This window comes from Janibacter endophyticus (assembly GCF_016888335.1).
GTDB classification, from domain to species: domain Bacteria; phylum Actinomycetota; class Actinomycetes; order Actinomycetales; family Dermatophilaceae; genus Marihabitans; species Marihabitans endophyticum.
The window spans coordinates 2367742-2480706 of record NZ_JAFEJG010000004.1 but is presented as its reverse complement, the minus strand read 5'-3'; the positions used below and the strand labels follow the sequence as shown (position 1 = coordinate 2480706).

At 72.1% G+C, this 112965-nt stretch carries 106 protein-coding genes, 2 tRNA genes, 1 pseudogene and 2 riboswitches (3 of these 111 running past the window's edge); of the genes and pseudogenes, 61 read left to right on the top strand and 48 right to left on the bottom strand.

All coding sequences use genetic code 11. From position 1 onward, the window contains the following. Positions 1-145 carry the 5' end (the start) of an ArsR/SmtB family transcription factor gene (locus JNO54_RS11885; RefSeq protein ID WP_204144084.1) on the bottom strand. It extends 191 nt beyond the left edge of the window, so only the first 145 of its 336 coding nucleotides appear in the window; its start codon is at positions 143-145; the stop codon falls past the left edge of the window. A gap of 98 nt (positions 146-243) precedes the next feature. Between JNO54_RS11885 and JNO54_RS11880 the strand changes: the two genes are divergently transcribed. Beyond that, complete coding sequence (locus JNO54_RS11880; RefSeq protein ID WP_204144083.1) at positions 244-846, top strand: pentapeptide repeat-containing protein; 603 nt, start codon at positions 244-246, stop codon at positions 844-846. On the opposite strand, the gene JNO54_RS11875 is transcribed toward JNO54_RS11880, so the two are convergent. Next, positions 843-1448 carry a TetR/AcrR family transcriptional regulator gene (locus JNO54_RS11875; protein ID WP_307818196.1) on the bottom strand — a complete coding sequence of 202 codons (606 nt, stop codon included), beginning with the start codon at positions 1446-1448 and terminating at the stop codon, positions 843-845. The genes JNO54_RS11880 and JNO54_RS11875 overlap by 4 nt on opposite strands. A 91-nt stretch (positions 1449-1539) precedes the next feature. Between JNO54_RS11875 and JNO54_RS11870 the strand changes: the two genes are divergently transcribed. From JNO54_RS11870 to moaA, 4 genes are all read left to right on the top strand, one after another. Further along, the gene (locus JNO54_RS11870) at positions 1540-2694 is read left to right on the top strand and encodes an acyl-CoA dehydrogenase family protein (protein WP_204144082.1); all 1155 of its coding nucleotides are present in this window, start codon (positions 1540-1542) and stop codon (positions 2692-2694) included. Between the two features lie 130 nt (positions 2695-2824). Further along, positions 2825-3334, top strand: a complete 510-nt coding sequence (locus tag JNO54_RS11865) for a MogA/MoaB family molybdenum cofactor biosynthesis protein (RefSeq protein ID WP_204144081.1) — start codon at positions 2825-2827, stop codon at positions 3332-3334. Continuing rightward, a complete protein-coding gene (locus JNO54_RS11860; RefSeq protein ID WP_204144080.1) occupies positions 3334-3768 on the top strand; it encodes a molybdenum cofactor biosynthesis protein MoaE in 435 nt (144 codons plus the stop codon). The genes JNO54_RS11865 and JNO54_RS11860 overlap by 1 nt, the downstream gene beginning before the upstream one ends. Further along, on the top strand, positions 3762-4754 hold the full coding sequence (moaA, locus tag JNO54_RS11855) for a GTP 3',8-cyclase MoaA (RefSeq protein ID WP_233703238.1): 993 nt from the start codon (positions 3762-3764) through the stop codon (positions 4752-4754). Before JNO54_RS11860 ends, moaA begins: the two co-directional genes overlap by 7 nt. A gap of 138 nt (positions 4755-4892) precedes the next feature. On the opposite strand, the gene JNO54_RS11850 is transcribed toward moaA, so the two are convergent. The 11 genes from JNO54_RS11850 to JNO54_RS11800 are packed head-to-tail and all read right to left on the bottom strand — an operon-like array spanning position 4893 to position 17460. Then, complete coding sequence (locus tag JNO54_RS11850) at positions 4893-5681, bottom strand: glycosyltransferase (protein ID WP_204144079.1); 789 nt, start codon at positions 5679-5681, stop codon at positions 4893-4895. 1 nt (position 5682) lies between these two features. Next, positions 5683-5925 carry a MoaD/ThiS family protein gene (locus JNO54_RS11845; RefSeq protein ID WP_204144078.1) on the bottom strand — a complete coding sequence of 81 codons (243 nt, stop codon included), beginning with the start codon at positions 5923-5925 and terminating at the stop codon, positions 5683-5685. Then, positions 5922-6815, bottom strand: coding sequence for an NTP transferase domain-containing protein (locus tag JNO54_RS11840; protein ID WP_204144077.1), 894 nt, complete (start codon positions 6813-6815; stop codon positions 5922-5924). The genes JNO54_RS11845 and JNO54_RS11840 overlap by 4 nt, the downstream gene beginning before the upstream one ends. Continuing rightward, positions 6812-7318: a cyclic pyranopterin monophosphate synthase MoaC gene (moaC, locus tag JNO54_RS11835; protein ID WP_204144076.1), complete on the bottom strand. Its 507-nt coding sequence runs from the start codon at positions 7316-7318 to the stop codon at positions 6812-6814. Before moaC ends, JNO54_RS11840 begins: the two co-directional genes overlap by 4 nt. Further along, positions 7315-8538, bottom strand: coding sequence for a molybdopterin molybdotransferase MoeA (locus tag JNO54_RS11830; protein WP_204144075.1), 1224 nt, complete (start codon positions 8536-8538; stop codon positions 7315-7317). Before JNO54_RS11830 ends, moaC begins: the two co-directional genes overlap by 4 nt. A gap of 21 nt (positions 8539-8559) precedes the next feature. Beyond that, on the bottom strand, positions 8560-9714 hold the full coding sequence (locus JNO54_RS11825) for a ThiF family adenylyltransferase (protein WP_204144074.1): 1155 nt from the start codon (positions 9712-9714) through the stop codon (positions 8560-8562). Between the two features lie 44 nt (positions 9715-9758). Beyond that, positions 9759-10511: a respiratory nitrate reductase subunit gamma gene (gene narI, locus JNO54_RS11820; protein ID WP_204144073.1), complete on the bottom strand. Its 753-nt coding sequence runs from the start codon at positions 10509-10511 to the stop codon at positions 9759-9761. Beyond that, entirely contained in the window at positions 10508-11296 is a 789-nt protein-coding gene (gene narJ, locus JNO54_RS11815; protein ID WP_204144703.1) for a nitrate reductase molybdenum cofactor assembly chaperone, read from the bottom strand. The genes narI and narJ overlap by 4 nt, the downstream gene beginning before the upstream one ends. After that, positions 11296-12984, bottom strand: a complete 1689-nt coding sequence (gene narH, locus JNO54_RS11810) for a nitrate reductase subunit beta (protein ID WP_204144072.1) — start codon at positions 12982-12984, stop codon at positions 11296-11298. The genes narJ and narH overlap by 1 nt, the downstream gene beginning before the upstream one ends. Position 12985: 1 nt before the next feature. Next, entirely contained in the window at positions 12986-16708 is a 3723-nt protein-coding gene (locus JNO54_RS11805; protein ID WP_204144071.1) for a nitrate reductase subunit alpha, read from the bottom strand. Continuing rightward, a complete protein-coding gene (locus JNO54_RS11800) occupies positions 16705-17460 on the bottom strand; it encodes a helix-turn-helix transcriptional regulator (RefSeq protein ID WP_233703237.1) in 756 nt (251 codons plus the stop codon). Before JNO54_RS11800 ends, JNO54_RS11805 begins: the two co-directional genes overlap by 4 nt. Before the next feature lie 278 nt (positions 17461-17738). Here JNO54_RS11800 and JNO54_RS11795 point away from each other — a divergent pair, with 278 nt between their 5' ends. The 3 genes from JNO54_RS11795 to glgX all read left to right on the top strand — a co-directional run bounded on the left by JNO54_RS11795 (position 17739) and on the right by glgX (position 22699). Continuing rightward, positions 17739-19025: an MFS transporter gene (locus JNO54_RS11795; RefSeq protein ID WP_233703236.1), complete on the top strand. Its 1287-nt coding sequence runs from the start codon at positions 17739-17741 to the stop codon at positions 19023-19025. Between the two features lie 51 nt (positions 19026-19076). Continuing rightward, complete coding sequence (locus JNO54_RS11790; RefSeq protein ID WP_204144069.1) at positions 19077-20471, top strand: MFS transporter; 1395 nt, start codon at positions 19077-19079, stop codon at positions 20469-20471. Positions 20472-20554: 83 nt separating this feature from the next. Beyond that, positions 20555-22699 carry a glycogen debranching protein GlgX gene (gene glgX, locus JNO54_RS11785; protein ID WP_204144068.1) on the top strand — a complete coding sequence of 715 codons (2145 nt, stop codon included), beginning with the start codon at positions 20555-20557 and terminating at the stop codon, positions 22697-22699. Between the two features lie 35 nt (positions 22700-22734). Here the strand turns inward: glgX and JNO54_RS15025 are convergent, their stop codons facing one another. After that, complete coding sequence (locus JNO54_RS15025; protein WP_204144067.1) at positions 22735-24396, bottom strand: GNAT family N-acetyltransferase; 1662 nt, start codon at positions 24394-24396, stop codon at positions 22735-22737. Between the two features lie 36 nt (positions 24397-24432). Next, positions 24433-25887, bottom strand: coding sequence for a MocR-like transcription factor YczR (yczR, locus tag JNO54_RS11775; RefSeq protein WP_204144066.1), 1455 nt, complete (start codon positions 25885-25887; stop codon positions 24433-24435). Here yczR and yczE point away from each other — a divergent pair. Further along, a pseudogene (gene yczE / locus JNO54_RS15125) lies at positions 25818-26576 on the top strand (membrane protein YczE); the annotation flags it as partial. The gene yczR and the pseudogene yczE sit on opposite strands and share 70 nt — an antisense overlap. A 51-nt stretch (positions 26577-26627) precedes the next feature. Here yczE and JNO54_RS11765 read toward each other — a convergent pair. Further along, positions 26628-28802, bottom strand: a complete 2175-nt coding sequence (locus JNO54_RS11765) for a RecQ family ATP-dependent DNA helicase (protein WP_204144065.1) — start codon at positions 28800-28802, stop codon at positions 26628-26630. A gap of 149 nt (positions 28803-28951) precedes the next feature. On the opposite strand from JNO54_RS11765, the gene JNO54_RS11760 reads away from it, so the two are divergent. The 7 genes from JNO54_RS11760 to JNO54_RS11730 are packed head-to-tail and all read left to right on the top strand — an operon-like array spanning position 28952 to position 34608. Then, a complete protein-coding gene (locus JNO54_RS11760; RefSeq protein WP_204144064.1) occupies positions 28952-29968 on the top strand; it encodes a siderophore ABC transporter substrate-binding protein in 1017 nt (338 codons plus the stop codon). Continuing rightward, positions 29965-30933 (top strand): ABC transporter permease, encoded by a 969-nt coding sequence (locus tag JNO54_RS11755; RefSeq protein ID WP_307818195.1) that lies wholly within the window; start codon positions 29965-29967, stop codon positions 30931-30933. The genes JNO54_RS11760 and JNO54_RS11755 overlap by 4 nt, the downstream gene beginning before the upstream one ends. Then, on the top strand, positions 30923-31888 hold the full coding sequence (locus tag JNO54_RS11750; protein ID WP_307818193.1) for an iron chelate uptake ABC transporter family permease subunit: 966 nt from the start codon (positions 30923-30925) through the stop codon (positions 31886-31888). Before JNO54_RS11755 ends, JNO54_RS11750 begins: the two co-directional genes overlap by 11 nt. Further along, positions 31885-32643 carry an iron ABC transporter ATP-binding protein gene (locus JNO54_RS11745; protein WP_204144063.1) on the top strand — a complete coding sequence of 253 codons (759 nt, stop codon included), beginning with the start codon at positions 31885-31887 and terminating at the stop codon, positions 32641-32643. Before JNO54_RS11750 ends, JNO54_RS11745 begins: the two co-directional genes overlap by 4 nt. Positions 32644-32665: 22 nt before the next feature. Beyond that, positions 32666-33109 carry an acyl-CoA thioesterase gene (locus JNO54_RS11740; RefSeq protein WP_204144062.1) on the top strand — a complete coding sequence of 148 codons (444 nt, stop codon included), beginning with the start codon at positions 32666-32668 and terminating at the stop codon, positions 33107-33109. Next, the gene (locus JNO54_RS11735) at positions 33106-33762 is read left to right on the top strand and encodes a DUF8185 domain-containing protein (RefSeq protein ID WP_204144061.1); all 657 of its coding nucleotides are present in this window, start codon (positions 33106-33108) and stop codon (positions 33760-33762) included. The genes JNO54_RS11740 and JNO54_RS11735 overlap by 4 nt, the downstream gene beginning before the upstream one ends. A 42-nt stretch (positions 33763-33804) precedes the next feature. Further along, positions 33805-34608, top strand: a complete 804-nt coding sequence (locus tag JNO54_RS11730; protein ID WP_307818192.1) for an inositol monophosphatase family protein — start codon at positions 33805-33807, stop codon at positions 34606-34608. Here JNO54_RS11730 and JNO54_RS11725 read toward each other — a convergent pair. The 5 genes from JNO54_RS11725 to pepN are packed head-to-tail and all read right to left on the bottom strand — an operon-like array spanning position 34605 to position 40985. Then, a complete protein-coding gene (locus JNO54_RS11725; protein ID WP_204144060.1) occupies positions 34605-35417 on the bottom strand; it encodes a glycerophosphodiester phosphodiesterase family protein in 813 nt (270 codons plus the stop codon). The genes JNO54_RS11730 and JNO54_RS11725 overlap by 4 nt on opposite strands. Continuing rightward, positions 35417-37126, bottom strand: a complete 1710-nt coding sequence (locus JNO54_RS11720) for a glycoside hydrolase family 13 protein (protein WP_204144059.1) — start codon at positions 37124-37126, stop codon at positions 35417-35419. Before JNO54_RS11720 ends, JNO54_RS11725 begins: the two co-directional genes overlap by 1 nt. Before the next feature lie 51 nt (positions 37127-37177). Further along, complete coding sequence (locus JNO54_RS11715) at positions 37178-37582, bottom strand: globin (RefSeq protein ID WP_204144058.1); 405 nt, start codon at positions 37580-37582, stop codon at positions 37178-37180. 23 nt (positions 37583-37605) lie between these two features. Continuing rightward, a complete protein-coding gene (locus tag JNO54_RS11710; RefSeq protein WP_204144057.1) occupies positions 37606-38442 on the bottom strand; it encodes a mechanosensitive ion channel family protein in 837 nt (278 codons plus the stop codon). After that, positions 38439-40985 carry an aminopeptidase N gene (pepN, locus tag JNO54_RS11705; protein ID WP_204144056.1) on the bottom strand — a complete coding sequence of 849 codons (2547 nt, stop codon included), beginning with the start codon at positions 40983-40985 and terminating at the stop codon, positions 38439-38441. Before pepN ends, JNO54_RS11710 begins: the two co-directional genes overlap by 4 nt. A gap of 80 nt (positions 40986-41065) precedes the next feature. Here pepN and JNO54_RS11700 point away from each other — a divergent pair, with 80 nt between their 5' ends. From JNO54_RS11700 to trmB, 4 genes are all read left to right on the top strand, one after another. After that, positions 41066-41674: a mycothiol-dependent nitroreductase Rv2466c family protein gene (locus JNO54_RS11700; RefSeq protein WP_204144055.1), complete on the top strand. Its 609-nt coding sequence runs from the start codon at positions 41066-41068 to the stop codon at positions 41672-41674. 22 nt (positions 41675-41696) lie between these two features. Beyond that, a complete protein-coding gene (locus JNO54_RS11695) occupies positions 41697-42161 on the top strand; it encodes a ribose-5-phosphate isomerase (protein ID WP_204144054.1) in 465 nt (154 codons plus the stop codon). Positions 42162-42335: 174 nt separating this feature from the next. Further along, positions 42336-43427, top strand: a complete 1092-nt coding sequence (locus JNO54_RS11690) for a PP2C family protein-serine/threonine phosphatase (RefSeq protein ID WP_204144053.1) — start codon at positions 42336-42338, stop codon at positions 43425-43427. A gap of 33 nt (positions 43428-43460) precedes the next feature. Beyond that, entirely contained in the window at positions 43461-44216 is a 756-nt protein-coding gene (gene trmB / locus JNO54_RS11685; protein ID WP_204144052.1) for a tRNA (guanosine(46)-N7)-methyltransferase TrmB, read from the top strand. Between the two features lie 220 nt (positions 44217-44436). Here trmB and JNO54_RS11680 read toward each other — a convergent pair. Then, positions 44437-44510, bottom strand: a tRNA-Gly gene (locus JNO54_RS11680). Positions 44511-44622: 112 nt separating this feature from the next. On the opposite strand from JNO54_RS11680, the gene JNO54_RS11675 reads away from it, so the two are divergent. After that, positions 44623-44696 (top strand) — tRNA-Pro (locus tag JNO54_RS11675). On the opposite strand, the gene JNO54_RS11670 is transcribed toward JNO54_RS11675, so the two are convergent. Further along, entirely contained in the window at positions 44688-45173 is a 486-nt protein-coding gene (locus tag JNO54_RS11670) for a hypothetical protein (protein ID WP_204144051.1), read from the bottom strand. The genes JNO54_RS11675 and JNO54_RS11670 overlap by 9 nt on opposite strands. 185 nt (positions 45174-45358) lie before the next feature. Between JNO54_RS11670 and tig the strand changes: the two genes are divergently transcribed. Next, positions 45359-46765: a trigger factor gene (tig, locus tag JNO54_RS11665; RefSeq protein ID WP_204144050.1), complete on the top strand. Its 1407-nt coding sequence runs from the start codon at positions 45359-45361 to the stop codon at positions 46763-46765. A 78-nt stretch (positions 46766-46843) separates the two neighbouring features. Here the strand turns inward: tig and JNO54_RS11660 are convergent, their stop codons facing one another. Next, positions 46844-47920: a LacI family DNA-binding transcriptional regulator gene (locus JNO54_RS11660; RefSeq protein ID WP_204144049.1), complete on the bottom strand. Its 1077-nt coding sequence runs from the start codon at positions 47918-47920 to the stop codon at positions 46844-46846. A gap of 101 nt (positions 47921-48021) precedes the next feature. Between JNO54_RS11660 and JNO54_RS11655 the strand changes: the two genes are divergently transcribed. The 14 genes from JNO54_RS11655 to JNO54_RS11595 all read left to right on the top strand — a co-directional run bounded on the left by JNO54_RS11655 (position 48022) and on the right by JNO54_RS11595 (position 61504). After that, the gene (locus tag JNO54_RS11655) at positions 48022-49260 is read left to right on the top strand and encodes an MFS transporter (RefSeq protein WP_307818190.1); all 1239 of its coding nucleotides are present in this window, start codon (positions 48022-48024) and stop codon (positions 49258-49260) included. Beyond that, complete coding sequence (locus tag JNO54_RS11650; protein ID WP_204144048.1) at positions 49257-49943, top strand: PaaI family thioesterase; 687 nt, start codon at positions 49257-49259, stop codon at positions 49941-49943. Before JNO54_RS11655 ends, JNO54_RS11650 begins: the two co-directional genes overlap by 4 nt. A 75-nt stretch (positions 49944-50018) precedes the next feature. Then, a complete protein-coding gene (locus JNO54_RS11645; protein ID WP_204144047.1) occupies positions 50019-50978 on the top strand; it encodes an ABC transporter ATP-binding protein in 960 nt (319 codons plus the stop codon). Further along, positions 50975-51745, top strand: a complete 771-nt coding sequence (locus JNO54_RS11640) for an ABC transporter permease (protein WP_233703235.1) — start codon at positions 50975-50977, stop codon at positions 51743-51745. Before JNO54_RS11645 ends, JNO54_RS11640 begins: the two co-directional genes overlap by 4 nt. Beyond that, positions 51742-52854 carry a sensor histidine kinase gene (locus JNO54_RS15020; RefSeq protein ID WP_204144046.1) on the top strand — a complete coding sequence of 371 codons (1113 nt, stop codon included), beginning with the start codon at positions 51742-51744 and terminating at the stop codon, positions 52852-52854. Before JNO54_RS11640 ends, JNO54_RS15020 begins: the two co-directional genes overlap by 4 nt. Beyond that, positions 52851-53459, top strand: coding sequence for a response regulator transcription factor (locus tag JNO54_RS11630; protein WP_204144045.1), 609 nt, complete (start codon positions 52851-52853; stop codon positions 53457-53459). The genes JNO54_RS15020 and JNO54_RS11630 overlap by 4 nt, the downstream gene beginning before the upstream one ends. 48 nt (positions 53460-53507) lie before the next feature. Further along, positions 53508-55793, top strand: coding sequence for a maltose alpha-D-glucosyltransferase (gene treS / locus JNO54_RS11625; RefSeq protein WP_204144044.1), 2286 nt, complete (start codon positions 53508-53510; stop codon positions 55791-55793). Between the two features lie 75 nt (positions 55794-55868). Next, complete coding sequence (locus tag JNO54_RS14820; protein ID WP_267911244.1) at positions 55869-56000, top strand: hypothetical protein; 132 nt, start codon at positions 55869-55871, stop codon at positions 55998-56000. 63 nt (positions 56001-56063) lie between these two features. After that, on the top strand, positions 56064-56312 hold the full coding sequence (locus JNO54_RS11620) for a hypothetical protein (protein WP_204144043.1): 249 nt from the start codon (positions 56064-56066) through the stop codon (positions 56310-56312). A gap of 179 nt (positions 56313-56491) precedes the next feature. Further along, positions 56492-57073, top strand: coding sequence for an ATP-dependent Clp protease proteolytic subunit (locus JNO54_RS11615; RefSeq protein ID WP_204144696.1), 582 nt, complete (start codon positions 56492-56494; stop codon positions 57071-57073). Between the two features lie 28 nt (positions 57074-57101). Further along, entirely contained in the window at positions 57102-57776 is a 675-nt protein-coding gene (locus JNO54_RS11610; protein WP_307818188.1) for an ATP-dependent Clp protease proteolytic subunit, read from the top strand. Positions 57777-58062: 286 nt separating this feature from the next. After that, positions 58063-59358 carry an ATP-dependent Clp protease ATP-binding subunit ClpX gene (gene clpX / locus JNO54_RS11605; protein WP_204144042.1) on the top strand — a complete coding sequence of 432 codons (1296 nt, stop codon included), beginning with the start codon at positions 58063-58065 and terminating at the stop codon, positions 59356-59358. 7 nt (positions 59359-59365) lie between these two features. Next, entirely contained in the window at positions 59366-60742 is a 1377-nt protein-coding gene (locus JNO54_RS11600) for an FAD-binding oxidoreductase (protein ID WP_204144041.1), read from the top strand. Between the two features lie 39 nt (positions 60743-60781). Further along, positions 60782-61504: a hypothetical protein gene (locus JNO54_RS11595; protein WP_204144040.1), complete on the top strand. Its 723-nt coding sequence runs from the start codon at positions 60782-60784 to the stop codon at positions 61502-61504. Between the two features lie 3 nt (positions 61505-61507). Here the strand turns inward: JNO54_RS11595 and JNO54_RS11590 are convergent, their stop codons facing one another. Beyond that, a complete protein-coding gene (locus JNO54_RS11590) occupies positions 61508-62146 on the bottom strand; it encodes a CPBP family glutamic-type intramembrane protease (protein ID WP_204144039.1) in 639 nt (212 codons plus the stop codon). 33 nt (positions 62147-62179) lie between these two features. Continuing rightward, positions 62180-64828 (bottom strand): valine--tRNA ligase, encoded by a 2649-nt coding sequence (gene valS, locus JNO54_RS11585; protein WP_204144038.1) that lies wholly within the window; start codon positions 64826-64828, stop codon positions 62180-62182. A gap of 80 nt (positions 64829-64908) precedes the next feature. Between valS and JNO54_RS11580 the strand changes: the two genes are divergently transcribed. Then, on the top strand, positions 64909-65682 hold the full coding sequence (locus JNO54_RS11580) for a lysophospholipid acyltransferase family protein (protein WP_204144037.1): 774 nt from the start codon (positions 64909-64911) through the stop codon (positions 65680-65682). Between the two features lie 87 nt (positions 65683-65769). Here JNO54_RS11580 and JNO54_RS11575 read toward each other — a convergent pair whose 3' ends face one another. Genes JNO54_RS11575 through JNO54_RS11550 form a run of 6 tightly spaced genes read right to left on the bottom strand, consistent with a single transcriptional unit; the run spans position 65770 to position 72042 of the window. Next, positions 65770-66306, bottom strand: coding sequence for an NUDIX hydrolase family protein (locus JNO54_RS11575; RefSeq protein WP_204144036.1), 537 nt, complete (start codon positions 66304-66306; stop codon positions 65770-65772). 28 nt (positions 66307-66334) lie between these two features. Beyond that, positions 66335-67141 carry an ECF transporter S component gene (locus tag JNO54_RS11570; RefSeq protein ID WP_204144035.1) on the bottom strand — a complete coding sequence of 269 codons (807 nt, stop codon included), beginning with the start codon at positions 67139-67141 and terminating at the stop codon, positions 66335-66337. Further along, a complete protein-coding gene (locus JNO54_RS11565; protein WP_204144034.1) occupies positions 67141-68781 on the bottom strand; it encodes an ABC transporter ATP-binding protein in 1641 nt (546 codons plus the stop codon). Before JNO54_RS11565 ends, JNO54_RS11570 begins: the two co-directional genes overlap by 1 nt. Further along, positions 68778-69875 carry a CbiQ family ECF transporter T component gene (locus JNO54_RS11560; protein ID WP_204144033.1) on the bottom strand — a complete coding sequence of 366 codons (1098 nt, stop codon included), beginning with the start codon at positions 69873-69875 and terminating at the stop codon, positions 68778-68780. Before JNO54_RS11560 ends, JNO54_RS11565 begins: the two co-directional genes overlap by 4 nt. A gap of 11 nt (positions 69876-69886) precedes the next feature. Further along, positions 69887-70780 carry a hypothetical protein gene (locus tag JNO54_RS11555; protein ID WP_204144032.1) on the bottom strand — a complete coding sequence of 298 codons (894 nt, stop codon included), beginning with the start codon at positions 70778-70780 and terminating at the stop codon, positions 69887-69889. Next, positions 70777-72042, bottom strand: coding sequence for a prenyltransferase/squalene oxidase repeat-containing protein (locus JNO54_RS11550; protein ID WP_204144031.1), 1266 nt, complete (start codon positions 72040-72042; stop codon positions 70777-70779). The genes JNO54_RS11555 and JNO54_RS11550 overlap by 4 nt, the downstream gene beginning before the upstream one ends. Positions 72043-72145: 103 nt before the next feature. Continuing rightward, positions 72146-72228, bottom strand: a riboswitch (cobalamin riboswitch). A gap of 325 nt (positions 72229-72553) precedes the next feature. Between JNO54_RS11550 and ileS the strand changes: the two genes are divergently transcribed. Genes ileS through JNO54_RS11535 form a run of 3 tightly spaced genes read left to right on the top strand, consistent with a single transcriptional unit; the run spans position 72554 to position 76987 of the window. Continuing rightward, positions 72554-75880 (top strand): isoleucine--tRNA ligase, encoded by a 3327-nt coding sequence (ileS, locus tag JNO54_RS11545; protein ID WP_204144030.1) that lies wholly within the window; start codon positions 72554-72556, stop codon positions 75878-75880. 7 nt (positions 75881-75887) lie between these two features. Next, positions 75888-76286: a CidA/LrgA family protein gene (locus JNO54_RS11540; protein ID WP_204144029.1), complete on the top strand. Its 399-nt coding sequence runs from the start codon at positions 75888-75890 to the stop codon at positions 76284-76286. Then, positions 76283-76987: an LrgB family protein gene (locus JNO54_RS11535; RefSeq protein ID WP_307818187.1), complete on the top strand. Its 705-nt coding sequence runs from the start codon at positions 76283-76285 to the stop codon at positions 76985-76987. Before JNO54_RS11540 ends, JNO54_RS11535 begins: the two co-directional genes overlap by 4 nt. 89 nt (positions 76988-77076) lie before the next feature. Here the strand turns inward: JNO54_RS11535 and JNO54_RS14570 are convergent, their stop codons facing one another. Both JNO54_RS14570 and JNO54_RS14565 read right to left on the bottom strand, forming a co-directional pair. Beyond that, positions 77077-77574, bottom strand: a complete 498-nt coding sequence (locus JNO54_RS14570; protein ID WP_233703234.1) for an SRPBCC domain-containing protein — start codon at positions 77572-77574, stop codon at positions 77077-77079. Continuing rightward, complete coding sequence (locus JNO54_RS14565) at positions 77571-77903, bottom strand: ArsR/SmtB family transcription factor (protein WP_233703233.1); 333 nt, start codon at positions 77901-77903, stop codon at positions 77571-77573. The genes JNO54_RS14570 and JNO54_RS14565 overlap by 4 nt, the downstream gene beginning before the upstream one ends. Before the next feature lie 113 nt (positions 77904-78016). On the opposite strand from JNO54_RS14565, the gene JNO54_RS11525 reads away from it, so the two are divergent. Beyond that, positions 78017-79447 (top strand): bifunctional folylpolyglutamate synthase/dihydrofolate synthase, encoded by a 1431-nt coding sequence (locus JNO54_RS11525; protein WP_204144028.1) that lies wholly within the window; start codon positions 78017-78019, stop codon positions 79445-79447. A gap of 5 nt (positions 79448-79452) precedes the next feature. On the opposite strand, the gene JNO54_RS11520 is transcribed toward JNO54_RS11525, so the two are convergent. After that, on the bottom strand, positions 79453-80103 hold the full coding sequence (locus JNO54_RS11520; RefSeq protein WP_204144027.1) for a cation efflux transmembrane domain-containing protein: 651 nt from the start codon (positions 80101-80103) through the stop codon (positions 79453-79455). Positions 80104-80281: 178 nt separating this feature from the next. Here JNO54_RS11520 and JNO54_RS11515 point away from each other — a divergent pair, with 178 nt between their 5' ends. Genes JNO54_RS11515 through lpdA form a run of 8 tightly spaced genes read left to right on the top strand, consistent with a single transcriptional unit; the run spans position 80282 to position 88527 of the window. After that, complete coding sequence (locus JNO54_RS11515; RefSeq protein ID WP_204144026.1) at positions 80282-81940, top strand: DHA2 family efflux MFS transporter permease subunit; 1659 nt, start codon at positions 80282-80284, stop codon at positions 81938-81940. Positions 81941-81965: 25 nt separating this feature from the next. Continuing rightward, positions 81966-82352, top strand: coding sequence for a DUF4233 domain-containing protein (locus JNO54_RS11510; protein ID WP_204144025.1), 387 nt, complete (start codon positions 81966-81968; stop codon positions 82350-82352). A 13-nt stretch (positions 82353-82365) separates the two neighbouring features. After that, positions 82366-82794: a nucleoside-diphosphate kinase gene (ndk, locus tag JNO54_RS11505; protein WP_204144024.1), complete on the top strand. Its 429-nt coding sequence runs from the start codon at positions 82366-82368 to the stop codon at positions 82792-82794. 20 nt (positions 82795-82814) lie between these two features. Continuing rightward, positions 82815-83843 (top strand): rod shape-determining protein, encoded by a 1029-nt coding sequence (locus tag JNO54_RS11500; RefSeq protein WP_204144023.1) that lies wholly within the window; start codon positions 82815-82817, stop codon positions 83841-83843. A 4-nt stretch (positions 83844-83847) separates the two neighbouring features. Next, positions 83848-84612 carry a rod shape-determining protein MreC gene (mreC, locus tag JNO54_RS11495; RefSeq protein ID WP_204144022.1) on the top strand — a complete coding sequence of 255 codons (765 nt, stop codon included), beginning with the start codon at positions 83848-83850 and terminating at the stop codon, positions 84610-84612. Further along, positions 84609-85112 carry a rod shape-determining protein MreD gene (locus tag JNO54_RS11490; protein ID WP_204144021.1) on the top strand — a complete coding sequence of 168 codons (504 nt, stop codon included), beginning with the start codon at positions 84609-84611 and terminating at the stop codon, positions 85110-85112. Before mreC ends, JNO54_RS11490 begins: the two co-directional genes overlap by 4 nt. Continuing rightward, complete coding sequence (gene mrdA / locus JNO54_RS11485; protein ID WP_204144020.1) at positions 85109-87079, top strand: penicillin-binding protein 2; 1971 nt, start codon at positions 85109-85111, stop codon at positions 87077-87079. The genes JNO54_RS11490 and mrdA overlap by 4 nt, the downstream gene beginning before the upstream one ends. A 50-nt stretch (positions 87080-87129) precedes the next feature. Continuing rightward, complete coding sequence (gene lpdA / locus JNO54_RS11480; protein ID WP_204144019.1) at positions 87130-88527, top strand: dihydrolipoyl dehydrogenase; 1398 nt, start codon at positions 87130-87132, stop codon at positions 88525-88527. A 59-nt stretch (positions 88528-88586) separates the two neighbouring features. Here lpdA and JNO54_RS11475 read toward each other — a convergent pair whose 3' ends face one another. Continuing rightward, positions 88587-89402, bottom strand: coding sequence for a universal stress protein (locus JNO54_RS11475; RefSeq protein WP_204144018.1), 816 nt, complete (start codon positions 89400-89402; stop codon positions 88587-88589). A gap of 128 nt (positions 89403-89530) precedes the next feature. Here JNO54_RS11475 and JNO54_RS11470 point away from each other — a divergent pair, with 128 nt between their 5' ends. From JNO54_RS11470 to JNO54_RS11460, 3 genes are all read left to right on the top strand, one after another. Next, on the top strand, positions 89531-90367 hold the full coding sequence (locus JNO54_RS11470; protein ID WP_204144017.1) for an SDR family NAD(P)-dependent oxidoreductase: 837 nt from the start codon (positions 89531-89533) through the stop codon (positions 90365-90367). A gap of 168 nt (positions 90368-90535) precedes the next feature. Continuing rightward, positions 90536-90805 (top strand): 30S ribosomal protein S15, encoded by a 270-nt coding sequence (gene rpsO, locus JNO54_RS11465; protein ID WP_204144016.1) that lies wholly within the window; start codon positions 90536-90538, stop codon positions 90803-90805. Positions 90806-90950: 145 nt separating this feature from the next. Then, on the top strand, positions 90951-93443 hold the full coding sequence (locus JNO54_RS11460; protein WP_204144015.1) for a polyribonucleotide nucleotidyltransferase: 2493 nt from the start codon (positions 90951-90953) through the stop codon (positions 93441-93443). Between the two features lie 75 nt (positions 93444-93518). On the opposite strand, the gene dapB is transcribed toward JNO54_RS11460, so the two are convergent. Next, positions 93519-94259: a 4-hydroxy-tetrahydrodipicolinate reductase gene (gene dapB / locus JNO54_RS11455; RefSeq protein ID WP_204144014.1), complete on the bottom strand. Its 741-nt coding sequence runs from the start codon at positions 94257-94259 to the stop codon at positions 93519-93521. Positions 94260-94386: 127 nt separating this feature from the next. Between dapB and JNO54_RS11450 the strand changes: the two genes are divergently transcribed. Next, positions 94387-94530, top strand: a complete 144-nt coding sequence (locus JNO54_RS11450; RefSeq protein ID WP_204144013.1) for a hypothetical protein — start codon at positions 94387-94389, stop codon at positions 94528-94530. A gap of 85 nt (positions 94531-94615) precedes the next feature. On the opposite strand, the gene JNO54_RS11445 is transcribed toward JNO54_RS11450, so the two are convergent. From JNO54_RS11445 to JNO54_RS11430, 4 genes are read right to left on the bottom strand one after another with little or no spacing between them, the layout of a single operon-like run. Next, the gene (locus JNO54_RS11445; protein ID WP_204144012.1) at positions 94616-94927 is read right to left on the bottom strand and encodes an AzlD domain-containing protein; all 312 of its coding nucleotides are present in this window, start codon (positions 94925-94927) and stop codon (positions 94616-94618) included. Then, positions 94924-95646 carry an AzlC family ABC transporter permease gene (locus JNO54_RS11440; RefSeq protein WP_204144011.1) on the bottom strand — a complete coding sequence of 241 codons (723 nt, stop codon included), beginning with the start codon at positions 95644-95646 and terminating at the stop codon, positions 94924-94926. The genes JNO54_RS11445 and JNO54_RS11440 overlap by 4 nt, the downstream gene beginning before the upstream one ends. Further along, entirely contained in the window at positions 95643-96194 is a 552-nt protein-coding gene (locus JNO54_RS11435) for a GNAT family N-acetyltransferase (protein ID WP_204144010.1), read from the bottom strand. The genes JNO54_RS11440 and JNO54_RS11435 overlap by 4 nt, the downstream gene beginning before the upstream one ends. Further along, on the bottom strand, positions 96194-96919 hold the full coding sequence (locus JNO54_RS11430; protein WP_204144009.1) for an enoyl-CoA hydratase-related protein: 726 nt from the start codon (positions 96917-96919) through the stop codon (positions 96194-96196). Before JNO54_RS11430 ends, JNO54_RS11435 begins: the two co-directional genes overlap by 1 nt. Positions 96920-96960: 41 nt before the next feature. Here JNO54_RS11430 and JNO54_RS11425 point away from each other — a divergent pair, with 41 nt between their 5' ends. Both JNO54_RS11425 and JNO54_RS11420 read left to right on the top strand, forming a co-directional pair. Further along, positions 96961-97743 carry an FAD-binding oxidoreductase gene (locus JNO54_RS11425; RefSeq protein ID WP_204144008.1) on the top strand — a complete coding sequence of 261 codons (783 nt, stop codon included), beginning with the start codon at positions 96961-96963 and terminating at the stop codon, positions 97741-97743. A gap of 25 nt (positions 97744-97768) precedes the next feature. Next, positions 97769-98737 carry an SMP-30/gluconolactonase/LRE family protein gene (locus JNO54_RS11420; RefSeq protein ID WP_204144007.1) on the top strand — a complete coding sequence of 323 codons (969 nt, stop codon included), beginning with the start codon at positions 97769-97771 and terminating at the stop codon, positions 98735-98737. 6 nt (positions 98738-98743) lie between these two features. Here JNO54_RS11420 and JNO54_RS11415 read toward each other — a convergent pair whose 3' ends face one another. From JNO54_RS11415 to JNO54_RS11400, 4 genes are read right to left on the bottom strand one after another with little or no spacing between them, the layout of a single operon-like run. Further along, positions 98744-99577 carry a hypothetical protein gene (locus tag JNO54_RS11415; protein ID WP_204144006.1) on the bottom strand — a complete coding sequence of 278 codons (834 nt, stop codon included), beginning with the start codon at positions 99575-99577 and terminating at the stop codon, positions 98744-98746. Further along, positions 99574-100215, bottom strand: a complete 642-nt coding sequence (locus JNO54_RS11410) for a SatD family protein (protein WP_204144005.1) — start codon at positions 100213-100215, stop codon at positions 99574-99576. Before JNO54_RS11410 ends, JNO54_RS11415 begins: the two co-directional genes overlap by 4 nt. A gap of 42 nt (positions 100216-100257) precedes the next feature. Further along, positions 100258-101220 (bottom strand): dihydrofolate reductase, encoded by a 963-nt coding sequence (locus JNO54_RS11405; RefSeq protein ID WP_204144004.1) that lies wholly within the window; start codon positions 101218-101220, stop codon positions 100258-100260. Continuing rightward, complete coding sequence (locus JNO54_RS11400) at positions 101217-102026, bottom strand: thymidylate synthase (protein WP_204144003.1); 810 nt, start codon at positions 102024-102026, stop codon at positions 101217-101219. Before JNO54_RS11400 ends, JNO54_RS11405 begins: the two co-directional genes overlap by 4 nt. Before the next feature lie 71 nt (positions 102027-102097). Here JNO54_RS11400 and dapA point away from each other — a divergent pair, with 71 nt between their 5' ends. Further along, complete coding sequence (gene dapA, locus JNO54_RS11395) at positions 102098-103000, top strand: 4-hydroxy-tetrahydrodipicolinate synthase (protein WP_204144002.1); 903 nt, start codon at positions 102098-102100, stop codon at positions 102998-103000. Next, on the top strand, positions 102997-104685 hold the full coding sequence (locus JNO54_RS11390; protein ID WP_204144001.1) for a ribonuclease J: 1689 nt from the start codon (positions 102997-102999) through the stop codon (positions 104683-104685). Before dapA ends, JNO54_RS11390 begins: the two co-directional genes overlap by 4 nt. Positions 104686-104695: 10 nt before the next feature. Here the strand turns inward: JNO54_RS11390 and JNO54_RS11385 are convergent, their stop codons facing one another. Together JNO54_RS11385 and JNO54_RS11380 are read right to left on the bottom strand one after the other, a co-directional pair. Continuing rightward, on the bottom strand, positions 104696-105931 hold the full coding sequence (locus JNO54_RS11385; protein ID WP_307818186.1) for an aminotransferase class V-fold PLP-dependent enzyme: 1236 nt from the start codon (positions 105929-105931) through the stop codon (positions 104696-104698). A 37-nt stretch (positions 105932-105968) separates the two neighbouring features. Continuing rightward, a riboswitch (SAM riboswitch) is annotated at positions 105969-106083 on the bottom strand. Positions 106084-106159: 76 nt separating this feature from the next. After that, positions 106160-106804, bottom strand: a complete 645-nt coding sequence (locus JNO54_RS11380) for a prepilin peptidase (RefSeq protein WP_204144000.1) — start codon at positions 106802-106804, stop codon at positions 106160-106162. Between the two features lie 118 nt (positions 106805-106922). Here JNO54_RS11380 and JNO54_RS11375 point away from each other — a divergent pair, with 118 nt between their 5' ends. Beyond that, on the top strand, positions 106923-109751 hold the full coding sequence (locus JNO54_RS11375; protein ID WP_204143999.1) for a DNA translocase FtsK: 2829 nt from the start codon (positions 106923-106925) through the stop codon (positions 109749-109751). Here the strand turns inward: JNO54_RS11375 and JNO54_RS11370 are convergent. Next, positions 109734-110765, bottom strand: coding sequence for a TlpA family protein disulfide reductase (locus JNO54_RS11370; protein WP_204143998.1), 1032 nt, complete (start codon positions 110763-110765; stop codon positions 109734-109736). The genes JNO54_RS11375 and JNO54_RS11370 overlap by 18 nt on opposite strands. Positions 110766-110797: 32 nt before the next feature. On the opposite strand from JNO54_RS11370, the gene JNO54_RS11365 reads away from it, so the two are divergent. Continuing rightward, positions 110798-111502 carry an ion channel gene (locus JNO54_RS11365; protein WP_204143997.1) on the top strand — a complete coding sequence of 235 codons (705 nt, stop codon included), beginning with the start codon at positions 110798-110800 and terminating at the stop codon, positions 111500-111502. A 34-nt stretch (positions 111503-111536) separates the two neighbouring features. Then, on the top strand, positions 111537-112965 hold the 5' portion of the coding sequence (rimO, locus tag JNO54_RS11360) for a 30S ribosomal protein S12 methylthiotransferase RimO (protein WP_204143996.1). 2 nt of this gene lie beyond the right edge of the window; only the first 1429 of its 1431 coding nucleotides appear in the window; the start codon lies at positions 111537-111539; only part of the stop codon is in view: it crosses the right edge, with 1 base visible at position 112965. After that, positions 112964-112965, top strand: partial view of a CDP-diacylglycerol--glycerol-3-phosphate 3-phosphatidyltransferase gene (gene pgsA / locus JNO54_RS11355; RefSeq protein ID WP_204143995.1) — a 2-nt sliver only. It continues 640 nt past the right edge of the window; just 2 of its 642 coding nucleotides fall inside the window; its start codon straddles the right edge of the window (only 2 of its three bases are visible, at positions 112964-112965); its stop codon lies beyond the right edge, outside the window. The genes rimO and pgsA overlap by 4 nt, the downstream gene beginning before the upstream one ends.

Here is a 112965-nt window from a genome sequence, read left to right as displayed (position 1 = left end):
GGTGCTTGGAGACCGCCGGCAGGGACATCGCGAAGGGTTCGGCGAGCTCGTTCACCGTCGCCTCGCCACCCCGGAGGCGGGCGACGATCGCCCGCCGGGCCGGGTGGGCCAGGGCCGCGAAGATGAGGCTGAGCTCGTCGTCCACCGTTTGTCCTTCACCGATCGGTTAATTAACCAACATGGAAACTATTGCGCGTGTCCGGACCCTCGTCAACCCTTCGGCGCCGGCCGTAGCGTGAGGGCATGAGCGCCCTGACCGACGAGATCGCCGGCCGTCGAGAGATCGCCGACGAGACCTTCGCCGGGGACCTCGCCGAGGGGGAGCGGTGCGAAGGGGTGACCTTTGTCGGGTGCACCCTCACCGGCTCCTTCGCCCGGGCGACGCTCGCCGCGTGCCGCTTCGAGCAGTGCACCTTCGTGGGGGCGGATCTGTCCGGGGCTCGGCTGCCGGACACGGTCCTCGACGGCTGCGCGTTCGCCGGCGTCCGGGCGCTCGGGACGGCGTGGGGATCCCTCGCCAGGCCGACGATCCCGCCGGACTCGAGCACCTGGACCGACTGCCGGCTCGACCTCGGGGCATTCGGGGGCGCCGACCTCACCGCGGCCCGGCTCGAGCGCTGCACCCTCGTCGACGCCGACCTCGACGGGACGATCCTGCGCGGCGCCGTGCTCGATGAGTGCGACCTGCGTGGCGCGCGCATCATCCGGGCCGACCTGCGCGCGACGGACCTGCGCAGCAGCCACGGCTATGTCATCGACCCGCGGGACAACGAGGTGACCGGGCTCAAGGTCGACCTCGTGGGGGCGTCGGGGCTGCTCGCCCCCTTCGGCATCGACCTCGACTAGCTGCCGGCGCCGACGAGCCGCAGGGCGAAGCCGGCGTAGGTGCGCCCGATCTCCTCCGGGCTCTGGCGGACTCCGGGGTGGTACCACCGGGCGACGTCGACGGCCATCGAGGTGACGGCCAGCGCCGTGGCGCGCGGGTCGAAGACCGAGAAGTCGTCGCTCGTCACGCCGGCCTCGATGACCTGGGTGACGATCCCGTCGATCTCACGACGCAGGCCGAGGACCTCGTTGCGGTGCTCCTCGGTGAGGTGGCGGAACTCATACTGGACGATGCGCGCGACCTGGTGCTGCTCGGCGTGCCACCGGGCGAAGGTGCCGACGACGTCGCTCAGCGCCTCCTTCGGGCCGCCGGCCTCGGCGGCCGCGGCGGCCAGAGCGTCGCGCGCGACCTCGTGACCCTCGCGGCACAGCTGGTAGAGGAGGTCCTCCTTGCTCGCGAAGTGGACGTACACGCCGGCGGGGGACAGCCCGGCCCGCGAGGCGATGTCCCGGGTGGTCGTCGCGTGGAAGCCCTTGGCCGCGAAGGCATCCGCGGCGGCCTCGAAGAGGCGCATCACGGCAGGGCTCTCCGACATCGGGGTCGCGAGGGTGCGGGTCGTCACGTTGCCCAGGATGCCCCCTTCGTCCTAGGCTAAGCAAGCGCTTAGCCACTGTCGGCGAGCCGACACCGTTGTGACGAAAGGTCTGGCCCCCATGCCCCGCAACATCTACGACGAGGACCACGAGGCCTTCCGCGCCTCCGTCAAGGAGTTCGTCGACCGCAACCTCACGCCCCGCGCCGAGGAGATGATCCGCGAGCACACCATCCCGCGGGACCTGTGGCTCGAGGCCGGCAAGCAGGGCTTCTTCGGCCTGACCATCCCCGAGGAGTTCGGCGGCGCGGGCATCGAGGACTACCGCTTCAACGCGGTCCTCGCCGAGGAGCTCTCGAAGTTCACCGCGGCTGTCGCGTCCTGCTTCGGGATCCACTCCGACATCACCGCGCCGTACATCGTCGCGCTCGGCACGGAGGAGCAGAAGCAGCGCTGGCTCCCCGGCGTCGTCGCCGGCGAGAAGATCCTCTCCATCGGCATGACCGAGCCCAACGGTGGCTCCGACCTCGCCGCGCTCAAGACGACCGCGGTCACGGCCGACGACGGCTCCGGCGACTGGATCCTCAACGGCTCCAAGACCTTCATCACCAACGGTCACCAGTGCGACCTCGCCGTCGTCGCGGCCCGCACCGACCCGACGAAGGGCGCCAAGGGCATCTCCCTCTTCGTCCTCGAGAAGGAGGACGAGGGCTTCACCAAGGGCCAGCCGCTCGACAAGGTCGGCCAGCCCGAGTCGGACACCTCCGAGCTCTTCTTCGACAACGTGCGCCTGCCCGCCGACCGGCTGCTCGGCCCCGAGGGCATGGGCTTCATCTCGATGATGCAGAAGCTCCCGCAGGAGCGTCTCGGCAACGCGATCGCCAACATCGCCAACGCGCGCCAGATCCTTGAGGAGACGATCGAGTACACGAAGGAGCGCAAGGCCTTCGGTCAGCCGATCGGCACCTTCCAGCACAACAAGTTCAAGCTCGCCGAGATGGTGACCAAGGTCGAGGTCACCGAGGCCTACGTCGACGACTGCGTCGCCGCGCACGCCGAGGGCAAGCTCACCGCCGTCGACGCCGCCAAGGCGAAGTGGTGGGCCGCCGAGGTCCAGTGCGCCGTCCTCGACGAGTGCGTCCAGCTCCACGGTGGCTACGGCTTCATGAACGAGTACCGCGTGGCCCGCGCCTGGCGCGACGCCCGCGTCCACAAGATCTGGGCCGGCACGAACGAGATCATGAAGGAGCTCATCGGCCGCGACCTCGGTCTCTGAGGAAGACGCAGGTGAGGTTGGGGGCGAGGTACGAGGTCACCCGGTCGAGGTGATACGCGCCGATGATGTCGGCGGGTATCACCTCGACCCGTGTCTGGGGATGGCGCGGATCACGGGTACGGTGAGCGGGATGACTCAGCCTGCGACCTCCAGCGTCCCCGCAGTCGTCGTCACGGTCTCCGACCGCAGCGCGACGGGGGAGCGAGCCGACCTCTCCGGTCCGGCGGCCGCCGAGATCCTCGGGGCGAAGGGGTACGACGCGCAGGTCGTCGTCGTGCCCGACGGGGCGACCCCGGTCGAGGCGGCGCTGCGCGCCGCGCTCGCCGACGGCGCCCGCCTCGTCGTCACCTCGGGTGGTACCGGTGTGGGCCCTCGCGACGAGACGCCGGAGGGCACGCGCACGGTGATCGACCTCGAGGTCCCCGGCATCGCCGAGCTGCTCCGCGCGACCGGCGCGCAGGCCTCGCCGCACGCCGTGCTGACCCGCGGGATCGTCGGCGTCGTCCGGCCGACGGAGGCCATCCCGGGCGCGCTCGTCGTCAACCTCCCCGGCAGCCCGAAGGCCGTCGCCGAGGGCCTCGACGTCGTCCTGCCCCTCGTACCGCACCTTCTCGACCAGCTCGCCGGAGGCGACCACTGATGGGCTTCCGCGCCGAGGTCACCGAGACCCCCATCGATCTGCCCGGCCTCATGGCCGAGGTCTCCGACGCGACGGACGGCGCGGTGACGAGCTTCGTCGGCCAGGTCCGCGACCACGATCCCGAGGCGAGCGGCGAGGTCGTCTCGCTCGACTACAGCGCCCACCCCGACGCGCAGCAGATCATCGAGCGCGTCGTCGCGGAGGCGCTCGCGCAGAGCGACCCGGACGGCGTCGTCGACGTCGTCGCCGTCCACCGCATCGGCCACCTCGAGGTCGGCGACCTCGCCCTCGTCGTCGTCGCGGTGAGCACCCACCGGGCCCCCACCTTCGAGGTCTGCCGCGCGGTCGTCGAGGCGGTCAAGCACGGCGTGCCGATCTGGAAGAAGCAGCACGAGGCCGACGGCAGCCACACCTGGAGCGGACTGACATGCTGACCGACAGCTACGGGCGCGTCCACCGGGACCTGCGGGTCTCGCTCACCGACCGCTGCAACCTGCGCTGCACCTACTGCATGCCCGCCGAGGGCGTGCCGTGGACCCCGACCCCCGAGCTGCTGACGACCGACGAGCTGCTCCGCATCGTCGACACCGCGGTGAGCGCCGGCATCACCGAGGTCAGGCTCACGGGCGGTGAGCCGCTGCTGCGGCCCGACATCGTCGACGTCGTGCGTGGCATCGCCTCGATGACGAGCAACGACGGCGAGCCCGTCGAGGTCTCGATGACGACCAACGCGCTGCGCCTGCCCCGCCTCGCCGAGCCTCTCAAGGAGGCCGGCCTGGCCCGGGTCAACATCAGCCTCGACACCCTGCGCCCCGACCGCTTCCAGCAGATGGCGCGTCGCGACCGCTTCGACGACACGATGACGGGCATCGCCGCGGCCGACGCCGCCGGCTTCCACCCGCTCAAGCTCAACACCGTGCTGCTCCGCGGGGTCAACGACGACGAGGCCGCCGACCTGCTCCGCTGGTCGGTCGAGCGCGGCTACGAGCTGCGCTTCATCGAGCAGATGCCGCTCGACGGCGGCCACATCTGGCAGCGCAGCGAGATGATCACCGGTGCCGAGATCCTCGCGATGCTCCGCGAGGAGTTCGAGCTCACCGAGATGCCGGGGCGCGGCGCCGCGCCGGCCGAGCGTTTCCTCGTCGACGGGGGCCCGTCGACCGTCGGGGTCATCGCATCGGTGACGATGCCCTTCTGCGGCGCGTGCGACCGGCTGCGGCTCACGGCCGACGGTCAGCTGCGCTCGTGCCTCTTCGCCCGCGGAGAGACCGACCTGCGCACGCCCCTGCGCGACGGCTCGTCGGAGGAGGAGATCACCGCGCTCATCCACGCGTGCCTCGCGAGCAAGCTGCCCGGGCACGGGATCAACGAGCCTGGCTTCCTCCAGCCGCCGCGCCCGATGAGCGCGATCGGCGGCTGATCAGCGCGAGCGACGGACCGCGCCCCTCAGCCGGTCCCGCAGTGCCTCGGCCCGGTCGGCGAGCTGGTGCCGGAGTCCTGAGGCCAGGTCCGGGTGCCCCGGGCGGTGACGATCGCGGCCTCGACCCACTTGAGGAGCTCACCAGGGTGCCGGGCCCAGAGCCCGACGAGCCGGCACAGGTGCTGCGCCCGTGCTCGATGCAGGCGGGTGCCGCGCACGGACTCGTCGTACCCCAGCACCATGCCGAAGCGTTCCGCGACCACCCGGGGGTGCACCCTCGTGCCGTTTGACGATGTTCGAGACGTTCGCGCCGTGCACGACCTGCGTCCACATGACCGGCGCGCTGACCTGCCGCAGCGGCCCGTGCCCGCGCGCGCGGGCGTGCTTGGCGACGTAGACCGTCTCGGGCAGGCGCGCAGGGTCGCGTCGCTCGATGAGGGAGAGGAAGGGGCTGGAGACGATGTTCGACCGGTACACGGCGCCGGACCGGTCGATCTGGATCCCGCGAGGGAAGTTCACGAAGAGCCGGTCCTGACCGTCGACCTGCGCCTGCACCGCCGCCATGAGGTCGACCGCCATCGCGTCGTCGCTGTCGATCCGCGTCGTCACCAGGTGCGGGGCGCTCGTCCGGTCTGCGACCGCCTCGGCGAAGCTGTCGCGGCGGAACGGCTCGTGCGACCACAGCGGCGTGAAGCCCTCGCGGGCGAGCTCCTCGATGTCGGCGCGGAAGTCGTCCGGGCAGCGGTCGTCGAGCAGGACGAGCCACTCGAAGGGTTGCGCCCCCCGCTGAGCGACGACGGACGGGAGGCAGGCGTCGACGAAGAACCCCGAGCGGTAGCGCAGCCAGTGCTCACCGGCGGGCGGGGCCCCCGGTGCCATGACCGCGCTGAACCGGGTCAGCAGGAGATGGTCGAAGGCGGGCGCCACCTCACCCCCCGGCGAAGGGGGGCAGCACGTCGACGACGGAGCCCGGACCGACCTCGGGGTCGGCCCCCTCGGCGTTGCGGCCGTCGACGAGCACCGAGCAGCGCGGCAGCACCTGGGTCACGCTGGGACCGTGCCGCTCCTGGGCGGCGCTCAGCACCCCGGACAGCGGGCCGGGCTCGTAGCGCTCCTCCTCGACGCCGCTCGCCTCGGCGGCGCCGCCGAACCAGCGCAGGACGACACTCATGACTGCTCCTCGGGTCGGGGTGCACGGTCGAGGCTACGCTCGATCGCGCGCTGCAGGGAGGCCCGGTCCGGCTGCTCGCCCTGGGCGAGCGCGGCCCCGACAGCCATCCCCATGATGTACGAGCCGACGGGGGCCATCGGCCGGTCGTAGGTGTGCGCGATGACCTTCGTCAGCGTGTGGATCCGCGCGATGTCGACCGCGGTCGGGTCGACGTCCACCGCGGCGGCGGCCATCTCGACCCATGCCCGCCAGCGGGCGACCGTCATGGCGTCGTCGCGCATCTTCGGCTCACGCGGGGCGCTCGCGTCGTGCGGCCCGCGGGCCTGCCACGCCTCGTAGTCGCGCGGGGTGTCGATGTCGGCGACGGTGTCGGGATCGACGGCGAGCGTCTGGAGGCGAAGGGGGGAGAGCAGCGCCTTCATCGAGCGGTCCCGGACGGTGCCGAGGGCCGCGACCGCGTCCCGCAGGGCAGCCGTGCGGTGGATACCGAAGAGCCACTGCGGGTGGTCGGCGTGGCCGGAGAGGCAGATCCCGTCGGTGTCGGTGGGGTCGACGGCCGCGGCCTCGAGGAGCGCGCGGATGCCGGCCGCCGTGTCGACGAGGTCGCCCGCGAGCAGGAGCGTCCACGGCGCCGGGTCGGTGACCGCGGCCAGGCCCGAGGCGGTGCCGGCCGCCGGACCGCCTGAGGGCGGGTCCTCGAGCGTGACGACGACATCGTCGGGCACCTCGATGCCCTGACCGACGAGCACCCGCGTGCGGGCGTCCTGCGTGGCGGCGAGGGTGCGGTCGAGGAGTCGCTCGCCGCCGAGGGTGAGGTCGGTCTTCACGGCTCCGCCGAGCCGGCTGCCCGAGCCGCCGGCGACGACGACGAGGTCGTAGACGAGGCTCACGCGGCACCCCCTTCGTCCTCGGCCACCCAGGTGCCGGAGCGGCCACCCTCCTTGCGCAGCAGACGGACCCGCTCGATGCGGGCGGTGCGGTCGATGCCCTTGACCATGTCGATGACGGCCAGGGCCGCGACCGAGACGCTCGTGAGCGCCTCCATCTCGACGCCGGTGCGGTCGGCGGTCCGGGCGGTCGCGACGATGTCGACACCCTCGTCGGTGATCGTCAGGTCGACGGTGCACCCGTGCACCCCGATGACGTGCGCGAGCGGGAGCAGCTCGGGGGTCTTCTTCGCGGCCTGGATGCCGGCGACGCGGGCGACGGCGAGGACGTCTCCCTTCGGCACCGAGCCGTCGCGCAGCAGCGCGACGACCTCGGGCGAGCAGCGCACCGAGCCGGCGGCGGTCGCGGCGCGGACCGTCGGCTGCTTCTCGGTGACGTCGACCATCCGGGCGTGCCCGGAGCCGTCGAGGTGGGTGAAGGGCGGGGCGGACGATGCGTCGCTCACGCGAACCTCCTGATCGTCAGGACGTCGCCGGCGCTGACCGCCTCGACGTCGTCGGGCACCTCCGCGAGCGCGTCCGCGCGGGCGAGCGAGGTGACCATGTGCGAGGCGGAGCCTCGGCGGTGGTTGGGGGTGGCGAGCAGGCGGCCGCTCGCGTCGGTCGAGAGGGTCACCGGGACGAGCTGGCGGCGACCGGGCGGAGAACCCCACCCGGAGGCGGCGACGGCGTGGTCGAGCCCCGGCCGCTCCCGGCCGAGCAGGGTGTCGAGGAGCGGCCGCACGAAGAGCTCGAAGGAGATCGCCGCGCTCACCGGGTTGCCGGGCAGCGAGATGACGGGCGTGCCCTGCCAGCGGGCCCAGCCCTGCGGCTTGCCGGGCTGGATCCGCACGTGGCGGTACTCGGCGCCCGCGCGCTCGGTGAGCACGTCGCGCGCGACGTCGTGGGCGCCGACGCTCGCGCCCCCGGTGAGCACGATGACGTCCACGCGAGAGGCGAGGTCGTCGAGCGCGGCGGCGAAGGCGTCGGCGTCGTCGGGCACCGCGGCTCCGACGAGGACGGCTGCCCCGAGGCGGTGGGCCGCATGGCGCAGGTGGGTGCCGTTGGACTCGTAGATCTGTCCTCGCCCGAGTGGCTGCCCCGGTGCGACGAGCTCGTCCCCGGTGGCGGCGATCCCGATCACGGGGCGTCGCCGGACGACGACCTCGCCCCGGCCGGCCCCGGCGACGGCGGAGAGCACCCCGGGGGTGAGCGTCGTCCCGGCCGTCGCGACGACGTCCTCTGCCGCGACGTCCTCGCCGGCGCGACGGACGTGCGCCCCCCGACCACGCGCGGGGGCCTCGTGGACCGTCACGACGTCCACCCCTTCGTCCGTCTGCTCGATCGGGACGACCGAGTCCGCCGACCCGGGGACCGGGGCACCCGTCATGATCCGGACGCACTCCCCGGCGCCGAAGGCAGGGTCCTCGCCGGACCCGGCGGCCACCTCGCCGACGACCCGTAGCCGCGTGGGCAGCTCGGCGAGGTCGTCCCAGCTCACGGCGTAGCCGTCCATCGCCGAGTTGGCGAAGGCAGGCACCGGGCCGCTCGCGGTGACGTCCTCGGCGAGCACGCGGTCGGCGGCCTCGGCGAGGGGGACGCTCTCGGCGGGCGTCGGGGAGGTGACGAGGGCACCGACCTCGTCGCGGTACTCCTCGAGGGTCAGCAGCTCACGGGGGGCGGGCACAGTCTCTCCAGTCCTCGCAGGTCAGTACGGCGTCATCGTCGGGTCGACGTCGTGCGCCCAGGCGATCATGCCGCCGGTGAGCACGCGCACGTCGTCGTAGCCGTGCGCCGTGAGCGTGCTCGCGGCGAGGCTCGCCCGGGGCCCGGCCTTGCACACGACGACGACCTCGCGGTCGTAGGGGATGCCGAGGGCCGCCACGTCACCGTCGGTGATCCGGACGAGCGGGACGTGCGTCGCGCCCTCGATGACGCCGAAGTCGAGCTCGGCACTCTCCCGCACGTCCAGGACGAAGGGGGTCCGCCCCCCCTCGAGCGCGTCGGCGAGGTCTCGTGGGCTCACCTCGGCCTGGACGGCGGTGGGTGTCGGGTCCGGCAGGGCACGGGCGGCGCGGGCCTCGGGGGAGTAGCGCGCGCTGGGTGCGAGCGGGATCTCGCGCTGCGTGGTGAGCAGCGAGTCGATGTACAGGACGCGCCCGAGGAGCGGCCGCCCGGTGCCGGTGACGAGCTTGATCGCCTCGCTGGCCATCATCGAGCCGACCTGCCCGACGAGGGCGCCCAGCACCCCGGCGTCGCCGCACGCCGGGACGGAGCCGGGCGGGGGCGGCTCGGGGAAGAGGTCGCGCAGCCCCACGCCGGTGCCGTCGGGCGCACCGGTCCAGAAGGTCGTGAGATGGGCGGCCGTCCGGTAGACGGCCGCCCACACGAGCGGCAGACCGAGCTCGGCGCAGGCCTCGTCGACGGCATAGCGGGTCTCGAAGTTGTCGCTGCCGTCGAGCACGAGGTCGTGGCCGCGCAGCAGGTCGATCGCGTTGTCCGAGGTGATCCGGACCTGGCGTCCGCGGACGGTGACGTCGGGGTTGAGCCCTCGTACCCGGTCGACGGCGCTCTCGACCTTGGAGAGCCCGACCGACATCGCGTCGTGGATCACCTGACGCTGGAGGTTCGTCGCGTCGACGGAGTCGTCGTCGATGACGGTGATCGAGCCGACCCCGGCCGCCGCGAGGTAGAGCAGCGACGGGGAGCCGAGCCCACCGGCGCCGACGACCGCGACCCGGGCGTTGAGGAGGCGGCGCTGGCCCTCCGGGCCGACCGCCGGCAGGAGCAGGTGGCGCGCGTACCGCGTCACCTGCTCGGTGCTGAGCGGCGGACCGGGAGCGACGAGGGCGGGCAGGGACATGGAGACGACGGTACGGCGTCACGGGCCCGGGCGCAGCGCCCGGGTCAGTCCTTGCGGGTGAGCTCGGGCTTGTCCCAGCCGCGGCGGGGCGCCGAGGTGCCGGTGCCGTAGCCGGTGCGGCTGTCGCTCGAGCGGTAGACGAGGTACGGACGGGTGAGGTAGCCGAGCGGGGCGCTGAAGACGTGCACGAGCCGGGTGAAGGGCCACATCGCGAAGAGGATCATCGCGACGAGCGCGTGCGCCTGGAAGCCGAAGGGGGCGGAGGCCATGAGCTCGGGCTCCGGGGTGAAGGTGAAGATGCTGCGCCACCACGGCGAGACGCCCTCGCGGTAGTCGTACTCGCCGCCGAAGCGGAGCAGCGAGCCGGCGATGGTGTTCCACATCCCGAGGATGATCACGAGGCCGAGGAAGAAGTACATGACCTTGTCGTTGACCGTCGTCGCGCTGAAGACCGGGCCGGTCGTCCGGCGGCGGTAGACGAGGATGATGAGACCGACGAGGGTCGCGATGCCCGCCGGGATACCGCCGGCCAGCGCGATGACGTGGTACGTGTGCGCGCTGATGCCCAGGGCGTCGGTCCAGACGTTGGGGATGACGAGCCCGAGGATGTGGCCGAAGACGACGCCGAGCATGCCGAAGTGGAAGAGCGGGCTCCCGATGCGCAGCAGCTTGTCCTCGTAGAGCTGCGAGCTGCGGGTGGTCCAGCCGAACTTGTCGTAGCGGTAGCGCCAGAAGTGCCCGACGAGGAAGGTGGCCAGGGACAGGTACGGGACGATGACCCAGAGGAAGGTGCTCAACGGGGGGCTCCTACGGGGATGGTGGCGCCGAGGTCGGCAGGACGAAGGGGGGTGCTCGCGCCGGCGGTCTGCCCGGGGGAGTGGGAGGAGCAGTCGTGCCCGGACATCGGGGTCACGAGGTGCTCGTCGAGCGCCGGGTCGAGGGCGAAGGGGGACTGGTCGATCCCGACCTCCTCCTGGGGCGGCCCCTGGGCGATGAGCCGGCCGAGGGCCTGCTCGTCGTCGCCCTGGAGCTCGGGGAGGGTGGCGCGCAGCGCCTGGACGACGGGGAGCCACGGGGACTCCTTGCCCTTGAGCGCGGTGTAGAGCAGCTCGACGCCGACCCGGTGGTCGTTGAGCAGCTTCCATGCCGTCTGCGGGTCGGTCGTCGCCCCGAACTCGAGCAGGACGCAGAGGTGGTCGGGCAGCTCGAGACCCTCGTCGGCGAGCTCGACTCCCGCCCGGCGGTAGGCCTGCTTGAACTGCACGAGCGCCGCCCCGCGCTTGCGGGTGTCGCCGTGGAGGAAGTACGTGAGGTGCAGCGCGCAGCGCCGGGTGACGTCGAAGGTGTCGACGTAGTCCGCCTGCAGCCGCGCCAGCGGCGTCGACTCGAGGTGGTCGAGGAAGACGCCGAGACGCTCACCGACCTCGGTGGACACCCCCGTCGCGCTCTCCCGGAGAACCGGGACGAGGCCGACCAGCCGCTCGTCCGGGTAGTCGAGCAGCAGCGAGATCATCTGCCAGGCGTCCGCCTGCGACCGGCCGTCGACCGACGGCTTGGCGCGGCGGTGCCGCCGCCAGGGCATCACGACCGGTCACCCGCTCCCTCGCGCCGGCCCGAGCCGTCGCCCGGGAAGAGACCCTCGGGCGTGCCCTTGCCGTCCCAGTTGAGCAGGTTGACCCGGCCCTTCTTGCTGCCGCCGGAGACGAGGTCGTCGGAGGTCTGCCGCTCCTGGAGCATGTGGAAGTTCTCCACCGCGACGGGCGTCATCGCGCCGCGACCGGAGCCCTCGCCGAAGGGACCGGACGGGTCGTCCATGTCGGTGTCGTAGCCGGAGACGGCGCAGTCCGTCGCGAGCTCCTCCAGACCGTGGGCCTGCTCGCCGTGCGCGGTCGGGATGACGTAGCGCTCGTCGTACTTGGCCAGCGCGAGGAGGCGGAACATCTCGTACATGTCCTCCTCGGACATGCCGACCGCCGCGGGGATCTCCTCGCGAGGGTCACGTCCGAGGTTGATGTCGCGCATGTAGGAGCGCATCGCCGCGAGCTTCTTGAGCACCTCGTCGACCGGGCGGACATCGCCGGCGGTGAAGAGGTTGGCGAGGTACTCGACGGGGATGCGCAGCGCGTCGATGGCACCGAAGAGGTTGTCGACGTCCTCGCCGTCGTAGCCGGTGTCCTTGATGACGTCGACGACCGGCGAGAGCGGCGGGATGTACCAGACCATCGGCATCGTCCGGTACTCCGGGTGGAGCGGCAGAGCGACCTTGTAGTCCATGATCAGCCGCCGCACGGGCGACCTCTTCGCCGCCTCGACCCAGTCGCCGGGGATGCCGGCCTCCTCGGCCGCACGGGCGACCGCGGGGTCGAAGGGGTCGAGGAAGACCGAGCGCTGCGCCTCGTAGAGCTCGTGGTCATCCTCCACCGAGGCCGCGTCGAGCACCGCGTCGGCGTCGTAGAGCATGATCCCGATGTAGCGCAGCCGACCGACGCAGGTCTCCGCGCAGACGGTCGGGATGCCGACCTCGACGCGGGGGTAGCAGAAGGTGCACTTCTCGGCCTTGCCGGTCTTGTGGTTGAAGTAGACCTTCTTGTACGGGCAGCCGGTGACGCACATGCGCCAGCCGCGGCACTTGTCCTGGTCGACGAGGACGATGCCGTCCTCGGAGCGCTTGTAGATCGCGCCGGAGGGGCAGGACGCGGCACAGCTCGGGTTGAGGCAGTGCTCGCAGATCCGCGGCAGGTAGAACATGAAGGTCTGGTCGAACTCGAACTTCACCTTGTCCTCGATGCCCTTGAGCATCGGATCCTTGACCGCGTGCTCCATCGAGCCGCCGAGGTCGTCGTCCCAGTTCGCCGACCAGGAGACGTTCATCTTCTTGCCGGAGATCAGCGAGTACGGCTGCGCGACGGGGAAGTTCTTCTGCGCCGGGGCGTTGAGCAGGGTCTCGTAGTCGTAGGTCCAGGGCTCGTAGTAGTCCTGGATGCTCGGCATCTTGGGGTTGGAGAAGATGTTGAGCAGCTTGCTCAGCCGACCGCCGGCCCTCAGCTTGAGCCGACCGTTGGCGGCGCGCTCCCAACCGCCCTTCCACTCGTCCTGGTCCTCGTAGCCACGCGGGTAGCCCAGGCCGGGGCGGGTCTCGACGTTGTTGAACCAGACGTACTCGGTGCCGGCCCGGTTGGTCCATGCCTGCTTGCAGGTGACCGAGCAGGTGTGGCAGCCGATGCACTTGTCGAGGTTCATGACCATGGCCATCTGTGCCATGACGCGCATATCAGTACTCCACGTTCTGGTTGGTGCGGCGGCGGATCATCGTGACCTCGTCCCTGTTGTTGCCCGTGGGCCCGATGTAGTTGAAGAAGTAGGACAGCTGCGCGTACCCGCCGATGATGTGGCTCGGCTTGACGAGGATGCGCGTCAGGCTGTTGTGGATGCCGCCGCGCCGCTTGTCGGTCTCGGTGAGGGGCACGTCGATGAGGCGGTCCTGGGCGTGGTGCATGTACACCGTGCCCTCCGGCATCCGGTGGCTGACGACCGCACGCGCGGCGACGACACCGTTGCGGTTGACCGCCTCGATCCAGTCGTTGTCCTTGACGCCGATCTTCGCGGCGTCGATGTCGGACATCCACACCGTCTGCCCGCCCCGGCTGAGGCTGAGCATGAAGAGGTTGTCCTGGTACTCCGAGTGGATCGACCACTTGTTGTGCGGGGTGAGGTAGCGCACCGAGACGCCGAGCTCGTTCTGGTCGCCGATCGGCGCCTCGCCGAAGAGCCGCGTCATGTTGAGCGGCGGCCGGTAGACCGGCAGCCCCTCGCCCATCCCGATCATCCAGTCGTGGTCGATGTAGAACTGCTGCCGGCCGGTGAGGGTGTGGAAGGGCTTGTGCCGCTCGATGTTGATCGTGAAGGGCGAGTAGCGGCGCCCGCCTGACTCGCTGCCCGACCACTCCGGCGAGGTGATGACCGGGACGGGCGCGGCCTGGGTGTCGGCGAAGGTGATCTGCTTGCCCTCGTGCTCGGCCGAGAGGTCGTGCAGCTGGGTGCCGGTCCGCTTCTCGAGGAACGTGAAGCCCTGGGTCGCGAGGTGGCCGTTGCTCACGCCCGAGAGGTGCATGATCGCGTCGGCGACCTGGATGTCGGTCTCCATCTTCGGCTGGCCGTCGCCGGCACCCCCGCGGGTGACGCCGTTGCGCTGCCGCAGGATGTCCATCTCACGCTGGACGTCGTACTTGACGCCCTTCGTGAGCATGCCGACCTTCTCCATGAGCGGGCCGATGGCGATCATCTTCTCGTAGACCGAGGCGTAGTCGCGGGTGACCTCGGCGAGGACCGGGAGGGTCTTGCCGGGCACCGGCTCGCACTCGCCCTTCTTCCAGTCGAGGACGCGGCCGTGGACGGTCGCCATCGCCTCGGGGGTGTCGTGCCACAGCGGCTTGGCGACGACGTCCTTGCGTGTGCCGAGGTGGTCGGCGGCGAGCTCGGAGAAGCGCTTCGCGATGACCTTCCACGTGTCCCAGTCGCTCTTGGACTGCCAGGGCGGGGAGATGGCCGGGTTGAAGGAGTGCACGAAGGGGTGCATGTCGGTGGTGTTGATGTCGTGCTTCTCGTACCAGGTCGCGGCCGGGAGGACGACGTCGGACAGGAGCGTCGAGCTGGTCATCCGGAAGTCGAGGGTGAGCAGCAGGTCGAGCTTGCCCTCGGGCACCTCGTCGGGCCAGGCGATCTCCTCGGGCCGCATGGACTCGCCGGCCTGGCGGGCCTTGACGGCGTTGTCGGTGCCGAGCAGATGCTTGAGGAAATACTCGTTGCCCTTCGCCGAGGAGCCGAAGAGGTTGGCCCGCCACAGCGAGAGGATCCGCGGGTGGTTCTCCTCCGCCTCGGGATCCTCGATGGCGAACCTCAGGGATCCCTCCTTGAGGGCCTTCACCACGTACTCGCCGACGGGCACGCCGGCCGCCTCCGCCTCGTCCGCGACGCTCAGCGAGCTGCGGTCGAACTGCGGGTACGACGGGGTCCAGCCGAGGCGGACGGACTGGGCGAGGAGGTCCATCGTGCTCCTGCCCTCGAAGACACCGGTGCTGCCGTTGACCTCCTCGGCGGTGAAGGTGTCGTAGCGGTACTGGCTCGTGTTGACGTACCAGTACGCCGTCTGGTTCATGTGCCGCGGCGGGCGGATCCAGTCGAGGGCGAAGGCCATGTGCTGGAAGCCCATGATCGGGCGGACCTTCTCCTGGCCGACGTAGTGCGCCCAGCCGCCGCCGTTGCGGCCCTGGCAGCCGGTGATCGTCGTGAGGACGAGCATCGCGCGGTAGATCTGGTCCGAGTGGTACCAGTGGTTCGTGCCGGCGCCCATGAGGATCATGCCGCGGCCGGTGGTGTCGATCGCGTTCTGCGCCCACTCGCGGGAGAGCCGGATGATCTGCTCGACCGGGACGCCGGAGATCTCCGCGCCCCATGCCGGGGTGGCCGGGACGCTCGGGTCCTCGTACCCCGTCGGCCAGGTGCCCGGCAGGCCGTCTCGACCGACCCCGTACTGGGCGAGCATGAGGTCGAGGACGGTGGTCACGACGTGGTCGCCGACCCGGCGCACCGGGACGCCACGACGCTCGGTGCGCGCGGCACCCTCGACGTTGTCGAAGCGCGGCAGCTCGACCTCGGCGGTCTCCTCGGAGCCGTAGAGCGAGAGCTGCGGACGGATGTCGCCGAGCTCGAGGTTCCACCGGCCGGCGCCCTCGTCGCCGAAGCGGTGCCCGATCGAACCGTTGGGGATGACGACCTCGCCGGTGGCCTCGTCGATGACCGCGGTTTTCCACATCGCGTTCTCGGACTCACGCTCGGCGTTGTCGAAGTCGCCCGCGACGAGGAACTTGCCGGGCTTGTACGCCATGCCGCCGCCGCCCTCGACGCCCACGGGCTCGAGGCTCACGAGGTAGGGCAGGTCGGTGTACTGCTGGTTGTACTGGGTGAAGAAGTCGACCTGCTGGTCGGCGAAGTACTCCTTGAGCACGACGTGGCCCATGGCCATTGCCAGCGCACCGTCGGTGCCGGGCGCCGCGGCGACCCACTCGTCGGCGAACTTCACGTTCTCCGCGTAGTCGGGGGCGACCGCGATGACCTTCTGCCCGCGGTAGCGGGCCTCGGTCATCCAGTGCGCGTCAGGCGTGCGGGTCAGCGGGACGTTGGAGCCCCACATGATGAGGTAGCCCGCGTCCCACCAGTCGCCGGACTCGGGGACGTCGGTCTGGTCGCCGAACATCTGCGGCGAGGCGTTGGGCAGGTCCGCGTACCAGTCGTAGAAGGAGAGCATCGGCGCGCCGATGAGCTCGTTGAAGCGGGCGCCGGACGCGTAGCTCACGGGTGACATCGCCGGGATGGGGGAGAAGCCCGCGATGCGGTCAGGGCCCCAGCGCTTGATCGTGTAGACGTAGGCCGCCGCGATCATGTCGGTGACCTCCTCCCACGTCGACCGGACGAGGCCGCCCTTGCCGCGGGCGCTCTTGTACCGCTTCGTCGCGTCGGGGTCCTGCACGATCGAGCCCCACGCGACGACCGGGTCGCCGTACTGCTTCTTGGCCTCGCGGAACATCTCGAGGAGGACGCCACGGACGTAGGGGTAGCGGACCCGGGTGGGGGAGTAGGTGTACCAGGAGAAGGCCGCGCCGCGGGGGCAGCCGCGGGGCTCGTACTCCGGGCGGTCGGCGCCGGTGCTCGGGTAGTCGGTCTGCTGCGCCTCCCAGGTGATGATCCCGTCCTTGACGTAGACCTTCCACGAGCACGAGCCGGTGCAGTTGACGCCGTGGGTGGAGCGCACGACCTTGTCGTGGCTCCAGCGGTCACGGTAGAAGCTGTCGCCGGACCGCCCGCCCTCGAGGTGCAGCGCGCGCTGGTCCGGGGAGACGCCGCCCCTGGTGAAGAAGCGTCGGGTCCCGACGAGGGCCGCGGAGAGCGGCCCGTCGAGGCCGGCCGATCGGGGCAGGTCGGTGGACGAGGTGGTCATGTGCGGGCTCCTCGGGTGGGGGCGAAGGGCGTGCGGGTGGTCATGTGCGCCAGGCAGCGATGCGGCTCGACGAAGGGGGTGAGGCTGAGCTCGACGTCATCCTCGCCGAAGACCTCGAGCGTGCCGCGCATCAGCCCTCGATGGACGGCGCAGACCACCTCGGGGTGGGTGCGGGCCAGCGGGAGGAAGGGGCAGTGGACGAGGTCGACCTCGGCGGTGCGGCCGCCGTCCTCCGTGCGCAGGCTGGGGGTGTACCCCCAGTCGCGGAGCACGTCGATCATCAGGCCGACCTTGCTCAGCCAGGCGCCGGCGGTGCGCGCGGGCTCGGTGCTCGGGGCGACCTCCACGATCCCGGGGGCGTGACGGTGGGCCCAGGCCGCGCCGGCCTGCTCCGCGGTCAGGGGGGTGTCGTCCGGCCCGCGCTCGGCAAACATCTCCGCGAGGAGGCCGGCGAGGACCGCGTAGGACTCCGAGGTGTCGGCGGCGTGGAGGTTGCCGGCCGGGACGGCGTACTTCTTGCTCGGGCGGCCGGCGCCGTGCGAGCGGACGAAGTGGCTGGTGAGCAGCCCTGCGGCGACGAGCTGGTCGAGGTGGAAGCGCACGGTGCTCGCGTGGAGGCCGACCTGAGCGCCGATCTCACGTGCCGTTAGTCCGTCCTCACGGGCGCTCCCGTCAAGATTGGCGAGCGTGTCGACGATGTCGCGCCGTACTGCTGAGCGCAGCAGCCCGGGGGCCTCGTCAGAGGTGCTCATGCGCGTCAGTGTGCCAGATACAAGCAATTTTCACGAGGGCGGCGACACGGCCTCTCCGGCGGACATTTCCGACCTGGAGATGTTGCGTAATCACCTCGCAGCAAGGGTCGTTGAGGGTGTACGGCGATGTGGTCGGGCCGCGTGACGGCATGGTGCAGGAGCGTGTACGATTCGCTATTGTGATGAATAAAGAGGAACTGCTGACGACGGGCTCCGGAGCCGTCGAACCCCCTGCGCGCGACGGGTCGGGCGGTTCCGGGGCCACACGCGTCCTCGTGATGTCGACCCTCGCGTTCACCCTGATGTTCGCCGTCTGGCTGATGTTCGGCGTGCTCGGCGTCCCGATCCAGAAGGAGCTCGGTCTCTCCGACCCCGAGCTCGCGTGGGTCTCGGCGGTGGCGGTCCTCAACGGCTCGATGTGGCGACTGCCCGCCGGCATGCTCACCGACCGGGTCGGCGGCCGGGTCGTGACGATCGCGATGCTCCTGCTCACCGCGGTCGCGTGCTTCTTCGTCGCCCAGGCCAACACCTACGCGATGCTCCTCGTCCTCGCCTTCCTCGTCGGCTTCGCCGGCAACCTCTTCAGCGTCGGCGTCGCGTGGAACTCCGCGTGGGCCCCGCGCGAGAAGCAGGGCTTCGCCCTCGGCGTCTTCGGCGCCGGCAACATCGGCGCCTCGGTCACCAAGCTCCTGCTCGTCCTCGCCCCCGGGCTGCTCACGGCCACCGCGGGTGCGACCTACTTCGGCTTCATCGAGGGTGGCTGGCGGATCTTCCCGGTGATCTACTCCGTCGCGCTCGTCGTCGTCGCAGTCCTCACCTTCCTCGTCGTCCCGCGACACGACCGCAAGGCCGGCGCCGGCAAGCCGATCGGCGAGATGCTCCAACCCCTCAAGCAGCTGCGGGTGTGGCGCTTCAGCCTCTACTACGCCGCGGTCTTCGGCGCCTACGTCGCGCTCTCCGCCTGGATGCCCAAGTACTACGTCGACACCTTCGGCCTCGAGCTGCGCACCGCGGCGCTGCTCACCTCGGTCTTCATCTTCCCCGCGTCGCTGCTGCGCCCTGTCGGCGGCTGGTTCTCCGACCGGATCGGCGCCCGCAAGGTCATGTACGGCACCTTCGCCGTCATGCTCGTCACGAGCGGGATCATGATGATGCCGAACGGGCACATCGCCATCAACCACGCGGACGGCTCGACGACCGAGCACCTCGGCTACGCCATCGGCGTCGCCCCCTTCACCGTCCTGCTCTTCCTCCTCGGCTGCGCCATGGGTATCGGCAAGGCGGCGGTCTACAAGCACATCCCTGAGTACTTCCCCGACAACGTCGGCTCCGTCGGTGGGCTCGTCGGCATGCTCGGCGGGCTGGGCGGCTTCTTCCTCCCGCTCCTCTTCGCCTACACCAAGCAGTGGAGCGGCTTCCCGACGAGCACCTTCTTCGTCGTCTTCCTGCTCACCGCGGTCTGCTTCCTCTGGATGCACTGGACGGTCGTGCGGATGCTGCACGCCGAGTCGCCCGACCTCGCCGACCACTTCGAGTCGCCCGAGCTGGCGACCTCCCGCGCCTGACCGGCGCCCACCCCTTCGCCCCCGCACCACTGACACGAAAGAGACGAGACGATGAGCGCACAGACAGCCCGATCAGGCGGTGAGTGGCTGGAGTCCTGGGACCCGGAGAACGAGGAGACCTGGGACAAGGGCCTGGCCTGGAAGACCCTGTGGGTCACGACGTTCTGCCTCACCCTCGCGTTCGTCGCGTGGTTCCTGCCGAGCGCGATCATCCCCAAGCTGAACGCCCTCGGGTACGAGTGGTCGCAGAGCCAGCTCTACTGGATGGCGGCGATGCCGGGTCTGTCGGCCGGCCTCATGCGGCTCATCTGGATGGTGCTGCCGCCGATCCTCGGCACCCGCAAGATGGTCAGCCTCACGACGCTCCTGCTGATCTTCTCCACCCTCGGCTGGGGCGTGCGCGTCCAGGAGCCGACAGCGCCCTACTGGGAGCTCATGGTCCTCGCCTTCCTCGCCGGCGTCGGCGGTGGTGCCTTCTCCGGCTTCATGCCGAGCACGAGCTACTTCTTCCCGCGGCGCATGCAGGGCACGGCCCTCGGTCTGCAGGCTGGGCTGGGCAACTTCGGCGTCTCGCTCGTCCAGCTGCTCACCCCGTACCTCATCGCGCTGTCCGGCCTGGCGATCTTCGGCGGCAGCCAGATGCTCACCCAGCCCGGCAAGCAGCCCGTCGAGGTCTGGTACCAGAACGCCGCCTTTATCTGGATCCCGCTCATGGTCATCGGCGCGGTCATGGCGTGGACGATGCTGCGGTCGGTGCCGATCCAGGCCAACATCAAGCAGCAGTTCGACATCTTCTCCAACCAGGACACCTGGTGGATGACGCTGCTCTACATCATGACCTTCGGCACCTTCGCCGGGCTCTCCGCGCAGTTCGGCCTGCTCATGGCCAACCTCTACGGCATCGGCAACCCCGACATCGTCCAGGGTGCCGGCGCCTCCGCGCAGGTCCTCGTCGAGGGCTACCAGGTGCCCGACGTCGTGAAGTTCGTCTTCCTCGGCCCGCTCGTCGGCGCCGGTGCACGCGTGCTCTTCTCGCCGCTCACCGACCGCATGGGCGGCGCGATCTGGACGCTCATCTCCGGGATCGGCCTCATCGTCTCGATCGCCTTCACGATGACCGCGCTCACCCCGGACACCTCGTCGGCCGCCGCGCTCGATGCCGGCTTCACGAAGTTCCTCTGGGGCATGCTCGCGATCTTCCTCTTCAGCGGCATCGGCAACGCCTCGACCTTCAAGCAGATGCCGATGATCTTCGAGCGCCGCCAGGCCGGTGGCGTCATCGGCTGGACCGCAGCCATCGCCGCCTTCGGCCCGTTCTTCTTCGGCGTCGGCGTGACCACCCTCGGTGCGGTCGCGTTCTTCGGCATCGGAGTCGCCTGGGCCGTCATGTGCGTCGCGCTCACCTGGTGGCGCTACGCGCGACCGGGGGCGCCCAAGCGCAGCTGACCGTCCAGGGTCGATACGGGCGACGGGGGGAGGCCGGGCTAGGCTCGGCATCCCCCCTTCGTCACACCCCACCAAGGAGACCTGTGGAGATCTGGCCCGGCGCCCCCTACCCCCTCGGCGCCACCTACGACGGTGCAGGCGTCAACTTCGCTGTCTTCTCCGAGGTCGCCGACCGGGTCGAGCTGTGCCTCGTCGGCGACGACGGTGACGAGACCCGGATCGAGCTCACCGAGGTCGACGCCTTCGTGTGGCACTGCTACCTCCCGGGGATCCAGCCGGGTCAGCTCTACGGCTACCGCGTGCACGGCCCCTTCGACCCCGATGCCGGCCACCGCTGCGATCCGACGAAGCTCCTCCTCGACCCCTACGCGAAGGCGATCGAGGGGCAGATCGAGAACGACCAGGCGATCTTCTCCTACGACTTCACGGACCCGGGCCGGCGCAACGAGCTCGACAGCCTCGGCAAGACGATGCTCTCGGTCGTCATCAACCCCTTCTTCGACTGGGGGCACGACCGCCCACCGCGGCACGAGTACCACGACAGCGTCATCTACGAGGCCCACGTCAAGGGCCTGACGATGACGCACCCGGAGGTTCCTGAGGAGATCCGCGGCACCTACGCCGCCATCGCTCACCCGGCGATCATCGAGCACCTCCAGGGGCTGGGGATCACCGCCATCGAGCTGCTCCCGGTGCACCAGTTCGTCCAGGACACCACGCTCCAGGACCAGGGCCTGTCGAACTACTGGGGCTACAACACCATCGGCTTCCTCGCCCCGCACAACGGCTACGCCTCCGGCGGCCGCGGCCAGCAGGTCACCGAGTTCAAGACGATGGTCAAGGCGCTGCACGAGGCCGACATCGAGGTCATCCTCGACGTCGTCTACAACCACACCGCCGAGGGCAACCACCTCGGGCCGACGCTGGCCTTCCGCGGGCTCGACAACGCGAGCTACTACCGCCTCGTCGACGACGAGAAGAGCCACTACTACGACACGACGGGCACCGGCAACAGCCTGCTCATGCGCAGCCCGCACGTGCTCCAGCTCATCATGGACAGCCTGCGGTACTGGGTCACCGAGATGCACGTCGACGGCTTCCGCTTCGACCTCGCCGCGACCCTGGCCCGGCAGTTCCACGAGGTCGACAAGCTCTCGGCCTTCTTCGACCTCATCCAGCAGGACCCGGTGATCAGCCAGGCCAAGCTCATCGCGGAGCCGTGGGACATCGGCGACGGCGGCTACCAGGTCGGCAACTTCCCGCCGCTGTGGACCGAGTGGAACGGCAAGTACCGCGACACCGTCCGCGACTACTGGCGCGGCGAGGGCGCCACCCTCGGCGAGTTCGCCTCCCGGCTCACCGGCAGCTCCGACCTCTACGAGCACTCGGGCCGACGCCCCTTCGCGTCGATCAACTTCGTCATCGCCCACGACGGCTTCACCCTGCGCGACCTCGTCTCCTACAACGAGAAGCACAACGAGGCCAACGGCGAGGACAACCGCGACGGCGAGAGCCACAACCGGTCGTGGAACTGCGGCGTCGAGGGACCGACCGACGACCCCGAGGTCCTCACCCTGCGCGCCCGGCAGCAGCGCAACCTCCTCGCGACCCTGCTGCTCAGCCAGGGCGTGCCGATGCTCGCGCACGGCGACGAGCTCGGACGCACCCAGGGCGGTAACAACAACGTCTACTGCCAGGACAACGAGATCGCCTGGGTCGACTGGGACCTCGACCTGCCGGGCCGGCAGCTGCTCGAGTTCACCCGCGCGGTCGTGGCCCTGCGGCGTGACCATCCGGTCTTCCGCCGCCGGCGGTTCTTCGCCGGCCGCGCCGACCACGGGGGTGAGAGCGAGCGCCGCGACATCGAGTGGTTCCGCCCCGACAGCGGGCACATGGGAGAGGCCGAGTGGGGCGACAGCAACGCCGGGGCGATGATGGTCTTCCTCAACGGGCAGGCCATCGACGAGCCGGACGAGCGTGGACGCCGCCTCGTCGACGACGACTTCCTCCTGCTCTTCAACGCCTGGCACGAGCCGGTGGACTTCGTCCTGCCGGGGTCGGCCTACGGGGACAGCTGGGAGTGCTGCGTCGACACCGCGGCCGAGGTCGTCGACGACGCCGAGCACGGTGCGGGTGCCGCCCTGACCCTCAGTGGTCGCAGCGTCGTCGTCCTGCGGCACCGTCGCTCGGCTCCGGTCCCGACCCCCGGGACGAGCACGCAGACCTGACCCGGCCTCCCCCGTGGCGGGTGCCTCGGCCAGGGTCAGCGGCGGAGGTGGCTGGCCAGCGGCGAAGGGGTGCCCGCCCGGGCCTCGTCGAGCCAGGCCCGGTGGGCGGCGGCGACGGCGGGCCACTCGTCGTCCGTGATCGAGAACCACGTCGTGTCTCGGTTGCGCCCCTTGCAGACGAGGGCGTTGCGGAAGGTGCCCTCCTCGACGAAGCCGAGCCGTCGCGCGGCCGCGCGGGACGGGGCGTTGAGCGCGTCGCACTTCCACTCGTAGCGCCGGTAGCCCTGCTCGAAGGCGTGGGCCGCCATGAGGTGCATCGCCTCGGTCGCGGCGGTGGTCCGCTGCAGCGCAGGGGAGTAGAGGATGTTGCCGACCTCGGCCGAGCCGATGGCCGGGTCGATCCGCAGGTAGCTCGCCATGCCGACGACCTGCTCGTCGACGACGATCGCCAGAGGCCACGACGCCGGGGCGGCGAGGGCGGCCCTGATGATGTCGCGCATCTCGGTGGCGTCGGCCGGCGGCTCGGTCATGAGGTACGTGAAGAGCTCGCGCGGCAGGTCCGGCCCGTCGAGCGCCGCGAAGAAGTCGTCCGCGTCGTCGGTCGTCAGCGGGCGGAGACGGACCGTCTCGCCCTCGAGGACCGTCGGGGCGAGGGCGTCGCGCGGTGCCCAGCCCGGCAGCGGCCGGCCGACCGGCTGCGCCCCTCCGGCAGGTGTGCTGGCCCGGGACGGGCCGCTCGGGTCAACATCGCCCTTCACGCGCGTCATCCCCTCCTGCGCGACGGACGCGACGAGAGTGCCGTCCTCGGTGAAGATGCGCCCCACGCACAGGCCCCGACCGGACTGCGCCGACGGCGAGGACTGGTCGTAGAGCATCCAGGTCGACGGGTCGACGTCGCGGTGGAACCACATGGCGTGGTCGAGGCTGGCCACGCGCAGCCGCCGGTCCGACCAGGCGAGGCCGTGCCGGCGCAGGACCGACTCGAGGAGGGAGAAGTCGGAGAGGAAGGCGAGGATCGAGGCCCGCAGGAAGGGGTCGTCCACCGGCTCGCTGATCGTACGCACCCACACCTGCTGGTGCGCGGCGTGCGGCTCGCGCGGCGTGAGGGCGACGTCACCCGCGGGGTAGCGGTGGTCGAAGGGGCGTTCGGCGAGCCGCTTCGCGTGCGGGTTCTCGAGGCGGTCGTAGAGCTCCGCCTGCGACGGCAGGGCGCGCGGGTCCGGGGACTGCGGCATCGGGTCCTGGTGGTCGAGCCCGCCCGCAGGGTCCTGGAAGGAGCCGGTGAGCGAGAGGATCGGCCGGCCGTGCTGGATCGCGTGGACCCGGCGGGTGGAGAAGGAGCGGCCGTCACGCATGCGCTCCACGGCGAAACGGATCGGGAGCTTGTCGTCGCCGGGACGCATGAAGTAGGCGTGCAGGGAGTGCGGGCGGCGCTCGGGAGCCGCGTCCCGGATCGTCAGGCTCGCGGCCATGAGGGCCTGGGCGAGGACCTGGCCCCCGAAGGTGCGGTTGTGCAGCTGCTCGATGCTCTGGCCCTCGAAGACGTCGGCGCTGTCGGTCCCGATGGTCGTGCTCTCGTCGCCGTCGACGCCGGTGACCGCGATGCGCGCGGTGCCGATCGGTGTGAGGTCGAGGACCTCGAGGAGCTGCTCGATCTGCTGGGCATGACGCACGGCCAGGGTGGGCTCGTCGGTCACGGTTCTCCTTCGGGGCGGGGTGGGGCGCACCCGAGCCTAGGCGATGAGCGGGGTGCGGGCCGCGCGCCGCGGAGCGGCCGCCGGGTCGAGCTCGGCCCAGGCCGCGGCGAGCCTGCGGACGGACTCGACGAGGGTGGGCTCCGGCAGGGTGAAGGGCAGGCGGACGTGACGCTCGAGCCCGGGCTCCGGGGCGAAGCGCGGCCCCGGCGCGACGAGGACGCCGTGCTGCTCGGCCGCCACGGCCAGCGCGGTCGATGCGGCCTCCGGGAGGGTGACCCAGAGGCACAGCCCGCCCTCGGGGCGCCGGAACCGCCATCGGGGAAGGTGCTCGGCGAGCGCCCCCGCGAGCGCGTCACGGCGGGAGCGCGCAAGAGCCGTGCGTTCGCGGGTGATCTCCTCGTCGTCGCTCATGAGCTCGAGGAGGGCGAGCTGCTCGAGCACCGGGGAGCCGAGGTCGAGGGTGGTGCGGGCGGCGGCGAGCGGGGCGAGGAGCGGGGCCGGTACGCGCAGCCAGCCGACGCGCAGCCCGGACCAGTGGCTCTTGCTCGCGCCGCCGATCGTGACGGTCCGGCGGTGGTGGGCGGCGAAGGGGTCGGGCAGCCCGCCCTCGGGGGCGTCGATGGTCGTCTCGGCGAGGGTCTCGTCGACGATCGCGAGGATGCCGTGCCGGGTGAAGGTGCGGCCCAGGCGGGCGCGGTCGGCGCTGGTCATGAGGTGGCCGGTGGGGTTCTGGTGGTCCGGCAGGAGGAGCGCCGCCCGGGCGCCGGTCGCCGCAGCGGCCGACCCCCAGGCGTCGAGGTCCCAGCCGTCGTCGTCGAGCGGCATGGCGACGAGCCGGGAGCCGTCGGCACGCAGCGACTCCATGCCGTTGGGGTAGGTCGGCGAGTCGACGAGCACGCGGGACCCGCGCTGGAGGTGGGCCCGCGCGGTGATGGCGTGCGCGCCGATCGCACCGCTCGTGATCATCACCTCGTCGGCGTTCGTCGGCAGGCCCCGCTCGGTGTAGCGGGCGGCGATGGCCTCGCGGAGCGCGGGCACGCCGAGGGGGTAGTAGCCGGACCCCTGGAGGTAGGTCGGCCAGCGGGTGAGGGCGCGCTCGTAGGCGGGGTGCATCTGCGGGGGTGGCGGGAGCGCGGCGCAGGTGAGGTCGATGGGGTCGGCGCCCTCGGGGGCGATGCCGCTCGCCGGGAGCAGGGCGCCCCGGCCGTCGCGAGCGGCGGCGTCGGGCAGGTCCGTGACGGTCCCGGAGCCGCGGCGCGCGCGCGCGTACCCTCGCTCGGCGAGGAGGGCGTAGGCGCGGGTGACGGTGGCCCGGCTCAGCCCGAGCGTCTCGGCGAGGGCGCGCTCGCTCGGCAGCCGGGTTCCGGCGGGCAGGCGTCCGTCGTCGACGAGGAGGCGCAGCGCGTCGGCGAGCGAGCGGTATGCAGGAGCGCGATGGACGGCCGTCCCGAGGAGGGTCGCGAGCCGCGACGGCGATATGGTCCGGGACATGTGAGCCACTTTGTCACGATTGGCTCTTCTGTGCACAGTCCGCTCGGCCGCATCATCGAGTCATGCACGCACGACTCCTCGGCGCCGCCCGGCGCAACGTCCCGCTCGAATCGATGACCCCGATCGAGCAGATCCGCGCCGGCCGGACGGGTCGCCGGACGGCCCAGCTGCTCGTCGGGCTGTGGCTCTACGGCCTCGCCATGGGCATGCTCGTGCGCAGCGAGCTGGGCCTCGACCCGTGGGACGTCTTCCACGACGGGGTGCAGAAGCTGACCGGCCTCTCCTTCGGCACCGTCGTCATCGTGACGGGCGTCGTCGTGCTGCTCCTGTGGATCCCGCTGCGGCAGTGGCCCGGCCTGGGCACCGTGGCCAACACGATCATCATCGGCGTCGCCACCGACGCGACGCTGGCGATGCTCGACACCCCGGACGGCATCGCGTGGCGCTGGGTCCTCCTCCTCGGCGGCATCCTCGCCAACGGCCTGGCCGGCGCGCTGTACATCGGCAGCCAGTACGGTCCCGGCCCCCGGGACGGGCTGATGACCGGCATCTCCCGACGCACGGGTCTGTCGATCCGGCTCGTGCGGACCAGCCTCGAGCTCACCGTCCTCGTCCTCGGCTGGCTGCTCGGCGGTGTCGTGGGCCTCGGGACCGTGCTCTACGCGCTCCTCATCGGACCCACGATCCAGCTCTTCCTGCCGATGGTCACCGTCGACCTCTCGCACCGGCGGCGCGAGGGCTCAGCCGGCGATGCCGAGAGTGAGCGGCAGGACGGCGGGCGCGCCGGCGAGCCGGAGCAGACGGCCGGCGACGGTGAGGCTCCAGCGGGAGTGGACGACGTCGTCGACGAGCAGCACCGGCCCCTGGGCTGCCGCCAGGGCTGACCCGAGATCGGCTCCGACGGCGAAGCGGTCCCACACCCCGGCGAGCCGGAAGGCGGAGTTGCCCCCTGGCTCGCCGACGGGACCGCCCTCGACGAGGTCGAGGGCGCCGAGCAGCGGCAGCCGCCCGATCTGCGCGATCTGCGCCGCGACCGAGCCGACGAGCTGCGGGTGCGAGCGGGACGGGATCGCCACGACCCCGACCGGCCGCTCCGCCCACGGCCAGGCCGCGAGCACCTCGACGAGGGCCCGGGTCATCCCGTCGGGCACAGGAGCGTCCTCGGCCGCCAGCACGTCCCGGACCCGCGGCCCCCAGCCGAGATCGGTCGTGCGGGCCAGCGCACGCCCCTCGGCGACCTGCTCCTCGACGGGGATCCGTCCCTTGACCTCGACGCCGAGGCGGGGCATGCCGGTGGGCCAGGAGACCCGCGGGTCGAGCGGGACGCCGGGGCGGTGCAGCGCCTGCTGCGCCGTGCTCCGGGCGTCGGCGGCCACGCCCGCGGGGACCCACCCGGGGTCACAGACGTCGCACCGGCCGCACGGCTCGGCGCTCGGGTCGTCGAGGCACTCCTGGAGGAAGGCCATGCGGCAGGTGGTGAGGGTGAGGTAGCGCCGCATCGACTCCTGCTCGTCACGGCGGGCCTGGTCGACGCGGGCATAGCGCTCGGCGTCGTACTCCCACGGCACGCCCGTGCTCACCCAGCCGCCGGAGACCCGGCTCACCGCGCCGTCGACGTCGAGGACCTTGAGCAGCAGCTCGAGACGCGTCCGGCGGATGTCGACCACCGTCTCGAGCGCGGCGGTCGAGAGCGCCTTGCCCGCCTCGGCGAGGGTGCGCAGGACGACCTCGGCCTGGTCCTCGCGCGGCATCGACGCCGAGGCGAAGTACGACCAGATCGAGCTGTCGTCGTGCCCGGGCAGGAGGATGACGTCGGCCCGGTCGGTCGCGCGGCCGGCCCGACCCACCTGCTGGTAGTACGCCACGGGGGAGGAGGGCGCCCCGAGGTGGATGACGAAGCCGAGGTCCGGCTTGTCGAAGCCCATGCCGAGCGCGCTCGTCGCGACGAGCGCCTTGACCTCGTCACGACGCAGCGCCTCCTCGAGCCGGGCGCGGTCCTCGGCGTCGGTGCGCCCCGTGTACGAGGCGACCTGGTGGCCGGAGTCGCTGAGCGCCCGGGCGACATCCTCGGCCGCCGAGACGGTCAGCGTGTAGATGATGCCGCTGCCGGGCAGCTCGGCGAGGTGCGTCGTGAGCCAGGCCAGGTGCTGGTCCGGGCCGGCGACCGGCAGCACGCCGAGCCGCAGCGAGCGCCGGGCGAGGGGGCCACGCACGGTGAGCACCTCGTGCCCGTCCGCGCCGAGCTGCTCGGCGACGTCGGCGACGACCCGGGCGTTGGCCGTCGCGGTCGTCGCGAGGACCGGCGTGCCCTCGGGCAGCCGGGTCAGCAGGTCGGCGATGCGCCGGTAGTCCGGCCGGAAGTCATGGCCCCAGTCGGAGATGCAGTGCGCCTCGTCGACGACGACGAGGCCGCACCGCCGCACGAGGTCGGGCAGCTGCTCCTCGCGGAAGCGTGGGTTGTTGAGCCGCTCCGGGCTCACGAGGAGCACGTCGATCGTGTCCTCGGCGAGTGCCTGGCGGATGTCGTCCCACTCCTGAGCGTTCGCCGAGCTCATCGACACCGCCCGCACCCCGGCCCGCTCCGCGGCCGCGACCTGGTCGCGCATGAGCGCGATGAGGGGCGAGACGATGAGTGCCGGACCCGACCCCTTCGCCCGCATGAGCGAGGCCGCGACGAAGTAGACGGCCGACTTGCCCCAGCCCGTCCGCTGGACGACGAGCGCCCGGCGCCGGTGCTGCACGAGGGCAGCGATCGCCTCGAGCTGACCGTCGCGGAAGTCGACGCCCTCGCGGCCGACGAGCCGCTCCAGCGCCGACCGGGCGGCCGCGGCGACCTCGGGGGAGACGTCCGGGCCGGGCGCCGCGGCGCCGGAGCCCGAGCCGTCGGTGCCGGACGAGGAGGAAGAGTCAGCCATGGGCCCACCGTAGGCGAGCCTGCCGACGACGCCGGCTCCCTGACTCCGCCCCTGTGGACAACCCCGGTTTGGATCGGTGAGGGCAGGATAACTAAGGTATGCCTACCCTTGCACTGCACACGTCCCCCCACCGAGGAGAACCCGAACCCATGCGCCAGACCCGACTCACCCCCTTCGCCGCTGCTGCGGCCGCCACCCTGGCCCTCAGCGCGTGCGGAGGCGCCGCCGCCGGCGACAGCGCCGCCGACGGCGAGACCGTCTCGTGGACCTGGCAGCGCAACACCGCCGGCGAGGACGAGGAGCCGGCGCTCGAGGAGACCACCGTCGAGGTCCCGAAGAACCCGGAGAAGATCGTCTCCTTCGACATGGCCAGCCTCGACACCATCGCCGCGCTCGGCGGCGAGGTCGACGGCGCCCCGCTCGAGAACGTGCCCGAGTACCTCCAGGACGGCCTCGCCGAGGACGCGTTCGACGCCGGCACGCTCTTCGAGGCCGACCTCACCGCGATCGAGGCTCAGGAGCCCGACCTCATCATCATCGGCGGACGCTCCGCGGCCCTCTACGACGACCTCTCCGAGATCGCGCCGACGATCGACCTCGGGCTCGCCGATGGGTTCACCGAGACCCTCGAGCGCAACACGACCTTCCTCGGCGAGGTCCTCGGCGCCGAGGACAAGGCGACGGCCGAGCTGGCGAAGGTCAACGCCGGCATCGCCGAGGCGAAGGCCGTCGCCGAGAAGGCCGGCACCGGCCTGGGCATCCTCGTCACCGGGGGCAAGGTCAACGCCATGGCCCCGTCCTCCGAGGGAGAGGGCGCCCGCGCGGCCCGCGGCGGCCTGATCTACGACGCCTTCGGCGTCCAGCCCGCCGTCGAGGACGTCAAGGCCGCCACCCACGGCGAGCCGGTCTCCTTCGAGTTCCTCCTCGAGCACAACCCGGACTACCTCTGGGTCGTCGACCGTGACGCCGCCACCGGTGGTGTCGCCGAGGACGGCACGAAGTCTCAGCCCGCCGCCCAGGTCCTCGACAACGAGGTCGTCGCCAAGACCACCGCGGCCCAGAAGGACCAGATCGTCTACCTCGACCCGCAGGCGTGGTACGTCGTCTTCGGCGGCCTCGAGACCACGCAGAAGATGATCGACGACGTCCTGCAGATCCAGAAGTGACGCAGCGGCTTGCGGCGGGGGCGGTCTTCGGCTCGCTCCTGCCGCTCGCGCTGCTCAGCCTCGTCATCGGCGCGTCCGAGGTGTCGCTGGGCGCTGCCCTGCGAGACCTCTCCGGCGACGACGCCTTCCTGCTCCTGACCACCCGGATCCCGCGCACGCTCGCCGTCCTGCTCACCGGGGCGTCGCTCGGCATCGCCGGGCTCATCATGCAGATGCTCGTCCGCAACAAGTTCGTCGAGCCGAGCACGACGGGGGTCACCGAGTTCGCCTCGCTCGGCGTGCTCCTCACGATCATCTTCCTGCCGGGCATCTCGGTCATGGGCCGGGCCGGTGTCGCCGCCGCCTTCGCGCTGCTCGGGACGTGGGTCTTCCTGCGGGTCGTGCGGTTCGTGCCGGTGCGCCAGCTCGTCCTCGTGCCGCTCGTCGGCATCATGCTCGGGGGCGTCGTCGGCGCGGTGACGACCTTCTTCGCCTACCGGCTCGACCTGCTGCAGTCGCTCTCGCAGTGGAGCCAGGGCAGCTTTGCCGGGGTGATGAGGGGCCGCTACGAGCTCGTCTGGCTCGCCGGCGCGATGACGATCGTCGCGTGGTTCGCCGCCGACCGCTTCAGCGTCATCGGCATGGGTGAGGACTTCGCGACGAGCCTCGGTCTGGACTACCGCAAGGTCGTGGCGCTCGGCATGGTCGTCGTCGCCGTCATCACCGCGGCCGTCCTCGTGACCGCCGGCATGCTGCCCTTCCTCGGGCTCGTCGTGCCCAACATCGTCAGCCTGATCATCGGTGACAACGTGCGCCGGGCCATCCCCTGGGTCGCCGGGCTCGGAGCGAGCTTCCTGCTCGCCTGCGACCTCGTCGCCCGGACCGTGCGGCAGCCCTACGAGATCCCGCTGTCGGTCGTCGTCGGGATCATCGGCGCCGGGCTCTTCCTGTGGCTCCTGCTGCGAAGGGGGAGCCGTGCTCACTGATGCCTGGCGTCGCCCCGCTGTCCGGCTAGGCGTGCTCGCGGCGGCCGTCGTCGTCCTCGCTGCCCTCTACCTGCTCACCGACGTGCCCGGGTCGTACCCGTACGCGCTGAAGATCCGCTCGCGCACGCTCATGGCCATGGCGGTCGTGTCCGTCGCGGTCGGTGTCTCGACCGTCGTCTTCCACACGATCACGCAGAACCGCATCCTCACGCCGTCGATCATGGGCTTCGACGCGCTGTACATGCTCATCTCGACGGTCATCGTCTTCGCGGCGGGGTCCGCGGCCTTCCTGCGTGCCGACGAGGTGACGCTGTGGGCGGTGCAGGTGCTCGTCATGGTCGCCTTCAGCGTCCTGCTCTTCACCTGGATGTTCGGCGGCAGGCGCCGCTCGATCCACCTCATGCTGCTCGTCGGCATCGTCCTCGGGACCTTCTTCCGCGCCTTCACCGAGTGGATGCAGCGGATGCTCGACCCGCTCGACTTCCAGGTCCTGACCGACACGATGTACGCGTCGCTCACCCGCCCCGACCGGACGCTGCTGTGGCTCACGGCGGGCCTCGTCGTGCTCGCCGTGCTGGCCGTCCTGCCGCTGACCCGGATCCTCGACGTCCTGAGCCTCGGCGAGCCGATCGCCGTCGGTCTCGGGGTCGAGCACCGCCGGGTCGTCATGATCCTCTTCGGCACGGTCTCGGTCATGGTCGCGGCCTCGACCGCGCTCGTCGGGCCGATCCTCTTCTTCGGTCTCATCGTCGCGAACCTCGCCTACAGCTACGCAGGTACCTTCCGGCACGCCTGGACCCTGCCGACCGCGGTCCTGCTCGGCATGCTCTCGCTGCTCGGTGCCCAGCTCGTCCTCGACCGCCTCCTCGGCTTCGGGGGTGCGCTCGCGCAGATCATCGAGTTCGCCGGCGGTCTCTTCTTCCTCTACCTCGTCCTGCGCAAGGGAGCCCGATGATCACCCTCGACGCCGTCACCAAGCGCTACGGCAGCACCACCGTCCTCGACGCCTGCACGACGACCTTCGGCGACGAAGGGGTGACCGCCCTCATCGGTCCCAACGGTGCCGGCAAGTCCACCCTGCTCGGCATCATCGGCCGGCTCATCACGCCGGAGGAGGGCAGCGTGCACATCGACGGCATGGACGTGCGGACCGAGCCCTCGATGACCCTCGCGCGCACCCTCGCGGTGCTGCGCCAGGACAACCACATCACCGCGCGGCTCACCGTGCGCGACCTCATCGAGTTCGGCCGGTTCCCCCACTCGAAGGGCCGCCTCACCGCCGAGTGCCGCGAGCACGTCGACCGGGCGATCGAGTACCTCGGGCTCGAGCCCTACCTCGACCGCTACCTCGACGAGCTCTCCGGCGGGCAGCGGCAGCGCGCCTACATCGCCATGGTGCTCGCCCAGGACACCCGTTACGTCCTGCTCGACGAGCCGCTGAACAACCTCGACCTGCGGCACATGGCCGAGATCATGCGGCTCGTGCGGCGGATGGCCGAGGACCTCGGCAAGCGGGTCGTCGTCGTGCTCCACGACATCAACTTCGCAGCCCGCTACGCCGACCGGATCGTCGCGATGCGCGACGGGCGGATCGTCGCCGACGCCCCCGCCTCCGAGGTCATGACGACCGAGGTGCTGCGCGACGTCTACGACGCCGAGGTCGAGGTCGTCGAGGTCGACGGGCTGCCGGTCGCCCTCTACTACACCTGAGCGGCCTGCGAGGATCGACCCCATGTCGATCACCTCGACCCTCGTCCCGCTCCGCTGGAGCGACATGGACGCCTACGGGCACGTCAACAACGTCCAGTACCTCCGGCTGCTCGAGGAGGCGCGGATCACCGCCTTCGCGCAGTGGTTCGGCTCGGGCTCGGAGACCATGCTCGAGGGTGGCGTGATCGTCGCCCGCCAGGAGATCGAGTACCTGCGCCCCCTCGTCTACCGGTCTGTGCCGGTCCAGATCGACCTGTGGGTCAGCAAGGTCGGCGGCTCCAGCCTCGACATCGGCTACGAGGTGCGCGACCCCGCCGACGTGGGCGAGCGGCTCTACGCCCGGGCCGAGTCCACGCTCGCCGCCTTCGACCTCGCCACCGAGCGGCCCCGCCGGATCCCTGACGTCGAGCGCGCCGCCCTGCGCGAGCGGCTGGCCGAGCCCGTGGCCCTGAGGAGGCGGCGATGAGCACCCTCCACCTCGCCGACGAGGGCACGGCCGCCGACCTGCGCACCTACGTCGCCCGCGCGAAGCGCCACGACGAGGACGGAGCGGCCCGCCTCCAGGCCGTCCCGGTTGGTGACGCGGGCGTGCTCGCCGTGTGGGCGTGCGTCCTGCCGGGCGCCGGACTCACCCGCTCCGGCCTGGTCCTCGGGCTGCGCACCCTCGCCCTCGCCGGACCCGCCGAGCCGCTCGACACGGTCGTCGCGCTCGCCTCGCTCACCGACCGCTTCGCCCGCGGCGAGGGGACCGAGCTGTCGGTGCCCCCGACCGAGGTCGCCGCGTCGTGGGCCGCCGTCAGCCCACCCCGGTCCGGCTGGCAGCTGCACGGGGTGGTCCCGGCGCTGCGGCTGCACGAGGCGGCGACGGCGGGCATCGCCGAGGTCGCCACCGGGACGCCGGACGGAGCCGGGTCGGCGGCGGTGGCCCAGCTGCGCTCGCGTGTCTGGGGGCGTCCGATCGAGGGCCCCGACGGTCCGTCCGTGCCGTCGGGGGCCGCCTTCGGCATGCACGTCCTCGGCTTCCTCGGCACCTCGCCGGGGGATGAGCCGGTGGCGGTGCACGCGAGCGGGCCGTGGGTCCGGCTCTCGTCGCGCGCCGGCTACGTGCTCGCCCGCTGAGGGGCGAAGGGGTGGCCGCTCACCCCTTCGTAGGGTGGGGGTGTGGACACCCGCGCTGCCCTCACCGACCCCACGACGATCCCCGACGACATCGCCGACGCAGCCCTCGCGGCGGAGCTGACCCGGCGGGCGGGCGCGCTCGCCGCCGGGATGCGCGAGGAGGGGCTCACCGCCGAGCACAAGACCTCGATCTCCGATGTCGTCACCGCCGCCGACCATGCCGCCGAGGAGCTCGTCGTGGCGGCGCTGCGCCGCCTGCGCCCGGACGACGGGATCGTCGGCGAGGAGGGCGCCGAGGCGCCTTCGGGGACCGGTCGCACCTGGGTCATCGACCCGGTGGACGGGACGTACAACTTCCTCTCGGGGATGGCGTACTGGTGCAGCGCGCTCGCCCTGCGTGACGACGACGGGGTGGTGCTCGGGGCGGTCCACCAGCCCGTCACGGGGGAGGCCTGGCTCGGTGGTCGTGGGCTGCCGACGACGCTGCGCGGTGCGCCGCTCGAGCCGCTCACGGACCTGTCGCTCGCCAAGGTCTGCCTCGCGACCTACCTCCACCCGACGAGGCTCGCGGACCCGGACCTGCGCGACCCGTGGCTGCGCATGCTCGAGGGGGCCGCGACGGTGCGCCTGCTCGGCTCCGGCTCGTGCGACCTCGCGGCGGTGGCGGCGGGGCGGGTCGGCGTGTGGGCCCAGGCGCTCGTCCCCGAGTGGGACTGGCTGCCCGGCGCCGCGCTCGTCGAGGCCGTCGGCGGGCGCACGGTGCAGCTCGACGTCCGAGGCACGACGTGGAGCGTCGCCGGCCGCCCGGGCGCCGTCGAGGACGTGCTCGCCGCGCTCACCCGTTAGCGGAGGGGGGTGCCGCGCTCCTCGAGGACGTCGCGGAGGGTGTCGATCCGGTCGGTGACGATGCCGTCGACGCCGAGGTCGAGGAGGCGGTGCATCTCCTCGGCGTCGTCGATGGTCCAGACGTGGACCTGCTTGCCCGTCGCGTGGGCGGTGCGGAGCAGCGCCGGGGTGACGAGCGTGATGTTGCGCCCGCGGACGTCTCGGTCGACGGGGATCTGCAGGGCCTGCGCGGGGGAGTGGATGAGCCGGGAGATCAGCCCGGGCAGCAGCCGCATCCCTGCGACGCCGGCCGGCCCGGCCGATGTGGCCAGCCGTGGCCCGAGCAGACGCCGCGCGGCGCGCAGCCGCTCGTCGGAGAACGAGCCGATGCACACCCGGTCGATCGCGTCGTGCCGCCGGATCACCTCGACGAGAGGGGCGATCGCACCCGGTGCCTTGATGTCGATGTTGAAGCGGGCGTCGGGGAAGGTCTCGAAGAGCTCGTCCATGAGCGGCACCGCGTCACCGGCGTGGGTGCGGGCCTGCTCGACGTCCGACCACGGCAGCCCGGCGAGCGCACCGTTGCCGTCGGTCACCCGGTCGAGGACGTCGTCGTGGAAGGCGACGAGCCGCCCGTCCGAGGTCGCGTGGACGTCGGTCTCGAGGTAGCGGTAGCCCATGTCGACGGCCCGCCGGAAGGCGGCGACGGTGTTCTCCCGGCCCACGTTGGGCTCGAAGCCCGCCCCGCCCCGGTGCGCGAGGCCGATCGGCGTCGGGGCGTCGAAGTACGCGAAGGCGGAGACCGGCCGACCGGGCCTCGCGTAGAGCATCAGATCGTCCCGTGGGGGAGCGCGGCCCAGACCGCGGTGTTGCCGGGAACCTCGCCGGACGCGCCGGTCGCGAGGTCGTAGGACGCGACGAGCACCTCGGCACCCTCGGGCAGCTCGACCGGCGCCTCGCCCGTGTTGAGCACGACGAGCGTGCGCTCGGCCGGGTCGTCGATGACGAAGGCGACGACGTCGCCCGGGTAGCCGTCGACGTGGGCGAGCGAGCCGCGACCGAGGCAGCGCTGCTTGCGCAGCCGCAGCAGCGAGCGGTAGAGCTCGAGCGTCGACCCGGGCACCCCGTCCTGCTGGTCCACGGCGAGCTCGGCGTACACCTCGGGCTGCGGCAGCCAGCTCTCCCCGGTGGGGCTGAAGCCGTAGGCCGGGTCCCCCTTCGCCCACGGCATGGGCACGCGGCAGCCGTCGCGGCCGACCTCTTCGCCCTTGGTGCGGACGAAGGTGGGGTCCTGCCGGTACTCGTGCGGCAGCGTCGTGTGCTCGGGCAGGCCGAGCTCCTCGCCCTGGTAGACGTAGGCACCGCCGGGCAGCGCCAGCATGAGGGTCGTCGCGGCGCGGGCCCGGCGCAGGCCGAGCTCGGCGTCGGGCTGAGGGTCGTCCGCGGCGATGCCGTTGGGGCGCGCCCCGTGCTGGTCGATGCCGAATCGGCTCGCGTGCCGGAGCACGTCGTGGTTGCTCAGCACCCACGTGGCCGGAGCCCCGACGGCGTCGTTGGCCTCGAGCGAGGCCTCGATGACGTCGCGCAGGGTCTCGGCGTCCCAGTGGGTGTCGAGGTAGTCGAAGTTGAAGGCCTGGTGCATCTCGTCGGGGCGCACGTAGCGGGCGAGCCGGTCGAGCGGCTGGACCCACGCCTCGGCGCAGAGGATGCGCTGGGGGTCGGAGTACTCGTCGACGACCCGCCGCCACGAGCGGTAGATCTCGTGCACCTCGTCCTGGTCCCAGTAGGGGCTCTCAGCGGTGTGGTTGCCCTGGATCATGTGCTCGCGACGGGAGTAGTCGGGCAGCCCGTCGGCCTTGATCAGCCCGTGCGCGACGTCGACCCGGAAGCCGGCGACACCACGGTCGAGCCAGAAGCGCAGGATCGACTCGAACTCCTCGCGGACCTCCGGGTTCTGCCAGCTGAGGTCCGGCTGGGTGACGTCGAAGAGGTGCAGGTACCACTGGCCCGGTGAGCCGTCGGCCTCGGTGACGCGGGACCAGGCCTGGCCGCCGAAGACCGAGCGCCAGTCGTTCGGCGGCTCGCTGCCGTCGCCGGCGCCCTCGCGGAACATGTAGCGCTCCCGCTCGGGCGAGCCCGGTCCGGCCGCTAGCGCGGCCTGGAACCACGCGTGCTCCGAGGACGTGTGGTTGGGGACGAGGTCGACGATGACCTTGATGCCGAGCTCGTCGGCACGGGTCATGAGCGCGTCGAGGTCGTCGAGGGTGCCGAAGAGCGGGTCGATGTCGCGGTAGTCGGCGACGTCGTAGCCACCGTCGTTCTGCGGCGAGACGTAGAAGGGGGAGAACCACACGGCGTCGACGCCGAGCGCGGCGAGGTGGGGCAGGCGCTCGGTGATGCCGGGCAGGTCACCGACACCGTCGCCGTCGCTGTCGGCCCAGCTGCGCGGGTAGACCTGGTAGATCACGGCGTCGCGCCACCAGGGCGCGTCCGCGGGCGAGCCGTCGTGCAGGGGGGTCGTGCGCAGGGAAAACGTCATGATCGTGATCGTCGCAGCGTGGGCAGGGTCACGCAAAATGCGACCCGCGGGTCAGATCCGGTTGCCCTCGTCGTCGGTGTTGACGAGCATGTGCGCGGCCCGGAAGAAGTAGTCGCGCATCGCCTCGGCGTGCGCCTCGGGCAGGTCCACCTGGTCCATCGCGGCGAGCATGTGGCGCAGCCACCGGTCGCGCATGTCGAGGGTGACGGCGAAGGGGACGTGGCGCATCCGCAGCCGGGGGTGGCCGCGCTGCTCGTTGTACGTCGACGGTCCGCCGAAGTACTGCTCGAGGAACATGCGCAGCCGGACCTCGGCGGGGCCGAGGTCCTCCTCCGGGTAGAGGGCGCGCAGCTCGGGGTCGGTCCGCACCCCGTCGTAGAAGGCGGAGACGAGGGCGACGAAGGTGTCGTGCCCACCGACCTGGGAGTAGAAGGTCTCACCGGGCTGCGCGAACATGCCGCCAGTCTCTCAGGCGGACGTCAGGCGGTGGTGACGGGTGGGAAAGGGGGACCGTCCACCCCTTCGCGGTCGAAGGCGTCCTTGACCCGGCGCCGGATCTCGCGCTGCACCCCCCAGTGCTCGTCGGGCGCGCAGCGCGCGAGCACGCGCATCGTCACGGTGCCGCCGCTGATCGACTCGACGCCGAGCAGCCGCGGCGGGTCGAGCAGCGCGCCCGACCACTCCTCGTCGTCCGCCATGCCGGCGGTCGCGTCGCGGATGATCCCGCCGACCCGGTCGACGTCCTCGCGGTAGGAGAAGGGGATGTCGACGGTGGCCGTCGACCAGCCCTGCGAGCGGTTGGCGATCCGGATGATCTCGCCGTTGCGGACGTACCAGACGACACCCTGGGCGTCGCGCAGCCGGGTGACGCGCAGGCTGACCTCCTCGACCGTGCCGACCGCCTCGCCGGTGTCGATGACGTCGCCGACGCCGTACTGGTCCTCGAGGATCATGAAGACGCCGGAGAGGAAGTCCTTGACGAGGCTCTGCGCGCCGAAGCCGAGCGCCACGCCGCCGACGCCCGCCGAGGCGAGCAGCGGTGCGAGCGGGATGCCGATGATCGCCATGATCGTCAGCACGGCGATGCCCGACACGGTGAAGGTGACGATGCTGCGCAGCAGCGACCCCAGGGTCAGGGTGCGCTGGCGGTGGCGCTCACCGGCCAGCCGGCCGGAGGCGGCCCGCTCGACGAAGCCGCGGATCGCGCGCACGAGCAGCCCGCGCACGACGACAGCGGCGACGAGCGTGATGAGGATGCGCAGCGGCGCGCCGCTGAACCACTCCCACGCCTCCTGGCCGGTGACCTCGAGGCTCACCGTCCGTCACGCTCCTGGGCGGCCACCGCCCGCGCGACCGCGTCGCGCTGCTCGGTGACCGTGCGGCGCAGGCCCGCCGGGGCGTCCGGGTGCTCGGCGAGCCACACGTCGGTGGCGGCGAGCAGCTCGGGACCGGCGAGCGCCATCGGGTAGAAGAGGATCGCGATGCTCTCCGCGACCGCGTGGGTCCGCTCGGCCCAGATCCGCTCGAGGGCGTCGTGGTAGCGAGCGACGAAGGGGGTGAGCAGCCCGGTGTCGGAGACCCGGCCGAAGCCGAGGGCGTGGGCGTCGACGACGGAGTTCGAGGTCGTGGGGTCCTCGACGCCGGCCGCCCAGGCGGCCTCCTTGGCCTCGGCCGTGGGGGCGACGGCGCGGGCCCGGGCGGCCCGCTCGCGGCCGGTCGCGGTGTTGTCTCGGGCGGTCTCGGCGTCGACATCCTCGGGTCCCCGCTCGCCGGCGGCGACGAGGGCGGTGAGCAGGGTCCAGCGCATGTCGGTGTCGACGGCCAGACCCTCGGCGACCTCGGTGCCGTCGAGCAGGCCGGCGATCCACGCCGTGTCGTCGCCGGGCGCGGTGAGGTCCGCGACGGCGGTGACGAGCTGGAGCTGTGCGTCGCTCGCGGGGGCGGCGGCGCGGGCGAGCTCCTCGATGCGCGCCCGGACCTCGGCCCGCAGGTCGTCGCGGCCGGCCGGCGCCGAGTAGCTGAGCACGGCGGTGCGGATCTGCAGGAGCAGGGTCTTGAGCAGCGTCGAGTCGCTCTGGCCCTCGAGCGCCGCGAGCGCGATCGGGACGTACTCGCTCGCCGCCATCTCGGCGTCACGGGTCATGTCCCAGGCGCTCGCGAGGCACAGCGACTCCGGCAGCGAGTCGGCGAAGGCCCGCGGGCTGCTGCGGAAGGTCGCGAGCGAGCGGGCGTCGAGGCGGATCTTCGCGTAGGCGAGGTCGTCGTCGTTGACGAGGAGCAGGTCGGGCACCTCGGTGCCGACGAGCTGCGGGACCTCGGTGACCGGACCGTCGACGTCGAGCTCGATCCGCTCGGTGCGGGTGAGGACCCCGTCGACGAGGGCGTAGGTGCCGACCGCGAGGCGGTGCGGGCGCAGCGCCGGGTGCTCCTCGATCGCGGTCTGCTCGATGCGGGCGGAGGTGATGAGGCCCCGCTCGTCGGTCTCGACGACGGGACGCAGCGTGTTGACGCCCGCCGTCTCGAGCCACAGCGCCGACCAGGCGCGCAGGTCGCGGCCGGAGGTGGCCTCGAGCTCGTCGAGCAGGTCGTCGAGCGTCGTGCTGCCCCACCGGTGCTTCGCGAAGTACGCGCGCAGGCCGTCGCGGAAGGCGTCGCGGCCGACGTAGGCGACGAGCTGCTTGAGCACCGAGGCGCCCTTGGCGTAGGTGATGCCGTCGAAGTTCACCTCGACGTCGGCGAGGTCACGGATCGGCGCGACGATCGGGTGGGTCGTGCTCAGCTGGTCCTGGCGGTAGGCCCACGACTTCTCGTGCGTGGAGAAGGTCGTCCAGGCGCTCTCCCACTGCGTCGCCTCGGCCTGGCAGGTCGTGCTGGCCCACTCGGCGAACGACTCGTTGAGCCACAGGTCGTTCCACCAGCGCATCGTCACGAGGTCGCCGAACCACATGTGGGCGAGCTCGTGGAGCACGGTGAGGGCGCGCCGCTCGACGAGGGAGTCGGGGACCTTGGAGCGGAAGACGTACATCTCGTGCAGGGTCACGCACCCGGCGTTCTCCATCGCCCCGGCGTTGTACTCCGGCGTGAAGATCTGGTCGTACTTGCCGAAGGCGTACGGCTCGTCGAACTCCTCCTCGAAGAAGGCGAAGCCGCGCTTCGTGAGGTCGAAGAGGTTGTCGGCGTCGAGGTGCTGGCTCAGCGAGCGGCGGCAGTAGAGCCCGAGCGGGACCTCTCCGGCCCGGGTCGACACGCTGTCGCGGACGACGTCGTACGGACCGGCCACGAGGGCGGTGATGTAGCTGCTCATCCGCTCCGTCGGCGCGAAGACCCAGCGGGCCACCCCTTCGCCGACGACCGTGGGCTCCGGCGTCGGCGAGTTGGAGATGAGCTCCCAGTGCGCGGGCGCCGTGACGTCGAAGACGAAGGAGGCCTTGAGGTCGGGCTGCTCGAAGACCGGGTACATGCGGCGGCTGTCCGGCACCTCGAACTGCGTGTAGAGGTAGACCTCGTCATCGACCGGGTCGACGAAGCGGTGCAGGCCCTCGCCCGTGTGCATGTACCGGCCCGTGGCGACGATCGTCAGGACGTTGTCGGCCGCCAGGCCGGTGACCCGAACCCGCGAGTCGACGTAGGCCTGCGCCGGGTCGATCTCGACGTCGTTGAGGGTGATCGACTCGACAGAGTCGCCGATGAAGTCGACGAAGGTCTCCGCCCCCGGCGTCGTGCAGGAGAAGGTGATCGTCGACGTCGTCGCGAAGGTCTCCTCGGAGGTGGTGAGGTCGAGCGTGACGTCGTAGCGGTCCACCCTGACGAGGTCGGCGCGGGTCGCGGCCTCCTCGCGGGTCAGGTTCGTGCCGGGCACAGGTCCTCCGTGACAGGGGGGTCGAGGGTGCGGGGGGTCTGAGCATCGTTCCACAGCGATCGGGTGCCAGACTGGCGAGCATGACTGCCGAGCCCGTCCACTTCTACTTCGACCCCGCCTGCCCCTGGGCCTGGATGGCCTCCCGCTGGATCATGGAGGTGGAGCAGGTCCGCGACATCGACGTGACCTGGCGCCAGATGAGCCTCTGGGCGCTCAACGAGGACAAGGACATCCCCGAGGAGTACCGCGAGTTCCAGGAGCGCATCCACCCGATGTCGCGGGTGCTCGCGAGGGCCATCGCCGAGCACGGTGACGACGTCGCCAAGCCGCTCTACGACGCGCTGGGGGAGCGTATCCACCACCAGGAGCGCAAGGACCTCGACGCCGTGACCGCGGAGGCACTCGCCGAGGTCGGCCTGCCCGCCGAGCTCATGGCGGCCGGCGACGACGCCTCGCTCGACGAGGTCCTCCGCGAGAAGAAGCAGCGGGTGACCGAGCTCGTCGGCGACGAGGTCGGCACCCCGACGATCACCGTCGCCGGATCGAGCTTCTTCGGCCCCGTCGTCAGCCCCGCCCCCCAGGGTGAGGCCGCTGGTCGGCTGTGGGACGGTTGCGTCCTGGTCGCGGGCACAGACGGCTTCTTCGAGCTGAAGCGCACGCGCGACCGCGACCCGATCTTCCACGTCTGACGAGAAGGGACCCCAGACAGCCATGCAGGTGCACATCGGCGGCGACCACGCGGCCTTCGAGCTTCACCAGGAGCTGCTCGCCTTCCTCGAGGCCGAGGGCCACGAGGTCGTCAACCACGGCCCCTTCGAGTACGACGCGGTCGACGACTACCCGGTCTTCGTCCTGCGGGCAGCCGTGGGGGTGGCCGCCTCGCCGGGCAGCCGTGGGATCGTCCTCGGCGGCTCGGGCAACGGCGAGCAGATGGCGGCCAACAAGGTCGAGGGCATCCGTGCGGCTCTGTGCTACAACGCCGAGCTGGCCCAGCTGGCCCGCGAGCACAACGACGCGCAGATCATCTCCATCGGTGGCCGGATGCAGTCCGTCGAGGAGGCCAAGGAGATGGTCCGGGTCTTCCTCGCGACCGACTTCACCGGCGAGGAGCGGCACCAGCGTCGCATCGACATGGTGAGCCGGTACGAGCAGGAGTCGGTGCTCCCGGAGCTCTGAGCCGAGGCCGGCGGCAGGTCCCAGCCGTCGTCCGTGTGACGCAACCCTGGACAAGGGGAGGCGCTTTGACCATGAATTGGTCAAGAATCGTGATATTGCGCTGACCAGGGCTTATGGTCAGAGTACGCCGCAGCCTCCTGGCCTGCGGCTTTGTCGACGATCTGGGGCCTCGTGATGTCAGCAACCTCGTACCCGGGACGGTCCGCCCTCCCGGTCGTACGTGACGGGATGGTGCGGGTCGCGGTCCGGTCCACCTCCTTCGTGCGCTCTGCCCTGATCATCGGGCTGGCGGTGCTCCTCGTCGTCCTGCACCCGCAGGTCCCCGAGTTCCTCCCGGTCGCCTCGTTCGTGCCGCTCATCGTCCTCGGCGGCATGGTCCTGCCGCTGCGCGCCATGCTCATCACCTTCTCGGTGATCACCCTCCTCATCGTCGGCGTCATGCTCTGGGGCCCCGACCAGCCGTACGTCATGGGACCGGTCGCCTGCGGGGTGACGATGGGGGCCATGCTCGCCGGCGGGCTCTCCCGCTCGCGGCACGGCGTCGGTGCCTTCACCGGTGACCGGATGATCTCCGAGCTGCGGGACACGCTCTTCGCCGCGGGCAACATCCCCGCGCTCCCGCACGGCTGGTTCGCCGAGCGTGCGTTCGCCACCGCCCACGGGCAGCCCTTCTCCGGCGACTTCGACATCGCCGTCGTCGAGGACGGCACCCGCCTCGAGGTGATCCTCGTCGACGTCGCCGGTCACGGGCAGAAGGTCGCGACCCGGTCGCTGGCGCTCTCCGGGGCCCTGAGCGGTCTCGTCGGGCAGGTGGACGCGGACGGGCTCCTCGGCGCGGCCAACACCTACCTCGCACGGGCGAGCTGGGAGGAGGGCTTCGCGACCGCGGTGCACATCGACCTCGACCTCACGACCGGCGACTACTCCATCGGTCACGCCGGGCACCCGCCGGCCGTGCAGTTCGACGCCTCCGCCGGCCGCTGGGTCACGGTGACGGCCGCGCTCGGTCCGGCGCTCGGCCTGCTCGACAGCGCCCGGTACCCGAGGGTCGCCGGCCGTCTCGACCACGGCGACGCCCTGCTCATCTACACCGACGGGGTCGTCGAGTCGCCCACCGCCGACGTCGCCGACGGCATCGACTGGATGCTCGGCCGCGCCGAGGCGTCGGTCGGGGCCGGGCTCAAGGGCCTCACCTCCGAGCTCGTCCGCCAGGGACGCTCGGGCGACAGCGACGACCGCGCCGCGATCCTCCTGCGCCGCGACTGACGCGCCCGCGGGCCCGCGTAGGATCGGCGCCCGATGACCTCCGCAGACGACCAGACGCCCGCCGACCCCGCCGAGCGCGACCCCCTTCGCCTGCCGCCGCAGGACCGGCCGCTCGCCGGCAACGGCCGGCACGCCTCCCGGATCCGCACCTTCACGCCCCGCTGGCGCTCCTCCCCGCTGACCGACGAGCGGATGGCCACCCTCATGCCGCGCTACGGCATCGACTCCCACCTGCTCGACGAGCCGGCCCGCGAGCAGGCCTTCGGGCGGCTGGCGCCGCTCGTCCTCGAGATCGGCTCCGGCCACGGCGCGGCCGCGAGGGCCTACGCCGCGGCCCACCCCGAGCACGACATCCTCGCGGTCGAGGTCCACGTCCCCGGCATCGCGCGGATGCTCGCGGCCGCCGACGAGGAGGGGCTGACGAACCTGCGGGTTCACCGGGGCGACGCGCTCGACCTGCTCCACGACGCGATCCCCGAGGGTTCGCTCGAGGCCGTCCACCTCTTCTTCCCCGACCCGTGGCCCAAGGCGCGGCACGCCAAGCGGCGGCTCGTCCAGCAGCCCACCCTCGACCTCGTCGCCTCCCGGCTGCGCCCCGGAGGGCACCTCCTCGTCGCGACGGACCACGCCGTGTACGCGGACCACGTCCGGGAGCAGGTGGCGGCTCACGGCGGGTTCGACGTCGTCGAGGGGGAGCGGCCGCTGTGGCGGCCGAGCGACGGTTTCGAGGACAAGGGGACCCGCGCCGGGCGCACGATCCACGAGTTCCGCCTCACCCCCACGGCCTGACTCCCCCCTTCGCACGAGCCAAGGCTCCTGCGGGGGGTGGGGCCGCTCGGCGCTCGCACGAGCCAAGGCTCCTGCGGGGGGTGGGCCGCTCGGCGCTCGCACGAGCCAAGGCTCCTGCGGGGGGTGGGGCCGCTCGGCGCTCGCACGAGCCAAGGCTCCTGCGAAGGGGGAGGCCTCCAAACGACGGCGAGATCCCTTGCCTGGCAAGGGATCTCGTCGGTGGAGCGGGCGACGGGAATCGAACCCGCGTAGCTAGTTTGGAAGACTAGGGCTCTACCATTGAGCTACGCCCGCGCGGCCCGTGACCGCCGTGGAGAGGTCGTGAGCAGCACGGGCTAGCCTAGTGCGCGACCGACCGGCGGGCCGAATCGGGTGGCCACGCCACCGTCCGACCCGCCGCCGGCGACGGGGTATGGCGCAGCTTGGTAGCGCGTCCGCTTTGGGAGCGGAAGGCCGCCGGTTCGAATCCGGCTACCCCGACCCGTCGAGCCGCCGGCTCAGGCCCGAGCGCGCACCTCGCGCGTCGAGGCCGCGCTCGACGCGGGAGACGTTGGCGCGGCTGGGCCACGAGACCCAGAGCATCACCGGGATGGCGAGCAGGCCGAGCAGGGCCACCTGGCCCGAGGCCGCGACGAAGCTCAGCGCCAGCCCGATGATCGCGGGGGCCTCGGAGAGCGCCGTCCGCAGCATGGTCGAGGTCTGCATCGCGGCCATCGCACGCTTGTCGACGTCCGGGGCCGCGGGGTCCAGGGCCGGCACCCGGAAGCCGATCGTCAGCGCTGCGGCAGCGCACCCGAGGATGGCCACGAGCTGGATGCCGAGCCACACCGGCTCCGACGGCTCGCCCAGCCCGTTGGAGAACGCTCCGACGAGGAGCATGAGCGTCGCGGCACCCGCCATCGTGGCGACGACGACGCGCAGGGCCTGGAGGGGGTTCGCGAGGGTGGCGGTCGTCATGACGTCACCCTAGGCACCCGGCCCGCCGGTTGGGTCCACGTCCGGGTGTCCGGGTACTGTGGCGCGAGAACTCGCGCGTCCACCCGGTCATCCGGGCGCCTGCGCCGGCGTCGGTCTCTCGCGAGGCCCGCGCACCATGCAAGAGATCCCCGCGATCAAACGCCAAGACCTTTGGAGTGCCAGCAGTGAAGAGTGCCGTCGAGAAGCTCAACCCGACCCGGGTCAAGATGACCGTCGAGGTCACCAGCGATGAGCTGCAGCCCCACGTCGACGCGGCGCTGAAGGCCATCGGCAGCCAGATCCAGGTCCCCGGCTTCCGCGCCGGCAAGATCCCCACCCGGATCATCGAGCAGCGGGTCGGCAAGGCCGCCGTCCTCCAGGAGGCCGTCAACGAGGCGCTCCCCGAGTTCTTCGGCCAGGCCGTCGAGCAGGAGGACCTCAAGCCCCTCGGTCAGCCCGAGGTCGAGGTCACCCAGCTGCCCCTCGGTGACGGCGAGGAGCTCGTCTTCACCGTCGAGGTCGACGTCCGCCCCGAGTTCACCCTCCCGTCCTACGACGCCCTCGAGGTCACGGTCGACCCGGTCACCGTCTCGGACGAGGACGTCGAGGCCCGCATGACCGAGCTGCGCGAGCGCTTCGGCACCCTGACCGGTGTCGACCGCGCCGTCGAGGACGGTGACTTCGTCTCCATCGACCTCAAGGCCGAGATCGACGGCGAGGAGGTCGACGCCGTCGAGGGCATCTCCTACGAGGTCGGCTCCGGCACCATGCTCCCCGGCATGGACGAGGCCCTCGTCGGTATGAGCAAGGGCGAGACCAAGGACTTCACCGCCCCGCTCGCCGGTGGCGACAAGGCCGGCCAGGACGCCGCGTGCACCGTGACCGTCCAGTCGGTCAAGGTCCGCGAGCTGCCCGAGGTCGACGACGACTTCGCCCAGATGGCCAGCGAGTTCGACACCGCCGAGGAGCTCCGCGCCGACGTCACCCAGCAGGCCGAGCAGGCCAAGAAGTTCGAGCAGGGCATCCAGGCCCGCGACAAGGTCCTCGAGGCTCTCCTCGACGCGGTCGAGATGGACCTGCCCGAGAGCATCATCGAGGCCGAGATCCACCAGCACCTCGAGGGCGAGGGCCGTCTCGAGGACGACGAGCACCGTGCCGAGGTCGACGAGTCGACCCGACGCGCGCTCAAGGCGCAGTTCGTGCTCGACGCCGTCGTCGAGGCCGAGGAGGTCGAGGTCGGCCAGCCCGAGCTCGTCGAGTACCTCATCATGCAGGCCCAGCAGTACGGCATGGACCCCAACCAGTTCGCCCAGCTCATCGACCAGCAGGGTCAGGTGTCCTCGATGGTCGGCGAGGTCGGCCGCCGCAAGGCGCTGGCCGCGGTCCTCGACAAGGCGAAGATCACCGACACCGACGGCAACGTCATCGACCTCGACGAGCTCGTCCCGACCGGGGACGACGCGGAGGGTGCGGACGAGAGCGCCGAGGAAGCTCCCACCGAGGAGTCTGCCGAGACCACCGAGGGCGCCGAGGAGTCTGCCGAGCCCACCGAGGGCGCCGAGACCACCGAGCAGGTCGACGACAAGGCCTGAGCCCGGCTCACCGCTGACGAAGGGGGACCCGACCGCACGCCGGTCGGGTCCCCCTTCGCCGTCACCGGGCAGGTGCCGTCAGGCGGGTGGGGGAGCGGTGGTCGTCCCGACCCGCAGGGCCGTCTCCTGGACGAGGTCCTCGGTCGGCTCGCCCGCGAGGGTGCGTGCGACGAGGTCGCCGAGGAGCCTCCCCTTGGCCTGGCCGTGCTGGTCGACGGTCGTCAGCCGGTGCGGCGACCACGGGGCGACGATGCCGTCGAAGCCGGTGACCGAGACGTCCTCGGGGACCCGCAGACCGAGCTCATCCGCCGCGCGGAGGACGCCGAGGGCGAGCAGGTCGCTCTGTGCGGCGACGGCGGTCGGCCGGTCGGTCGCGTCGGCGAGCAGCGCCATCCCGGCGGCATGCCCGTCGTCGACCGAGCTCGCGTCGGCCGCCTGCCAGGCCGCGCGCTCGGGGCCGAGGACATCGCGCAGCCCGAGGAGGCGGTCGCGGCTGTCGGTGAAGCTCGCATCCTCCTCGGCGCCGCGGGGGAGGGGTCCGGCGCTCGCGCCCGGGCGCATCGGCATCGTCACGGCCGCGACGTCACGGTGGCCCAGCCCGGCGAGGTGCCGCGCCACGGACGCGCTCGCGGCCCGCTCGTCGATGCGGACCTGCCGCACGCGAGGGTCGGCGGGGCGGCCGGTGCCGAACATCGGGATGCCGCGGGCGGCGCAGTGCTCGACGACCGGGTTCTGCACCGGCCCGCAGAGCGAGAAGACGAGGGCGTCAAGGGCCATGCCGGCGAGCTGGTCGACGACGGAGCCCGGGTCGTTGGGCGGCTGGCTGAGCAGCAGCATGCCGCTGCCGAGCTCTTCGAAGGCCTCGGCGAGACCGTCGAGGACGCTCACGGCGAAGGGGTCGCGGAAGGCGAGCATGAGCCGGCCCTCGACGAGGACGGCGACCGCACCGGCGCGGCCGCTGCGCAGCGAGGACGCGCGGGGGTCGGGGCCGGCGTAGCCGAGCTCCTCGGCGGCAGCCCGGACCCGCGCGGCGGTCTCGGGGGCGACGTTGCCGCGGCCCGAGTAGGCGATCGAGGCGGTAGAGGTCGAGACGCCCGCGCGCTGGGCGACGTCGCGCAGCGTGGGCCGTGCGCTGGTTTGACGTGACCGGGTCATGGCGGCCACACTATCGAAACGATTCGATCGAAACGATTCGACCGGCTCCCACCGACCCGATCCCGCGCCGGGATCCCCCTTCGCACCGCCCGAGGACACCCGTGACCCACGTGCCTGGCAGCACGACGACCGCCCGCGTCGGCCCCGACCAGACGGTGGCGGCGCACCGCGCCGTCCTGCTCGCCTTCGCCCTCGCCGGAGTGGCCTTCGCGACCTGGGCGTCGCGTCTGCCGGACATCAAGCGGCTGCTCGACCTCACCTCGGGTGAGCTCGGCATGACCCTGCTCGCAGGCAGCGTCGGCTCGCTCGTCGCGCTGCCCCTCGCGGGCCGGATCTCCGAGCGGATCGGCACCAACCGTGCGGTCGCCGTCGGTGGCGTGCTCGCGGCCGTCGGCATCGTCGGTGTGGGCCTCGGCGCGAGCGTGGTCGGGTCGCGCTGGTTCGTCTCCGGCGCGCTGCTCATCACCTCGGTCGGGGTCAGCCTCTGGGACGTCGCGATGAACCTCCAGGGTGCGACGACCGAGCGCGCCCGCGGTCGCGCGACGATGCCGCTCTACCACGCGTTCTTCAGCGGGGGCACGGTGCTCGCGGCGCTGCTCGGCGCCGGCCTCGTCGCCCTCCACGTGCCGGTGATCGCGCACCTCGCCGCGGTCGTCGCCGTCGTCGTGCCGCTCGTCGTCCTCGGCCAGCGCCGCTTCCTGCCCGACCCCGTGCACGTCGCCGACCCCGCGGAGGGCGCGCCGGCGCGCTCGGCCTGGCGCGAGCCGCGGACCCTGCTCATCGGCCTCTTCGTCCTCGTCGCCGCCTTCACCGAGGGGACCGCCAACGACTGGATCGCGGTCGCCTTCGTCGAGGGGCACCACGTGCCGACCTGGGCCGGCGTCGTCGCCTTCGCGTGCTTCCTCGGCTCGATGACCGCCGGGCGGGTGCTCGGCACGCGTCTGCTCGACACCTACGGCCGGCGTCGGGTGCTCTTCCCGATGCTGCTCGTCGCCGCGGTGGGCTCGCTCCTCGTCGTCTTCGCGCCGCCCGCGCTGGCGTACGTCGGCACGCTGCTGTGGGGCTTCGGCGTGAGCCTCGGCTTCCCCGTCGGCATGAGCGCCGCGGCGGACGACCCCCGCAGGGCCGCCACCCGCATGTCCGTCGTCGCGACGATCGGCTACGGCGCCTTCATCGTCGGGCCGCCGGTGCTCGGCTTCCTCGGCGACCACGTGGGCATCCTGCGCGCCCTGCTCGTCGTCTCGGTGATGATCCTGCTGGCCCTCATCACCCTGCCCGCCGTGGCGGAGGAGGATGATCCCCGACGACTGGCCGCACAGCAGCGAGGAGAGCAGGCATGACCGCAGGGACCTTCGAGTCGCCCTTCCCCGTCGAGGACCCTCAGGCCCTCGCCGCGCAGGAGGCGGCCTACGCCGACCTCGCCGGCTCGGTGCGACGACTCGTCGACGCCACCCTGAGGACGAGGGTCGCGACGGCTGACGTCCCAGACCTGGTCGCCCGGGTCGACGCGCTGACCGCCGACCTGCGTCGCAAGGCGCAGGACGGGCCGCTCGGCCTCGAGACCTGCAGCGACGGCCGGCTGCGTGACCACGGCAACGCGATGGTCGGGTCGCGCAACCCGCTCGCCCCGCCGATGGTCATCGAGTCGGACGGCCAGAGCGCCACCGCGACGTGCACGCTCGGGCCGGCCTACGAGGGCCCGCCGCACCACGTCCACGGCGGCATCATCGCGGCGGTCCTCGACCAGGTCCTCGGGCACGTCCCCTCGGCGCTCGGTCGGCCGGGGATGACGGCCTACCTCAACACCACCTACGAGCGACCCACGCCGCTCGGCCGGGTCTCGGCGCGGGCCTGGCTCACCGGCCAGGACGGCTGGAAGATGACCGTCACCGGCGAGCTGCTCGGCCCCGACGGCCAGGTCACCGCCCGCGCGCAGGGACTCTTCGTCGTGCCGCGCTGGGCCCGGGAGCACCTTGGGACACCCACGGGCGACGCCGGGGAGTTCGACCGGCCGCAGGGCTGACCCGTGACAGCTGTCATCTCCCCGACGTGACGAAGGGGGGAGCGCGTCACCTCCTCGTCCGGTCATGCTGGGGGCATGAGAGCAGCGACCGCACCGCAGCGCCCGGCCCCCACGAGCGGCTCCGCCCATCCCGCGCTCCGTCTGCGGGAGGTCTCGAAGAGCTTCGCCGTCGGACGCGACCGCGTCGAGGCCGTGCGCGGCATCGACCTCGAGATCGCGCCGGGCGAGGTCGTCGCGATGCTCGGCCCCAACGGTGCCGGCAAGACGACGACGCTCGACATGGTCCTCGGGCTCACGACGCCCACCTCAGGGACCGTGGAGATCTTCGGTCTCCCGCCCCGCCGCGCAGTCGACGCCGGCCGCATCTCGGCCGTCCTCCAGACCGGCGGCCTGCTCCGCGACCTCACCGTCGAGGAGACGGTGCGGGTGATCGCCTCGACCTTCGAGTCGCCGCAGCCGGTCGCGGACGTCATGGAGCGGGCCGGCATCACCAGGCTCGCGCGGCGCCGGGTGAGCAAGTGCTCCGGAGGTGAGCAGCAGCGGCTGCGCTTCGCGCTCGCGCTCCTGCCCGACCCGGACCTCCTCGTCCTCGACGAGCCGACGGCCGGCATGGACGTCGCTGCCCGGCGGGACTTCTGGGCCGCGATGCACGCGGAGGCGGCGCAGGGCCGCACAGTCGTCTTCGCGACGCACTACCTCGAGGAGGCCAACGCCTTCGCCGAACGCATCGTCCTCGTCGCCGACGGCCGGGTGGTCGCCGACGACTCGACCGAGGCGATCCGGGCGCAGGCGAGCGGCCGCGTGGTCGCGGCCGACCTCGACCCCTCCCTCGACGACGCGGTGCGCGCCCTGCCCGGGGTGCGTGCCTTCGACCGTCATGGCGACCGGGTCCAGGTGCTTGCTGCGGACTCCGACGCCTTGGCCATCGCGCTGCTCACCGATCTCGGCGGCAGCAACCTCGAGATCACCACGGGATCGCTCGACGAGGCCTTCCTCGCCCTGACGACCCCCGCCGACGCAGGAGGCACCCGATGACGACGATCAACCCGACCTTCACCAGGCTCGAGCTCAAGAGGATCTTCCGCGACCCCGTCGGCCTCTTCTTCACCGCGGTCCTGCCGGCCTTCATGTACGTGATCTTCGGCGCGACCCAGAGCTACAAGGACGAGTCGGCCGGCAACGGCAACGTCGCGATGTGGATCATGGTCTCCATGGCTGCCTACGGCGCGGTGACCGCGACGACCTCGATCGGAGGTCTCGCGGCCGTCGAGAAGATGCAGGGCTGGGGGCGCCAGCTCGGCCTGACCCCCATGCGGGACTCGACCTTCGTCGCGAGCAAGGCTGCGACCGCGCTCATCGTCGCGGCGATCCCCATCGCCCTCATCTACGGGATCGGCCTGCTCACCGGGGCGAAGGGGGAGACCCGGGCCTGGGTGCTGTCCGGCCTCATCGTCCTGGCCGGTGGCGCGGTCTTCGCGCTCTACGGCCTGGCCGTCGGTCTCGCCTTCCGCAGCGAGAACGCCGTCGGCGCCGCCTCGGGCGCGCTGGTGATCCTCGCCTTCCTCGGCAACGTCTTCGTGCCGCTCTCGGGGACGATGCTCGACATCGCCCGCTTCACCCCGCTCTACGGCTACGTGAGCCTCGCCCGCCGCCCCCTCACCGAGGGTTACCTCATCACCCAGCAGGGCGCGGCACCCGAGCTCGAGCCGCTGTGGGTCTCGGTGACAAACCTCGCGGTGTGGGGCGTGGTCTTCGCCGTCGTCGCCGTCCTCCTCGTCCGCCGCGGCCGGGGACGCCAGTGAGGCTCGACGAGGCCTCGTCCGTCGGTGCCACGCAGGGGGCGGCACCGACGGACGACCCCTGGGTCCGCTACGGCTGGCTCATGGGGGCGATCTGGCTCGTCTTCATGGCCTTCCCACTCATCGGCGCGGTCCGGGCCGAGGCGTCGTCCGTCGCGAAGGGGGCGACGGTCCTCGCGCTCGCCGTCTTCGCGGGTGTCTACCTCTACGCGATATGGCTCGACGACCAGTCCGCCGCTCCGGGGTCCGGGGTCTACCCGTGGGGCTTCATCGGGCTGCTCGTCGCCCTCGCCCTGGCCGCGGTCCCGGTCATCGGGCTCGGGGCGCTCGGCCTCGTCCCCTTCGTCCTCGCTCTCACCGGGATCGCGCTGCCGACCCGGCAGGCGCTCGCCGCCCTCGTGCTGGCCCTTGTGATCCTCGCGGTGTCGACGTCGGTCTTCGCGCGGGTGGTCGACTGGTTCTTCTTCTTCCTCATCTACCCGATGGTCACGCTCACCCTCGTCCCCGTCAGGGTGCTCGAGGGCGGCAGCGAGCGGCAGCGGGAGGTGGCCCGGCAGCTGGAGATCTCCGAGGAGCGCGAGCGGGTCGCCCGCGACGTCCACGACGTGCTGGGCCACTCGCTGACCGTCGTGACGATCAAGGCCGAGCTCGCCGAGCGGCTCGTCGACGCCGACCCCGAGCGGGCCAAGGTCGAGCTCGCCGAGGTGCGCTCGATCGCCCGCGAGGCGCTCGCCGAGATCCGTGCGACCGTCGCCGGTCTGCGGGTCGCCCGCCTCACCGACGAGCTCGACTCCGCCCGGTCCGCGCTCGGGGACGCGGGCATCGCGGCGAGCGTCGAGGGCGACCCGCACGAGGTCGACCCCCGGCACCGGATCGCCCTGGCCTGGGCGGTCCGCGAGCTGACGACCAACGTCCTGCGCCACAGCGCCGCCACCACCTGCCGGATCGAGGTCGGCGAGGACCGCATCGCCGTCACCGACGACGGCCGGGGCTCGCGGGGCAGCCGTGAGGGCAACGGCCTGCGCGGGCTCCGGGAGAGGGTCGAGCCGACCGGTGGCACAGTGGTCGTCGAGCCGGCCGACCCCGGCACGAGGGTGGAGGTGCGGCTGTGAGCATCAAGGTCCTGCTCGCCGACGACCAGGCGCTCGTCCGGGGCGCGCTCGCGGCGCTGCTCTCGCTCGAGGACGACATCGAGGTCGTCGCCGAGGTCGGGCGCGGGGACGAGGTGCTCGCCGCCGTCGAGTCCTCGGGCGCCGAGGTGGCCCTCCTCGACATCGAGATGCCCGGGCTCACCGGCCTCGAGGTCGCCGCCGAGCTGCGGGCGCAGGGGTCGCCCTGCCGCTCGCTCATCGTCACGACCTTCGGCCGGGCCGGCTACGTCCGCCGGGCGCTCGAGGCCGGCGCGAGCGGTTTCGTCGTCAAGGACACCCCCGCGACCGAGCTCGCCGAGGCGGTCCGCAGGGTCGACGCCGGCCTGAGGGTCATCGACCCGACGCTGGCCGCGGAGTCCCTCTACGAAGGGGTGAACCCCCTCACCCCGCGGGAGCAGGAGGTGCTCCGCGAGGCCCTCACCGGGGCTCCGGTCTCGACCATCGCGGCGAAGGTCTACCTCTCGCCCGGCACTGTCCGCAACCACCTGTCCGCGGCGATCGGCAAGACCGGGACGACCACCCGGACCGAGGCCGCCCGGGCGGCCCAGGACAACGGCTGGCTCTGACCCCCCTTCGCGCCTGCGCGTCGCCGACGGACCCTAGGGTTGGACCTCATGACCGACACCCCGGACGTCACGCCCGAGCCCACCCCGGACGAGGAGCTGCTCGAGGCGGCCACCGAGTCCGACCTGCTCGAGCACGACCCGAACGAGCCGAACTTCGCGCAGGTCCTCTACCCGGCCCGTCCGCGGGCGCTCAAGCCCCGCGGCCGGCTCCGCCCGACCGGTGCACCGTCGGCCGCCGAGATGCGCTCCGGCGAGCCCTGCGGCGACAACGCGGTCTACGTCGACTGGCTCAAGAGCCAGTCGATGCTCGCCGACGCCAAGGCGATCGCGGGCCACTTCTCCGGGGTCGGGTCGATGTGGCAGAACCCCTACGCAACCCCGGACCCGCGGCTGGCGGTGCGGACCGCGTCGGTGTGGTTCACCGCCTACCCGATCTCGATGATCACCGCGCCCGGCCGCTCCTTCCTCGCCACCCTCGGCGCGGACGACCTGTGGAGCACCTTCTCCGAGATCGGCATCCAGGGCCTGCACACCGGACCGGTCAAGGTCGCCGGCGGCATCTCCGGCTGGTCGATGACGTCGAGCATCGACGGGCACTTCGACCGGATCTCGACGCACATCGACGGGGCCTTCGGCACCGAGGACGAGTTCCGCTACATGTGCTCGACGGCGGCCACCTACGACGGCACGATCATCGACGACATCGTCCCCGGCCACACCGGCAAGGGCGCCGACTTCCGGCTCGCCGAGCTCGGCGTCGAGGACTACCCGGGGATCTACCACATGGTCCTCATCCACGAGGAGGACTGGGGCCTGCTGCCCGACGTCCCTGAGGGGCGTGACTCGGCCAACCTCGACGAGGAGGCCGAGCAGGCTCTCGCCGACGCCGGCTACATCGTCGGCAAGCTCCAGCGCGTGATCTTCCACGTCCCGGGCGTCAAGGACACCAACTGGTCGGTGACCGCGCCGGTGACCGGGCCCGACGGGGTGACCCGGCGCTGGGTCTACCTCCACTACTTCAAGGAGGGGCAGCCGTCGATCAACTGGCTCGACCCCACCTTCGCCGGGATGCGGATGGTCATCGGCGACGCCCTGCACAGCATCGGCGACCTCGGCTCCGGCGGGCTGCGGCTCGACGCCAACGGCTTCCTCGGGGTCGAGCGCTCGGCCGAGGACTCACCCGCCTGGTCCGAGGGGCACCCGCTCTCCGAGGCGGCCAACCACCTCATCGGGTCGATGGTCCGCAAGGTCGGCGGCTTCACCTTCCAGGAGCTCAACCTCTCGATCGACGACATCGCGACGACCTCCCGCGCCGGGGCGGACCTCTCCTACGACTTCGTCAACCGGCCCGCCTACCACCACGCGCTCGCCACGGGGGACACCGAGTTCCTCCGGCTGACGATGCGCGAGGCGATGGACCGGGGGGTCGAGGCGGTCGGTCTCGTCCACGCGCTGCAGAACCACGACGAGATGACCTACGAGCTCGTCCACTTCGCGAGCGAGCACAGCGACGCGGAGTTTGTCTTCCGCGGCGAGGAGATCACCGGCGAGCTCCTCGCGGCGACGATCCGCGGCGAGCTCATCGACCGGCTCACGGGCGAGGCCGCGCCGTACAACCACGTCTTCACGACGAACGGCATCGCGAGCACGACCGCCTCGATCATCGCCGCCTCGCTCGGCATCAGCGACCTCGACACGATCGGCGAGGAAGAGGTCGCCCGGATCCGCCAGGCGCACCTGCTCCTCGCGATGTACAACGCCCTGCAGCCGGGCGTCTTCGCGCTCTCCGGGTGGGACCTCGTCGGCGCCCTCCCGCTGCCCGCCGACCACCCGAAGGTCGAGCCGCTGCTCGAGGGCGGCGACACCCGCTGGGTCCACCGCGGCGCCTACGACCTCCTCGGGGCGGACCCCTCCGCCGAGGGGTCGAGCGCGGGCATGCCCCGCGCCCGCGCCCTCTACGGCACCCTGCCGGAGCAGCTCGCCGACGAGACCTCCTTCGCCCGTCGGCTCAAGGACCTGCTCCACCTGCGCGGCTACTTCCAGATCGCGACGACCCGCCAGGTCGATGTCCCCGACGTCGCGCACCCGGCGATGCTCGTCATGGTCAGCGAGTACGACGGCATCGAGGGACAGATGCAGGTGACCGTGCTCAACTTCGCCGCCGAGCCGATCGCCGGCACGGTGATCAGCGAGCACCTCGCCCCCGGGTCCCGGCTCATGGACATGGGCGACGGGTCGCGTGTCGGCGAGGTCGACCAGCTGCACGGCTTCCACGTCGAGCTCGAGGCCCACTCCGGGCTGGCCCTGCTCGTCACCGCGCCCAAGGAGAGCTGACGGCCGGGACGAAGGGGTGAGCTCACCCCTTCGTCCCGGCGTCGCCGCAGGTCAGGGCGGGCTAGCGTGCAGGCCATGACCCACGACCCGAACCGGCCCCGCGTCCAGATCCGCCCGCTCGGCGGCACGGCCGGCTGCCTCGGCATGATCCTCTTCTCGATCATCGCCAGCATCGTCCTCACCGTGCTGCTCAACGTCCTGCTCTGAGTCCGGCTCCCACCTCATCCCGCTCTCATCACCGTCTCATCCTCGGAAGGAACCGTGGGACCCATGCGACGCTCACTCATCACCGCCCTGGCCCTCTCGACCTCCCTCGTCCTCGCTGCCTGCGGCGGCGACTCCGCGGAGGAGACGCCCGACGTCCCGTCGGTCACCCAGACCCAGGACCCGGGGGACTCGGGCGACAGCTCCGAGGACGACAACGACGACGACTCGGACGACGACGGCACGGACGACTCGGAGGACCAGGACGACGACAACGACGGCACCGACGACCAGGATGACGACGACCAGGGCTGACCTCACCCCCTTTGCCCCTCCCGGCCCGTTGCGCTCACGGCGAACACATCGACGGGCCGGGAGTAGGCGGGCCGCTCCCGGCGTTAGGGTCACTGACAAGTCATATCGATGACCCCGATCACGGAGAGCGAGCGAGCGTGAGCCACCCGAACATCGTCGCGGCCGGCCCCCAGGGCGGCATGGGCCTCGACGACCACATCTACCAGCGGCTCCTCAAGGAGCGGATCATCTTCCTCGGGTCCGACGTGCGCGACGACAACGCGAACGCGATCGCGGCGCAGATGCTCCTCCTGGCCGCCGAGGACCCCGAGAAGGACATCTGGCTGTACATCAACAGCCCCGGCGGCTCGATCTCGGCGGGCATGGCGATCTTCGACACGATGAAGTGGATCCCCAACGACGTCGCCACCGTGGCCATGGGCCTCGCGGCCTCGATGGGCCAGTTCCTCCTGTCGGCCGGCACCCCGGGCAAGCGCTACGCCACCCCCCACGCCCGCGTCATGATGCACCAGCCCTCCGGCGGCATCGGCGGCACGGCCTCGGACATCAAGATCCAGGCCGAGCAGATGCTCTTCGTCAAGAAGCAGATGGCCGAGCTCATCGCGCAGCACACCGGCCAGACCGTCGAGCAGATCGAGGCCGACTCCGACCGCGACCGGTGGTTCTCCGCCGAGGAGGCCAAGGAGTACGGCTTCATCGACCACGTCTTCGAGAGCGCGGCGCAGGCCGGTCCGGGTTCTGACAACCCGGTGACCGACTGAGCGCGGCGAGAGACCAGGAGAGACACTGATGCACTTCGACCCCCAGGCCCGCACGTCGATGCCCGGCGACGCCCCGATGCGCCCCGGCCCGTCGAGCCGCTACATCCTGCCGAACTTCGAGGAGCGCACCTCCTACGGCATGAAGCGGATGGACCCGTACACCAAGCTCTTCGAGGACCGGATCATCTTCCTCGGCGTGCAGGTGGACGACGCCAGCGCGGACGACATCATCGCCCAGCTGCTCGTGCTCGAGTCGATGGAGCCCGAGCGAGACATCCTCATGTACATCAACAGCCCCGGCGGCTCGTTCACGGCCATGACGGCGATCTACGACACGATGCAGTACATCCGCCCGGACATCCAGACCTTCGTCATCGGCCAGGCCGCCTCGGCCGCCGCGGTGCTCCTCGCCGCCGGCGCGCCAGGCAAGCGCTTCGCCCTGCCGAACAGCCGGATCCTCATCCACCAGCCGGCGCTGGCCGGCGGCGAGTACGGCCAGGCCTCAGACATCGAGATCCAGGCCAACGAGGTGCTCCGGATGCGGACGTGGCTCGAGGAGACCTGGGCCAAGCACTCCGGCAAGTCGCCCGAGGAGGTCCGCAAGGACATCGAGCGCGACAAGATCCTCGGCGCCGACGAGGCCAAGGAGTACGGCCTCATCGACCAGGTGCTCACGCCGCGCAAGGCCTCGCTCGAGGACTGACCGACCTCGGTCCACCCGCGGGGGAACCCGCCGCACGCAGCGCGCGTCTCATCCTCATGAGACGCGCGCTGCTGCGTGTCGCGACCGGGCTGGCCAGGTGGGCCGTCCGGGTGGCTGACCCCCGTTCGCCCGGCCGTTGCGCTGTCAGCGGACAGGCGCGACGCGCCCGTGCCACGCGGTGTCCAATAGGTGGCACGGCAAGGTCCGCCGGGTAACGTCGAGGGCGTCGCCCGGGCGCACGGATCACGCCCGACATGCAGGGGCGCACCGATCGAAGGGACTGGACGTGGCACGAGTCGGCGAGAGCGGAGATCTCCTCAAGTGCTCCTTCTGCGGCAAGTCCCAGAAGCAGGTCAAGAAGCTCATCGCGGGCCCCGGCGTGTACATCTGCGACGAGTGCATCGACCTCTGCAACGAGATCATCGAGGAGGAGCTCTCCGAGGGCACCAGCCTCGGGCTCGACGAGCTGCCCAAGCCGCGTGAGATCTTCGAGTTCCTCGAGAAGTTCATCGTCGGCCAGGACGGGGCCAAGAAGTCCCTCGCCGTCGCCGTCTACAACCACTACAAGCGCATCCAGATCCAGGAGAGCGCGGCCGGCGGCACGGCCGCCAAGCGGGACGAGGAGCAGGTCGACATCGCGAAGTCGAACATCCTGCTCATCGGCCCGACCGGCTGCGGCAAGACCTACCTCGCCCAGACCCTGGCGAAGATGCTCGACGTCCCCTTCGCCATCGCCGACGCGACCGCCCTGACCGAGGCCGGCTACGTCGGCGAGGACGTGGAGAACATCCTCCTCAAGCTCATCCAGGCCGCCGACTACGACGTCAAGAAGGCCGAGCAGGGGATCATCTACATCGACGAGGTCGACAAGATCGCCCGCAAGGCAGAGAACCCCTCGATCACCCGTGACGTCTCCGGCGAGGGCGTGCAGCAGGCCCTGCTCAAGATCCTCGAGGGGACCACGGCGTCGGTGCCGCCGCAGGGCGGGCGCAAGCACCCGCACCAGGAGTTCATCCAGATCGACACGACGAACGTCCTCTTCATCGTCGGTGGTGCCTTCGCGGGGCTGGAGAAGATCATCGAGTCGCGCAGCGGCAAGAAGGGCCTGGGCTTCGGCTCCGAGCTGCACACCCCGACCGATCTCGCCGAGTCGATCGTCGACGTCATGCCCGAGGACCTCATGAAGTTCGGGCTCATCCCCGAGTTCATCGGTCGGGTCCCGGTCATCACGACGGTCGCCCCGCTCGACCGCGACGCGCTCGTGCAGATCCTCACCGAGCCGCGCAACGCGCTCGTCAAGCAGTACCGCAAGATGTTCGAGCTCGACGGCGTCGAGCTGGAGTTCACCGAGGAGGCCGTCGCCGCCATCGCCGAGCAGGCGCTGGCTCGCGGCACCGGCGCGCGTGGCCTGCGCGCGATCATGGAAGAGGTCCTCCTCCCCGTGATGTTCGACGTGCCGAGCGACGAGGGCATCAAGCAGGTCGTCGTCACCGACGAGACCGTCCGCCACAACGTCCTGCCGACGATCGTGCGCCACGACGAGAGCGCCAAGCGCAAGCCGAAGCAGAAGCGCTCGGCCTGAGCCCTCGATGGCCGCTCCGCAGCCCGAGGCGCTCGCCGAGCTCGCGTCGCTCCTCCCCGACGGGGTGCTGACGCGCACCCCTGAGGCACTCGAGAAGTATCGCTACGACGGCTCTCGCGACCTTGCCGCCGAGCCGCCCGTCGCCTGCGTGCGGGCCGAGAGCACGGACCACGTCGTCGCCACGCTCCGCTGGGCGAGCGCCCACGGGGTGGCCGTCGTGCCGCGAGGAGCCGGGACCGGGCTCTCCGGGGGAGCGTCGGGGCAGCGCGAGGCGATCACCCTGTCCACCGAGCGGATGCGCACCAGCACCGTCGACCCCGCCACCCGCACCGTGCGCGTCGAGGCGGGTGCGCTCAACGCCGAGGTCAAGGCCGCTGCCGCCGCGCACGGGCTCTGGTACCCGCCGGACCCCAGCTCGTACGAGACCTGCTCGATCGGAGGCAACATCGCGACCAACGCCGGCGGCCTGTGCTGCGTCAAGTACGGCGTCACCGCCGACTACGTCCTCGGGCTCGAGGTCGTCCTCGCCGACGGCACCCTCCTCACCCTCGGCGGCACCCACGTCAAGGACGTCGCGGGGCTCGCGCTCATGCCGCTCTTCGTCGGGAGCGAGGGCACGCTCGGGGTGATCACGGCGGCGACCCTGCGGCTCGTCCCGGCACCGCACCCCGCGGCGACGCTCGTCGCGACCTTCCCGACGGTGCGGGCAGCCGCGGACGCCGTCGTCGCGATCGGCTCCCAGGTCGCCGCGTCGATGGTCGAGCTGCTCGACCATGCCTCGATCAACGCCGTCGAGGACTACGCGCCGATGGGGCTCGACCGCTCCGCGGGAGCGCTGCTGCTGTGTCGCTCGGACGCCGTCGGGACGACACGGGATGCCGAGATCGCGACGATGCTCCGGGCCTGCGAGGAGTCCGGGGCCACCGAGGTCTTCTCCACCGACGACCCGGCGGAGGGCGAGATGTTCATGCAGGCCCGGCGGCTGGCGCTGCCGGCGCTCGAGCAGCGTGGCCGGGTGCTCCTCGAGGACGTCGGCGCGGCCGTGCCTCTCCTGCCCGACCTGCTCGCCCGGATCGAGGCGATCGCGCAGTCACGCGGCGTGGCGATCCCCGTCGTCGCCCACGCCGGCGACGGCAACACCCACCCGATCATCGTCGTCGACGCCACCGACCCGGAGGGGGAGGCCAAGGCCCAGGCCGCGTTCGCCGACATCATGGCGGCGGCGGTCGAGATCGGCGGCACGATCACCGGCGAGCACGGTGTCGGCCGGCTCAAGCGCGCTGCGCTCCCCGCGCAGCTCGGCCCCGAGGTCATGGCCGTGACCCGACGGGTCAAGGACGCCCTCGACCCCTTCGGCATCCTCAACCCGGGCGTCCTCCTCTGACCCTGGCGCGACGCCGACGGTGAGGGTTGGATAGGGGCCGTGAGCCCACCCTTCCGTCTCGTCGCCGGAGCGCCCGCGCCGCTCCAGCAGAGCGCGGTGACCTGCGGGGCCGCCTGCCTCACGGTGGCCCGGATGCTTGTCGACCCGCCCTTCGCCCGGTGGGTGCTGGACGGCGCGGGGCACCCGGTCCTCGGGGCCGAAGGGGGGAGCCCGGCGGAGCGCTTCGCCAGCTACGAGCGGACGGTCCACCGGCGCACGAACGGGGTGAGCGTCGGCCGGTCCGGCATCCGTCCGCCGTGGCCGAGGGCGCTCGGGACCCCGCCGTGGGGTGCGAAGGCCGAGCTCGAGGGCGGTGCCTCTGCACTGGGGACCCGCTATGAGTGCGTGGTGGTGCGCCACCTCGGTCGGGACGCCCGCCTGGCCGCCTACGACCGGCTCGTCGAGCATGTCGTCCACGGGGAGCCCGCCCTGCTCTACGTCGGCAACGCGTCGCTGCCGCGGCACGTCACGCTCGTCCTGCCCGGCGACGGCGCTCGGGTGCTCGACATCTACGACCCCGGCAGGGGCACGGTCCGGGTCGCCGAGCGGGATGCCTTCGTCGAGGGTCGCCTGGCACTGTCCGGCTGGCAGCAGCCGTGGCTGCTCGTCCAGCCCACCGGGCACCGACGAGCCAGGGCGCGCGCGGGTGGCGCGCTCGAGGCGCTCCACCTGCCGCGGCTCAGCACCGAGCCGACGCCCGAGGCTCTGCAGCGCAGCCGGTAGCCGTCAGCCCCAGAGCCGCTGCGCGAGATCGAGCGTCGAGGGGAGCAGGAGCAGCATCCCGAGCGACCACACGAGATGCGTGACGACCGGGGCGACGATGCCGCCGGTGACCCGCCGCTGCACACCGGTCGCCAGGCCCAGCAGCAGCCCGGCGAGCACGAGCAGAGGCACCCCGCCCACGACGGTCACGGTCGCGTAGATGGCGGTCGTGACGAGCACGGCGTGGCGACCCGCCACCTCGAAGAGGGCCCCACGGTAGAAGACCTCTTCGGCGATGCCGTTGACCGCGGTGACGAGCACGACCAGCGGCAGCCAGCCGGCCTCGGCGTGCGCGAGCAGCCCCTCGACGGGTCGGGCGAGCACGGGGATGCCCGCGATGACGAAGGCGCCGGCGACGAAGAGCCCGAGCAGAAGGCCACCCAGGGCCAGCCCCTGACGGACCGGGCGGGTCACCCCTTCGTCCGGACCGAGGAGGGACCGGTCCACCGCACCGGCCGTGACCGCCCCGCAGACCCACGTTGCGGCCATCGCCAGCGTGCCCCAGTAGAAGATCGGGTTACCGGGCTCGATCCGCAGTGCCCAGGCCGTGACCGCCATGCCGAGCAGGAGGGTGAACCCGATGGTGACGCGAGCGCGGGTCACCCCCGGCTGCTCGGGCTGGATCGCCACCTCGCCTCAGACCTGCTTCGCCGGCTTGACGAAGGGGACGAGCTCGACGTCGCGCAGCTCCACGCCCGCGCCCTCGGCGTAGCCGAACGACCCGGTGAGACGACCGGCGGCGCGCAGGTCGGCCTCGCCCTGTCGGACCAGCTCGGCGGTCGCGACCGGGGCCACGAGCGTGGCCGCGGTGATCTCTGAGCGCATGCCGACCTTGGCGTCCGACTTGGCCTTGCGGACCTGGCCGAGAGCCTGGCCGACGGCGGTGAGCACCTTGGGGTCACCGGGCTCGGCGAGCGCGAGCTCCTCCGAGGACGGCCAGGTGGCACGGTGCACCGAGCCCTGCTGCCACCACGACCAGACCTCCTCGGTCGCGTAGGGGACGAAGGGGGCGAGCAGCCGCAGCAGGGTCGACAGGGCCAGGCGCAGCGCGGCCCGGGCAGAGGCGTCGCCGCCGTGCGCCCGGTCCTTGACGAGCTCGATGTAGTCGTCGCAGAAGTCCCAGAAGAAGCTCTCGGTGACCTCGAGCGCACGCGCGTGGTCGTAGCCCTCGAAGGCGGCGGTCGCCTCCGTGACCACCTGGCTGAGCGCCGCCAGCATGGCTCGGTCGAGCGGCTCGGTGACGACCGAGGCCAGCCCATGCCGGCCCTCGAGGTCGGGCTCGCCGAAGCCGAGGGCGAACTTGCTCGCGTTGAGCAGCTTGATCGCCAGGCGGCGGCCGACCTTCATCTGGCCGGTGTCGAAGGCCGCGTCGGTGCCGAGCCTGGCCGAGGCCGCCCAGTAGCGGACGCCGTCGGCGCCGTGGTCCTTGACCATCCCCTCGGGGGTCTCGGCGTTGCCCTTGGACTTGCTCATCTTCTTGCGGTCCGGGTCGAGGATCCACCCAGAGATGCCCGCGTCGGTCCACGGCAGCGAGTCGTGCTCGAGGTGGGCACGTACGACGGTCGCGAAGAGCCAGGTCCGGATGATGTCCTGGCCCTGGGGGCGCAGGTCCATGGGGAAGACATGGGCGAAGAGGTCGTCGCCCTCACGCTCGGCCTCGAGCCAGCCGCCGGCGATCTGCGGGCTGAGCGAGGAGGTCGCCCAGGTGTCCATGACGTCGGGGTCCCCGACGAAGCCGCCGGGCACGCCGCGCTGCGACTCCTCGTAGCCGGCAGGCACCTGGGCCGCCGGGTCGACCGGCAGCTGCTCCTCGGACGGCACGATCGGGTGGTCGTGGTCCGGCTCGCCATCGACGTCCACGGGGTACCAGACCGGGATCGGCACACCGAAGAAGCGCTGCCGGCTGATGAGCCAGTCGCCGTTGAGGCCGCCCACCCAGTTCTCGTAGCGGGTGCGCATGAAGGAGGGGTGGAAGTCGAGCTCGCGGCCGCGGGCCAGGAGCGCCTCGTTGAGGTCGCGGTCGCGGCCCCCGTTGGTGATGTACCACTGGCGCGAGGTGACGATCTCGAGGGGCTTGTCGCCCTTCTCGAAGAAGTTGGCCTTGCGCTGGGTCTGCTGGGGCTCGCCGTCGAGGTCGCCGGACTTCCGGAGGGCGTCGACGACCGCGATGCGTGCCGAGTGGGTCGTCTTGGTCGCCATCTCGGCGTAGACGGCCTGGCCCTGCTCGCTAGTGATCCACGCCGGGGTCTCGCCCTGGATGCGGCCGTTGCGGGTGATCACCGAGCGGGTGGGCAGCTGCAGCTCGCGCCACCAGATGACGTCGGTGAGGTCGCCGAAGGTGCAGCACATGGCGATGCCGGCGCCCTTGTCCATCTCGGCGGCGGCGTGCGCGACGACGGGGATCTCGACGCCGAAGAGCGGGGAGGTGACGCTCTGGCCGAAGAGCGGCTGGTACCGCTCGTCGTCCGGGTGCGCGACGAGGGCCACGCAGGCGGGGAGCAGCTCGGGGCGGGTGGTCTCGATGTAGACCGGCTCGCCGGCCCCGTCCCCTTCGCCCACGCGGTGGAAGGCGACGCGGTGGTAGGCGCCCGGGTAGTCGCGCGCCTCGAGCTCGGCCTGGGCGACGGCCGTCTGGAAGGTGACGTCCCACAGCCCGGGCGCCTCGACCGAGTAGGCCTCGCCGCGGGCGAGGTTGCGCAGGAAGGCCATCTGGGCGGTGGCCCGCGAGCGGTCGTCGATGGTCCGGTAGGAGATGCTCCAGTCCACCGAGAGACCCAGGCGACGCCAGAGCGCCTCGAAGGACTCCTCGTCCTTGACCGTGAGCACGTCGCACAGCTCGATGAAGTTCTGCCGGCTGATCGGCTGCTGGTCGGCCGCCTTGACGCTCTTGCCCTCGGCCCCCTCCTGCGGCGGCACGAAGCCCTCGGCGTAGGGGAGCGTGGCGTCACCGCGGACGCCGTAGTAGTTCTGCACCCGGCGCTCGGTCGGCAGACCGTTGTCGTCCCAGCCCATGGGGTAGAAGACCTCGAGCCCCTGCATCCGCTTGTACCGGGCGATGCAGTCGGTGTGCGTGTACGAGAAGACGTGACCGACGTGCAGCGAGCCCGACGCGGTGGGCGGAGGGGTGTCGATCGCGTAGGTGCGCTCCCGCGGCTGGCTCAGCGCGCGCTCCCGGTCGAAGGCGTAGGTGCCCTGCTCCTCCCATACCGGCCCCCACTTCTCCTCGAGCCCGTCGAGGGACGGGCGATCGGGGATCGACGAAGGGGTGAGGGGGGCGTGGGTCATGGGCCTGATCTTCCCATCACACCTGTGCGCGTGCCGAATCGCCGCCCTCTCTGGGACGGCCGCGCGACTAGGGTGGCGCCATGACTCAGTCCCGCTTCGAGCTCGAGCCGACCTACCGTGCGATCGTGGCCGTCGCACGTCCCGCATTCTTCGGCATGGGCTACAAGTTCACCTTCACGGGACGGCACCACGTGCCCCGCTGGGGCGGGGCCATCATAGCGGTCAACCACACCGCCTACCCCGACTTCCTCTTCGCCGGGATGGCGGCGCGGCGCAAGCACCGCTGGGTGCGCTTCATGGCGAAGAAGTCGATCTGGAGCAACTCCAAGACCGGCCCGATCATGCGGGGCTGCAAGCACATCCCCGTCGACCGGCACGCGGGCGCGGAGTCCTACCGGCTCGCCGTCCAGGCGCTCAAGGACGGCGAGATCGTCGGGGTCTACCCCGAGGCGACGATGTCGCGCAGCTTCGAGATCAAGGAGCTGAAGAAGGGGGCCGCCCGGATGGCGCAGGAGGCCGGCGTGCCGATCCTGCCGACGATCGTCTGGGGCGCGCACCGGATCTGGACCAAGGACGTGCCGAAGAACATCGGCCGGACCAAGACCCCGATCCACGTGACGATCGGCGAGCCGATCCACGTCGGCCCGGACGACGACATCACGGCGAAGACCGAGGAGCTCCGGGCGGTGATGAAGCGTCTCCTCGACGAGACGATCGCCGCTTACCCGACGCTCGAGGGCGAGGACCTCCGCTTCCTCCCGGCCCGTCTCGGCGGCACCGCCCCGACGTACGAGGAGGCCTACGCGAAGGACCTCAAGGACATGACCCGCAAGCGCGACGAGTTCACGGGGTAGTTCCTTTATCGGATAACCCGATAAAGGAACTCGAACCCGACAACGGTTCCCGGGTTCGAGTCACATTCTCGGATAACCCGATAAAGGTCAGACGGCGCAGCCGAGGTGGGCGAGGGCCTGCCGGAGCAGGACGCCGTGCCCGCCAGACATGTCGGCGAGGTGGTCGGGGTCGGCCGCCTCCTCTGGGGTGAGCCAGGCGAGGTCGAGCGCGTCCCGCTGGGGCGCGCAGTCACCGGTCACCGGCACGACGTAGACCATCGCGACCGCGTGCTGGCGCGGGTCGTGGAAGGGGGTCACGCCGGGGGTTGGGAAGAACTCGGCCACGGTGAGCGGCTGCGGGCTCGAGGGGACGGCGGGCAGGGCCATCGGGCCGAGGTCCTTCTCGAGGTGGCGGACGAGGGCGTCCCGGATCCGCTCGTGGTACATCACCCGGCCGGCGACGAGCTCGCGCTCCATGTGCCCGGTGTCCGAGGCCCGCAGGAGCAGGCCCACAGAGTTCACCTCGCCGGTGCCGTCGACCCGCACGGGGACGGCGACGACGTAGAGCATCGGCACCCGGCCGCGCACGTCGTCGAGCTCGGCCCGGCTCAGCCAGGCACCCTGCGGCTCCACATCGGTAGGCATGACTCGATCCTGCCAGAGCACCTGCGGCTCAGCGCGGCACGCGCTCCTCGAAGCGGACCGGCGCGTCGAAGGCCGCCTTGCGCGAGGCCCGGCGCAGCGCGCCGAGCACGGCCCGGCCGGTGAGGCCGATGAGCACGACGTTGGTCAGCGCCCGGCCGATGTCCCAGCCGAAGGACGTCGACACGGAGAAGACCATGAAGCGCTGGAGGTTCTCGAGCACGGGCGCGCCGGGGACGAAGGCGATCGACCCCTCGCCCTGGATCGTGAAGGGCCAGAAGGAGAAGTTCAGCGCCACCCCGTAGAGCAGCGCCGACACCGCGCCGTAGGCCGCGAGCATCGCCACCTCGGCCCGCCCCTGCGCCCGGGGCAGCAGCCCGGCGCCGAGGCCGACCCAGGCCGCCCCGAGCATCTGGAAGGGCAGCCACGGCCCGACCCCGGCGGTGAGCAGCGCCGACGCGAAGAGCGTCGTGATGCCGAGGACGAAGCCGAAGCCGGGCCCGAAGACCCGGCCCGCGAGCACGAGCATGAAGAACACCGTCTCCAGCCCGCCCGCCCCGGCGCCCATCGGCCGGAGCACCGCCCCGACGGCGGAGAGGACGCCGAGCATCGCCACGGCCTTGACGTCGAGGCCACCCTCGGAGACCTCGGCGAGCACGACCCCGAGGACGAGCGGCAGCAGCAGGGCGAAGATCAGCGGTGCGTCACCGTTGTGGGCGACGGCGGCGTCGGGCGAGACGATGAGCGGCCAGCCGAAGGCGAGCACGCCGACGACCGAGGTGAGCGCGATCGCCGCGGCCGAGCGGGGCCGCAGCCGGATGGCCTGGGCGCGGCTCATCACGGCAGCCCGATCCCGTTGCCGCGCAGGGCATCCCGCACCTCGTCGACCGTGAGCCAGCGCTGCGGCGCCATGATCTTCGCGACCTGCGGCGCGAAGGCGGGGGACGAGACGACGACGTCCGCGGTCGGACCGTCCGCGACGACCTCGCCCTCGGCCATGACGACGACCCGGGCGGCGGTCTCGGCGACGAACTCCACGTCGTGCGTCGACAGCAGCACGGTCCGTCCCTGGGCGGCGAGGTCGTGGACGATGTCACGCAGCGCGGCCTTGGCGGTGTAGTCGAGCCCGCGGGTCGGCTCGTCGAGCAGGATGACGGGCGGCTGCGCCGTGAGCTGGATCGCGAGGACGAGCGAGAGCCGCTGCCCCTCGGAGAGGTCGCGCGGGTGCCGGTCGCCGGGGATGCCGGGTGCGAGGCGCTCGAGGAGGGCCGCGCACGTCCCGGCGGGGGAGCCGGACTCCGCGTCGGCCTGGGCGCACTCGGCGTCGACGGTGTCAAGGTAGAGCAGGTCGCTCGCGGTCTGCGGGACCATCCCGACGAGGGCGCGTCGCTCGGCGGCGGGCAACGACGCCGGGTCCGGCTCGCCCGCCGCGCCGGACCGCGCGACGCGGACCACCCCTTCGGCCCGGGCCCCGGAGCCCTGGAGCGCCCACAGCAACGACGACTTGCCGCACCCGTTCCGTCCCATGAGCGCGGTGACCGTGCCCGGCTCGAGGGTGAGGTCGACGCCCTTGACCGCGACGAGCCGTCCGTAGCGGACGACGACCCCTCGGGCGTCGAGCGCCGGCGACCCGGACGAAGGGGTGACCTCGGGGGCCTTCGGGCTCACCTCGGCGAGGGCGGAGCGAAGGGGGGCCGCCCGGCGGCGGGCGTCGCGCACCGAGAGCGGGAGCGGGGTCCAGCCGGCGAGCCGGCCGAGCTCGACGACCGGGGGAGCGACGGTGGCGTCTGCCATGAGCGTCGCCGGGTCCCCGTGGGCCGCACGGTCGTCCGCGACGTGGATGACCGAGTCGGCGTACTGGACGACCCGCTCGATGCGGTGCTCGGCGATGACGACCGTCGTCGCGAGGTCGTGGACGAGCCGGGTGATCGCGGCGAGGACCTCCTCGGCACCCGTGGGGTCGAGGGCGGAGGTCGGCTCGTCGAGGACGAGCACGCGAGGGTGGATGGTGAGGACCGAGCCGATCGCGACGCGCTGCTGCTGCCCGCCGGAGAGGTCGCGCAGCGGCGCGTCGCGCAGGTCGGCGATGCCGAGGACGTCGAGGGTCTCCTCGACCCGCTTGCGCATCGTGGCGGCCGGCAGGGCGAGCTGCTCCATGCCGTAGGCGAGCTCGGTCTCGACGGTGTCGGTGACGAAGCCGGCGAGCGGGTCCTGCCCGACGACGCCGACGACGTCGGCGAGGTCTCGGGGACGGTGGTCGCGGGTGTCGCGCCCGGCGACGGTGACCCGGCCGGCGAGGGTGCCGCCGGTGAAGTGGGGGACGGTGCCGTTGATCGCGCCGAGCAGCGTGGACTTGCCCGAGCCGGTGCGGCCGACGACGAGGACGAGCTCGCCCTCGTCGACCTCGAAGGAGACGTCCCGCAGCGTCGGCTCGGGCGCTCCGTCGTAGGTGACGCTCACGTGGTCGAAGAGGATCATCGGGCAGCTCGCTCGCGGTGGGTCGGGGGCTCAGGGGTGAGGACGGCGGGCAGGGCTCCGACGAGCAGTCCGAGGGTCGCCATCAGCGGCAGCGGCGGGGGGCCGAGCGGCTGGAGCGGCATGCTCAGCCCGTCCGGGCTGGTGCGCGCGGTGGCGACGAGGGCGGCCGCGGCGACGACGCCGCACACGATCGTGAGGAGCTCAGGGGCCCGCCACGGGTCGGGGCGGTAGACCGTCCGGCGCACGGTCCGGCTGCCCACGACGATGCCGACGGCACCGAGCCCGAGGCCGCCCACGAGCAGCGGGACCCCGAGCCAGCGGGGCGCAGTGGTGTCGAGCAGGCCGTAGAGCCCGACGCTCGTCGCCATGAGCCCGACGAGGGTCAGCGTGGACGTGAGCGCCCGCTGCCCAGGGGTCGCGTCGGCCCGCCGGCCGTAGCCCCGAGAGTCCATGGCCGAGGCGAGCATGAGGGAGCGGTCGAGGGTGTCCTGCAGCACCGGCATCGCGACCCGTCGGAAGGCCTTGAGCCCGCCGACCCCGTCGCCGCGCAGCCGCCTCGCCCGAACCACCCGCTGCACCGACTCGGCGAGCTGCGGCGCGACGGTGATCGCGACGACGACGGCGGCGCCGATCTCGTGGAGCGCTCCGGGTAGCGCGGCGAGCAGCCGCTTGGGGTTGGCCAGGGCGTTGGCCGCGCCGATGCACAGGATCATCGTCGCGAGCCGCAGGCCCTCGAAGCCCGCCGCGAGCAGTCCCTCGAGCCGCACCGTGCCGAGCACGTCGATCCCCGACGCCCACGACGGCAGGGTGACGGTCGGCAGGGCCACGAGCGTGTGCTCGCCCCACTTGAGCCCGACGAGGACGTGCAGCACGAGCCGCAGCACGACGATGAAGACACCGAGCCACCCGTAGAGCCGGAAGGCCCGCGCCCACGGGGTGCTGGTCCGGCGGCTGACGACGACGAGGGTGAGCACGGCGACCGCGATGAGCAGCAGCAGCGGGTTCGTCGTCATCGACACCGCCGCCGCCATGCCGATCGCCCACAGCCACCACGCCCCCGGGTGGAGGGCGCGGGCGACCGAGGGCGACGGCATGGCGCGCAGGGTCAGTCGAGCCGGCGACGGCGCGCGACGAGCACGCCGGCACCCGCGAGCGCCGCGAGCACGCCGGCCCCGGCGAGGGCCGGTGCGACCGCGTTGCGGCCCTCGTCCGGCGTCGCCGACCCGCCCCGGGAGGCGGCGCTCGGGGTCCCGGCGGAGGTCGGCCCAGCCGCTGCCGAGGTCGACGAGGACGTCCCGGACGACGAGCTGGACGTCGAGGGCGACCGCGTGGTCGACCCCTTCGTCGAGGTCGACGACCCCGCCGACGAGGAGGACGCCGGCGCGCTGGACGTAGGGGTGGCCGCTGCGCTGGTGCGGGTGGACCCGGGCCCGGCCGCCGTGGACGACGGGGCCGGGGCGCCCGGGCGGGCCGTGGCCGTCGGCCGCGGCGACGCCGTGGCGGTCGGACGGGGGGCCTGGGTGGTGGACGGCGGTGGGGGAGGCGGTGGTGCCGGTGCCGCGGGAGGGGCGACCGCCGGGGGAGAGCCCGCCCCGAAGGCGAAGCCGACGACCGAGCCCGGTGCCGCACCGAGGGAGTAGGCCCCCGTCGAGCTGTAGCTCCACGACCCGCCGCGCGAGGCCGACCACACCGACCAGTACGCGTTCGCCGGCGGCATCATGACGCACGGGTCGTTGGCGGGCGCGCCGTCGATCCGGCAGATCGCCGCCGGGAACCGCTGGACCCGCGTGACGGAGAAGCCGGCCGCGTCGAGCGCCGCACCGGCGCTCCCCGGGCTGCCGGGTGCACACCGCACGGCGCCGCCGACGACGACGGTGACGCCGGCGGAGGTCGAGGGGCAGGCGGCGGCGTGCGCCGTCGCCGGGGCCGCGACGGCGGCCCCGGCGAGGACGACGGTCGCCGCGGCGAGCCGGACGCTCCGGTGGCGCAGGGAGGTCACCGGTGCGCGCCACCCTCGCGGCGCACGGCGACGAGCAGGCCGCCACCGAGGAGCGCGCCGAGCGCGACGAGCCCGGCGACCAGCGTGGCGGGGGGGCCCTGGTAGGAGTCGGTGCGGACCTCGGCGGGGATCTTCGGCTCGGTGGTCGCCGTCGGGGTGGCGGTGGGGGTGCTGTCGTCGTCCGAGGTCGTCGGCGTCGGCGTCGGCGCGTCGTCGCACTCGAGCGCGACGGCCGCACCGCTGGCGCCGGCGGCGGACACGTCGACGTAGGAGACGTCGGTGAGACCGATGAGGGCCTGCGCCGTCGTCCGGTTGACGTGGTCGCTGGCCGGGGCGTCCGTCGCGGCAGACTCGAAGGACGAGACGTCGTAGGCGATCCCGGCGGCGAGGTGCGTGTGCTCGCAGCCGAAGGTCACGCTCGCGAGGTAGCCGCGGGCCGAGGCCAGCGCGTCGGTGCGCCCGGCGAGGCGCAGCGCGACGGCGGCGAGTCCGGTGCTGTTCGCGTTCGGGCCCTCGGTCGTCGTGCCACCGTTGACCCCGCCGTGCGCTCCCTGCTGCGTCACGAGGTAGTCGGCGGCCCTGCCGATCGCGGCGTCCTGCCCGCCGACAGCCGTGAGCGCCTGGACGGCGACCGAGGTCGCGTCGGGGTCGGAGATGCAGCCGTCCTTGTACTCGAGCGAGAAGCCGCCGTCGGCGCACTGCTGCTCGAGGAGGAACCCGACGGACGCGGTCGAGGGGTTGACGCCGTTGCGCTTGAGGCCGATGAGGGCGAAGGACTGGCTCAGCGAGTTCGAGTAGTCGCCGTAGGCGCTCTGGTCGGCGAAGTGCCCGTTCTCCTGCTCCAGGCCCTGGAGCCCGGCGAGGTAGTCGGTGCCGCCGACCGTCGTCGGGAGCCCGCGGGAGGCGGTGAGCACGAGCAGCTTGCCGGTCGAGCCGGCGTAGAGGTCGCCGTAGCCCGAGCCCGTGTAGGACCCGGCGTTGTCGAGCACCCGCTGAGCGGAGGCGGCGGCCTGGGTGTCGGCGGTGCGCGTCGACTGGATCGCGAGGACGGCGTCGATCGTCACCCCCCAGTCGTCGTAGGTCTGCCCGCCGGCCTCGACCTGCAGCACGCCGTCGGTGGCGGCGAGCTGGGTGGCGAGGTAGGCGGCGGAGTGTGCCGGGGTGGTCTCGGGGGTGCTCGCCAGGGCCGGGGTGGCCAGGGCGACGGGGGCGAGCGCGAGCGCGGTCGCGCTGACGGCCGTGGCGATGGGGGTGGTACGCATGAGAGCGCCTCTCTGGGCTGGGACTGGTGCCACGCCCGGGCGCTCATCGCGTCTGGGCTCGACCCGCGGTCCGCGACGGGTGGTGTGGAGCCTCGCTCACGTCAGGTGCTCCGGCTCGCCCTGCCTCCTTGGGGAGGCCTCGGGCTCACGGTTGCGGGTCAGCGCCGGAGTCTCACCGGCTTCCCCTGGGCGTGGCAGTGCCGCCGCTCGCGCGACGACGGTGCCAGTCTAGCCCCGCCCGGCGATGCCCCTACACTGGTCCTACAGGCGTCTGAGCCGTCATCAGCGGCGAGCCTCCGGAAGAACCGGGCCACACCCCCTTCGACCCCTCGACGGGTACGGGACGGCCCGCAGTAGACCCGGACGGGTGGGCCCGTCACAGCCGTGACCAGAGCGGTCGTCCCCTCCGCCGGAGGGAGCGGCAAGCGAGGTGGTACCGCGGTGCCGCCGGGATCCCCGGTGGTGTCGTCCTCGGCAGCACGACCGACGACCACCCGCTGGAGCCACCCCGATGACGTACCCCAAGGTCACCGCCTCGACCGCCGCCGCGCACCCCGGTGCCGCCCTCGGCGTCCCCGCGACCCCGTCCTTCCCCGCCATCGAGGAGGGCATCCTCGGCTACTGGGAGCAGGACGACACCTTCCGCGCCTCCGTCGAGGCCCGCGACCCTGGCGCCGACGGGGAGGGCGAGTTCGTCTTCTACGACGGTCCCCCCTTCGCCAACGGGCTGCCGCACTACGGCCACCTGCTCACCGGATACGTCAAGGACGTCGTCCCCCGCTACCAGACGATGCGCGGCAAGCGCGTCGAGCGCCGCTTCGGCTGGGACACCCACGGGCTGCCCGCCGAGCTCGAGGCGATGCGCCAGCTCGGGCTGAGGACGACCGACGAGATCCGCGAGCTCGGCATCGAGAAGTTCAACGACGCGTGCCGCGAGTCGGTCATGAGGTACACGGGGGAGTGGCGCGACTACGTCACCCGCCAGGCCCGCTGGGTCGACTTCGACAACGACTACCGGACGATGAACCCCGGCTTCATGGAGTCGGTCATCTGGGCCTTCCGCGAGATGTACGACAAGGGTCTGGTCTACGAGGGCTTCCGCGTGCTGCCGTACTGCTGGCAGGACGAGACCCCGCTGTCCAACCATGAGCTGCGGATGGACGACGAGGTCTACCAGCAGCGCCAGGACCCCTCGGTCACCGTCGGCCTGACGATGGACGACACCGGCACCGACCCCGTCCTCGACGGCGCCCGCCTGCTCGTCTGGACGACCACACCGTGGACCCTCCCCAGCCACCTCGCCGTCATGGTCGGCCGCGACATCGACTACGTCGTCGTCGAGGCCCCGGTGCCCGGCGTCGAGGGCGAGACCGCCCGCTACGTCCTCGCCGAGGCACGGCTCGCCGCCTATGCCCGCGAGCTCGGCGACGAGCCGACCGTCGTCGGGCGCTACCAGGGCCGCGACCTCGTCGGCCGCACCTACACCCCGCCGATGTCCTACTACCTCGGCCACGAGGGCGCCTTCCGCGTCGTCGCCGCCGACGAGGCCGTGACGACCACCGACGGCTCCGGCATGGTCCACACGGCCGGCGCCTTCGGTGAGGTCGACAAGGAGGTCACCGACCGCGAGGGCATCGCCGCCGTCATGCCTGTCGGCAAGGACGGGCGCTTCACCGCGCCGGTCGCCGACTACGAGGGCATGCTCGTCTTCGACGCCAACGGCCCGATCATCGACGCGCTCAAGGCGACGACCCGCGGCGAGGCCACCGACGCCGTCACGCCCGGCACGATCCTGCTGCGCCGCGAGACGTACGAGCACTCCTACCCGCACTGCTGGCGCTGCCGTCAGCCGCTCATCTACAAGGGCGTCGAGTCCTGGTTCGTCGAGGTCACGGCGATCAAGGACAAGCTGCTCGCGAACAACGAGCAGATCACCTGGGTGCCCGAGCACGTCAAGCACGGGCAGTTCGGCAAGTGGCTGGAGAACGCCCGCGACTGGTCGATCACCCGCAACCGCTTCTGGGGCTCCCCGGTGCCGGTGTGGAAGTCCGACGACCCCGCCTACCCGCGGATCGACGTCTACGGCTCCTTCGAGGAGATCGAGCGCGACTTCGGGCGGCTGCCCCTCAACGGGGCCGGCGAGCCGGACCTGCACCGCCCATGGGTCGACGACCTCACCCGGCCCAACCCCGACGACCCCACGGGACGCTCGACGATGCGCCGCGTCGAGGACGTCCTCGACGTGTGGTTCGACTCCGGGTCGATGTCCTACGCCCAGGTCCACTACCCCTTCGAGAACGCCGACTGGTTCGAGCACCACTTCCCGGGCGACTTCATCGTCGAGTACATCGGGCAGACCCGCGGCTGGTTCTACACGCTGCACATCCTCGCGACCGCGCTCTTCGACCGGCCCGCCTTCTCGAGCTGCATCAGCCACGGCATCGTCCTCGGCAACGACGGCCAGAAGATGAGCAAGTCGCTGCGCAACTACCCGGACGTCTCCGAGGTCTTCGACCGCGACGGCGCCGACGCGATGCGCTGGTTCCTCATGTCCAGCCCGATCCTGCGCGGCGGCAACCTCGTCGTCACCGAGGAGGGCATCCGCGAGGGCGTCCGCCAGGTGCTCATCCCGCTGTGGAGCAGCTGGTACTTCTTCAGCCTCTACGCCAACGCGATGCGCGACGGCGCCGGCTACGAGGCGCAGTGGTCCACGGCCTCCACCGACCCGCTCGACCGCTACCTCCTCGCCAAGCTCCGCGAGCTCGTCGAGGACGTCGAGGGCCGGATGGACCGCTACGACATCGCCGGTGCGTGCGACTCGGTGCGCGGCTTCACCGACGTGCTGACGAACTGGTACATCCGCCGGTCGCGCGAGCGCTTCTGGGCGACGGGCGAGGAGACGGCGGACGCCGAGGCCGCCTTCGACACCCTCTACACGGTGCTCGAGGTGCTCTGCCGCGTCGCCGCGCCGCTCCTGCCGCTGACGACCGAGGAGATCTGGCGCGGGCTGACCGGCGGCCGCTCGGTGCACCTCACCGACTGGCCGGACGTCGCCGACCTGCCCGCCGACCACGACCTCGTCGTGGCCATGGACACCGCGCGCCAGGTCTGCTCGACCGCGTCCTCCCTGCGCAAGGCCAACAAGCTGCGCAACCGTCTCCCGCTGCGCGACCTCACCGTCGTCGTCCCGGGAGCCGCCGCACTCGCCCCCTTCGCCACGATCGTGGCCGACGAGGTCAACGTGCGGCAGGTGAGCCTGCTCGACCTCGACGACCCCCGGGCGGCCGACTTCGGCGTGAGCCAGAGGCTCACGGTCAACGCGCGCGCCGCCGGGCCGCGCCTCGGCCGCGACGTGCAGCTCGCGATCAAGGGCAGCAAGTCGGGCGACTGGTCGGTGGCCGAGGACGGCACCGTGACCGCCGGCGGGCTCGAGCTCGTCGAGGGGGAGTACACCCTCGAGTCGGTCGCGGCCGACGACGGCAGCGGCACGCGGGCCACCGCGATGCTGCCCGGCGGGGTCGGCGGCTTCGTGGTCCTCGACACCGAGGTGACCGACGAGCTCGCCGCCGAGGGCCTGGCCCGCGACGTCATCCGCGCCGTCCAGGACGCCCGCAAGGCCGCCGGTCTGGCGGTCTCCGACCGGATCAGCCTGACGATTACCGGCAGCCAGCGGCTCTGGGAGGCGACGGTCGCCCACCAGGCGCTCATCGTCGAGGAGACGCTGGCGGTCCAGTTCGGGTCTGCGCCGCAGCTCGACGCGCTGCCCGAGGGCGAAGGGGTCGTGACGGCCGGCCTGTCCGACGGCGAGACCGTGAGGATCAAGGTCGTCCGCCAGTGACCTCTCGATGATCACGGGGGCGCTCTGGGTCCTCGGGTGCCAGCTGGTCGGCGAGGTCGTCGTGCGGTCCCTCGGCATCCCCGTCCCCGGGCCGGTCGTCGGGATGGTGCTGCTCTTCGGCGTGCTCACCGTGCGGCGGGCCGGGAAAGGGGAGGACGCCGACGGCGGGCCGATGGCGGGCACGCTTCGAGTCGCGGGTGGGCTGCTGCGGCACATGCAGCTGCTCTTCGTCCCGGTGTCGGTGGGGATCATGGTCCACGCCGCGACGATCCGTGAGGCGTGGCTGCCCATCGCCGGCGGTCTCGTCGGGTCGTGGGCGGCCGGGCTGCTCACCGTCGTCGGGCTGTCTGCGCTCCTGCTGCGCCGTCGCCGCGCGGTAGGCGAGGGATCGGGGGAGCTGCCGTGACGGAGACTCTCGACTACCTCCGGGAGTCGCCGCTGACCTGGATCGTCGTCACCCTGCTCGCTTATCAGGGCGGGGTGAGGCTGCGTGAGCGGACCGGCGGGCACCCGCTGGCCCAGCCGGTGCTCGTGGCCGCGGGTGCGGTCGTCGTGCTGCTCCTTCTCGTCGGCGTCGACTACGAGACGTACTGGGCGGGCGGGAGCATCATCCACGCACTCCTCGGTCCGGCGACCGTCGCGCTCGCGGTGCCCCTGCACCAGCAGGCCCATCACCTGCGCGAGATGCTCCGCCCGATCCTCGTCGCGCTGCCGGTAGGGGCGCTCGTCTCGATCGGGTCGGGCATGCTCCTCGTCCGTTGGCTCGGGGGCAGCGAGTCGCTGGAGCTGACCATCGCCCCGAAGTCGGCGACGACGCCGGTGGCGATCGCCGTCGTCGACTCGCTCGGTGGGGTTCCCTCGATGGTCGCCGTCTTCACCATCGTCTCCGGGATACTGGGCGCGGTCGCGGGGCCGCCGCTGCTCGACCGGCTCGGGGTGACCGACCGGCGGACCCGGGGGCTGGCGATGGGCGCCGTCTCCCACGGCATCGGCACCTCACGCTCGCTGCACGACGACCTCACCGAAGGGGCTTTCGCCGGGCTGTCGATGGGACTGACCGCGATCGCGACGAGCCTCCTCGCCCCCTTCGTCGTCGCCCTCCTGTAGCTCCGAACTTCCTTCAGTGTGTTCCGTCCGCTCACGAACGTTCGTGAGCGGACGGAACAAACCTAGGCAAGTTCGGATCTGATAGCGGGTCAGGCGGTGAAGCCGCTCCCCGTGTCGGTCTCCATCGGCTCACCCGTCTCGAGCAGCGTCTTCAGCCCGCTGAGGATCCACGGCCAGCCGCCGCCCCCCGGGGCCATCGGGTCGTCGTTGCCGCCGACCTGCGCCGCGGTCTCCGCGCCCAGGCCCGCGTGGGTCAGGGTGAGCCGGGTCGCGCCGTCCGCGGTCTCCTCGATATCCCAGGTGAGGGTGCCGGGCTCCTCGTCCTTGATCCAGACCGGGTCCCAGGTCTGGACCAGCCGGCGCGGCGGGTCGGCCTCGAGGACCTCGCCGGTGACGACGACCTCCGGCATGCCGAGCTGCTGCATCTCCTCGGAGGCCCGGGAGAGGTATCGACCGCCAGGGCGGAGGTCGTACTCGACGGGGCTCAGGTAGCCGTACAGCCGGGACATCTCGGGGGTGGTGATGGCGGCCCACACCTTCTCGGGGGAGGCCTTGATGAAGATGCGGTGGATCTGGGTGGTGGTCATGTCTCGTCCTCCAGTGCTCGCTTGAGGTCGAGCAGCGCCGCGGCGCGGGCTGCCGTGTACTTGCCGATCCACCGGTCGTGGATCGCCCTGATCGGGACGGCATTGAGGAAGTGGTGCTTGCTCCGTCCCTCCTTGCGGATGACGACGAGGCCCGCTTCCTCGAGCAGCCGGAGGTGCTTGGCCACCCCGAACCTCGTCATCTCCACCTCGGCCGTCACGACCCCTTCGAGCTCGGACTGGGTCTGCCCGTCCCGCTCGAAGAGCGCGTCCAGCAGGAGCCGGCGGACAGGGTCCGCCAGCGCCTTGAACACGAGGTCGTCATCGGCCATGCCTCGACGTTAGGTGACCATTTGGTCACCTGTCAAGAGGGCGAAGGGGGATGAGCTCGCCTCGTCGGGACGGCCGGGAGCCGCGCAGCGCGGGGGCTGAGACAATCGCTGTCATGCCTGCCCCCGATGCCGCCCAGCGCGAGGCCGCCCGTCAGCTCGAGCTCCGCAAGGAGATGCGTCTCGCCGAGGAGGCGATCCTCGCCCGCGCCCCCGAGCACGACCTCCAGCCCAGCCTCGAGCGCATCGCCGCTGTGATGGACCTGCTCGGCGAGCCGCAGCGCAGCTTCCCCGCGATCCACGTCACCGGGACGAACGGCAAGACGAGCACCGCCCGGATCATCGAGCGGATCCTGCGCGAGATGGGCCTCACGACCGGCCGCTTCACCAGCCCCCACCTCCACGACATCCGCGAGCGGATCAGCATCGGCGGCGAGCTGATCTCCCGCGAGGACTTCCTCGACGCCTACCGCGACGTCATCCCCTTCGTCGAGGCGGTCGACGCCCGCTCGGTCGAAGAGGGCGGGCCGCGGATGACCTACTTCGAGGTCGTCGTCGCCGTCGCCTACGCGGCCTTCGCCGCGGCCCCCGTCGATGTCGCGATCATCGAGGTCGGCATGGGCGGCGCATGGGACGCGACGAACGTCATCGACGCCCCGGTCGCCGTCATCACCCCGATCGACCTCGACCACCAGCACTTCCTCGGCGACTCGGTCCTCGACATCGCCTACGAGAAGTCCGGGATCATCAAGCCCGACGCCATCGCCGTCTCGGCGGCCCAGGACGACGAGGTCGCGCAGATCCTCCGAGAGCGCGCCGAGGAGGCCGGGGCCCGGATCGTCTTCGACGACGCCGAGCTGGGTGTCACCGCCCGCGACATCGCCGTCGGCGGTCAGCAGATCTCCCTTCGCTCCCTGGCCGGGGACCACGACGACCTGGTGCTCGTCCTCCACGGCGAGCACCAGGCCCACAACGCCCTGCTCGCGGTCGCCGCGGTCGAGGCCTTCGTCGGGGGCGGTGAGCAGCGGCTCGACGACGACGTGCTCCGCGTCGCGCTCGCCGAGGTCACCTCGCCCGGCCGTCTCGAGATCGTGCGACGCAGCCCCACGGTCATCGTCGACGCCGCCCACAACCCGCACGGCGCACGGGCGCTCGCGGCCGCGCTCGCCGACTCCTTCACCTTCGTCCGGCTCGTCGGCGTCGTCGGCGTGCTCAAGGACAAGGACGCCCAGGAGATCCTCGAGGCCCTCGAGCCGGTCCTCGACCACGTCGTCATCAGCCGGACGACGAGCCCGCGCGCGATGTCGACCCGTCAGCTCGGCGAGATCGCCGAGGAGGTCTTCGGCAGCCACCGGGTCAGCGTCGTCGACAGCCTCCCGGACGCCCTCGACCAGGCCGCCGAGCTGGCCGACGAAGGGGGCGTGGCCGGTGGCGTCCTCGCCACCGGGTCCGTCATCACGGCCGCCGAGGTGCGGATGCTGCTCGGCCACGGCGAGGCCGAGGACGCCCGGAGCGCGGTGCCGTCTGTGGACACCCAGCAGATCTGACGAGGTCAGTCGATGTCGCCGGCTAGGGCCTTGCTCGCGAGCCGCTCCTCCTCGGAGGCCTCCCACACCTCGCGGGCCGAGTGCAGCGCGATGAGGATGATGCCGAGCCCGAGGACGATGTCGGGCCACGCCGAGTCGGTGACGAGCGTCAGCAGTCCCATGGCGATGATCGCGAGGTTGACCATGACGTCGTTGCGGGCGGAGAGGAAGGCTGCCTTCGACAGGCTGCCGCCGTGCGAGCGGTGCCGGGCGAGCAGCCAGGCGCTCAGGCCGTTGACTGCGACCGCGCCGAGCGAGACGAGGATGAGCGGCGTGACCGCCGGTGCCTCGGGGGAGTCGCTCGTCAGCTTCTCGTAGGCCTGCCATGCCGCGGCCGCCGCCGGGACGAGCAGCACGAGCACCATGAGCTTGCCGACGCGCGAGCGGGCCGCCAGCGACCAGCCGAAGGCGAGGAAGATCAGCACGTTGATCGCGGCGTCCTCGAGGAAGTCCACGCTGTCCGCCGCGAGGCTCACGGAGCCGACGAGCAGGGCCACCGAGCCCTCGACCCAGAAGTAGGCGAAGTTCAGCGCCGCGACGATCAGGACGACCCGCCGCAGGCGGCTCACCAGGGGCGACAGGTCTGCGACGGAGGAGGGCTGCGACGACTCGGCCATGGGGTGAAGGTAGTCACTCGCCGGTGGTTTGGTGGCACCTACCCCCGGCAGTACCCTTGGCGGGCTGTCCGTGCAGTCTCTGCACGTTCTCGGTCCCGCACCGCATCGTCGCGGGCGAACCCTCCCCGCGCCGCCGCACCCGACGTGCGCACCCCTTCGCAGACGGAGTCCTACCCGCATGTCCTCAGCCACCGCTGCTCCGGTGACCGAGCCGGAGAAGATCGATGCCGCGGTCCTCAAGATCGCCGGCGTCGTCGTCCTCGGCGCGATCATGTCGATCCTCGACATCACCGTCGTCAACGTCGCGCTCCCGCACTTCCAGACCGACCTCGCGCCCGCCGGCCAGCCGCCGCTGGCCTACTCCACCGTCGCGTGGACCGTCACGGCCTACACGCTCGCGCTCGCGACCGTCATCCCGCTGACCGGCTGGGCCGCCGACCGCTTCGGCACGAAGCGCCTCTACCTCACGGCGATCACCCTCTTCGTCCTCGGCTCGGTGCTCTGCGCCTTCGCCTCAAGCATCGAGGCGCTCATCGCCTTCCGCGTCGTCCAGGGCCTCGGCGGCGGCATGCTCATGCCGCTCGGCATGACGATCATGACCCGGGCGGCCGGCCCGGAGCGGATGGGCCGCCTCATGGCGATCCTCGGCATCCCGATGCTCCTCGGCCCCATCGGCGGCCCGATCCTCGGCGGCTGGCTCATCGACAACGCCCACTGGCTCGGTCGCCCGAGCTGGAGCTGGATCTTCCTCATCAACCTGCCGATCGGCATCATCGGGCTGGCCTACGCCTGGGTCGTCCTGCCCCAGGACCGCACCGAGCCCTCCGAGTCGCTCGACGTCATCGGCCTGCTCCTCATGTCGCCCGGTCTCGCGCTCTTCCTCTACGGCGTCTCCTCGATCGCCGAGGAGCAGACCTTCTTCGCCACCAAGGTCATCGTCCCGGGCACCATCGGGCTGATCCTCATGGCGATCTTCGCGTGGTGGTCCTTCCGCCCGGAGCACCCGCTCATCGACCTGCGTCTCTTCGGCAACCGCAACTTCACGATCGCCTCGCTGACGATGTTCCTCTTCGGCGGCGCCTTCTTCGGTGGCCTCCTGCTCGTCCCGACCTACCTGCAGCAGGTCCGCGGCGAGGACACCCTGACCGCGGGTCTGCTGCTGGCCCCGCAGGGTCTCGGCGCGATGGTGACGATGCCGCTCGCCGGGTACCTCGCCGACAAGTACCCCGTCGGGCGCATCGTCCCGATCGGCCTGGCGATCATCACCGGCGGCATGTTCGCCCTGACCCAGATCACCCACGAGACGAGCTACTGGGGCTACCTCATCCCCGTCCTCTTCGTCATGGGGCTCGGCATGGGCATGACGATGATGCCGCTCATGACCTCGGCGCTGAAGACCCTCACGGCGCACCAGGTCGCCCGCGGCTCGACGACGCTCAACATCGTCCAGCAGGTCGCGAGCTCCTTCGGCGTTGCGGTCATCTCGGTGGTCCTCGTCAACGCGTTCAACAGCCGTCCGCTCATCGGCCAGGCGCAGGGGTACGACCAGGCCGCGGAGGGCGTCCAGGACCCGGGCATGCTCCAGGAGCTCCTCGGCCGCTTCCCGGAGGTCGGCAGGGTCCTCGCGTCGGTCACCGACCCGACGCAGGCGCCCATGGTGCTCCTCGACGCTGTCCGTCAGCAGATGGGTGAGGCCTTCGCGAGCACCTACTGGATCGCCGGCGGGCTCTGCCTGCTCACCTTCCTCGTCTCCCTCCTCCTGCCGCGCAGGCGGGAGGTCAGCCACCTCCTCGAGGGTGACGACGCCGCGGCCCAGGTGCACGTCCCGATGCACTGAGAGCGGTGAAATACCCTGGTCCGTCATGAGCACCCCTGACGGATCCCGGCGGCCCGGCGCGATCGCGTCGGGCCGCTTCACGTGGCGCATGCTCGCCACCGTCCTCGCGGGCCAGGCGCTCGTCATCTTCTTCGGTGCCCTCGTGGCCCGCGGGATGGCCGGCAACGACTCCTCGGCCACCCCCTTCGTCGTCATGTGCCTGCTCTCCATCGCGAGCGTCGTCGCGGCGGGCCTGGTCCGTCGTCCCGGTGGCGTGATCATCGGCTGGGCGGTGCAGGTCGCGACGCTGCTCTCCGGCCTCCTCGTGCCGATGATGTTCCTCGTCGGCACGATCTTCACCGGCCTGTGGCTGCTCTGCCTGCGGGTCGGCCGGCAGGTCGACGGGGCCGAGGCGGCCCGGGCCCAGGGATGACTAGGCTGGCGCCGTGACCATCGAACGTTCCCTCGTCCTCGTCAAGCCCGACGGCTACCGCCGTGGCCTCACCGGTGAGGTCCTCCGCCGGATCGAGGCGAAGGGGTACACCCTGGCCGGTCTGTCGGTCCTCACCCCGACCCGTGAGCAGCTCGCGGCCCACTACGCGGAGCACGCGGGCAAGCCCTTCTACGAGCCGCTCGTGGAGTTCATGTCCTCCGGTCCGGTGACCGCCGTCGTCGTCGAGGGACAGGACTGCATCAAGGGATTCCGCTCGCTCGCGGGCGCGACCAACCCGACCGAGGCGCCGCCCGGCACGATCCGTGGCGACCTGGGTCGCGACTGGGGCCGGGCCGTGCAGGAGAACATCGTCCACGGCTCGGACTCGCCGGAGTCCGCGGCCCGTGAGATCGCGATCTGGTTCCCCGAGCTCGGTTCCTGAGCCGCACCACCACCGTCCCGTTGTCGTCGCGTCGCTGGCTGCCCGGCCGAGACCTCGCCCTCGACCTCGGCACGGCCAACACCCTGATCCATCGGCAGGGCAGAGGCGTCGTCCTCGACGAGCCGAGCGTCGTCGCGGTCGACGCGAGCACCGGGGACGTCATAGCCGCGGGCCGCACCGCCAAGGAGATGCTCGGGCGCACGCCCGGCTCGATGCGCGCCGTGCGCCCGCTGCGTGACGGTGTCGTCTACGACCCCGACGTCGCCGAGCGGATGCTGCGCGTCTTCACCGACAGCGTCGGCGTCTCCTCGGTGCTGCGTCCCCGCGTCGTCGTCTGCGTCCCGAGCACGGTCTCGCCGTTGGAGCGCCGGGCCGTCGAGGACGTCGCGATGCGTGTCGGCGCCCGGCAGGTCTACGTCGTCGAGGAGCCGGTCGTCGCCGCGGTCGGCGCGGGGCTGCCGCTCACCGACATGGAGGCCTCGACGGTCGTCGACATCGGCGGGGGCTCCACCGACGCGGCGATTCTCGCCCTCGGCGGGGTCGTCGCCTCCCGCTCGACCCGAGTCGGCGGTGCCTCGATGGACGAGGCGATCAGCACCCACGTCCAGCGCCAGTACTCGCTGCTCCTCGGGGAGCAGTCGGCCGAGCACATCAAGATCGAGGCCGGGTCGGCCTACCCCCTCGCCGAGACCCGCCGCGCGCGGGTCCGGGGACGAGACCTCGTCTCCGGGCTGCCGCGGACGGTGGAGATCTCCTCGGACGAGGTGCGTCGTGCCCTCGACGTCCCGGTGCGTGCCGTCGTCGACCTCGTGCGTGACCTGCTCGACGCCGCGCCGCCGGAGCTGGCCGGTGACGTGCTGCGTCGGGGGGTCGTCCTCACCGGCGGCGGGGCGCTGCTGCGCGGCATCGACGCCCGTCTCGAGCACGAGCTCGGCGTGCCGGTGCGCGTCGCGGAGGACCCGCTGCGCGCCGTCATCCGTGGTGCCGGACGCTGCGTCGACGACTTCGCGACGCTCGAGCCCGTGATCGTCGACGGACGGCGGTTCTAGGACCGTGCGCCGCATCCTTGCCGCGCTGCTCGTGGTCACCGTCCTCGTCCTGCTCGCCGACCTCGCGGGCGGTCCGACCGGGCCGGTCCGGTCGGCGGGCAGCGCCGTCGTCGGTCCGCTCCTGCGCGCCGCCTCGCCGACCGACGGCGACCCCCGCGACGCCGAGCTCACGCGGCTGCGCCTGCGCGTCGCCGAGCTCGAGGACGAGCGGTCCGCCGCCGACCAGGAGTCCCGTCTCGACGCCCTGGCCGACGAGCACGAGCTGACGGTCGTGCCCGCCCGGGTCGTCGCCGTCGGTGCACGGGATGCCCGCGGCAGCGTGCGGGTCACCCTCGACGTCGGCTCCCGCGACGGGGTCCGCCCCGACCGCGCCGTCGTCGGCCCGGACGGCCTCGTCGGCCGGGTCGTCGCCGTGTCCTCCTGGACCACCGACGTCGAGCTGCTCGGGGCGGCCGGCACGAGGGTCGGAGTGCGGGTCGGGGCCGGCCCCGGCGTGCTCGGCGAGCTGACCGGCAGCGACCCGACCGTGGAGCAGGGCCCTGGCGAGCTGGCCGTCTCCGCGGTCCAGGAGGGACGTCTGCGTCCCGGCGACGTCGTGCGCACCCTCGGGAGCGCCGACGGGGTCCCGTACCCCGCCGGGCTGCCCGTCGGTGAGGTGACGACCGTCGCCGACCAGCCCGGCCGGCTGACCCAGACCGCCGCAGTCCGCCCCTTCGCCGACCTCTCGAGGGTCGACGTCGTCGGCGTCATCACCGACGAGGGCCGATGAGGCCGGCCCCCAGCCGCCGGCGGGTGTGGCTGTGGCGCGCCCTGCTGCTCCTCGCCGCGGCCCTCGCCGCAGCGCTCGTCTCGGCCCGGGGCCTCGGCGCCGCGTCCGCTCTCGTGCTCGTCGTCGTGGTGGCCGTGGGTCTGGCCGCCGGCCCGCTCGAGGGCGCGGTCGCCGGGGTGGTCGGGGGCTGGTTCGGCGACCTCGTCCCGCCCGGCGGTGAGCTCCTCGGGGTGGCCGCCCTCACGCACGCCGCCGCGGGCTACCTCGCGGGCCGGGCCACGCGGGTCGCGGGCTGGCCGCTCTGGTGGCCGGGTGCCGTCGCGGCGGCCGGTTGGGCGGTGGTCAGCGCCGTCCCGGTCCTGCGCGCGCTGACCTCCGGGGCACCGGTCGCCTGGGCGGGCCTGGCCGGCCAGCTCCTCGTCACGGCCCTGCTCGCCGCCCTCCTCGTCCCCGCGCTCCTCGTCGTCGACCGACGGCTCGCCGCCCGGAGAGCACGATGAGACGGCCCGACCCGCACGTGCGCCTGCTCGCCGTCTTCGCGGTCCTCGCCGTGCTCTTCTCCGGCCTCGTCGGCCGCCTCGGCCAGATGCAGCTCACCGACGCCGCGGCGGTCACCGCCGCACCGGTGACGGCCGAGCAGGTCGTCCACGTCCCCGCGCCCCGCGGTCGCATCCTCGACCGCAACGGGATTCCCTTGGCCGACAACGCCGTCCGCCTCGACGTCACCGTCGACCGGGGGGTCCTCGCCGACCTCGACGACGGGGGGCGGTCCTCCCTTCGCGCCCTCGCCGAGACCCTCGGGACGACCCCCGACGCCCTGGCCGACCGGCTCACCCTCTGCGGCGCGCCGGACGCGGCCCCGCCGCCGCGCTGCTGGTCAGGATCCGCCTACGTCCCGGTCACCGTGGCCGAAGGGGTGAGCCCTCGCCTGGCCCTCGGGCTGGGGGAGCGGGCCGAGCGGTACCCGGGCGTCGAGGTCGTCCGGAGCGCCGTGCGCCGCGACCGTGACGAGGCCTTCGCACCCCAGACCATCGGCTACCTCACCCCGGCCGACGCCGAGACCGTCGCCTCCTCCGACGGCCGGGTCCACGACGGCGACCTCGTCGGCCGGGCCGGTCTCGAGCTCGAGTACGACGTCGTCCTGCGCGGCGAGGCGGGCCGCAACGAGGTGCGCGTCGACGCCCGCGGGGTCGTCACCGAGACGGTGCGCACGGTGGACCCGGTGCCCGGCGACGACCTCGTCACGACGCTCGACGCCACGGTGCAGCGACGGACCCAGGCGGCGCTCGCCCGGGGGACCGCCCAGGCGCGCTCCCGGGGACTGCCGGCCGACGAGGCCGCCGCGGTCGTCGTCGACCTCCGCGACGGCGGCATCCTCGCGAGCGCCAGCGTGCCGACCTACGACCCGTCGGTCTGGACCGGCGGCATCAGCCAGGACGACTACGACCGCCTGACCAGGGCCCCGGAGTCGTCCCCGCTCACCGACCGGGTCATCGCCGGGCTCTACCCGCCGGCCTCGACCTTCAAGGTCGTCTCGCTGCCCGCCGCGATCGGCCCGGACGAGCTCGACGAGCCCGTCGAGTGCGCGTCGAGCGTGCGGATCGGCGACCGGACCTTCCGCAACTTCGAGTCGCGCGCCTACGGCACGATCAGCTGGCGACGGGCGATGTCGGTCTCGTGCGACACGGTCTTCTACACCGCCGCCGAGCGCATCTGGCGCACCGCGGGCGGGCTCGACGGCGACGACGCCAAGGACCCCATCCTGCGCACCGCGACGGACATGGGGCTCGGTGAGCCGACCGGCGTGGACCTGCCCGGCGAGGGGTCGGGCCGGCTGCCGGGTCGTGCCTGGAAGCGCGACTTCTGGGAGGCGACGAAGGGCGAGTCCTGCCGCCGCGCCCGGACCGGGTTCCCGGAGGAGACGAACCGCTCTCGGGCCGCCTACCTCACCGCGGTGGCGAAGGAGAGCTGCGAGAGCGGCTACCAGTTCCGCCCCGGGGACTCGGTCAACCTCTCGATCGGGCAGGGCGACACCCTCGTCACGCCGCTGCAGATGGCCCAGGTGTACGCAGCGATCGCCGGGGACGGCACGGTGCGGCCGCCGCGCCTGGCGACCGCCACGCAGAGCGTCACGGGGGAGCGGGCGGACCTGCCGACGGCGGCACCGCGCACCGTGCGCCTCGACCCGACGGTCAACCGCTACCTCCGCACCGCCCTCGAGGACGTCGTCACCGAGGGCACCGCCGCGGGCGCCTTCCGGGGCTTCGACCTCGAGGCCTGGCCGGTCGCCGGCAAGACGGGGACGGCAGAGGTCTTCGGCAGGCAGGACACCGCCTGGTTCGTCAGCTATGCCCCGGCCGAGAGGCCCCGCTACGCCGTCGCCGTCGTCGTCGGTCAGGGCGGCACCGGCGGCAGCACGGCGGCCGGGATCGCCCGCTCGATCCACGAGGTCCTGGCCCGGCTCTGAGACCTCGGCCCAGCGTGGTCGGGACCACCCGGGGCGGATAGGCTGACGGCATGTCTGACTTCGACGTCGTTGTCCTTGGTGCTGGTCCTGGTGGTTACGTCGCGGCGATCCGAGCCTCGCAGCTCGGCAAGAAGGTCGCCGTCGTCGAGAAGAAGTACTGGGGCGGTGTCTGCCTCAACGTCGGGTGCATCCCGTCCAAGGCGCTCATCAAGAACGCCGAGCTGGCGCACCTGCTGACCCACGACAAGAAGAAGTACGGCATCGAGGGCGACGTGACGATGTCCTACCCGCCGACCCACAAGCGCTCCCGCCAGGTGAGCGACGGGATCGTCAAGGGCGTCCACTTCCTCATGAAGAAGAACAAGATCACCGAGATCGACGGGTGGGGCACGCTCACCTCGCCGACCTCGATGGACGTCGAGCTGAACGACGGCGAGGTGAAGTCGATCACCTTCGACAACCTCATCATCGCGGCGGGCGCCGTGACCCGGATGCTCCCCGGCGTCGAGGTGAGCAAGAACGTCGTGACCTACGAGGAGCAGATCCTCGACGAGGAGCTCCCCGGCTCGATCATCATCGCCGGCTCGGGTGCCATCGGCGTGGAGTTCGCCTACGTCATGAAGAACTTCGGCGTCGACGTGACGATCGTCGAGTTCCTCGACCGGATGGTCCCCACCGAGGACGCAGACGTCTCCAAGGAGCTCGCGAAGCACTACAAGAAGCTCGGCGTCAAGGTCATGCTCGGCACCAAGGTCGAGTCCGTCGAGGACACCGGCTCGGGCGTCAAGGTCACCGTCACCCCGGCGAAGGGGGGAGAGAGCCAGGTCCTCGAGGCCGACAAGCTGCTCTCCGCGATCGGCTTCGCCCCGCGCACCGAGGGCTACGGCCTGGATGCTGTCGGGGTCAAGCTCACCGAGCGCGGCGCCATCGAGATCGACGAGTTCATGCGGACCAACGTCGACGGTGTCTACGCCGTCGGCGACTGCACCGCCAAGCTCATGCTCGCCCACCTCGCCGAGGCCCAGGGCGTCGTCGCCGCCGAGACGATCGCCGGTGCCGAGACGATGCCGCTCGACTACGACTTCGTCCCGCGGGCCACCTACTGCCACCCGCAGATCGGCTCCTTCGGCTACTCCGAGGAGCAGGCCAAGGAGAAGGGCTACGACGTCAAGACGGCGACCTTCCCCTTCGCCGCGAACGGCAAGGCCGTCGGACTGGGGGACTCGGTCGGCTTCGTCAAGGTCGTCGCCGACGCCGAGCACAACGAGATCCTCGGTGCGCACATGATCGGGCCGGACGTCACCGAGCTCCTCCCGGTCCTCACCCTCGCGCAGAAGTGGGACCTCACCGCGGACGAGGTCGCCCGCAACGTCTTCGCCCACCCGACGCTCTCCGAGGCCGTCAAGGAGGCCGTCGAGGGCATCGCGGGGCACATGATCAACTTCTGACGTCACGACGAGGGGGGCGCCACCGGATCTTTGGTGGCGCCCCCCTCGTCGCGCGTGGGTCAGCGGGCCAGGGTCGGCCAGGTGCGCTCGCTGAGCTGGGTGAGGACGATGACCGGTGCCTTCGAGGACTGGATGAGGCCGCGCGCGGTCGACCCGAGAAGGAATCCCGGGACGCCACGGTGGCCGTTGCTCGCGACGATGACGAAGGCCGCGTCGTCGGAGTGCTCGGTGAGCACCTCCACGGCGTCGCCCTCCGCAGTGATCAGCTCGAGCTCCACACCGGGCTGCTCGGCCCGGAGGTCGGCGAGGAGGTCGGCGAGCGGCTCCTCCGGGGAGCTCTTGCCGGTGTCGGCCTGGACGAGCCGGACCGCGCGGCCCTCGACCGTCGCCGCGGCGACGGCCTGACGAGCCGCTCCCATCGCGGCCTCGGACCCGTCGAAACCGACGACGAGAGGACCGTCGGGGTCGTAGTCGCCCCGAGCCTCGGCGGGGATGACGACGGTGGGGGCGTGCGACGCGGCCGCGACGTTGCCGGAGACGCTGCCGGTGACCCCGCCGCGCCAGCCGCCGGTGCCCTTCGTGCCGACGACGACCGCGGCCGCGTCCTGGCTCACCTCGACGAGCGCGGTGACGGGATGACGGACGTAGGCCTCGCCGGTGACGCCGACGCCGGCGCGGGACAGCTCTGCCTCGAGGACCGAGCGGGCCCTCTCGTCGAGACCCGGGGCGTCCGGGCGCCGGCCCGGGGGAGCGGGGACGGCGCTGACGAGCATCACCTGACGGCCGAGCGCGGTGGCCCAGCTCTGCGCCCAGTCCACGGCACGGCTGGAGTTCTCGGAGCCGTCGATCCCGACGACGATGGGTCCTGCGGTCATGGCCTCTCCCAGGGTCTGGCTGGCCCCCGGCCGGCGCGCGGGAGCGTTCCCCTCACCCTATGAGGTCGGCCCGTACGGAGCAGACGAAGGGGTGCCGCTGGTTGTGACTCGCGGGTAGCATTCGGTCCATGTCGCGCAAGAGCTTCGAGCCCAGGGTCGGCATCGTCACCGGCGGAGGGGCGGGCATCGGCCTCGAGATCGCCCGTCAGCTCGTCGAACGCGGCAGCCACGTCGTGGTCGCCGACATCGACGGCGCGGCCGCGGAGGAAGCGGCCACCACGCTCGGCAGCGCGAGCGCGGCGACCGTGGACGTCAGCGACCCCGAAGCGGTCCGTGAGCTCGTCCGCGCGACGGTCGCCGAGCACGGGCGGCTCGACGTCATGGTCAACAACGCCGGGGTGCTCTTCTCCGGTCCTTTCGAGGAGACCACCGATGCGCACTGGGAGCACGCGCTCGGCGTCAACGTCCGGGGTGTCGTCAACGGCGCGCGCGCCGCCTACGACCAGATGCTCACCCAGCCCGACGGCGGCTACATCCTCAACACCGCCTCCCTCGCCGGGCTCATGCCCGCCCCGTGGATGACGCCCTACACGACCTCGAAGTGGGCCGTCGTCGGCTTCTCCCGCGCCCTGCGCGCCGAGGCCGCCGGCCGCAGGATCACCGTCACGGCGCTCTGCCCCGGCTACACCGACACCAAGCTCCTCGACGAGGTCGTCGACCCGAGCGCGTCGGTGCGTCCGGGCGACTTCCGCAAGACGGCGAAGGGGTTCCAGGGCAGGCTGATGACCCCACGCCAGGTGGCCGAGAAGGCGGTCGAGGGCCTCGCTGCCGGCAAGGCGGTCGTCGTCGTCGGGTGGTTCGCCCAGGTGATGTACCGGGCCAACCGCATCAACCCCCGCACCATGGACCTCGGCGTCCGGGTCGAGGCGGCCAAGCAGCGACGCAGCGCGCGCACGCGCCGCTGACCCAAGCCCACCCCTTCGTCCCGCCGCAGCCCGACGATTAGGGAGGGCCCGGTCCCGCTGCTAGCCTTGTGGGGTTGCCGTGAGAATCGGCCGCGGATCCAGAGAGCCCCGGTGGACCAGCCCGGGCGCGCCGCGCAGACGCCCAAGAGAAGGAGCAGTGACACCAGCATGCCGCTGACCGCTGACGTGAAGAAGCAGATCATGGCCGAGTACGGCACCGGCGACGGTGACACCGGCTCCCCCGAGGTGCAGGTCGCGCTGCTGACCCAGCGCATCAAGGACCTCACCGAGCACGCCCGTGAGCACAAGCACGACCACCACAGCCGTCGTGGCCTGCTGCTGCTCGTCGGCCGCCGCCGTCGTCTGCTGCGCTACCTCGAGACCACGGACATCGAGCGCTACCGGTCGCTGATCAAGCGCCTCGGTCTCCGTCGATAAGACGTACGTGCTGAGCGGTTCCCGCCACGGGGGCCGCTCTTCGCGTATCCAGGGGGCACGCCCCCCTTCGCAGAACAACTGAAGAGAAGGACAACCGGGGCACAACGACGATGCACCCGGCCAGATGAGAGAAAAGGAGGGCCCGATGGAGGGTCCCGAGATCCAGTTCGCCGAAGCCGTCATCGACAACGGCTCCTACGGCACCCGCACCGTCCGGTTCGAGACGGGCCGCCTGGCCAAGCAGGCCGGTGGCGCAGTCGCCGCGTACCTCGACGGCGAGACCATGCTGCTGTCGACCACGACGGCCGGCAAGCACCCCAAGGACCACTTCGACTTCTTCCCGCTGACGGTGGACGTCGAGGAGCGCATGTACGCCGCGGGTCGCATCCCCGGCAGCTTCTTCCGTCGCGAGGGCCGTCCCGGCACCGACGCGATCCTCACCTGCCGGCTCATCGACCGGCCACTGCGCCCGTCCTTCGTCAAGGGCCTGCGCAACGAGGTCCAGGTCGTCATCACGGTCCTGTCGATCCACCCCGACCACCAGTACGACGTCCTCGCGATCAACGCGGCGTCGCTGTCCACGCAGATCTCCGGTCTGCCCTTCTCCGGCCCGATCGGCGGCGTGCGCGTCTCGCTCATCGATGGCCAGTGGGTCGCCTTCCCGAACTTCTCGGACGCCGAGCGCTCGACCTTCGACATGGTCGTCGCCGGGAGGATGGTCGACGGTGACGGCGGGTCTGATGTGGCCGTGATGATGGTCGAGGCCGAGTCCACCGAGTCCACCTGGGACCTCGTGAAGAACCAGGGCAAGACCGCTCCCACGGAGGAGGTCGTCGCCGAGGGTCTCGAGGCGTCGAAGAAGTTCATCAAGGTCCTCTGCGAGGCCCAGGCCGACCTGGCCGCCAAGGCCGCCAAGCCGGTCGAGGAGTTCCCGCGCTTCCTGGACTACCAGGACGACGCCTACGCCGCCGTCGAGGCCGAGGTCTCCGAGGAGACCGCCAAGGCCCTGACCATCGCCGGCAAGGCCGAGCGCGAGGGCACCCTCGACGACATCAAGGCGCGTCTCGTCGAGAAGCTCGCCGGTGCCGAGGGCGCGACCTTCGCCGGTCGTGAGAAGGAGCTCTCCGCCGCCTTCCGCTCGGTGCAGAAGCAGCTCGTCCGCGAGCGCATCCTGCGCGACAAGATCCGCATGGACGGTCGTGGCCTCGCCGACATCCGCGCGCTCGGCGCCGAGGTCGAGGTCCTGCCGCGCGTGCACGGCTCCGCGATCTTCGAGCGCGGCGAGACCCAGATCCTGGGTGTCACCACGCTCAACATGCTCAAGATGGAGCAGCAGATCGACTCGCTGAGCCCGGTGAGCAAGAAGCGCTACATGCACAACTACAACTTCCCGCCGTACTCGACCGGTGAGACCGGCCGGGTCGGCTCGCCGAAGCGTCGCGAGATCGGCCACGGTGCGCTCGCCGAGCGGGCGCTCATGCCGGTGCTCCCGCCCCGCGAGGAGTTCCCCTACGCGATCCGTCAGGTGTCCGAGGCGCTCAGCTCCAACGGCTCGACGTCCATGGGCTCGGTCTGCGCCTCGACCCTCTCGCTGCTCAACGCGGGTGTGCCGCTGCGCGCCGCCGTCGCGGGCATCGCGATGGGCCTGGTCTCCGACGAGGTCGACGGGGAGACCCGCTACGCGGCCCTCACCGACATCCTCGGTGCGGAGGACGCCTTCGGTGACATGGACTTCAAGGTCGCCGGCACCAAGGAGTTCATCACCGCGATCCAGCTCGACACCAAGCTCGACGGCATCCCCGCCTCGGTCCTGGCCGGCGCGCTGACCCAGGCTCGCGACGCGCGTCTGCACATCCTCGACGTGATGAACGAGGCCATCGACGCCCCGGACGAGATGGCACCCACTGCGCCGCGGATCATCACGGTCCAGGTCCCCGTCGACAAGATCGGTGAGGTCATCGGCCCGAAGGGCAAGATGATCAACCAGATCCAGGACGACACCGGCGCGGACATCAGCATCGAGGACGACGGCACCGTCTTCATCGGTGCGGTGGACGGCCCGTCCGCGGAGGCGGCACGCAACGCGATCAACTCGATCGCCAACCCGCAGATGCCGGAGATCGGTGAGCGCTTCCTCGGGACCGTCGTCAAGACGACGACCTTCGGCGCGTTCATCTCGCTCCTGCCCGGCAAGGACGGTCTGCTGCATATCTCCGAGGTGCGCAAGCTCGTCGGCGGCAAGCGGATCGACGCCGTCGAGGACGTCCTCGGCGTGGGCCAGACGGTCCAGGTCGAGCTCAAGGAGATCGACCCGCGCGGCAAGCTGAGCCTGGCTGCGGTCCTCACCGAGGAGCAGCAGGCCGCGGCCGACGCCTCCGGTGGCGGCGACCGTGACGGTGGCGAGCGTCGTGAGCGCGGCGACCGTGACGGTGGCGAGCGCCGTGAGCGCCGCGACCGCGACGGCGACCGTGAGGGTGGCCGTGACGGCGACCGCGAGGGTGGCCGACGCCGCCGTCGTGGCGGCCGTGGCCGCGGTGACGGCGAGTCGGTCGAGCAGGGCTCGGACAACGCCGAGTCCGACGCCCTGGTCGCCGCGCAGCCCGAGGGCGCTCCGGCATCCTCCGAGGACGCCAGCTGATCAGCTGATCAACCCGCGAAGGGGTGGGTGCCGGCAACCGCCGGCACCCACCCCTTCGTCATCCCCGTCGGTCTCTCAGAGGCCGAGGTAGTGCTCGAGGCCGACGGTGACACCGGGGTGCTCGGCGACGTGGCGGACGCCCTGGAGCACCCCGGGCATGAAGGACACGCGGTCGAAGGAGTCGTGCCGCAGGGTGAGCATCTCGCCCTCGCCGCCGAGGAGCACCTCCTGGTGCGCGACGAGCCCACGCAGCCGCACGGCGTGCACCGGCACTCCGTGCACGAGGGCGCCGCGCGCACCGTCCGGGTCGTCGGTCGTCGCGTCCGGGACCGGGCCGAGGCCGGCCTCCTCGCGGGCCGCGCCGATGAGGTCGGCGGTCCGGGCGGCGGTGCCGCTCGGTGCGTCGACCTTGTCGGGGTGGTGCAGCTCGATGACCTCGACCGACTCGTAGAAGCGGGCCGCCTGGCGGGCGAAGGACATCATGAGGATCGCGCCGATCGCGAAGTTCGGGGCGATGAGAACACCGACGCCGTCCTGCGCGGAGACCTGCTCCCGAAGCGTCTCGAGCGCCGCCTCGCCCCAGCCGGTCGTCCCGACGACGACGTGGATGCCGCTCTCGACGCAGTGCGCGACGTTGGCGGCGCTCGCGCTCGGCACCGAGAACTCGACGACGACGTCGGCGCCGCCCAGGTCGCCGAGGTCGTCCCCGTCGTCGAAGCGGCCCACGAGCTCCATGTCGTCAGCGCCCTCCACCGCAGCGCAGACCGTCGATCCCATGCGTCCCGCGGCCCCGATGACCGCCACCTTCGTCGTCATGGCGGCCACCCTACCGAGGGCGAAGGGGGGAGCCCGCCGGCTCGTCGGGTACCGCCGCCGTGGCGGTCGTTCACCTTCCGTTCACCTTCGTGCTAAGATGAATGCAAGGTAAACAGGAGGTGTCCAGATGACCGTTTCAACCATCACCACGCAGCGCCCGACGCCGCGGCTGAGGTGCACCTGGGTCCGGGTCACGGACGCTCAGGGCCGCCACCGCATGGAGGCACGCTGGTCCGACACGGCCGCGCGTCCCGCCCGTCGCGCCGCCTGACCGACTCACGCGCACGACTCGGCTGCGTACGGCAGCAGATGACGAAGGCCCCCGACCAGATGGTCGGGGGCCTTCGTCGTGCGGGTCACCCCCAGCCCAGGGCCCGGAGCCCCGCTGCGACGGCCGCGGCCACGAGGACGACGACCAGGAAGTTCACGCGGAGCGCGAAGAGCGCTACGGCCACCGCGACGGCCGGCACTCGAGCATCGACGGTGAGGCCGGCGTCGCCGCCGACGGTCTGGGTGAGCAGGAGGCCGGCCAGCAGGGCCACGGGGAGCAGGCTGATGACCCGCGAGCGCCGCGGACCCTCGACCGTCGAGGCCGGCACGAGGTAGCCGGCGAGCTTGAGGGCGAAGGCGAGGGCGGCCGCGAGCAGGACCGTGAACCACAGCGTCATGGCGTCGGGTCCTCGCCGTCGAGGTGGCCGGGCTCGGGCGGCTCCGGCTCGCCCGGCCGCGCGAGCCCGATGACGAGCGCAGCGAGCGCTGCGAGGAGCACGGGCACACCAGCCGGGGTCCACGAGTACACCAGCAGCGCGATGAGCGCGGCCACCGCGGCCGTGGCCACGGAGAGGCCGGAGCGCAGCCGGGGCCACAGCAGCCCGACGAAGGCTGCCGCGGCGGCCGCGTCGAGACCCCACGTCCGCGGGTCGCCGAGGGCGTTGCCGAGCAGCGCGCCGGCGAGGGTCATGAGGTTCCAGAACGCGAAGACGGCCAGCCCGGTCCACCAGAACCCGACGCGCCGCGCCTCGGGGGTCGCCTGCGCGAGGCCGACCGCGGTCGACTCGTCGATCGTCACGTGCGCCGCTGCGAGCCGGCGCAGCCCGCGCACGCCCAGCACCCGGGAGGTCTCGAGCGCGTACAGCCCGTTGCGGACGCCGAGCATCGTCGAGGTCGCGACGGCCGCGACGGGGTTGCCGCCCGCGCCGATGACGCTGACGATGGCGAACTGCGACCCGCCGGTGAAGAGCAGCGCGGAGAGCGCCTGGGTCTGGAGGACGTCAAAGCCCGCAGCGACCGACAGGGCGCCGAAGCTCACGCCGTAGGCACCGGTCGCCAGCCCGACGGAGAGCGCCTGCCGCTTGGCCTGCGAGACCTCGGGAGCGGCCGTCGTCACCGTTCCTCGCCGATGGCCGCGACGAGCCGGACCTCCCGCGCGGTCGCGCCCTCGGGGGAGACCACCCGGTCGCGGTAGGCACCGTCCGGTCCCAGCCCGGCGCCGACGAGGAAGGCGCGCGTCTCCTCGTGCGGCACGAGCACCCAGGCGGACAGCCCGTCCGCGCCCGCCTCGCGGAGCAGGTCGACCACGGCGTTGAGCAGGCGCGAGCCGTGGCCCTGCCGACGGGCTTGAGGGTGCACCCCGATCGCCGTGAGCTCGCCGGTCGCCTGGCCGGTGTCCGGGTCCTGGCTCGGCCCGAGGGCGGCGAAGCCGACGACCTGCGGGCCGGCCGTCGCGACGAGCAGCCGGTGCACCCCGTCGGGCGGGTCGGCCAGCGCGACCCGCCACGCGGCGGTGAAGGACTGCGGGTCGAAGGTCGCGTGGACCTCCGGCGGGACGACCCCGTCGTAGGCCTCCTGCCAGACGAGCGCCTGGACGACCCCGAGGGCGGGCAGGTCGTTGGGCCCGGCGAGGCGGACGCCGGCGTCGGGGGTCGGGGTGGTCATCACACGCCCCGGAAGGTCGGGGTGCGCCGCTCACGGAAGGCGCGCTGCCCCTCGGCCAGGTCCTCGCTCGCCCAGGCGGTGGCGAAGGCCTCCCGGTAGTGGGCGTGGTCCTCGGCGGTGCGGGCGTCGAGGCCGACCTTGGAGCCGGACTGGCTCAGCGGGGCGAGTCGGGTGGCGGAGGTCGCGAGGACGACGGCGTCGTCGAGGTCGCCGCGGCGCTGCGCGAAGCCGAGGCGCCACGAGTCCTCCGCGTCGAGGACGGCGGCGGTGAGGATCATCTGCCGCGCGGCGCCCTCGCCCCAGAAGCGGGCGACCCGGTCGAGCGTCCAGGCGTCGACCATGAGGCCGAGCTTGGCGACGGGCACGGCGAAGCGGGCGTCGTGGGCGACGACCCGTACGTCGCACGCGACCGCGAGCTGCATGCCCAGGCCCATGCACGAGCCGGAGATCGCGGCGATCGTCGTGATCGGCAGCGTGGCGAGGTGCTGCAGCACCTCGGCGAGCCGCTCGGTGAAGCTGATGTCCTCGAGCTCGGTGAGGTCGGCGCCGGCGCAGAAGTGCCCGGCCGCACCGGTGAGGACCAGCGCGCGCGCGCCGGAGTCGACGGCGGCGCGGACGGCGGCGTCGAGGGCCTCGAGATGCTCGAGGTTGAGCGCGTTGCGCCGCTCCGGGCGCTCGATGGTCAGGACGTGGACGGCGTCGTGGGATTCGCTGCGGATCGGCACCCGGTCAGCATAGGTGCCGCCTGTGGGACGCTGACGGGACCATGTCCCTGCTCACCTCGTCCTCCGCGCCTCACCCACGCTGGCACCGACTGACGGTGCGAGCGGTCAGCCACCCCGTGCCGGGGTCCGCCGAGATCACCCTCGATGTCCCGGACGGCCTGGCCGCGGACTTCCTGCGTTACGACGCCGGCCAGTACCTGACCCTCCGCGCGGTCGTGGACGGCCAGCGGGTCGCGCAGTCCTACTCGATCACCGTCCCGCCGCACGAGGCCCGCGCCGCCGGCGCCCTGACGGTCGCCGCGAGCGAGGTGCCTGGTGGCCGGATGTCGCCGTGGCTGGTCCACGGCGTGGCGACGGGGGAGAGCCTGGAGGTCCTGCCGCCGATGGGTGACTTCCGGTGCGACCGGGTCGACGGGCCGGGTGGCCGGCACGTGGCTGTCGCCGGGGGGTCGGGCATCACCCCGGTTCTCGCGGTCGTCGGGCACGTCCTCCACGCCGACCCGGACGCCCACGTCCGGGTCGTCCTCAGCCACCGTGGCCCGGACACCGCCCTCGGGCTCGAGGCGTTGCGCCGGCGGGGAGAGGAGCACCCGGGGCGGCTCGAGGTCGTGCCGGTGTGGAGCCGTGCGGCGCCGCAGGGAGAGCGTGTCATGGGTCGCCTCGATGCGGCCGCCCTCGCCGACCTGGCCGCCGACGATGCCGACGACTGGTGGCTGTGCGGGCCCGACGGTCTGGTCCGTGGCACCCGCGACTGGCTGCTGACCCGCGGGGCCGACGCCGACCACGTCCACACCGAGGTCTTCTTCTCGGACGAGCCGATGTGAGGGTCGTCACCTCTAGGGTGGCGACATGAGCAACCATCAGATCACCATCGTCGGGGTACCCGGGCCCGGGGCCGAGGACGTGCTCGTCGGGGACGACGGCACGGTGTGGACGGGGACCGCGGACGGTGCGATCCACGCGCTCGACCCCGCCGGCGGGTCGACCCGCAGGGTGGCCCGCACCGGGGGTCGGCCCCTGGGGCTGGAGTGGCTGCCCGACGGCCGGCTGCTCGTGTGCGACGCGGAGCGGGGGCTGCTGGCCGTCTCGACCGAGGACGGCGCGCTCGAGGAGCTCGTCACCGAGGTCGACGGGGAGCGGCTGCGCTTCACAAACAACGCGGCGGTCGCCGAGGACGGGACCATCTGGTTCAGCGACAGCTCACGCCGATGGGGCGTCCGTGAGTGGAAGTCCGACCTCATCGAGCACACCCGCTCTGGCCGTCTCTTCCGCAGGGACCCCGGCGGCCGGGTCGAGACCGTCCTCGACGGGCTCGCCTTCGCCAACGGCGTGGCGCTCGCCGCCGACGGCTCGGCCGTCTACGTCGCCGAGACGGCGTTGCGTCGGGTGCGGCGGGTCGGGCTGGCCGGCGGTCGCCCCTCCGGGGATCAGCCCGTCGGCAGCGAAGGGATGGAGGCCACCCTGTCGTCTGCCGATCTGCTCGTCGACGACCTGCCCGGCTACCCGGACAACATCGCTCGAGGCAGCGACGGGCTGGTCTGGGTGACGATCGCCTCGCCTCCCGACCCGGTGCTCGGCCTGCTCCAGACCCGGGCGTCCCAGCGGGTGCGGGCTCTGGCGCTGCGGCTGCCGGACGCGCTCAAGCCGGCCCCGCAGCGCACGGTCCGGGTGCAGGCGTACGACGGCCAGGGGGCGCTGAGGCACGATCTCGAGGGCGACGCCACGGACTGGCACATGGCGACCGGGGTGCGAGAGCACGACGGCCGGGTCTGGCTGGGCAGCCTCGTCGAGCCCGCCGTCGCCTGGCTCGAGGTCTGACGCCCGCTAGGCGCGACCGGCGACGAGGGCGACGAGTGCGACGAGCCAGCTGACGAAGCTGCCGACGAGGAAGTACTCCGTCACCGCGTCGATGCCGCTCGTGCGTCGCCCGTCGGTGTGCTGCTCCTCGGACTTCGCCTTGAGCTCCGGCCAGCGGATGAGGCCCTTGGCCGCGATGACCATGCCGGCCGCGGTCACCTGGCCGGCGAGGCCGAGGCCGAGGATGAAGACCCGCTCGAGCGGACCGAGCAGGCGTCCTCCCTTGAGCTCGTCCGAGGGCTGGGGGCCGGGCTCGTCTGCGGCCGTCGGACGCTCGGGCTTCATCGCGCCGATGCTCGTGAGCACGAGCCGGACGACGACGTTGCCCGTGCTCAGCTGGACGAGCACGAGACCGGCGAGCAGGAGCAGTCGGTCGGCGGAGGGGGCCGGGTCCCAGGGGAGTCGCGCCCAGGCGAGCCAGTCGGCGAGCAGGCCGCCCGCCGGCGCAGCCCACCCGGAGAGGAGCAGCTGCGCGCCGATCGCGACGACGAGGCAGCACAGGGCGACGAGGTGACCTGCGCTGCGTGCGTGCAGGGCGCGGTCGGCGAGGACGACCCAGGTGAGCACGCAGACCGCCGCGAGGGCGACGAGACCGGCGCTCGCCGCGGTGGTGAGCAGCCCGGCGACGACGGCGGCGGCGAGCACTCCGAGGACGCCGACCGTCACGGGGACGACCCGTCCCCGGCGCAGCAGGGCGCGGGCCGCCCCCTTCGCCCCCGGGGGGACGGGGTCGCGCGTGAGCACGCTGCGGGCGAGGTCGGCCAGGCCGATCCCGACGAGGAGCAGGGCCAGCCCGCTCATGCGATCGCGCTGAGGTCGTCGTGGGCGGCGATGACGACGGCCAGCCCGTCGGCGCGGACCCGCTGCGAGACGGCCGACGGGGTGATCCCCTCGGCCTCGGCGACGGCGGCCTGGGTCGAGCCGGTCATGAGGGCGCGCAGGATGCGGGAGGAGCGGTCATCCAGAGATCCCATCATCTGGTCCCGACAGCGCAGGGCGGCGTTGATCGCGAGCGGGTCGGGTCCGTCGTCACCCGCCCGCCGGTAGAGGGTGCGGGCCGAGGAGGTCGCGGCGCGCGACTGCTCCTCCTTGACGGCGACGATCGCCTCGCGGGCGGCCCACCAGCCGGGCCCGTCCTGCGTCGTGGCGTCGAGCGCCGTCACCTCGCCCCAGCCGATGCCGAAGCGGGCGTCGACGGTCGGTGGGAGCGCGAGCCGCACGGCGAGGGCCGCCGCGATGGCCGCGCCCACGGTGGGGTAGGCGCCCTGGAACTCGTCGCCGACGGTGATCCGCAGGGGCTGGTCGGGGTCGGTCGCCTCGTTGACCGCGGCCAGGGCCTCGGTGAGCTCACGGTGGAGCAGGGCGCGGTCGGGGGAGTGACGCGAGCTGATGACGTCCCCGATGAGGGAGGCTGAAGTCTGGCTCTTCACTGTCGTCATATGAAGAGCATACCTTCACTGCTGAGAAGTGAAGATCATTGCTTACCGACGGCCGTAGGTGACGAACGCCAGGCCCGCGCCCGGGCTCCGGGCCGACTCGACCCACACGGCCGGGTCGATCTCCGGGAAGAAGACCTCGGCCTCCGGCGCGACGTCGACGTGCGTGATCTCGAGCCGGGACGCCACCGCGATCGTCTGCCGGTAGATCTCCCCGCCCCCGACGACGAAGACCTCCCGGTCGCCGGCGACGAGCAGCGCCTCGGGGAGGGAGTGGGCGACCTCGGCCCCCTGCGCCGACCAGCTGAGGTCCGAGGTGACGACGATGGTGCGGCGACCCGGCAGGGCCCGCCCGATGGAGTCCCACGTCCGGCGGCCCATGACCATCACCCCGCCCATCGTCACCTCCTTGAAGTGGCGCAGGTCCTCGGGCAGGTGCCAGGGCATGCCGCCGTCGGCGCCGATCGCCCGGTTCGCGCCGATGGCGGCGACGAGGGTGAGGCTCTGGGCGAAGCCGTGCTCGATCACCGCGGGTACCCGCTGCCCACCGCCCAGCTCGGTCGCCAGCGCCTCGAGGACCGCCCGCTCGTGGGGGACCACCCGCTCCGGCAGCCCGGCGAGCGGCCACCACCGCAGGTCGGCGGCCTTGTCCGGCTCGGCGATGCTCGGCTCACCCGACAGCTCGGTGACGTGGAAGAAGAAGTCGGCGCGCTGCTCGATCCGCCCGACGAGGCAGCCGCGGTGGACCGTGGTCAGGGGGGACGCGGCGACGACCTCGACACCGAGCTCCTCCCGGACCTCCTGGGCCAGGGCGCTGGACGCGCTCGCCGCGTCCTCGACGTGCCCGGCGGCGCCGCACGCCCACCACCCGTCCATGAAGGAGGTCCCCCGCCGCAGCTGGAGCAGCGCCTCGGTCGCCTCGCCCGCGCCGCGCGTGATGACGGCGTACGACGCGGCGACGAGCGGGACGCGCCCCCGCAGGTCGTCGGCGACGGGACGCTCGCTCATACGGCGATCGGCGCCTTGATGCTCGGGTGCGCCTCGTACCCCACGAGCTCGAAGTCCTCGAGCTCGTAGGCGTCGATTGAGTCGCGCCGGGTGATCCGCATCGTCGGGAGGGCGAAGGGAGTGCGGCTCAGCTGCTCGTCGGCCTGCTCGAGGTGGTTGAGGTAGAGGTGTGCGTCGCCGAGGGTGTGCACGAAGTCGCCGGGCTCGAGGCCGGTCTGCTGGGCGACCATCATCGTGAGCAGCGCGTAGCTCGCGATGTTGAAGGGGACGCCGAGGAAGATGTCGGCGCTGCGCTGGTAGAGCTGGCAGGAGAGCCGCCCGCGCCCGCCGTCGACGCCGGGGGCGACGTAGAACTGGAACATCGTGTGGCACGGCGGCAGCGCCATGTCGTCGACCTCGGCGACGTTCCACGCCGAGACGACATGGCGGCGGCTGTCCGGGTTGGTGCGGATCGCCTCGATGACCTTGGCGATCTGGTCGACGCGCTCGCCGGAGGGGGTGGGCCAGGACCGCCACTGGCTGCCGTAGACCGGGCCGAGGTCACCGTTCTCGTCGGCCCACTCGTCCCAGATCGTGATGCCGCGCTCCTGGAGCCAGCGCACGTTGGTGTCGCCGCGCAGGAACCACAGCAGCTCGCCGATGATCGAGCGCAGGTGGAGCTTCTTCGTCGTGAGGACGGGGAAGCCCTCGGAGAGGTCGAAGCGCATCTGGTGGCCGAAGACCGAGAGGGTGCCGGTGCCGGTGCGGTCGGACTTCTCGACCCCGTGGTCGCGGACATGCTCGAGGAGGTCGAGGTACTGGCGCATGGCCGCGAATCTACCTGTCCGCACTCCGTGCCACGTCGGGTCCATCCAGCCCCGGGGGCTAGTCTGCCCATATGCCTGACACCCCCTCCTGGACCCCCTTCGGGCGGGTCCTCACCGCCATGGCCACGCCGATGACACCCGACGGCGCGATGGACGAAGGGGGGGTGCGCGCCCTGGCGCGTCACCTCGCCGACACCGGTCATGACGGGATCGTCGTCAACGGCACGACGGGCGAGTCGGCCACCCTCACCGACGACGAGAGCATCGAGGCGGTCCGCCTCGTCGCCGAGGAGGTCGGCGACCGAGTCGCCGTCGTCGCCGGCGTCGGGTCGAACTCGACGGCGCACAGCCTCGAGATGACCGAGCGAGCCACCGCGGTCGGGGCGAGCGCGCTGCTCCTCGTCTCGCCGTACTACAACAAGCCGACCCAGGCGGGCCTGATCGCTCACTGCCGGGCCGTCGCGGACTCGACCGAGCTGCCGATCATGCTCTACGACATCCCCGGCCGCACCGGCATCCCCTTCGCCACCGAGACCCTCGTCGAGCTCGCCGGCCACCCCCAGATCCAGGCCGTCAAGGACGCGAAGGGGGACCTGGCGGCATCCATCCGCGTCATGGCAGCGACCGACTACCTCTGGTACTCCGGGGAGGACGCGCTCAACCTGCCGCTGCTCGCACTCGGTGCCGTCGGCGTCGTCTCCGTCGTCGGTCACGTCACCGGTCGCCGGCACGCCGAGCTCATCGCGGCCGTCGACGCCGGCGACCTGGCGCGCGCCCGTGAGATCCAGGACTCCCTCATCCCCGTCGTCGACGCGATCATGTTGACCTCGCAGGGAGCGATCATGGCCAAGGCCGCGCTCGTCGAGCTCGGCGTCATCGAGCACGCGACCGTGCGGCTGCCGCTCGTCGAGGGGCCCGAGGAGCATCTCGAGATCCTGCGTCGGGGTCTGGCCGCGTCGGGGGTCACCGCATGAGCCACCCGCACCCCGACCTCGACTACCCCAAGCCCCTGGCGAAGGGGGCGGTCCGCGTCGTCCCGCTCGGCGGGCTCGGCGAGATCGGCCGCAACATGACGGTCATCGAGCACGAGGGCCAGCTGCTCATCGTCGACTGCGGCGTCCTCTTCCCCGACGACCACCAGCCCGGCGTCGACCTCATCCTCCCGGACTTCGAGTACATCGAGGACCGGCTCGACGACATCCAGGCGGTGATCCTCACCCACGGGCACGAGGACCACATCGGCGCGGTGCCCTACCTCCTGCGCCTCAAGCCGGACCTCCCGCTCGTCGGCTCGCAGCTGACCCTCGCGCTCGTCGAGGCCAAGCTCAAGGAGCACCGGATCAAGCCGTACACCCTCGGGGTCGCCGAGGGCATGCGCGAGGTCTTCGGGCGGTTCGACTGCGAGTTCATCGCCGTCAACCACTCGATCCCCGACGCGCTCGCCGTCTACATCCGCACCGGCGGCGGCAACCTGCTGCACACCGGCGACTTCAAGATGGACCAGCTGCCGCTCGACGGCCGGATCACCGACCTGCGGGCCTTCGCCCGGGCGGGGGAGGAGGGGGTCGACCTCTTCCTCACCGACTCGACGAACGCGACGGTGCCGGGCTTCACCCCGCCGGAGCGCGACATCTCCAGCGCGATCGACAAGGTCTTCCGGCACGCGGAGCGACGGATCATCGCGGCCTGCTTCTCGTCGCACATGCACCGCGTGCAGCAGGTCCTCGACGCGGCGGAGAAGGCCGGCCGCAAGGTCGCCTTCGTCGGCCGCTCGATGATCCGCAACATGGGGATCGCCGCCGACCTCGGTCACCTGCACATCCCCGACGGCGTCGTCGTCGACATCAAGAAGCTCGAGCAGCTGCCCGACGACAAGATCGTCCTCATCTGCACCGGCAGCCAGGGCGAGCCGATGGCGGCGCTCGCGCGGATGGCCAACCGGGACCACCGGATCGACGTCGGCGTCGACGACACGATCATGCTGCTGTCCTCGCCGATCCCCGGCAACGAGGGGTCCGTCTGGCGGGTCATCAACGGGCTCATGCGGCTCGGTGCGCACGTCATCCACAGCGGCGGCAGCGACCGGGTCCATGTCTCCGGCCACGCGAGCGCCGGCGAGCTCCTCTACTGCTACAACATCGTCAAGCCCAAGAACGTCATGCCGGTCCACGGCGAGTGGCGTCACCTCGTCGCCAACCGCGACCTCGCGATCGCGACGGGCGTGCACCCCGACCACGTGCCGCTCGCCGAGGACGGTGTCGTCGTCGACCTCGTCGACGGTCGGGCCCGGATCGTCGGGGCCGTCCCGTGCGGCTACGTCTACGTCGACGGTTCGAGCGTCGGCGAGGCGACCGAGGAGCTGCTCAAGGACCGTCGCATCCTGCGCGACGAGGGCTTCATCGCGGTGATGGTCGTCGTCGACTCCCAGACCGGCAAGGTCATCGTCGGCCCGGAGATCACCGCCCGCGGCTTCGCCGAGGACGACGAGATCTTCGCCCAGGTGCGGCCGAAGATCGTCTCGGCCCTCGACGAGGCCATGGCGAAGGGGGTCACCGACCCCCAGCAGCTGCAGCAGGTGATCCGCCGGGCGATCGGCGGCTGGGTGGGCGGCAAGATCCGTCGCCGGCCGATGATCATCCCCACGGTCGTCGAGGCCTGACGCGCGGGGGTCAGCGGCCGGCGAGCTCGCGGACCGCCGCGACGAGCAGGTCGACGTGGGCCGGCGTGCTCGCCAGGCCCAGGCTGGCCCGGACCGCCGAGGAGTGGGCTGAGCCCCGGCGCTCGAGCAGGGCGTCGACGAGGATGTGCGCGCAGAACTTGCCGTCCCGGACCCCAATGCCGTAGTCCTCGGACAGCACCCGCGAGACGTCCTCGGCGGCCCAGCCGTCGATGGTGAAGGACACGACCGGGGCGCGCTCGTGGGTGGGCCCGAAGATCGACAGCGTCCGCACCCCGGGGATCGCGTCGAGCCGGCTGAGCAGCCCCCGCCCCAGCTCCGCGTCGAGCGCGTCGATGGCCGCGCGTTCCCGCTCGATCACCTGGCAGGCCGCGCCGAGGGCCACCGCGCCGAGCACGTTGGGGGAGCCGGCCTCGTGCCGGGCCGGGCCGCACTGCCACAGGGTCTCGTCCGGCGTCACCGCCTGGGTCGCGCCCCCACCGGCCAGGTACGGGTCGGCCGCGTCGAGCCAGTCGCCCCGCCCGACGAGGACGCCGGTCCCGTAGGGGGCGTAGAGCTTGTGACCGGAGAAGGCGACGTAGTCGACCCCTTCGGCCTCGATGTCGAGCGCCCGGTGCTGGACGAGCTGCGCGGCGTCGAGCGCCACGCGGGCACCGAAGCGACGGGCCAGGGCGACGATCTCGGCGACCGGCCAGTACTCGCCGGTGACGTTCGAGGCGCCGGTGACCACGACGAGCCGGTGCGCGGCCGCGTCGGCGAGCAGGGCCGCCTGCAGCCGGGCGAGCGCGTCCTCGACCGAGCTCGGCACGCCGAGTCGGCGCACCTGGCCCTCGTGCCAGGGCAGGAAGGTCGCGTGGTGGTCCGAGTCGTAGACGAAGACCGAGGCGTCGGTCGGGACGGCGCGGGCCAGGAGGTTGAAGGAGTCGGTGGTGTTGCGGGTGAAGACGACGTGGTCCTCGCCCCGGGCACCGACGAAGCGCGCGACGATCTCGCGGGCGGCCTCGTAGCGGGCGCTCGTGAGCCGGGAGAGGTAGCCGTTGCCCCGGTGGACCGAGCTGTACGTCAGGGTCGCCTCGTCGACGGCGGCCTTGACCTCGACGAAGGCGCTCGTCGAGGCGCCGTGGTCGAGGTTGACGTACTCGACGACCTCGCCGGAGCGGGTCTCGCAGGTCAGGCCCGCCGAGACGAGGGCGGGGACGGTGCTCGTGGTGCTCGCGATGGTCGACACGTGTGCTCCTTGGTCCTGTGGACCCAGCACTGCGACGGGTCCGCGCTTGCCGAGGTGCGTGCGCACGCCGGCCAGGTCGTCACCCGGAGCACCCCACCGCGGAGGAGGGTTGCCGACCAGCGAGCCGGGGCTTGGCGCTGGTACTCATGACCTAGGCCGGGACACTAGCAGCGCGGGGTCCTGACGTGTCGACCCCGCGGCGAGGATGTCTTGGATCCTGAGACCGGCTCAGGCGCCGGAGAGCAGCGCGATCACGGCGCCGGCCACGAGGTAGGGGCCGAAGGCCAGACGGCTGCCGCGGCCTGCCCGGCGGCTGACGAGCAGCGCCAGCGCGACGACGCCGCCGAGGAGGAAGGCGGCGTAGACCCCGACGAGGACAGCCCCCCACCCGTGCCAGCCGAGCAGCGGGGCGAGGCTGAGCATGAGCTTCGCGTCGCCCATGCCGATGCCGCGCGACCCGAGGACGAGGCTCACGAGGACGAAGGCACCGCCCACGACGAGCATCGCGAGGGTGGCCCGGCGCAAGTCGACCCACTGCCCGCTCGTTGCGGCCGCGACGAGCAGCAGGACGAGCACGCCCGGGACGGCGGGGAGCGTGAGGACGTTGGGCAGGCGGTGGACGTCCGTGTCGACCACGCCGAGCGTCAGCCCGACCGGTGCGAGCAGCATCGCCGCGGCCGCGGCCGCCAGCGGCTCGTGCTGGGAGGCACCGGCCAGGGCGACGACGAGGGAGGGGACGACGGCGACGAGCCAGCCGTGACGGGGGAGCGGACCCCCTTCGTCCGGGCGCCGGTAGCGGCCGTCCGCGAGCCAGCGGTGCGCCCACCACGTGCCGGCGACCGCGACGACGACGGCGACGAGGACGAGGTGCACGACGGCACCCTAACGAGGTCGAGGACGCCCCCTTCGCCCCTCTCCACAGGCGAAAAAGTGCCCCGGTGGTGCGCGTGTGACGCGTGTGAAGGGGGTGACGATCCCCTAGCCTGCGAGCATGGCGACACGTAACGGCACCTCCGCGCGCCCGCGCGGCGGCTCCACCCGAGCCCCCGGGCGACCCGCCCGCACCTCCGCGGCCAAGGGCCCCGGGCGGAGCGGGAGCACCGCGAAGAAGGCACCCGCCCGCGGCAAGAGCAAGGCTGCGGCGAAGGGGGGCGGCCTGCCGCTGCCCCTGCAGGCCGTGCGGTCCACCTGGATGGGGGTCGCCGGCGCCACCGGCGCCGGGGTCCGCAAGGTCGGTCACAGCGCCAGCCAGATCGAGCCGGAGCACCGTCGTGACGGGCTCGGCTTCCTCCTCCTCGCCCTCGCCGTCGTCGTCGCCGCGGTCGAGTGGTGGGGTCTCGGCGGGATGGTCGGCGACGTCGTCCACGCCGTCGCCGCCGGCACCTTCGGCCGGGTCGCCTACGCCCTGCCGATCGTCCTCGTCCTCGCCGCCTGGCGGCTCCTGCGCGGTGTCGTCGACGACGCCGGAGGCGCGCGCCTCGGTCTGGGCCTGGGCATGCTCGCCCTTTCGGTCTGCGGCCTGACCCACATCGCCCACGGCATCCCGCAGCCCCCCGCCGGCGCCGGACCCATGCGCGAGGCGGGCGGCATCGCGGGCTTCCTCGCCTCCGACCCGCTCGTCACGGGGCTGACCGTCTGGCCGGCCGGGATCCTCCTCGTGCTGCTCGGGCTCTTCTCGCTCCTGCTCATCACCGGCATCCCCTTCCACGAGCTGCCGACCCGGGCCGCGTACCTGCGCGCCGCCTTCACCGGGCACGTCCCCGACGCTGCCGACGAGACTCCCGCGGCGAGGGCCGCGGTGAAGGACGCCCGGCGCCGCCGCTTCGAGGACGGCGTCGACGAGCGGGACGGCGACACCGCCTACGACCAGGCCGCCATCATCGCCCCCGCGAAGCCCAGGCGTCGTCGTGGCAAGGACATCGAGGACCAGGCGAGCGACGCCCCTGAGCCGGCCGGTGCAGCCGAGGACACCGCCAAGCCGGCCGGAGGCCCGCGCCCCGGCGAGAAGCGCGCCACCCGGCCCGGAGTGCTCGTCCCCTCGGCCAACGAGAAGGCTGCCCTCCAGGCGCCCCCGACGACGCAGCTGCCGCAACGTGTCGAGCAGCTCGCCCTGGCCGGCGACGTCACCTACACGCTCCCGGACTCGCAGGTCCTCAAGCAGGGCTCACCGCACAAGGAGCGCTCGGCGGCCAACGACGCGGTCGTGGAGTCGCTGACCACGGTCCTCGACGAGTTCGGCATCGACGCGCACGTCACCGGCTTCCACCGTGGGCCGACCGTCACCCGCTACGTCGTCGAGCTCGGCCCCGGCGTCAAGGTCGAGCGCGTCACCGCGCTGTCCAAGAACATCGCGTACGCCGTCGCCTCGGCCGACGTCCGCATCCTCAGCCCCATCCCGGGCAAGTCCGCCATCGGCATCGAGATCCCGAACGCCGACAAGGAGATGGTCTGCCTCGGCGACGTGCTCCGCAGCGACGTCGCGCGCAACAACGAGCACCCGATGGTCATGGGTGTCGGCAAGGACGTCGAGGGCGGCTACGTCATCGCCAACCTCGCGAAGATGCCGCACATCCTCGTCGCCGGTGCGACGGGCTCCGGCAAGTCGAGCTTCGTCAACTCGATGATCACCTCGATCCTCATGCGCTCCACGCCCGACGAGGTGCGCATGGTGCTCGTCGACCCCAAGCGCGTGGAGCTGACCGCCTACGAGGGCATCCCGCACCTCATCACGCCGATCATCACCAACGCCAAGAAGGCGGCCGAGGCGCTCCAGTGGGTCGTGCGCGAGATGGACATGCGCTACGACGACCTCGCGGCCTTCGGCTACAAGCACGTCGACGACTTCAACAAGGCGGTCAAGGCGGGCAAGGTCCAGCCGCTCCCGGGCAGCGAGCGGTCCATCCAGCCCTACCCGTACCTCCTCGTCATCGTCGACGAGCTCGCCGACCTCATGATGGTCGCCCCCCGCGACGTCGAGGACTCGATCGTCCGGATCACCCAGCTCGCCCGCGCGGCCGGCATCCACCTCGTCCTCGCGACCCAGCGCCCGTCCGTCGACGTCGTCACCGGCCTCATCAAGGCCAACGTGCCGAGCCGCATGGCCTTCGCGACGTCCTCGCTCGCCGACAGCCGCGTCGTCCTCGACCAGCCCGGCGCCGAGAAGCTCCTCGGCCAGGGTGACGCGCTCTTCCTGCCCATGGGCAAGAACAAGCCGATGCGTGTCCAGGGCGCCTGGGTCACGGAGTCCGAGATCCACGAGGTCGTCGCCCACGTCACCGGTCAGCTCAAGCCGACCTACCGCGAGGACGTCGTCGTCGAGGCGCCCAAGAAGCAGATCGACGACGACATCGGCGACGACCTCGACGTGCTGCTCCAGGCGGCCGAGCTCGTCGTCACGACGCAGTTCGGGTCGACCTCCATGCTCCAGCGCAAGCTGCGGGTCGGCTTCGCCAAGGCCGGCCGGCTCATGGACCTCCTCGAGTCCCGCGGCGTCGTCGGCCCCTCCGAGGGCTCCAAGGCGCGCGACGTGCTCGTCAAGCCCGACGACCTGCCGACCACCCTCGCGCTCATGCGGGGCGAGGACGTCCCCGAGGCCTCGGACGACACCACGGGTGCGGACGGCGCCACCGACGGCCTCGAGGAGTACGAGGGCGACGCCCCCTTCGCGCACGACGACACGGCCGTCATCACCCAGGGTGGCGGCGAAGGGGGAGCCGGCGGCACCCCTTCGTCCGACCGCTACGCGGAGGACCCGATCGGCACCGACATCCCGGTGGACGACGACGAGGACGAGGACGCCTGGTCACTCACCGGCCGGTGAGGGTACGGGCTCCTCGAGGGCCCCGGCCTCCTCGAGCTCGGCGCGGATGTCCGAGACGAGCTGCTCGACCGCGACGCTGCCGCTGACCGGCCCGCCGGCGAGCTGGCCGTCCATGCCGAGGAGCACGGCACCCGGGTTCCCCACGCCGAAGGTCCGGGCGACGGCTCCGTTCGGGTCGTGCAGCGTGATGCCCTCGAGATCGGGTGCGTGCGTGACCGCCAGGTCCACAGGCATCGAGACGACAGCCCGGACCGTCACCGGGGGCAGCGCCTCGTCCCACGCCTTGATCTGGGGGATGACCTGCATGCACGCGCCGCAGCCCGGCGAGACGAAGACGAGCAGGTAGGCAGACTGGCGGCTCAGCTCGTGCAAGGGCATCGGGGATCCGTCCGGGCCCTCGAGCAGTCCGTACGGGATGGGCTGACGGAGGTAGTCCTCGAGCTCGTCCTGGGGCGAAGGGGGAACAGCCGGGGCCGCGGCGGCGTGGGTGTCCTGCGTGCCACCGAAGGTGACCACGACGATCGCCACCGTGAGGGCGAGCAGCGCCAGCCAGGCCCAGGTGGTCGCCTCGGCGTCGGCGAGCCGCGCGAGCACCGACCGCTCGGCCGTCGCCGACCACACGACGAGCAGCGACAGCCCGACGAGCAGCCCGTTGCGTGCTGCGGTCCGCTGCGTCACCTCGCCCAGCCCGAGGCGCCCGAAGCAGCCGCAGGTGATCGGGTAGCCGAAGCCGAGCGCCCGGACGATGATCCCCAGGTACACGACCATCAGGGCGACCGCAGCGACCGCCACCGCGAGGGACCAAGGCCGAGGCAGGACGAGGAGCAGGACCGCGAGGACGATCTCGGCCCACGGGAAGACCCGGCGGACCGCCGGTCCGCTGATCACCGCGGGCAGCCGGAGCTGGGCGAAGGCGCTGGCCACCTCCGCGGGGGCACGGAGCTTGGCGACGCCGCTGATGATCAGCAGGGTGGCCAGCAGGATCGGCGGGAGCAGGAGAGGTCCATCGAGCACGGATCCAGGGTAGGCGCTCTACGCTGACGCCCATGTCCGATGCCTGGTATGCGCCCAAGCCCCCTCTGTCCGGGCGGGACTACTGGTTCGCGGTGCTGCGCAAGCAGCCGTCGGCGATCCTCCTCGGGATGCAGGTCTTCGCCATCGTGTTGCTGCCCTGGCTCGAGGGACAGCTGTGGGGGCGGCTCGTCTTCGTCGTCATCTCCTTCTTCGCGGTGACGGTCGCTGCCTTCGTCACCCGGACGACGAGGGCACTCACCTGGCTCGCGCTGCTCATCGGTGTGCCTGCCGTCGTGCTCGAGGCGTGGAGCGTGCTCGAGCCGGAGCACCAGGTCATCGGGGTCATCGCGCACCTCGGGCTGTCGATCTTCTACCTCTACGTGGCGTTCGGGCTCGTGACGTACGTGTTCTCCGACAACTGGGTGACGAGCGACGAGCTCTTCGCCGTCGGGGCGGCCTTCACCGTCCTCCTGTTCGGCTTCGCCTATCTCTACCTCGCGATGCAGTTCGCTTGGCCCGGCTCGTTCACCGGGCACAGCGAAGGGGACCGCCGCAGCTTCCTCGAGCTCCTCTTCTTCTCGGCCGCCAACCTCACGAGCGTCGGGCTCTCCGACGTCGGGGCGGTGCGGCCGCACGCCCGGGCGGCGACGATCATCGAGCAGCTCACGGGCGTCATGTACGTCGCCATGGTCATCTCCCGCCTTGTCGCTCTCACCGTGGCCAAGGCCCGCCGCTGATTCCCCGCGTCCGGAGGCGCCTAGAGTGGAGGGCATGTCGGCCCCTGCTCGTAGCGTCGCTCTCGTCACCCTCGGGTGCACCCGCAACGAGGTCGACTCCGAGGAGCTCGCCGGCCGGCTCGCAGCCGAGGGCTGGACCCTCGTCGACGACGCGGCCGACGCCGACGTCGCGGTGGTCAACACGTGCGGCTTCATCGAGCAGGCCAAGAAGGACTCGATCGACGCGATCCTCGAGGCCAACGACCTGCGCGAGGAGGGCCGCACGCAGGCCGTCGTCGCGGTCGGCTGCCTCGCCGAGCGCTACGGCAAGGACCTCGCGGCCGAGCTGCCCGAGGCCGATGCCGTGCTCGGCTTCGACTCCTACCGGGACATGTCGGCGCACCTGCGGGCCGTGCTCGACGGCCAGCCGCCCGAGGCGCACGTCCCCGGTGACCGGCGCACGCTCCTGCCGCTCGCGCCGCTCCAGCGCGCCGAAGCCGCCGCCGACGTCGCCCTGCCGGGGCACGGTGCGACCGAGGAGGGGCGTGACCTGCCGCGGGCGCGCCTGGACGACCGACCCTGGGCGCCGCTGAAGATCGCCTCCGGCTGCGACCGTCGCTGCGCCTTCTGCGCGATCCCGACCTTCCGCGGCTCCTTCGTCTCGCGGCGGCCCACCGACGTCATCGCCGAGGCCCGCTGGCTCGCAGAGCAGGGCGTCAAGGAGCTCTTCCTCGTCTCGGAGAACTCGACGTCCTACGGCAAGGACCTCGGCGAGCTCGACCTCCTCCAGGCCTTGCTCCCGCAGCTGGCCGACATCGAGGGCATCGAGCGGGTCCGCGTCTCCTACCTCCAGCCGGCGGAGATCCGCCCGGGGCTGCTCGAGGCGATGGCGAGCACGCCCAAGGTCACGCCCTGGTACGACATCTCCTTCCAGCACTCGAGCCCCGGCCTGCTGCGGCGCATGCGCCGCTTCGGGTCCACGGACGCCTTCCTCGGGCTCATCGCGGGCGTGCGCGCGCGGCAGCCGGAGGCCGGCATCCGCAGCAACGTCATCGTCGGCTTCCCCGGCGAGACCGAGGACGACGTGGCCGAGCTCGAGCGCTTCCTCACCGAGGCGCGCCTCGACGTCGTGGGCGTCTTCGGCTACAGCGACGAGGACGGCACCGAGGGCGAGGGCCTGGCCGACAAGGTCGACCCGGACGTCATCGAGGAGCGGGTCGAGCGCATCCGTGCCCTCGTCGACGAGCTGGCGGCCCAACGGGCCGAGGACCGGGTGGGTCAGCGGGTCCGCGTGCTCGTCGAGGAGATCGAGGACGGCGAAGGGGGAGACCTCCTCGTCGTCGGCCGCGCCGACCACCAGGGACCGGACGTCGACGGCGAGACGACCCTCGTCGGGGACCTCGACGGGATCGCCGTGGGTGATGCGCTCGACGCGGTCGTCGAGTCGACCGAGGGCATCGACCTCGTCGCGAGGGTGCTCCGAT

Excerpts from the sequence above, each read along its gene's own strand:
- JNO54_RS11880 (WP_204144083.1), top strand. The coding sequence starts at position 244 with ATGAGCGCCCTGACCGACGAGATCGCCGGCCGTCGAGAGATCGCCGAC.
- JNO54_RS11870 (WP_204144082.1), top strand. The coding sequence starts at position 1,540 with ATGCCCCGCAACATCTACGACGAGGACCACGAGGCCTTCCGCGCCTCC.
- JNO54_RS11865 (WP_204144081.1), top strand. The coding sequence starts at position 2,825 with ATGACTCAGCCTGCGACCTCCAGCGTCCCCGCAGTCGTCGTCACGGTC.
- JNO54_RS11860 (WP_204144080.1), top strand. The coding sequence starts at position 3,334 with ATGGGCTTCCGCGCCGAGGTCACCGAGACCCCCATCGATCTGCCCGGC.
- moaA (WP_233703238.1), top strand. The coding sequence starts at position 3,762 with ATGCTGACCGACAGCTACGGGCGCGTCCACCGGGACCTGCGGGTCTCG.
- JNO54_RS11845 (WP_204144078.1), bottom strand. The coding sequence starts at position 5,925 with ATGAGTGTCGTCCTGCGCTGGTTCGGCGGCGCCGCCGAGGCGAGCGGC.
- JNO54_RS11825 (WP_204144074.1), bottom strand. The coding sequence starts at position 9,714 with ATGTCCCTGCCCGCCCTCGTCGCTCCCGGTCCGCCGCTCAGCACCGAG.
- narJ (WP_204144703.1), bottom strand. The coding sequence starts at position 11,296 with ATGCCCTGGCGGCGGCACCGCCGCGCCAAGCCGTCGGTCGACGGCCGG.
- narH (WP_204144072.1), bottom strand. The coding sequence starts at position 12,984 with ATGCGCGTCATGGCACAGATGGCCATGGTCATGAACCTCGACAAGTGC.
- JNO54_RS11805 (WP_204144071.1), bottom strand. The coding sequence starts at position 16,708 with ATGACCACCTCGTCCACCGACCTGCCCCGATCGGCCGGCCTCGACGGG.
- JNO54_RS11800 (WP_233703237.1), bottom strand. The coding sequence starts at position 17,460 with ATGAGCACCTCTGACGAGGCCCCCGGGCTGCTGCGCTCAGCAGTACGG.
- JNO54_RS11795 (WP_233703236.1), top strand. The coding sequence starts at position 17,739 with ATGTCGACCCTCGCGTTCACCCTGATGTTCGCCGTCTGGCTGATGTTC.
- JNO54_RS11790 (WP_204144069.1), top strand. The coding sequence starts at position 19,077 with ATGAGCGCACAGACAGCCCGATCAGGCGGTGAGTGGCTGGAGTCCTGG.
- yczR (WP_204144066.1), bottom strand. The coding sequence starts at position 25,887 with ATGTCCCGGACCATATCGCCGTCGCGGCTCGCGACCCTCCTCGGGACG.
- JNO54_RS11765 (WP_204144065.1), bottom strand. The coding sequence starts at position 28,802 with ATGGCTGACTCTTCCTCCTCGTCCGGCACCGACGGCTCGGGCTCCGGC.
- JNO54_RS11760 (WP_204144064.1), top strand. The coding sequence starts at position 28,952 with ATGCGCCAGACCCGACTCACCCCCTTCGCCGCTGCTGCGGCCGCCACC.
- JNO54_RS11745 (WP_204144063.1), top strand. The coding sequence starts at position 31,885 with ATGATCACCCTCGACGCCGTCACCAAGCGCTACGGCAGCACCACCGTC.
- JNO54_RS11740 (WP_204144062.1), top strand. The coding sequence starts at position 32,666 with ATGTCGATCACCTCGACCCTCGTCCCGCTCCGCTGGAGCGACATGGAC.
- JNO54_RS11735 (WP_204144061.1), top strand. The coding sequence starts at position 33,106 with ATGAGCACCCTCCACCTCGCCGACGAGGGCACGGCCGCCGACCTGCGC.
- JNO54_RS11725 (WP_204144060.1), bottom strand. The coding sequence starts at position 35,417 with ATGCTCTACGCGAGGCCCGGTCGGCCGGTCTCCGCCTTCGCGTACTTC.
- JNO54_RS11720 (WP_204144059.1), bottom strand. The coding sequence starts at position 37,126 with ATGACGTTTTCCCTGCGCACGACCCCCCTGCACGACGGCTCGCCCGCG.
- JNO54_RS11715 (WP_204144058.1), bottom strand. The coding sequence starts at position 37,582 with ATGTTCGCGCAGCCCGGTGAGACCTTCTACTCCCAGGTCGGTGGGCAC.
- JNO54_RS11700 (WP_204144055.1), top strand. The coding sequence starts at position 41,066 with ATGACTGCCGAGCCCGTCCACTTCTACTTCGACCCCGCCTGCCCCTGG.
- JNO54_RS11695 (WP_204144054.1), top strand. The coding sequence starts at position 41,697 with ATGCAGGTGCACATCGGCGGCGACCACGCGGCCTTCGAGCTTCACCAG.
- JNO54_RS11690 (WP_204144053.1), top strand. The coding sequence starts at position 42,336 with ATGTCAGCAACCTCGTACCCGGGACGGTCCGCCCTCCCGGTCGTACGT.
- trmB (WP_204144052.1), top strand. The coding sequence starts at position 43,461 with ATGACCTCCGCAGACGACCAGACGCCCGCCGACCCCGCCGAGCGCGAC.
- JNO54_RS11670 (WP_204144051.1), bottom strand. The coding sequence starts at position 45,173 with ATGACGACCGCCACCCTCGCGAACCCCCTCCAGGCCCTGCGCGTCGTC.
- JNO54_RS11660 (WP_204144049.1), bottom strand. The coding sequence starts at position 47,920 with ATGACCCGGTCACGTCAAACCAGCGCACGGCCCACGCTGCGCGACGTC.
- JNO54_RS11650 (WP_204144048.1), top strand. The coding sequence starts at position 49,257 with ATGACCGCAGGGACCTTCGAGTCGCCCTTCCCCGTCGAGGACCCTCAG.
- JNO54_RS11645 (WP_204144047.1), top strand. The coding sequence starts at position 50,019 with ATGAGAGCAGCGACCGCACCGCAGCGCCCGGCCCCCACGAGCGGCTCC.
- JNO54_RS11640 (WP_233703235.1), top strand. The coding sequence starts at position 50,975 with ATGACGACGATCAACCCGACCTTCACCAGGCTCGAGCTCAAGAGGATC.
- treS (WP_204144044.1), top strand. The coding sequence starts at position 53,508 with ATGACCGACACCCCGGACGTCACGCCCGAGCCCACCCCGGACGAGGAG.
- JNO54_RS14820 (WP_267911244.1), top strand. The coding sequence starts at position 55,869 with ATGACCCACGACCCGAACCGGCCCCGCGTCCAGATCCGCCCGCTCGGC.
- JNO54_RS11620 (WP_204144043.1), top strand. The coding sequence starts at position 56,064 with ATGCGACGCTCACTCATCACCGCCCTGGCCCTCTCGACCTCCCTCGTC.
- JNO54_RS11615 (WP_204144696.1), top strand. The coding sequence starts at position 56,492 with ATGGGCCTCGACGACCACATCTACCAGCGGCTCCTCAAGGAGCGGATC.
- JNO54_RS11610 (WP_307818188.1), top strand. The coding sequence starts at position 57,102 with ATGCACTTCGACCCCCAGGCCCGCACGTCGATGCCCGGCGACGCCCCG.
- JNO54_RS11600 (WP_204144041.1), top strand. The coding sequence starts at position 59,366 with ATGGCCGCTCCGCAGCCCGAGGCGCTCGCCGAGCTCGCGTCGCTCCTC.
- valS (WP_204144038.1), bottom strand. The coding sequence starts at position 64,828 with ATGACCCACGCCCCCCTCACCCCTTCGTCGATCCCCGATCGCCCGTCC.
- JNO54_RS11580 (WP_204144037.1), top strand. The coding sequence starts at position 64,909 with ATGACTCAGTCCCGCTTCGAGCTCGAGCCGACCTACCGTGCGATCGTG.
- JNO54_RS11575 (WP_204144036.1), bottom strand. The coding sequence starts at position 66,306 with ATGCCTACCGATGTGGAGCCGCAGGGTGCCTGGCTGAGCCGGGCCGAG.
- JNO54_RS11570 (WP_204144035.1), bottom strand. The coding sequence starts at position 67,141 with ATGAGCCGCGCCCAGGCCATCCGGCTGCGGCCCCGCTCGGCCGCGGCG.
- JNO54_RS11565 (WP_204144034.1), bottom strand. The coding sequence starts at position 68,781 with ATGATCCTCTTCGACCACGTGAGCGTCACCTACGACGGAGCGCCCGAG.
- JNO54_RS11560 (WP_204144033.1), bottom strand. The coding sequence starts at position 69,875 with ATGCCGTCGCCCTCGGTCGCCCGCGCCCTCCACCCGGGGGCGTGGTGG.
- JNO54_RS11550 (WP_204144031.1), bottom strand. The coding sequence starts at position 72,042 with ATGCGTACCACCCCCATCGCCACGGCCGTCAGCGCGACCGCGCTCGCG.
- ileS (WP_204144030.1), top strand. The coding sequence starts at position 72,554 with ATGACGTACCCCAAGGTCACCGCCTCGACCGCCGCCGCGCACCCCGGT.
- JNO54_RS11540 (WP_204144029.1), top strand. The coding sequence starts at position 75,888 with ATGATCACGGGGGCGCTCTGGGTCCTCGGGTGCCAGCTGGTCGGCGAG.
- JNO54_RS14570 (WP_233703234.1), bottom strand. The coding sequence starts at position 77,574 with ATGACCACCACCCAGATCCACCGCATCTTCATCAAGGCCTCCCCCGAG.
- JNO54_RS14565 (WP_233703233.1), bottom strand. The coding sequence starts at position 77,903 with ATGGCCGATGACGACCTCGTGTTCAAGGCGCTGGCGGACCCTGTCCGC.
- JNO54_RS11525 (WP_204144028.1), top strand. The coding sequence starts at position 78,017 with ATGCCTGCCCCCGATGCCGCCCAGCGCGAGGCCGCCCGTCAGCTCGAG.
- JNO54_RS11520 (WP_204144027.1), bottom strand. The coding sequence starts at position 80,103 with ATGGCCGAGTCGTCGCAGCCCTCCTCCGTCGCAGACCTGTCGCCCCTG.
- JNO54_RS11515 (WP_204144026.1), top strand. The coding sequence starts at position 80,282 with ATGTCCTCAGCCACCGCTGCTCCGGTGACCGAGCCGGAGAAGATCGAT.
- JNO54_RS11510 (WP_204144025.1), top strand. The coding sequence starts at position 81,966 with ATGAGCACCCCTGACGGATCCCGGCGGCCCGGCGCGATCGCGTCGGGC.
- JNO54_RS11490 (WP_204144021.1), top strand. The coding sequence starts at position 84,609 with ATGAGGCCGGCCCCCAGCCGCCGGCGGGTGTGGCTGTGGCGCGCCCTG.
- mrdA (WP_204144020.1), top strand. The coding sequence starts at position 85,109 with ATGAGACGGCCCGACCCGCACGTGCGCCTGCTCGCCGTCTTCGCGGTC.
- lpdA (WP_204144019.1), top strand. The coding sequence starts at position 87,130 with ATGTCTGACTTCGACGTCGTTGTCCTTGGTGCTGGTCCTGGTGGTTAC.
- JNO54_RS11475 (WP_204144018.1), bottom strand. The coding sequence starts at position 89,402 with ATGACCGCAGGACCCATCGTCGTCGGGATCGACGGCTCCGAGAACTCC.
- JNO54_RS11470 (WP_204144017.1), top strand. The coding sequence starts at position 89,531 with ATGTCGCGCAAGAGCTTCGAGCCCAGGGTCGGCATCGTCACCGGCGGA.
- rpsO (WP_204144016.1), top strand. The coding sequence starts at position 90,536 with ATGCCGCTGACCGCTGACGTGAAGAAGCAGATCATGGCCGAGTACGGC.
- JNO54_RS11460 (WP_204144015.1), top strand. The coding sequence starts at position 90,951 with ATGGAGGGTCCCGAGATCCAGTTCGCCGAAGCCGTCATCGACAACGGC.
- dapB (WP_204144014.1), bottom strand. The coding sequence starts at position 94,259 with ATGACGACGAAGGTGGCGGTCATCGGGGCCGCGGGACGCATGGGATCG.
- JNO54_RS11450 (WP_204144013.1), top strand. The coding sequence starts at position 94,387 with ATGACCGTTTCAACCATCACCACGCAGCGCCCGACGCCGCGGCTGAGG.
- JNO54_RS11445 (WP_204144012.1), bottom strand. The coding sequence starts at position 94,927 with ATGACGCTGTGGTTCACGGTCCTGCTCGCGGCCGCCCTCGCCTTCGCC.
- JNO54_RS11435 (WP_204144010.1), bottom strand. The coding sequence starts at position 96,194 with ATGACCACCCCGACCCCCGACGCCGGCGTCCGCCTCGCCGGGCCCAAC.
- JNO54_RS11425 (WP_204144008.1), top strand. The coding sequence starts at position 96,961 with ATGTCCCTGCTCACCTCGTCCTCCGCGCCTCACCCACGCTGGCACCGA.
- JNO54_RS11420 (WP_204144007.1), top strand. The coding sequence starts at position 97,769 with ATGAGCAACCATCAGATCACCATCGTCGGGGTACCCGGGCCCGGGGCC.
- JNO54_RS11415 (WP_204144006.1), bottom strand. The coding sequence starts at position 99,577 with ATGAGCGGGCTGGCCCTGCTCCTCGTCGGGATCGGCCTGGCCGACCTC.
- JNO54_RS11410 (WP_204144005.1), bottom strand. The coding sequence starts at position 100,215 with ATGACGACAGTGAAGAGCCAGACTTCAGCCTCCCTCATCGGGGACGTC.
- JNO54_RS11405 (WP_204144004.1), bottom strand. The coding sequence starts at position 101,220 with ATGAGCGAGCGTCCCGTCGCCGACGACCTGCGGGGGCGCGTCCCGCTC.
- JNO54_RS11400 (WP_204144003.1), bottom strand. The coding sequence starts at position 102,026 with ATGCGCCAGTACCTCGACCTCCTCGAGCATGTCCGCGACCACGGGGTC.
- dapA (WP_204144002.1), top strand. The coding sequence starts at position 102,098 with ATGCCTGACACCCCCTCCTGGACCCCCTTCGGGCGGGTCCTCACCGCC.
- JNO54_RS11390 (WP_204144001.1), top strand. The coding sequence starts at position 102,997 with ATGAGCCACCCGCACCCCGACCTCGACTACCCCAAGCCCCTGGCGAAG.
- JNO54_RS11375 (WP_204143999.1), top strand. The coding sequence starts at position 106,923 with ATGGCGACACGTAACGGCACCTCCGCGCGCCCGCGCGGCGGCTCCACC.
- JNO54_RS11365 (WP_204143997.1), top strand. The coding sequence starts at position 110,798 with ATGTCCGATGCCTGGTATGCGCCCAAGCCCCCTCTGTCCGGGCGGGAC.